General features: G+C 64.3%; 92 protein-coding genes and 1 pseudogene (2 of these 93 only partly in view). 47 read left to right on the top strand and 46 right to left on the bottom strand.

The window, feature by feature from the left end; genetic code table 11:
* From rsmB to def, 5 genes are all read right to left on the bottom strand, one after another.
* Positions 1 to 308 carry the start of a 16S rRNA (cytosine(967)-C(5))-methyltransferase RsmB gene (gene rsmB, locus PCA31118_RS06500; RefSeq protein ID WP_150624159.1) on the bottom strand. Its footprint begins 1,006 nt before the window's first position, so 308 of the gene's 1,314 nt are visible here — the first part of the coding sequence; it begins with the start codon at positions 306 to 308; its stop codon lies off the left edge, out of view.
* A gap of 169 nt (positions 309 to 477) precedes the next feature.
* Positions 478 to 1,335 carry a zinc metalloprotease HtpX gene (gene htpX / locus PCA31118_RS06495; RefSeq protein WP_150624157.1) on the bottom strand — a complete coding sequence of 286 codons (858 nt, stop codon included), beginning with the start codon at positions 1,333 to 1,335 and terminating at the stop codon, positions 478 to 480.
* Positions 1,336 to 1,550: 215 nt separating this feature from the next.
* On the bottom strand, positions 1,551 to 2,528 hold the full coding sequence (fmt, locus tag PCA31118_RS06490; protein ID WP_150624155.1) for a methionyl-tRNA formyltransferase: 978 nt from the start codon (positions 2,526 to 2,528) through the stop codon (positions 1,551 to 1,553).
* Between the two features lie 31 nt (positions 2,529 to 2,559).
* Complete coding sequence (locus PCA31118_RS06485) at positions 2,560 to 4,278, bottom strand: ArnT family glycosyltransferase (RefSeq protein WP_150624153.1); 1,719 nt, start codon at positions 4,276 to 4,278, stop codon at positions 2,560 to 2,562.
* A 145-nt stretch (positions 4,279 to 4,423) separates the two neighbouring features.
* On the bottom strand, positions 4,424 to 4,927 hold the full coding sequence (gene def, locus PCA31118_RS06480; protein WP_044457577.1) for a peptide deformylase: 504 nt from the start codon (positions 4,925 to 4,927) through the stop codon (positions 4,424 to 4,426).
* A 260-nt stretch (positions 4,928 to 5,187) separates the two neighbouring features.
* Between def and dprA the strand changes: the two genes are divergently transcribed.
* From dprA to PCA31118_RS06465, 3 genes are all read left to right on the top strand, one after another.
* On the top strand, positions 5,188 to 6,651 hold the full coding sequence (dprA, locus tag PCA31118_RS06475) for a DNA-processing protein DprA (RefSeq protein ID WP_174990362.1): 1,464 nt from the start codon (positions 5,188 to 5,190) through the stop codon (positions 6,649 to 6,651).
* A gap of 61 nt (positions 6,652 to 6,712) precedes the next feature.
* Entirely contained in the window at positions 6,713 to 7,102 is a 390-nt protein-coding gene (locus PCA31118_RS06470) for a thioredoxin family protein (RefSeq protein WP_150625147.1), read from the top strand.
* Between the two features lie 374 nt (positions 7,103 to 7,476).
* The gene (locus PCA31118_RS06465; RefSeq protein ID WP_150624151.1) at positions 7,477 to 10,188 is read left to right on the top strand and encodes a DNA topoisomerase III; all 2,712 of its coding nucleotides are present in this window, start codon (positions 7,477 to 7,479) and stop codon (positions 10,186 to 10,188) included.
* Positions 10,189 to 10,307: 119 nt separating this feature from the next.
* Here the strand turns inward: PCA31118_RS06465 and PCA31118_RS06460 are convergent, their stop codons facing one another.
* Entirely contained in the window at positions 10,308 to 11,288 is a 981-nt protein-coding gene (locus PCA31118_RS06460) for a LysR family transcriptional regulator (RefSeq protein ID WP_150624149.1), read from the bottom strand.
* A gap of 423 nt (positions 11,289 to 11,711) precedes the next feature.
* On the opposite strand from PCA31118_RS06460, the gene hemN reads away from it, so the two are divergent.
* The gene (hemN, locus tag PCA31118_RS06455; protein WP_150624147.1) at positions 11,712 to 13,133 is read left to right on the top strand and encodes an oxygen-independent coproporphyrinogen III oxidase; all 1,422 of its coding nucleotides are present in this window, start codon (positions 11,712 to 11,714) and stop codon (positions 13,131 to 13,133) included.
* Between the two features lie 227 nt (positions 13,134 to 13,360).
* Here the strand turns inward: hemN and PCA31118_RS06450 are convergent, their stop codons facing one another.
* Both PCA31118_RS06450 and PCA31118_RS06445 read right to left on the bottom strand, forming a co-directional pair.
* Positions 13,361 to 13,558 carry a YbdD/YjiX family protein gene (locus PCA31118_RS06450; protein ID WP_044453281.1) on the bottom strand — a complete coding sequence of 66 codons (198 nt, stop codon included), beginning with the start codon at positions 13,556 to 13,558 and terminating at the stop codon, positions 13,361 to 13,363.
* 36 nt (positions 13,559 to 13,594) lie between these two features.
* Positions 13,595 to 15,661, bottom strand: a complete 2,067-nt coding sequence (locus PCA31118_RS06445; RefSeq protein ID WP_150624145.1) for a carbon starvation CstA family protein — start codon at positions 15,659 to 15,661, stop codon at positions 13,595 to 13,597.
* A 535-nt stretch (positions 15,662 to 16,196) separates the two neighbouring features.
* Here PCA31118_RS06445 and PCA31118_RS06440 point away from each other — a divergent pair.
* Both PCA31118_RS06440 and PCA31118_RS06435 read left to right on the top strand, forming a co-directional pair.
* The gene (locus tag PCA31118_RS06440) at positions 16,197 to 17,582 is read left to right on the top strand and encodes a cache domain-containing protein (RefSeq protein ID WP_150624143.1); all 1,386 of its coding nucleotides are present in this window, start codon (positions 16,197 to 16,199) and stop codon (positions 17,580 to 17,582) included.
* The gene (locus tag PCA31118_RS06435; protein WP_150624141.1) at positions 17,579 to 18,211 is read left to right on the top strand and encodes a response regulator; all 633 of its coding nucleotides are present in this window, start codon (positions 17,579 to 17,581) and stop codon (positions 18,209 to 18,211) included. The genes PCA31118_RS06440 and PCA31118_RS06435 overlap by 4 nt, the downstream gene beginning before the upstream one ends.
* A 24-nt stretch (positions 18,212 to 18,235) precedes the next feature.
* On the opposite strand, the gene PCA31118_RS06430 is transcribed toward PCA31118_RS06435, so the two are convergent.
* The 3 genes from PCA31118_RS06430 to PCA31118_RS06420 form a co-directional block, all read right to left on the bottom strand.
* On the bottom strand, positions 18,236 to 18,655 hold the full coding sequence (locus PCA31118_RS06430) for a type II toxin-antitoxin system VapC family toxin (protein ID WP_150624139.1): 420 nt from the start codon (positions 18,653 to 18,655) through the stop codon (positions 18,236 to 18,238).
* 17 nt (positions 18,656 to 18,672) lie between these two features.
* Positions 18,673 to 18,873: a hypothetical protein gene (locus PCA31118_RS06425; protein WP_150624137.1), complete on the bottom strand. Its 201-nt coding sequence runs from the start codon at positions 18,871 to 18,873 to the stop codon at positions 18,673 to 18,675.
* A gap of 251 nt (positions 18,874 to 19,124) precedes the next feature.
* Positions 19,125 to 21,011 (bottom strand): phosphoenolpyruvate carboxykinase (GTP), encoded by a 1,887-nt coding sequence (locus PCA31118_RS06420; RefSeq protein WP_246190109.1) that lies wholly within the window; start codon positions 21,009 to 21,011, stop codon positions 19,125 to 19,127.
* Between the two features lie 638 nt (positions 21,012 to 21,649).
* Between PCA31118_RS06420 and PCA31118_RS06415 the strand changes: the two genes are divergently transcribed.
* On the top strand, positions 21,650 to 22,660 hold the full coding sequence (locus PCA31118_RS06415; RefSeq protein WP_150624135.1) for a D-2-hydroxyacid dehydrogenase family protein: 1,011 nt from the start codon (positions 21,650 to 21,652) through the stop codon (positions 22,658 to 22,660).
* Between the two features lie 161 nt (positions 22,661 to 22,821).
* Here PCA31118_RS06415 and PCA31118_RS06410 read toward each other — a convergent pair whose 3' ends face one another.
* The 3 genes from PCA31118_RS06410 to PCA31118_RS06400 all read right to left on the bottom strand — a co-directional run bounded on the left by PCA31118_RS06410 (position 22,822) and on the right by PCA31118_RS06400 (position 24,868).
* The gene (locus PCA31118_RS06410; protein ID WP_150624133.1) at positions 22,822 to 23,685 is read right to left on the bottom strand and encodes a patatin-like phospholipase family protein; all 864 of its coding nucleotides are present in this window, start codon (positions 23,683 to 23,685) and stop codon (positions 22,822 to 22,824) included.
* A gap of 27 nt (positions 23,686 to 23,712) precedes the next feature.
* Entirely contained in the window at positions 23,713 to 24,114 is a 402-nt protein-coding gene (locus PCA31118_RS06405) for a PaaI family thioesterase (protein ID WP_150624131.1), read from the bottom strand.
* Between the two features lie 166 nt (positions 24,115 to 24,280).
* Entirely contained in the window at positions 24,281 to 24,868 is a 588-nt protein-coding gene (locus PCA31118_RS06400) for a hypothetical protein (protein ID WP_150624129.1), read from the bottom strand.
* 393 nt (positions 24,869 to 25,261) lie between these two features.
* Here PCA31118_RS06400 and PCA31118_RS06395 point away from each other — a divergent pair, with 393 nt between their 5' ends.
* Both PCA31118_RS06395 and PCA31118_RS06390 read left to right on the top strand, forming a co-directional pair.
* Positions 25,262 to 25,669, top strand: a complete 408-nt coding sequence (locus tag PCA31118_RS06395) for a DoxX family protein (RefSeq protein WP_044453271.1) — start codon at positions 25,262 to 25,264, stop codon at positions 25,667 to 25,669.
* A gap of 267 nt (positions 25,670 to 25,936) precedes the next feature.
* Positions 25,937 to 26,512 (top strand): Spy/CpxP family protein refolding chaperone, encoded by a 576-nt coding sequence (locus tag PCA31118_RS06390; RefSeq protein WP_150624127.1) that lies wholly within the window; start codon positions 25,937 to 25,939, stop codon positions 26,510 to 26,512.
* Between the two features lie 87 nt (positions 26,513 to 26,599).
* Here the strand turns inward: PCA31118_RS06390 and PCA31118_RS06385 are convergent, their stop codons facing one another.
* Positions 26,600 to 27,286, bottom strand: a complete 687-nt coding sequence (locus PCA31118_RS06385) for a Fe2+-dependent dioxygenase (protein WP_150624125.1) — start codon at positions 27,284 to 27,286, stop codon at positions 26,600 to 26,602.
* A 136-nt stretch (positions 27,287 to 27,422) separates the two neighbouring features.
* Positions 27,423 to 29,657, bottom strand: a complete 2,235-nt coding sequence (locus PCA31118_RS06380; RefSeq protein ID WP_150624123.1) for a TonB-dependent receptor — start codon at positions 29,655 to 29,657, stop codon at positions 27,423 to 27,425.
* Between the two features lie 683 nt (positions 29,658 to 30,340).
* Here PCA31118_RS06380 and PCA31118_RS06375 point away from each other — a divergent pair.
* The 4 genes from PCA31118_RS06375 to PCA31118_RS06360 all read left to right on the top strand — a co-directional run bounded on the left by PCA31118_RS06375 (position 30,341) and on the right by PCA31118_RS06360 (position 37,288).
* Positions 30,341 to 31,297 (top strand): aliphatic sulfonate ABC transporter substrate-binding protein, encoded by a 957-nt coding sequence (locus tag PCA31118_RS06375; protein ID WP_150625145.1) that lies wholly within the window; start codon positions 30,341 to 30,343, stop codon positions 31,295 to 31,297.
* Positions 31,298 to 31,594: 297 nt separating this feature from the next.
* A complete protein-coding gene (locus tag PCA31118_RS06370; RefSeq protein WP_174990361.1) occupies positions 31,595 to 35,353 on the top strand; it encodes an AfsR/SARP family transcriptional regulator in 3,759 nt (1,252 codons plus the stop codon).
* A 279-nt stretch (positions 35,354 to 35,632) separates the two neighbouring features.
* The gene (locus PCA31118_RS06365; protein ID WP_150624119.1) at positions 35,633 to 36,142 is read left to right on the top strand and encodes a molybdopterin-dependent oxidoreductase; all 510 of its coding nucleotides are present in this window, start codon (positions 35,633 to 35,635) and stop codon (positions 36,140 to 36,142) included.
* Between the two features lie 123 nt (positions 36,143 to 36,265).
* Positions 36,266 to 37,288 (top strand): agmatine deiminase family protein, encoded by a 1,023-nt coding sequence (locus tag PCA31118_RS06360; protein ID WP_174990360.1) that lies wholly within the window; start codon positions 36,266 to 36,268, stop codon positions 37,286 to 37,288.
* 4 nt (positions 37,289 to 37,292) lie between these two features.
* On the opposite strand, the gene PCA31118_RS06355 is transcribed toward PCA31118_RS06360, so the two are convergent.
* Entirely contained in the window at positions 37,293 to 38,252 is a 960-nt protein-coding gene (locus PCA31118_RS06355; protein ID WP_150624115.1) for a FadR/GntR family transcriptional regulator, read from the bottom strand.
* A 378-nt stretch (positions 38,253 to 38,630) separates the two neighbouring features.
* On the opposite strand from PCA31118_RS06355, the gene PCA31118_RS06350 reads away from it, so the two are divergent.
* The 8 genes from PCA31118_RS06350 to PCA31118_RS06315 all read left to right on the top strand — a co-directional run bounded on the left by PCA31118_RS06350 (position 38,631) and on the right by PCA31118_RS06315 (position 47,687).
* Positions 38,631 to 39,836: an ABC transporter substrate-binding protein gene (locus tag PCA31118_RS06350; RefSeq protein ID WP_150624113.1), complete on the top strand. Its 1,206-nt coding sequence runs from the start codon at positions 38,631 to 38,633 to the stop codon at positions 39,834 to 39,836.
* Positions 39,837 to 39,983: 147 nt separating this feature from the next.
* The gene (locus tag PCA31118_RS06345) at positions 39,984 to 40,841 is read left to right on the top strand and encodes a branched-chain amino acid ABC transporter permease (protein WP_150624111.1); all 858 of its coding nucleotides are present in this window, start codon (positions 39,984 to 39,986) and stop codon (positions 40,839 to 40,841) included.
* The gene (locus tag PCA31118_RS06340; RefSeq protein WP_150625144.1) at positions 40,841 to 41,839 is read left to right on the top strand and encodes a branched-chain amino acid ABC transporter permease; all 999 of its coding nucleotides are present in this window, start codon (positions 40,841 to 40,843) and stop codon (positions 41,837 to 41,839) included. Before PCA31118_RS06345 ends, PCA31118_RS06340 begins: the two co-directional genes overlap by 1 nt.
* Positions 41,836 to 42,603: an ABC transporter ATP-binding protein gene (locus PCA31118_RS06335; RefSeq protein ID WP_044453262.1), complete on the top strand. Its 768-nt coding sequence runs from the start codon at positions 41,836 to 41,838 to the stop codon at positions 42,601 to 42,603. Before PCA31118_RS06340 ends, PCA31118_RS06335 begins: the two co-directional genes overlap by 4 nt.
* Positions 42,600 to 43,301: an ABC transporter ATP-binding protein gene (locus tag PCA31118_RS06330; protein ID WP_150624109.1), complete on the top strand. Its 702-nt coding sequence runs from the start codon at positions 42,600 to 42,602 to the stop codon at positions 43,299 to 43,301. Before PCA31118_RS06335 ends, PCA31118_RS06330 begins: the two co-directional genes overlap by 4 nt.
* Before the next feature lie 71 nt (positions 43,302 to 43,372).
* A complete protein-coding gene (locus tag PCA31118_RS06325; RefSeq protein WP_150624107.1) occupies positions 43,373 to 44,635 on the top strand; it encodes a Zn-dependent hydrolase in 1,263 nt (420 codons plus the stop codon).
* Positions 44,632 to 46,131 carry a M81 family metallopeptidase gene (locus tag PCA31118_RS06320; RefSeq protein ID WP_150624105.1) on the top strand — a complete coding sequence of 500 codons (1,500 nt, stop codon included), beginning with the start codon at positions 44,632 to 44,634 and terminating at the stop codon, positions 46,129 to 46,131. Before PCA31118_RS06325 ends, PCA31118_RS06320 begins: the two co-directional genes overlap by 4 nt.
* A 173-nt stretch (positions 46,132 to 46,304) precedes the next feature.
* Positions 46,305 to 47,687, top strand: coding sequence for a hypothetical protein (locus PCA31118_RS06315; RefSeq protein WP_150624103.1), 1,383 nt, complete (start codon positions 46,305 to 46,307; stop codon positions 47,685 to 47,687).
* Between the two features lie 136 nt (positions 47,688 to 47,823).
* Here PCA31118_RS06315 and PCA31118_RS06310 read toward each other — a convergent pair whose 3' ends face one another.
* Positions 47,824 to 49,143: an MFS transporter gene (locus tag PCA31118_RS06310; protein WP_217431250.1), complete on the bottom strand. Its 1,320-nt coding sequence runs from the start codon at positions 49,141 to 49,143 to the stop codon at positions 47,824 to 47,826.
* Positions 49,140 to 50,330, bottom strand: coding sequence for a M20 aminoacylase family protein (locus tag PCA31118_RS06305; RefSeq protein WP_150624101.1), 1,191 nt, complete (start codon positions 50,328 to 50,330; stop codon positions 49,140 to 49,142). Before PCA31118_RS06305 ends, PCA31118_RS06310 begins: the two co-directional genes overlap by 4 nt.
* Before the next feature lie 263 nt (positions 50,331 to 50,593).
* On the opposite strand from PCA31118_RS06305, the gene PCA31118_RS06300 reads away from it, so the two are divergent.
* From PCA31118_RS06300 to PCA31118_RS06290, 3 genes are all read left to right on the top strand, one after another.
* A complete protein-coding gene (locus PCA31118_RS06300) occupies positions 50,594 to 51,517 on the top strand; it encodes a LysR family transcriptional regulator (RefSeq protein WP_246190108.1) in 924 nt (307 codons plus the stop codon).
* Positions 51,518 to 51,647: 130 nt separating this feature from the next.
* Positions 51,648 to 53,108 carry a TAXI family TRAP transporter solute-binding subunit gene (locus tag PCA31118_RS06295; protein WP_150624099.1) on the top strand — a complete coding sequence of 487 codons (1,461 nt, stop codon included), beginning with the start codon at positions 51,648 to 51,650 and terminating at the stop codon, positions 53,106 to 53,108.
* Between the two features lie 165 nt (positions 53,109 to 53,273).
* On the top strand, positions 53,274 to 53,876 hold the full coding sequence (locus PCA31118_RS06290) for a GNAT family N-acetyltransferase (RefSeq protein WP_150624097.1): 603 nt from the start codon (positions 53,274 to 53,276) through the stop codon (positions 53,874 to 53,876).
* 9 nt (positions 53,877 to 53,885) lie between these two features.
* Here PCA31118_RS06290 and PCA31118_RS06285 read toward each other — a convergent pair whose 3' ends face one another.
* From PCA31118_RS06285 to PCA31118_RS06240, 10 genes are all read right to left on the bottom strand, one after another.
* On the bottom strand, positions 53,886 to 54,635 hold the full coding sequence (locus PCA31118_RS06285; RefSeq protein WP_150624095.1) for a glutathione S-transferase: 750 nt from the start codon (positions 54,633 to 54,635) through the stop codon (positions 53,886 to 53,888).
* A 15-nt stretch (positions 54,636 to 54,650) separates the two neighbouring features.
* Positions 54,651 to 55,694, bottom strand: coding sequence for a diguanylate cyclase (locus PCA31118_RS06280; protein WP_425495327.1), 1,044 nt, complete (start codon positions 55,692 to 55,694; stop codon positions 54,651 to 54,653).
* 42 nt (positions 55,695 to 55,736) lie between these two features.
* The gene (cheB, locus tag PCA31118_RS06275) at positions 55,737 to 56,744 is read right to left on the bottom strand and encodes a chemotaxis response regulator protein-glutamate methylesterase (RefSeq protein ID WP_150624093.1); all 1,008 of its coding nucleotides are present in this window, start codon (positions 56,742 to 56,744) and stop codon (positions 55,737 to 55,739) included.
* Complete coding sequence (locus tag PCA31118_RS06270; RefSeq protein ID WP_150624091.1) at positions 56,741 to 59,212, bottom strand: hybrid sensor histidine kinase/response regulator; 2,472 nt, start codon at positions 59,210 to 59,212, stop codon at positions 56,741 to 56,743. Before PCA31118_RS06270 ends, cheB begins: the two co-directional genes overlap by 4 nt.
* The gene (locus PCA31118_RS06265; protein WP_150624089.1) at positions 59,209 to 59,868 is read right to left on the bottom strand and encodes a chemotaxis protein CheW; all 660 of its coding nucleotides are present in this window, start codon (positions 59,866 to 59,868) and stop codon (positions 59,209 to 59,211) included. Before PCA31118_RS06265 ends, PCA31118_RS06270 begins: the two co-directional genes overlap by 4 nt.
* The gene (locus PCA31118_RS06260) at positions 59,865 to 61,310 is read right to left on the bottom strand and encodes a CheR family methyltransferase (RefSeq protein ID WP_150624087.1); all 1,446 of its coding nucleotides are present in this window, start codon (positions 61,308 to 61,310) and stop codon (positions 59,865 to 59,867) included. The genes PCA31118_RS06265 and PCA31118_RS06260 overlap by 4 nt, the downstream gene beginning before the upstream one ends.
* Positions 61,307 to 61,840 carry a chemotaxis protein CheW gene (locus tag PCA31118_RS06255; protein ID WP_150624085.1) on the bottom strand — a complete coding sequence of 178 codons (534 nt, stop codon included), beginning with the start codon at positions 61,838 to 61,840 and terminating at the stop codon, positions 61,307 to 61,309. The genes PCA31118_RS06260 and PCA31118_RS06255 overlap by 4 nt, the downstream gene beginning before the upstream one ends.
* 128 nt (positions 61,841 to 61,968) lie before the next feature.
* Complete coding sequence (locus PCA31118_RS06250; protein WP_150624083.1) at positions 61,969 to 63,621, bottom strand: methyl-accepting chemotaxis protein; 1,653 nt, start codon at positions 63,619 to 63,621, stop codon at positions 61,969 to 61,971.
* 262 nt (positions 63,622 to 63,883) lie between these two features.
* The gene (locus PCA31118_RS06245) at positions 63,884 to 64,726 is read right to left on the bottom strand and encodes a beta-keto acid cleavage family enzyme (protein WP_150624081.1); all 843 of its coding nucleotides are present in this window, start codon (positions 64,724 to 64,726) and stop codon (positions 63,884 to 63,886) included.
* The gene (locus tag PCA31118_RS06240) at positions 64,723 to 66,066 is read right to left on the bottom strand and encodes an aspartate aminotransferase family protein (RefSeq protein ID WP_150624079.1); all 1,344 of its coding nucleotides are present in this window, start codon (positions 66,064 to 66,066) and stop codon (positions 64,723 to 64,725) included. The genes PCA31118_RS06245 and PCA31118_RS06240 overlap by 4 nt, the downstream gene beginning before the upstream one ends.
* A gap of 251 nt (positions 66,067 to 66,317) precedes the next feature.
* Between PCA31118_RS06240 and PCA31118_RS06235 the strand changes: the two genes are divergently transcribed.
* Positions 66,318 to 67,253, top strand: a complete 936-nt coding sequence (locus PCA31118_RS06235) for a MurR/RpiR family transcriptional regulator (RefSeq protein WP_150624077.1) — start codon at positions 66,318 to 66,320, stop codon at positions 67,251 to 67,253.
* Here PCA31118_RS06235 and PCA31118_RS06230 read toward each other — a convergent pair.
* Complete coding sequence (locus PCA31118_RS06230; protein WP_150624075.1) at positions 67,237 to 68,430, bottom strand: MFS transporter; 1,194 nt, start codon at positions 68,428 to 68,430, stop codon at positions 67,237 to 67,239. The genes PCA31118_RS06235 and PCA31118_RS06230 overlap by 17 nt on opposite strands.
* A 194-nt stretch (positions 68,431 to 68,624) precedes the next feature.
* On the opposite strand from PCA31118_RS06230, the gene PCA31118_RS06220 reads away from it, so the two are divergent.
* Both PCA31118_RS06220 and PCA31118_RS06215 read left to right on the top strand, forming a co-directional pair.
* Positions 68,625 to 70,013, top strand: coding sequence for an aminotransferase-like domain-containing protein (locus PCA31118_RS06220; protein ID WP_150624070.1), 1,389 nt, complete (start codon positions 68,625 to 68,627; stop codon positions 70,011 to 70,013).
* Between the two features lie 182 nt (positions 70,014 to 70,195).
* Positions 70,196 to 70,609: a hypothetical protein gene (locus tag PCA31118_RS06215; RefSeq protein ID WP_150624069.1), complete on the top strand. Its 414-nt coding sequence runs from the start codon at positions 70,196 to 70,198 to the stop codon at positions 70,607 to 70,609.
* A gap of 195 nt (positions 70,610 to 70,804) precedes the next feature.
* Here the strand turns inward: PCA31118_RS06215 and PCA31118_RS06210 are convergent, their stop codons facing one another.
* Entirely contained in the window at positions 70,805 to 72,040 is a 1,236-nt protein-coding gene (locus tag PCA31118_RS06210) for an MFS transporter (protein ID WP_150624067.1), read from the bottom strand.
* Between the two features lie 439 nt (positions 72,041 to 72,479).
* Here PCA31118_RS06210 and PCA31118_RS06205 point away from each other — a divergent pair, with 439 nt between their 5' ends.
* Both PCA31118_RS06205 and PCA31118_RS06200 read left to right on the top strand, forming a co-directional pair.
* Positions 72,480 to 74,126 (top strand): EAL domain-containing protein, encoded by a 1,647-nt coding sequence (locus PCA31118_RS06205; RefSeq protein ID WP_150624065.1) that lies wholly within the window; start codon positions 72,480 to 72,482, stop codon positions 74,124 to 74,126.
* Positions 74,127 to 74,828: 702 nt separating this feature from the next.
* Positions 74,829 to 75,659: a TOBE domain-containing protein gene (locus PCA31118_RS06200; protein ID WP_246190107.1), complete on the top strand. Its 831-nt coding sequence runs from the start codon at positions 74,829 to 74,831 to the stop codon at positions 75,657 to 75,659.
* Positions 75,660 to 75,716: 57 nt separating this feature from the next.
* Here PCA31118_RS06200 and PCA31118_RS06195 read toward each other — a convergent pair whose 3' ends face one another.
* A complete protein-coding gene (locus PCA31118_RS06195; protein WP_150624060.1) occupies positions 75,717 to 76,910 on the bottom strand; it encodes an MFS transporter in 1,194 nt (397 codons plus the stop codon).
* Between the two features lie 288 nt (positions 76,911 to 77,198).
* Between PCA31118_RS06195 and PCA31118_RS06190 the strand changes: the two genes are divergently transcribed.
* Entirely contained in the window at positions 77,199 to 78,110 is a 912-nt protein-coding gene (locus PCA31118_RS06190) for a LysR family transcriptional regulator (RefSeq protein ID WP_150624058.1), read from the top strand.
* Positions 78,111 to 78,134: 24 nt separating this feature from the next.
* Here the strand turns inward: PCA31118_RS06190 and PCA31118_RS06185 are convergent, their stop codons facing one another.
* Positions 78,135 to 79,565 carry an MFS transporter gene (locus tag PCA31118_RS06185; protein ID WP_174990359.1) on the bottom strand — a complete coding sequence of 477 codons (1,431 nt, stop codon included), beginning with the start codon at positions 79,563 to 79,565 and terminating at the stop codon, positions 78,135 to 78,137.
* A gap of 235 nt (positions 79,566 to 79,800) precedes the next feature.
* Between PCA31118_RS06185 and PCA31118_RS06180 the strand changes: the two genes are divergently transcribed.
* Together PCA31118_RS06180 and PCA31118_RS06175 are read left to right on the top strand one after the other, a co-directional pair.
* Positions 79,801 to 80,694 (top strand): LysR family transcriptional regulator, encoded by an 894-nt coding sequence (locus PCA31118_RS06180; RefSeq protein WP_150624056.1) that lies wholly within the window; start codon positions 79,801 to 79,803, stop codon positions 80,692 to 80,694.
* A gap of 48 nt (positions 80,695 to 80,742) precedes the next feature.
* Positions 80,743 to 81,126, top strand: a complete 384-nt coding sequence (locus tag PCA31118_RS06175; protein ID WP_044453238.1) for a hypothetical protein — start codon at positions 80,743 to 80,745, stop codon at positions 81,124 to 81,126.
* Between the two features lie 117 nt (positions 81,127 to 81,243).
* Here the strand turns inward: PCA31118_RS06175 and PCA31118_RS06170 are convergent, their stop codons facing one another.
* On the bottom strand, positions 81,244 to 81,600 hold the full coding sequence (locus PCA31118_RS06170) for a DUF2288 domain-containing protein (RefSeq protein WP_150624054.1): 357 nt from the start codon (positions 81,598 to 81,600) through the stop codon (positions 81,244 to 81,246).
* 154 nt (positions 81,601 to 81,754) lie between these two features.
* Between PCA31118_RS06170 and PCA31118_RS06165 the strand changes: the two genes are divergently transcribed.
* A complete protein-coding gene (locus tag PCA31118_RS06165) occupies positions 81,755 to 82,177 on the top strand; it encodes a hypothetical protein (RefSeq protein WP_150624052.1) in 423 nt (140 codons plus the stop codon).
* Between the two features lie 157 nt (positions 82,178 to 82,334).
* Here the strand turns inward: PCA31118_RS06165 and PCA31118_RS27315 are convergent, their stop codons facing one another.
* The 3 genes and pseudogenes from PCA31118_RS27315 to pepE all read right to left on the bottom strand — a co-directional run bounded on the left by PCA31118_RS27315 (position 82,335) and on the right by pepE (position 83,845).
* Positions 82,335 to 82,577: a DMT family transporter gene (locus PCA31118_RS27315; RefSeq protein ID WP_246190106.1), complete on the bottom strand. Its 243-nt coding sequence runs from the start codon at positions 82,575 to 82,577 to the stop codon at positions 82,335 to 82,337.
* A gap of 148 nt (positions 82,578 to 82,725) precedes the next feature.
* Positions 82,726 to 82,953, bottom strand: a pseudogene (locus tag PCA31118_RS27600) (hypothetical protein); the annotation flags it as partial.
* A gap of 178 nt (positions 82,954 to 83,131) precedes the next feature.
* Positions 83,132 to 83,845, bottom strand: coding sequence for a dipeptidase PepE (gene pepE, locus PCA31118_RS06150; protein ID WP_246190105.1), 714 nt, complete (start codon positions 83,843 to 83,845; stop codon positions 83,132 to 83,134).
* 484 nt (positions 83,846 to 84,329) lie between these two features.
* Between pepE and PCA31118_RS06145 the strand changes: the two genes are divergently transcribed.
* The 4 genes from PCA31118_RS06145 (at position 84,330) to PCA31118_RS06130 (ending at position 90,589) form a co-directional block, all read left to right on the top strand.
* Positions 84,330 to 86,510, top strand: coding sequence for a malate synthase G (locus tag PCA31118_RS06145; protein ID WP_150624048.1), 2,181 nt, complete (start codon positions 84,330 to 84,332; stop codon positions 86,508 to 86,510).
* 143 nt (positions 86,511 to 86,653) lie between these two features.
* Positions 86,654 to 87,937 (top strand): DUF445 domain-containing protein, encoded by a 1,284-nt coding sequence (locus PCA31118_RS06140; protein WP_150624047.1) that lies wholly within the window; start codon positions 86,654 to 86,656, stop codon positions 87,935 to 87,937.
* Positions 87,938 to 88,232: 295 nt separating this feature from the next.
* Entirely contained in the window at positions 88,233 to 89,363 is a 1,131-nt protein-coding gene (locus PCA31118_RS06135) for a porin (protein WP_150624045.1), read from the top strand.
* A 134-nt stretch (positions 89,364 to 89,497) separates the two neighbouring features.
* Entirely contained in the window at positions 89,498 to 90,589 is a 1,092-nt protein-coding gene (locus PCA31118_RS06130) for a nucleoside hydrolase (RefSeq protein WP_150625138.1), read from the top strand.
* Positions 90,590 to 90,663: 74 nt separating this feature from the next.
* Here PCA31118_RS06130 and PCA31118_RS06125 read toward each other — a convergent pair whose 3' ends face one another.
* Positions 90,664 to 91,770 carry a LysR family transcriptional regulator gene (locus PCA31118_RS06125; RefSeq protein WP_150624043.1) on the bottom strand — a complete coding sequence of 369 codons (1,107 nt, stop codon included), beginning with the start codon at positions 91,768 to 91,770 and terminating at the stop codon, positions 90,664 to 90,666.
* A gap of 244 nt (positions 91,771 to 92,014) precedes the next feature.
* Here PCA31118_RS06125 and PCA31118_RS06120 point away from each other — a divergent pair, with 244 nt between their 5' ends.
* The 4 genes from PCA31118_RS06120 (at position 92,015) to PCA31118_RS06105 (ending at position 96,685) form a co-directional block, all read left to right on the top strand.
* Entirely contained in the window at positions 92,015 to 93,367 is a 1,353-nt protein-coding gene (locus PCA31118_RS06120) for an NCS2 family permease (RefSeq protein WP_246190104.1), read from the top strand.
* 47 nt (positions 93,368 to 93,414) lie between these two features.
* Positions 93,415 to 94,524 (top strand): adenosine deaminase family protein, encoded by a 1,110-nt coding sequence (locus PCA31118_RS06115; RefSeq protein ID WP_150624038.1) that lies wholly within the window; start codon positions 93,415 to 93,417, stop codon positions 94,522 to 94,524.
* A 250-nt stretch (positions 94,525 to 94,774) separates the two neighbouring features.
* Positions 94,775 to 95,272 carry a hypothetical protein gene (locus tag PCA31118_RS06110; RefSeq protein WP_150624036.1) on the top strand — a complete coding sequence of 166 codons (498 nt, stop codon included), beginning with the start codon at positions 94,775 to 94,777 and terminating at the stop codon, positions 95,270 to 95,272.
* 144 nt (positions 95,273 to 95,416) lie between these two features.
* Positions 95,417 to 96,685, top strand: coding sequence for a hypothetical protein (locus PCA31118_RS06105; RefSeq protein WP_150624034.1), 1,269 nt, complete (start codon positions 95,417 to 95,419; stop codon positions 96,683 to 96,685).
* Positions 96,686 to 96,723: 38 nt separating this feature from the next.
* Here the strand turns inward: PCA31118_RS06105 and PCA31118_RS06100 are convergent, their stop codons facing one another.
* Positions 96,724 to 97,734, bottom strand: a complete 1,011-nt coding sequence (locus tag PCA31118_RS06100) for a hypothetical protein (protein ID WP_150624032.1) — start codon at positions 97,732 to 97,734, stop codon at positions 96,724 to 96,726.
* A 405-nt stretch (positions 97,735 to 98,139) separates the two neighbouring features.
* On the bottom strand, positions 98,140 to 98,454 hold the full coding sequence (locus PCA31118_RS06095) for a DUF4148 domain-containing protein (protein ID WP_174990358.1): 315 nt from the start codon (positions 98,452 to 98,454) through the stop codon (positions 98,140 to 98,142).
* Between the two features lie 442 nt (positions 98,455 to 98,896).
* On the opposite strand from PCA31118_RS06095, the gene PCA31118_RS26975 reads away from it, so the two are divergent.
* Together PCA31118_RS26975 and PCA31118_RS06090 are read left to right on the top strand one after the other, a co-directional pair.
* Positions 98,897 to 99,040: a hypothetical protein gene (locus tag PCA31118_RS26975; RefSeq protein ID WP_174990357.1), complete on the top strand. Its 144-nt coding sequence runs from the start codon at positions 98,897 to 98,899 to the stop codon at positions 99,038 to 99,040.
* Between the two features lie 200 nt (positions 99,041 to 99,240).
* Complete coding sequence (locus tag PCA31118_RS06090) at positions 99,241 to 99,504, top strand: hypothetical protein (protein ID WP_150624028.1); 264 nt, start codon at positions 99,241 to 99,243, stop codon at positions 99,502 to 99,504.
* A 212-nt stretch (positions 99,505 to 99,716) separates the two neighbouring features.
* Here PCA31118_RS06090 and PCA31118_RS06085 read toward each other — a convergent pair whose 3' ends face one another.
* Together PCA31118_RS06085 and psrA are read right to left on the bottom strand one after the other, a co-directional pair.
* On the bottom strand, positions 99,717 to 101,024 hold the full coding sequence (locus PCA31118_RS06085) for an MFS transporter (protein WP_150624027.1): 1,308 nt from the start codon (positions 101,022 to 101,024) through the stop codon (positions 99,717 to 99,719).
* 221 nt (positions 101,025 to 101,245) lie between these two features.
* Entirely contained in the window at positions 101,246 to 102,343 is a 1,098-nt protein-coding gene (gene psrA / locus PCA31118_RS06080; RefSeq protein WP_150624025.1) for an iron-containing alcohol dehydrogenase PsrA, read from the bottom strand.
* A 149-nt stretch (positions 102,344 to 102,492) separates the two neighbouring features.
* On the opposite strand from psrA, the gene PCA31118_RS06075 reads away from it, so the two are divergent.
* A complete protein-coding gene (locus PCA31118_RS06075; RefSeq protein WP_150624023.1) occupies positions 102,493 to 103,356 on the top strand; it encodes a LysR substrate-binding domain-containing protein in 864 nt (287 codons plus the stop codon).
* A 45-nt stretch (positions 103,357 to 103,401) separates the two neighbouring features.
* Here the strand turns inward: PCA31118_RS06075 and PCA31118_RS06070 are convergent, their stop codons facing one another.
* Both PCA31118_RS06070 and PCA31118_RS06065 read right to left on the bottom strand, forming a co-directional pair.
* Entirely contained in the window at positions 103,402 to 104,253 is an 852-nt protein-coding gene (locus PCA31118_RS06070; RefSeq protein WP_150624021.1) for an undecaprenyl-diphosphate phosphatase, read from the bottom strand.
* 243 nt (positions 104,254 to 104,496) lie between these two features.
* On the bottom strand, positions 104,497 to 105,840 hold the full coding sequence (locus tag PCA31118_RS06065; protein ID WP_246190103.1) for an O-acetylhomoserine aminocarboxypropyltransferase/cysteine synthase family protein: 1,344 nt from the start codon (positions 105,838 to 105,840) through the stop codon (positions 104,497 to 104,499).
* A gap of 333 nt (positions 105,841 to 106,173) precedes the next feature.
* On the opposite strand from PCA31118_RS06065, the gene PCA31118_RS06060 reads away from it, so the two are divergent.
* On the top strand, positions 106,174 to 107,157 hold the full coding sequence (locus PCA31118_RS06060; RefSeq protein WP_246190102.1) for a dienelactone hydrolase family protein: 984 nt from the start codon (positions 106,174 to 106,176) through the stop codon (positions 107,155 to 107,157).
* Between the two features lie 580 nt (positions 107,158 to 107,737).
* Here the strand turns inward: PCA31118_RS06060 and PCA31118_RS06055 are convergent.
* Entirely contained in the window at positions 107,738 to 108,046 is a 309-nt protein-coding gene (locus PCA31118_RS06055) for a DUF4148 domain-containing protein (RefSeq protein ID WP_150624017.1), read from the bottom strand.
* A gap of 506 nt (positions 108,047 to 108,552) precedes the next feature.
* Positions 108,553 to 114,498, bottom strand: coding sequence for an excinuclease ABC subunit UvrA (gene uvrA, locus PCA31118_RS06050; protein ID WP_150624015.1), 5,946 nt, complete (start codon positions 114,496 to 114,498; stop codon positions 108,553 to 108,555).
* A 294-nt stretch (positions 114,499 to 114,792) separates the two neighbouring features.
* On the opposite strand from uvrA, the gene vapB reads away from it, so the two are divergent.
* The gene (gene vapB / locus PCA31118_RS06045) at positions 114,793 to 115,029 is read left to right on the top strand and encodes a type II toxin-antitoxin system VapB family antitoxin (protein WP_150624013.1); all 237 of its coding nucleotides are present in this window, start codon (positions 114,793 to 114,795) and stop codon (positions 115,027 to 115,029) included.
* Positions 115,029 to 115,343, top strand: the 5' portion of a protein-coding gene (locus tag PCA31118_RS06040) for a type II toxin-antitoxin system VapC family toxin (RefSeq protein WP_044453217.1). Its footprint extends 90 nt past the window's final position; the window shows 315 of its 405 coding nt (coding positions 1-315); the start codon lies at positions 115,029 to 115,031; its stop codon lies beyond the right edge, outside the window. The genes vapB and PCA31118_RS06040 overlap by 1 nt, the downstream gene beginning before the upstream one ends.

The raw sequence follows: 115,343 nt of genomic DNA, 5'->3' as shown, positions 1-115,343 counted from the left end.
AATTCGGTGTACGCGGCCCCTTCGGGGTCATCTTGCAGCAGCGCGAGCGCACACAGCAGGATGTCGCGAACGCGCGCTTGCAGCGCGGTTTTGACGAGCAGCGCGAGCAATGCGCGACTGCTACCCAGGCGCCGCACCGCGCGATAGGCGAGATCTTGTGAGGCAGCCCGCACGGTCGGGGCGCATTGTGTGGTCGCCTGCGCGAGCGCCTGTGGCAACGCAGTGCCCTTCTGAACGGATTCGAGGGCCTGCGCGGCGCGCTGAAGCGCGTAGGCCAGGGATTCGGTGGGCAGACTCGGTTGCGGCATGGGCTTCTACAAACAAACATGCCCGCGCGACGGCGGGCATGGGAGGCTATCGGACGGTTGTCGGGCCACAGGATAGCAGACTGACGCCCCGGATTTGCGAGCGTGGCTCGTTCGGTCGGTGAGCGTTAGCTTCGCAAGGAAGTCCGGTCACGCCAGTCTTGTTCAGGGCTTATTCGTAGCGCCCGGTACGTGCCATTTCCATGAGGCGGGCGATACGTTCCTCGGTCGCCGGATGGGTGCTGAAGAGATTCTGCAAGCCACCCGCGCGCAGCGGATTCATGATCATCATCTGCGCCGTGGCCGGGTGTTGTTCGGCCGTGTCGAACGGAATGCCCTGCGCATAGCGGTGAATCTTGTCGAGCGCCGCCGCGAGTGCCTGCGGATCGTCGGAGATTTGCGCACCGCCCCGATCCGCCTCGAACTCGCGAGCGCGCGAGATCGCCATCTGAATGAGCGATGCGGCCAGCGGCGCCAGAATCGCCACGGCAATGCTGGCGATCGGATTGGCCGGACGGCCGTTCTCGTCGCGTCCGCCGAAGAACATGGCGAAGTTGGCAAGCGCCGAAATCGCACCGGCCATCGTGGCGGAAATCGTCGAAATCAGAATGTCGCGGTGCTTCACGTGCGCCAGTTCGTGCGCCATCACCCCGCGCAATTCGCGGTCCGAGAGCACCCGCAGAATGCCGGTCGTTGCCGCTACGGCAGCGTTTTCCGGATTGCGGCCGGTCGCGAAGGCGTTTGGGGCGTCCTCGTTGATCAGGTACACCTTCGGCATTGGCAGCCCGGCGCGTTGCGACAACTCGCGCACCATGTTGTAGAACTGCGGCGCGCTGGTTTCGTCCACCTGCTGCGCGTTGTACATACGCAGCACCATCTTGTCCGAGAACCAGTACGAAAAGAAATTCATCGCGAGCGCGAACGCCAGCGCGAGCATCATGCCCTGCTTGCCGCCGATCATGCCGCCCACCACCATGAACAACGCGGTGATGGCCGCCATCAGCAGGGTGGTCTTCATCCAATTGAACATGGTGTTCTCCTCTGCAAAATCTTGATTACCTCAGGGAATCACGCACTTTGCGTGTCCTCGGGCGTTAGATGGCGTCGAAGGGTGAAAATTCAACGTCTGCGGACCTCGGTTCGGACACTTTTTCCGACGTTGCGCGCGATTCCATACGACTTCGATGGCGTTTTACGACATTTTCGCGCTGTTTTGGTGCCCGGAACCTACGTTTCCCAGAACACTCACCCCGCCACGCCGGACGTGAATACGTCCCCCTGGGCAAGCGAAAACCCCGCGAGGAACTCACGCACCGGCAGGCGCTTGCCGCCCGACTTCTGGCATTCGGTCACACGCAGTGCGCCGTCGCCGCATGCGATCACGATGGCGTCAGCGCTCACTTCGAGCACGGTGCCGGGGGCGACCCCGCCCCGACCGGCGACGGCGCTTGCGCGCCAAAGCTTCACGGGCGTGTCGTGGACGGTGCCCAGCGCCCCGGGAAACGGATCGAACGCCCGAACCTGTCGCGCCAGGGTTTGCGCCGGTTTGCCCCAGTCGAGCACCGCTTCGTGCTTGGCGATCTTTTCGGCATACGTCACGCCGGTTTCCGGCTGTGCAACGCTCGGTAGATGGCCGTCGCGAGCCAGCTGGCGCAGCGCATCGACGATCAGCTTGCCGCCCAGCGCAGCCATGCGGTCGTGGAGCGTCGAGGTCGTATCTTCCGGGCCGATCGGCTGCGCTTCATGCAGGATCATCGCGCCGGTATCGAGGCCCGCATCCATCTGCATGATGGTAATGCCGGTCTCGGCATCGCCCGCCTCGATGGCGCGATGAATCGGCGCGGCGCCACGCCAGCGCGGCAACAGCGAACCGTGGATGTTGAGGCACCCGTAACGCGGCAGATCAAGCACTTCCTGCGGCAGGATCAGGCCGTAAGCAGCCACGACCATGACGTCGGGGGCCAACGCCCGCAGTTGCTCGATAGCCGCGGCGGCGTCTTCCGGATACTTGCCGTTCCGACGCAGCGACGGCGGCTGTGCGACCGGCATGCCATGCGCCAGTGCGTAGCGCTTGACCGGACTGGCCTGCAATTTCATCCCGCGTCCGGCAGGACGATCGGGTTGAGTGAGCACCAACTCCACGGAGAAGCCAGCGGCATCGATGGCGGCGAGCGCGGTTTGTGCGAATTCCGGCGTACCGGCAAAAACGATGCGAAGCGTCATGGCGAACTTCCTCCTGCTGAAACGCTTTAACTTATTTGACGGCAGACGGCACGAAGGCGCGGAAGCGCTCGTTTGTATCGCCCGCACGACCGCCCTGCCAGATCGGGGACCAACCTTCGGGCACGGTAATCCGTGCATTGGCCTTGTCGAGTACGAGCAGCACGTCACAGCGCGAAGCGTCTGCCAGACTCGACAACTGTACCGGACGGACGTCGATGAAATAGTCGAGCATGCCTCGCTCCGACTCACCGACATTGAACGAACCGATGCAAGTGCTCGCTACCGAGGACGCCGTGCGCGGCGCCTTCGCCAACGCATCGTGCAGGGCGGCGAACGGCGTGCGGTAGCTGCGCGCCTCGTTGATCCACGGCAACAGCAGTGTCGACAACGTTCCCCAGACGAACATCAGCCCGGCAAAGCCGAAAACGAGCGCGCCGAGCTCACGGCGATGCACGATGGCGCTGACCCACAATCCTGCAATGACGACTGCGGCGAGCACCAGTCCGGGTGAGAACGGCAGCACGTAATCGAGCGGCAGCCATTTGCCGATCGGCCCGGCCGCGACATGCCCGTTACCGGTCAGTTGCAGCCCCCAGCGCACCCACAGGAACAGGCCGAGCGCGCTCATGAGCACGAGCGCCACACCCGACCATGTCTTCTCAAGCCACGACGGCAGGCGCACGCCTGCCCCGAGCACGGCAATGGCGGGGAACAGCGACAACATATAGATATCGCGAATCGCCGACGAGACGACCAGCGTCAACACGAACAGCACCACGTAGAGCCACAGCATGGCGAGCTCGGGCCGCTCCGTCACGAAGCGCCGCCACCCGGCTTGCCGCCATTGCGGAATCAACGCGCCGAGCGCCAGCCATCCGGCGGGGAACGTCAGTCCGAGCAGGCTCGTCACGTCGTTCCAGTACGACTTGCGCTCGCCGCCCAGATGCACGAAGCCAAAAAAGCGACCGAAGTTGTTGTCCCAGAACCACTCGATGAACAGCGGCTGCGATGCGTGCCAGAACAGCACCGGCCAGACGATCAGCCAGGGCAACGCAGCGATCACCGCCCAGGCGAGCGCCGCCACGTAGCGGCGCGTGCGATATGCGGGCAACGTCAGCGCGGCCAGTGCGGTGAGTCCCAGCACGCCGGGCACGAGAAGCCCCTTGCTCAGAAACGCGATACCAGCGCCCGTGCCGAACAGCAGCCCCCACGTACGCGCGCAATTTTCGGATTTGGCCAGACGCGCCAGCGCCGCCAGCGCGAGTGCCGCCCCCGCGAGCTGAGGTACGTCCGCCGTCAGTTTGTGGATGTTCTCGATGGCCCCGAAGCTCCCGACCATGAGCATCGGCGCGAGCCAGTTGAAGGTGTCCTTGCCGTACAGGCGCTGGGCGAGACGACCGACACAGATGATCGCGACCACGAGCCATGCCAGCACGGCCAGTTGCGCGCCCTGGAAGACGGGCAGCACGCCGGCGGTCAGTCGCGCGAAGATCGCCCCCGTCCAATACATGACGGGGGGCTTCTCGACGAACGGGTCGGCGGCCACGCGCGGCACAATCAGATCGTTGCCCCGGAAGAAGTTGAGCACCATGCCGACCGAGTACGGCTCATCGGCTTTCCAGGGGTCGCGATCGAAAAGCCCCGCGAGCACGAAGGCGAACAACAGCGCGGCGCTCAGCCAGAAGATCGTACGGGCGCGAACCGAAGACGTGGACGACGGGGAGGACGACGAAGTGGTGGCGATGGACATCTCGGCAGACAGTCGGGAGTTTGGCCCGACGGCAGACGTTCGAGACGCCCCGTCGCAGCGGCAGAAGGCAGGCCGTGGCCCGCGAGCGCTGCAAGTATAGAGGACTTTGCCGGGTGCGCCCAAGCGGGGGGCGTCGCCCCGCAGATCAGGCGCGTTCGGCCTGCTTCTTCATCTTCGCCTTGATGCGGTTGCGCTTGAGCGGCGAGAGATACTCGACGAACACGCGGCCCTTGAGGTGGTCCATCTCGTGCTGAATGCACACGGCTAGCAGCTCGTCGGCATCGATCACGAACTTCTCACCGTTCTCGTTCAACGCTTCGACGCGCACACGATCGGCCCGCTCGACTTCGTCATAGATGCCCGGCACCGAGAGACAGCCCTCTTCGTAGACCTTTTGCTCGTCGCTGCGCCAGACGATCTTCGGATTGATGAAGACGCGCAGTTCGTCGCGCGTTTCCGACAGATCCATCACGATGACTTGCTCGTGCACGTCGACCTGCGTGGCCGCAAGGCCGATGCCGGGCGCGTCGTACATGGTCTCGGCCATGTCCTTGACGAGCTGGCGGATCCGGTCGTCCACTTCGGCGACCGGCTTGGCCACTTTGTGCAGACGGGGATCGGGGTACTGAAGAATGGGTAGTAATGCCATGATGAAAACGGGAATTCGCCGCATTGCCTCGTGGGCGCACACCACCGCACAATCTTGCGATGGCTGATGTCCACCGCGACGGTCTCGCCGCGTGCACAGCCTGCTCTGGCCCCCCGGTCAATGCTTACCGGATGATGAAAAATTTTAGCATAGCGCTCCCGCCCATGCTGGCGGCGCAAACCGCGAGGCCCTACCGTGAGGCCCGTCCTGCGAGCGCCGCAGCGGACTCGGCAACCCCGGTCGATGCACACGAACAAACCATGCCACGCGAATCCACGCGCTCGGGCGGGCAGATCGGCGCATCTCCCGACGAAATCAGGGACTGGCTGCGGCTATGCCATGCGCCGGGGGTGCCGCCTGCGGCCGTGCGACGCCTGTTGGCGACGCTCGGGCCGCCCGGCGCCATCTTCGGCGCGTCGCGCACGGCATTGATGACGCTCGTACCCCGCGAGGTCGTCTCGCGACTCCTGGCGCGCCCCTCGGCCGAACTGGATACCCAGATCTCCCGTACCTTGGCCTGGGCCAGACAGCCGGGATGCACCGTCATTACGCTGTCAGAAGCGGCGTACCCGCGAGCGCTGCTGACCCTCGGCGACGCGCCACCCATTCTCTATTGTCGGGGCGACGCCGCACTGATGAACCGCGCACGGGACGCCGTGGGCAACACGGGCAGCAGGGGTGGGACGGGTGGCGCGAGTGAAATGAGCGGCATCGGCGAAATGGCAGCGGCACTCGTCGGTAGCCGCCGCGCCACGCCACAAGGACGCGAGAACGCCCGGCACTTTGCCCGGGTGCTGGGGGATGCTGGCGTCACCATCGTGTCAGGCCTGGCCGCCGGCATCGACGCGGCCGCGCACGAAGGGGCACTGGAGACGGCGGGCCGAACCTGCGCGGTGATCGGCACCGGCGCGGACATCGTCTACCCGTCTCGCCATCACGCGCTCGCCGAGCGCATTGCCGAGCGGGGATTGCTGCTGTCGGCGTTCCCACTGGGCACACCGCCCCGCCCCGACCACTTCCCACGTCGTAACCGCCTCATCGCGGCGCTCGCCCGGTGCACCGTCGTCATCGAGGCCACAACGCATTCAGGGTCGCTCATCACAGCGCGTCTGGCAGGCGAACTGGGACGCGACGTGCTCGCCGTGCCCGGTTCGATCCACGCCCCGCAGAGCCGGGGCTGCCACGTCCTGATCCGGGACGGCGCCACGCTGGTGACGTCTCCCGAAGACGTCTTCGAGGCGATGGGTTTCAAGGAGGTGCCGGGCAGCCCCCGGTCGCAGTCATCCGAAAAGACGGCGGACAAGACGGTGGACGCTACAGCGGACGGCCCGGCCCGACAGGGTGGCAAACGACGGCGCGGTGCGACCGGGCGCCGCGCTTGTGCCACCGCCAGCGACGTCGCCGCCGAGCCGACATGGGATCCGAGCGACGAGCCAATCCTTCGCAACTCCGGCGACGAGGGCACCCGCGGCGCCCCGAACACCGTCGCCCCCGCGACATCCGTCCCGTCTGAACCCGGCCCATCGACCGAGCCGCCGCAGGGCACGGCAGCGATCCTGGAAGCGCTGGGGTATGATCCCGTCAACGCCGACACCCTCTGCGAGCGCTCCGGTCTAGGCATTGCTGCCGTGCTGTCGCAGCTAGGTGCGCTTGAACTCGACGGCCTCGTCGCCCGATTGCCGGGTGGCCGGTTTGCGCGGCTCGGTCCCGGGCCGGCGCGCTGACCGGCAGGCGCGAGTGCCGCCCCCAATCCGGCATACCGATATCACCGACATCACCGACACCATGCCCGTTTTCCATCCCGTCGCCGACCGTTCCGCGCTGGCCGCTGCGCTGGCCGGTGGCAACACGCGCCTCGTGGCCTGCCTGTGCGCGGCGTGGTGCGGCACATGCCGCGAATATGCGCAGACGTTCGAATCGCTCGCGGCCAGGCATCCCGAGCTGTGTTTCGTCTGGGTGGATATCGAGACGCACGCCGATTGGCTGGACGACCATGACATCGAGAATTTCCCGACACTGCTGGTGCAGGACGCTCGACAGTCGCCCGGCCAGGCGCGGTTCTTCGGGCCGGTGCTGCCAGCGATCGGGATTTTGGAGCGGATGCTCGACGCCGACGTGCTGGGTGACGCCACAGTCGTCGCCCCGGCGCTGCGCGAGCATTTGCTGGCAGAGTGATTCCGGCCGGCCCGGATATCCTGAACCACTGGACCCTCGTCGCCCCGGTCTCCCTGCTCGCCCTGGTCGCCCTCGTCAAAATCGCTCCCGAATCGATGCCGGACAGCCCCGACGCAGCCACGACGTAGCCCCGACATCGCGCCGACCGAACCGGCCGGAACCGGCTGCAGGCGGTGTCCGAAGCGCCGCCGCGCCACCCCACGGTGCCGCCCGAGCCGCGCCGCCACCGCGCTTGCCGCCGGCTTGCGACGCGCTTATGATGTGCCGCTTTCAGGCACGCCTTGTGCCCGATCCGACGGCAACGCCGGATTGGCTATATGTTATAAAGCCAACGAATGTCGCCTGGCGACACCCCCTCAACATTACTGAACGTCATGTCAAAAGCTCTGATCATTGCCGAGAAACCGTCTGTCGCGAATGACATCGCGCGGGCGCTGGGCGGCTTTACCAAGCATGACGAGTACTTCGAGAGCGACGAATACGTCGTCTCGTCGGCGGTTGGCCACCTCGTCGAAATCGGCGCGCCGGAAGACTATGAAGTCAAACGCGGCAAGTGGAGCTTCGCCAACCTTCCCGTGATTCCCCCGCACTTCGACCTCAAGCCGATCGCCAAGAGCGAGTCGCGTCTGAAGGTGCTGACCCGCCTGATCAAGCGCAAGGATATCGACATCCTGATCAACGCCTGTGACGCGGGACGCGAAGGGGAGCTGATTTTCCGCCTGATCGCGCAGCATGCGAAGGCCAGGCAACCGGTCAAGCGTCTGTGGCTTCAGTCGATGACGCCGCAGTCGATTCGCGACGGCTTCAAGCGCCTGCGCAGCGACGACGACATGCTGCCGCTGGCCGACGCCGCACGCAGCCGTGCCGAGGCCGACTGGCTGGTCGGCATCAACGGCACGCGCGCCATGACCGCCTTCAACAGCAAGGGCGGCGGCTTTTTCCTGACGACGGTAGGTCGCGTGCAAACGCCGACGCTGTCGATCGTGGTCGAGCGTGAGGAGAAGATCCGCAAGTTCGTCTCGCGCGACTACTGGGAAGTCAAAGCCGAGTTCGTCGCTGCCGCCGGTTTCTATGAAGGCCGCTGGTTCGATCCGAATTTCAAGCGCAACGAGTTCGATCCCGAGCAGCGCGATTCGCGCCTCTGGAGCGTGGCGGCGGCCGAGTCGGTCGTCGCGGCCGTGCGCGGCAAGCATGGCACGGTCACGGAAGAATCGAAGCCGTCGAGCCAGCTCTCGCCGCTGCTCTTCGACCTGACTAGCCTGCAACGCGAGGCCAACAGCCGCTTCGGCTTCTCCGCGAAGAACACGCTCGGTCTGGCGCAGGCGCTGTACGAAAAGCACAAGGTGCTCACGTACCCGCGTACCGATGCCCGCGCGCTGCCGGAAGACTATCTGGCCACCGTCAAAGAGACGATGGCCGTGCTCAAGGAAAGCAACAACTATCATCAGTTCGCCAACCAGATCCTGAACAAGGATTGGGTCAAGCCGAACAAGCGGATCTTCGATAACAGCAAGATCAGCGACCACTTCGCCATCATCCCGACGCTGCAAGCGCCGAAGAACCTCTCCGAGCCGGAACAGAAGCTGTACGACCTCGTGGTCAAGCGCTTCCTGGCCGTGTTCTTCCCCGCTGCCGAGTACCAGGTGACGACCCGTATCACGGAAGTGGTCGGCCATCACTTCAAGACCGAGGGCAAGGTGCTCGTGCAGGCCGGCTGGCTCGCCATCTACGGCAAGGAAGGCGCCGACGACGGCAAAGACGCGAAGGACGCCAAGGAAGACCAGCCGAACCTCGTGCCGGTCGCCAAGGACGAAAAGGTCGGCGTGGACAAGGTGGCGGCCATCGGCCTGCAAACCAAACCGCCCGCCCGCTACAGCGAAGCCACGCTGCTCTCGGCCATGGAAGGCGCGGGTAAGCTTGTCGAGGACGGCGAACTGCGTGAAGCCATGGCCGGCAAGGGTCTGGGCACGCCGGCTACGCGTGCAGCCATCATCGAAGGTCTGCTCACGGAAAAGTACCTCGTGCGCGAAGGCCGCGAGTTGCACCCGACGGCCAAGGCCTTCCAGTTGATGACGCTGCTGCGTGGTCTCGGGGTGGACGAACTGACGCTGCCCGAACTCACGGGCGAATGGGAAGCCAAGCTGTCGCAAATCGAGCGCGGCGGTCTCAAGCGTGACGAGTTCATGCACGAAATCGCCCAAATGACGCAGACCATCGTCAAGCGCGCGAAAGAGTACGACTCCGATACCATTCCCGGCGATTACGCAACGCTCAGCACCCCGTGTCCGCATTGCGGTGGCGTGGTCAAGGAGAACTATCGTCGCTTCGCATGCACGAACTGCAACTTCTCGATCTCGAAGATTCCGGGCGGACGCCAGTTCGAAATCCCCGAAGTCGAAGAGCTCCTGACGAACAAGACGATCGGACCGCTCTCGGGCTTTCGCAGCAAGATGGGCCGTCCGTTCTCGGCGATCATCAAGCTCTCGCCCGATGACGAAATGGGCTACAAGCTCGAATTCGACTTCGGTCAGGACAACGGCGACGAAGACGGCGAAGCTCCGGACTTCACGGGTCAGGAACCGGTCGGGCATTGCCCGAAGTGCAATGGGCGCGTGTTCGAGCACGGCATGCGTTACGTCTGCGAGAACGCCGTGGCGAACCCGAAGACATGCGACTTCACCTCGGGCAAGGTGATTCTTCAGCAGGAAATCTCGCGTGAGCAGATTCACAAGCTGCTCACCGAGGGCAAGACCGACCTGCTGACGAACTTCAAGTCGTCGCGTACCGGCCGCACGTTCAAGGCCTATCTCGCCAAGCAGAAGGACGGCAAGATCGGCTTCGAATTCGAGGCTAAGGCTCCGAAGAAGACGGCGGCCAAGCCGGGCGCCGAAGCGGACGAAACGAACGAAGGCGAGGAAAAGGCGGCACCGGCGCGCAAGACGGCAGCGAAGACTGCCGCCGCCAAGGCACCGGCCAAGAAGGCTGCCGCCAAAAAGACGACGGCGAAGGCCAAACCGGCCACCAAGTCGGCCAAGGCAGGCAAGTCGGACGACGCCACGTTCGATGAGGACGACGCACCGTTCTGACGGTCGGATCGAATGGATCGACCAGATTGACCGAACCGTCGCCTCAGATCACCGGGGCAATGAAAAACGGCCACTCCCTCAACGGGAGTGGCCGTTTTGCCATCCGATGCCCCTGAACGTCAAACGGGCATTTCGGTGTTCGGCGTCGACGGGGCGCTCGACGATGACGACGGCTTGGGCGGTACCCAACGCTCGGCCGCCGAAATGCTCTCGTTCTGACGGAAGTACTCAACGGTCAGATCGATGAAGCCACGGGTCTTCGCCGACAGATACTTGCGGCTCGGGTAGACCAGCGAGACGTCGATCGGCGTCTGCGAATAGTTGCGCATCAGCGCGACGAGATCGCCATCGCGCACATCGTTGCCCACGAGATACGACGGCAGGAACGCAATGCCGTGGCCCAGCAACACCGACTGACGCAACAACGCCGTGTTGTTGCAGATGAGCTTGTTCTGCACCCGAACGCGAACTTCACCGTCGGGGCCGGCAAACACGCGGTCGTCGCTCCAGAACTCGCTCGGCAGGCCCAGCACGCCGTGCTCACCGAGTTCCTGTGGCGTTACCGGCTCGCCGTGCTCGGCGATGTAGGCGGGCGAGGCGCAAAGCATCACGCGGGTCTCGGCCAGTACGCGCGAGATCAGGCTTTCGCTGTTGATCATTCGCGTGAGGAGAATCCCGCAGTCGTACCCCTCTTCCACCAGATCGACGGCACGGTCGGTCAACGTGAGGTCCACCACGACCTTCGGATGCAGTTCCTGGTACTTCTTGACGAGCGGCGCTAGGTTGCGCACCCCGAACGAGACGGGGGCAACGACTTTGAGGGTTCCCTTGGGATCGCGCGACGCGCTCGAGATCAGCGCATCGGCCTCGTCGACTTCATCGATGATCTGCCGACAGCGCTCCAGATACACCTGACCGGCGCCGGTCAGCGACAGGCTGCGCGTGGTGCGATTGAGCAGGCGAACGCCGAGATGCGATTCGAGTTCCGCGACGTGCCGTGTCACCACGGCGGCAGACAGGTCCATCTGGGCGGCCGTACGGGCAAAACTCCCGTTGTCGGCCACTTTGACGAAAACGCGCATCGATTGCAGACGGTCCATGTTGTTTCCAATCGTGATGTGCCGCGTCGTTCCGGCAAAAACGAGTATGGGCGGACCGGCTAGGTACCGGCACTGCGGATACCCGCGGACACCGGTCGGACCGCCGTCCCGGCGGTTCCGGGGCGAGCCTCGCGCGTGCCGCCAGGGCTGTCGACACGGCGGGGGACTTCAATTAGGCGCTAGCTTACCGTAGGCGACGAAAATTTGCCTGCCGCGGCAACGATTTTGACGCATGGCTGCCGTGTCGCATGCGCACGTCAACGCACAAATTCGCTGTCGATGACGAATTTTGCGCAATGACACAACGCATCGTGCCGCGCTCGCGCTGCATGCATGCCGCGCGCCGGCTGTTTGACGCAGGTCACGACGTGCCGTTCGCGGCGCGGATACAGTCGAATATCACCGACTGTTACACGCTTCGTGATGAATCCCATCCCCATTCTGCCGACGCCTTGCGCCAATGCGCCGGACGACCCGCTCGCCATCGACGCGCATCTGCTCAGTCGCTACGACATCAGCGGCCCACGCTATACGTCGTATCCCACGGCACTCCAGTTTCGCGACGACTTCGGGGCAAGCGACTACGCGCGCGCCGCCGCGCAATCCAAACGCACCGGCAAACCGGTTTCGCTATACCTTCACGTACCGTTCTGCGACACGGTGTGCTTCTACTGCGCGTGCACCAAGATCGTCACGAACAACCGCGCGCACGCCGATGCCTACGTACAACGGCTTCACGCCGAGATCGCGAGACAGGCGTCGCTGCTCGGTGCGGGCCGCGCACTCGCCCAGATGCACTGGGGCGGCGGCACCCCGACCTTTCTCTCGCTCGAACAGATCACTTCGCTCATCGACGCCATCGGCCGTCAGTTCGTCATGTCGCACGACGACAGCGCCGAATACGCCATTGAGATCGATCCGCGCAGCGCGGGCCCGGCATCGATCCGTGCGCTGCGGGCGCTCGGTTTCAATCGCCTGTCGATCGGCGTGCAGGATTTCGATCCGCGCGTCCAGGAGGCCATTCACCGCGTGCAGCCGCGCGGATTGGTCGAGGCGACGCTCGACGCGGCGCGCAGTTGCGGGTTCAAGTCCGTAAATTTCGATCTGATTTACGGGTTGCCGCATCAAACGCCCGAATCGTTCTCCAACACGCTCGACGCCGTGATCGAAATGGCGCCGGAGCGCCTGTCGGTCTTCAGCTACGCGCACTTGCCGCAGCAGTTCAAGATGCAACGTTGCTTGCCCGATGCGCTGCCGGACGGACCGCAAAAAGCCGGGCTGCTCCAGACGATCGTCGCGCGGCTGACGGCCGCCGGTTATGTCTACATCGGCATGGACCACTTTGCGCGCCCCGACGACGAACTCGCACTCGCACAGGCGGCCGGTACGCTGCACCGCAATTTCCAGGGCTACAGCACGCGCGCCGATTGCGATCTCATCGGCGTCGGCATGTCGGCCATCGGACGGATCGGCGACAGCTACGCCCAAAACGCAAAGACACTGAAAACGTATTACGACGCTATCGACGCGGGCGGCCTCGCCATTGCGCGCGGCGTGCGGTTGAACCAGGACGACCACATCCGGCGCGACGTCATCTCACGCCTGATGTGCCATATGGCACTCGAGTTCAGCAGCATCGAGCAGGCGCACGACATCGACTTCGTCTCGTACTTTGCAGGCGAGTTGGGGGAAATGGCCGATCTGGTCGCAGATGGCCTCGTTGCCGTCGATGCGCATGGCCTGCGTGTCCTGCCGCCCGGACGGCTGCTGGTGCGTGTCGTCGCGCAGGTATTCGACGCCTATCGTCGCAGTGCGGCCAACGCGCGCTGCGCAAAGGTCATGTAACGGGATCGATTGGCGTTGTGACGTTGTGACGGCGGGACGGCGGGACGGCGGGACGGCGGGACGGCGGGACGACGGCGCGTCGCCATGTAAGCAAAACGCCCGGTGGGGTCTCCACCGGGCGTTCTTCATTCCCGACGTCATCAGCGGGAATCAACGAGGAATCAACGAGGAATCAACGAGGAATCGACGGGGATCGACGGACCGTCGATAACGTCGTTGAACCTCAATCAACAGCAGCGTCCACCGCTCTTGCCACCGTAGCGCGCTTCCTGCCTTTCTCGGAAAAACGCTTCGTAGCTCATGACGGGCTGATCCGGGTGCGTGGCCTGCATATGCGCCACATACGTGTCGTAATCGGGCAGACCGACCATCAGGCGCATGGCCTGCCCCAAATAGCGACCGACCTTACCGACTTCATCGAGCATGAGCGACTCCTGTGAGCGATTGCTGCGTGCGGCGCGTCAGACGCGCTGACCCGCAGGCATCGGCTCGAACGGCGTTTCCTTGGCCGTCGGCTTGTTGTTGCGGCGTGCGACGAGGATCGTGCGCAAACCGAACACGGCGACCGACACCACCACGAACATGAACACACCGGCGAGCGTGGCGTCCACATAGTCGTTGAACACGATCTGCTGCATCTGTGCCGCCGACTTGGCCGGGGCGAGCAACTTGCCGTCTGCGAGCGCCGCCTGATACTTCGCCGCGTGCGCAAGGAAGCCGACCTTCGGATCCGGATCGAACATCTTCTGCCAGCCCGCTGTGAGGGTACAGGCGAGCAGCCACAGCGTGGGCAGAATGGTCACCCAGGCGAAGCGCTCACGCTTGAGCTTGAAGAGCACGCAGGTCGCCAGAATCAGCGCAATGGCGGCAAGCATCTGGTTCGAGATACCGAACAGCGGCCAAAGCGTATTGATACCACCCAACGGATCGACCACGCCTTGATACAGGAAGTAACCCCATGCCGCCACGCACAGTGCGGTGGCAATCAGGTTGGCGGGCAACGATTCGGTGCGCTTGAGCGACGGCACGAACGTACCCAGCAGATCCTGCAGCATGAAGCGGCCGGCGCGCGTACCTGCGTCGACGGCGGTCAGGATGAACAGCGCTTCGAACAGAATCGCAAAGTGATACCAGAACGCCATCATCGCCTCGCCCCCCACCACCTGGTGAAGGATGTGCGCCATGCCAACGGCGAGCGTCGGTGCACCGCCGGCACGCGAGATGATCGTGTTCTCGCCGACGGCGCGCGCCGTGGCGCTCAGCACGTCCGGCGTGATCGTGAAGCCCCAGCCGGAGACGACTTGCGCCACCGCTTCCGGCGTCGTGCCGATCACGGCGGCAGGGCTGTTCATGGCGAAGTACACGCCCGGGTCGATCACGGACGCCGCGACCAACGCCATGATGGCCACGAACGATTCCATCAGCATGCCGCCGTAGCCGATGAAGCGCGCGTTGACTTCGTTATCGAGCAGCTTGGGCGTGGTGCCCGACGAGATCAGCGCGTGGAAGCCGGAGACGGCGCCGCATGCAATCGTGATGAAGAGGAACGGGAACAACTTACCCGACCAGACCGGACCGCTGCCGTCCACGAATTGCGTGAGCGCAGGCATCTTGAGTTCAGGCGCGACCACCAGAATGCCGATGGCCAGCGCGAGAATCGTGCCGATCTTCAGGAAGGTCGACAGATAGTCGCGGGGCGCGAGAAGCAGCCACACCGGCAACACCGACGCGACGAAACCATAGCCGATCAGCATCCACGTGAGTTGTTTGCCATCGAACGTGAACAGCGGTGCCAGTGCAGCGCTGTCGTGCACGCTCTGGCCGAAGTAGATCGCGGCCATGAGCATGACGAAGCCGATGATCGACACTTCGCCGATGCGGCCCGGACGAATGAAGCGCGTGTAGACACCCATGAACAGCGCGATCGGAATCGTCAGCCCAACGGTGAACGTACCCCACGGCGAACCGGTGAGCGCCTTGACCACGATCAGCGCCAGCACGGCGAGGATGATGATCATGATGAGGAACGCCCCGAACAAGGCAATCACGCCGGGGACCATGCCCAGCTCGGCCTTCACGAGGTCGCCCAGCGAGCGACCGTCGCGACGCGTGGAGATGAACAGCACCATGAAGTCCTGCACGGCGCCGGCAAACACCACGCCCGCGAGAATCCACAGCATGCCGGGCAGGTAGCCCATCTGCGCGGCAAGCACGGGCCCCACCAGCGGACCGGCGCCGGCAATCGCGGCGAAGTGGTGACCGAACAGCACGTAGCGATTGGTCGGCACATAGTCCAGACCGTCGTTATGACGCCATGCCGGCGTCATGCGTGTGCCGTCGAGCTGGGCCACGCGCGTCGCGATGAACTTGCTGTAGAAACGATAGGCGATCAGATAAACGCAGATGGCTGCGATTACGATCCAGAGTGCGCTAACGGTTTCGCCGCGCGATAGAGCCACCGTGCCGAGCGCGCACGCGCCGACGACGGCCACCGCTGCCCAGGGCAGTTGTTGCCAGATGCGATTCATTGTCTCTCCTCGGAACTGCCTGCTTAAGGCAGCAACCCGGGACGGCGCCGTTGCAGCACTGTCCCGCCTCTTGGTGTGACGCCGTGTGAGCGTCTCGGACCCGCCGTTTTTCCGTTACGCGCGCGTCAAGCGCCGCGTCGCGTTCGTTATGCGTACGTCATGCGTACGTCCTGGGTCCGTTTTTGGTCCATCCTGAATCGCGGCCGACGGTCGCCTTCCGTCGCCTTCCGTCACCGCCCGTCGCGACCCGCCCCACCGGCCCCTCTTGCGGGGGCGCGATGACAGCGAACGCCGGCGGCGCCTGCCCGAACTGCGGCATACGACGACGCGAACCTCTCGCGTCGGACCATGAGGTCATGACTCCGTCCGGCGGCGCACGCGTTACACTGCGCAGCCCCGGCCACGATTCGGCGTGTAGTATTGGCGTTTGCCCGCCGCGCCACAAGCGCGGAACTACGCAGGTTCACTACGTGCTATTACGTAGTGCAAGTGCCCGAAACCAGCGAAACGCGGCATTGCAGGGTGTCCGAACGCCATGAATCTCCGACAGAAATTTTTCGTCTTGTCGCTGCTGCCGGTTGCGTTGGCGATGATTGCCATCGCGCTGGCCGTACGACATCAAGGTAACGAGCTTTCGCGCGCGCAGCACGAAGCCGTAGAGACCACATCGCTGGCCAACAAGCGGGCCGAGCTGCTGCATTACGTCGGCCTGGCGCGCAACGCCATCGAACCGCTCTACAACGGCCCCGACACGCCCGCCGCCCGTGAAGCGGCGCTCGCCACGCTCGCGCGCATGGAGTTCGGCAAGGACGGCTACTTCTTCGTCTACGATCTCGACGGGCGCAGCCTCATGCACCCGCGGCAGCCCGAACTCGTCGGCCACAACCTCTGGTCGCTCAAGGACGAATCGGGCGCCCCCACCATTCAGCGTTTGATCGCCGCGGCGCGCGGGGGCGGCGGCTATGTTCAGTACGCCTGGGAGAAACCGTCGCTTCAGCAGATGACGCCGAAGCTCGGCTACGTCATCGCGTTACCCCGCTGGAACTGGATGATCGGCACGGGCATTTATCTCGACGACGTGCAGATGACACTACGTGCGTCCGACGAGCGCGCCCAGTCGAACATCGACCGCACGTTGGTATGGATCACGCTCATCGCCTCGTCCTGCCTCGCCATCGTCGGCCTGTGCGGCCTTGTCGTGAACATCACCGAACTCAAGACGGCCGACGCGAAACTGCGCCAGCTTGCCCGACAGGTGGTCGAGTCGCAGGAGCTGGAGCGCTCACGCATCTCACGCGAACTGCACGACGGCATCAGTCAACTCCTCGTGTCCGTCAAACTGCTGCTCGAATCCGCCTCGATGCGTCTGCCGGGCTCACCTGCCGCCGCCAGCACCACCCTCGGCGTGGCCATCGAACGCCTGAACGGCACGCTCGGTGAAGTGCGGCGAATCTCGCAAGCGTTGCGCCCCGCCATGCTCGACGATCTGGGTCTGGCCGCGGCCATCGATCAACTCGCGCGGGAATTCGGCTCGCACGCCGGCCTGCCGGTCGAGATGAATGTCGAAGGCGAGGCCCCGGCGCTCGACGACAACATCAAGACGATGCTTTATCGCATTGCTCAGGAAGCCCTCACGAACATCGAGCGCCATGCGCATGCCTCGCGTGTGTCCATTTTGCTCATCTTCAAATCCGACGGCATTCACCTGTCGATCGCCGACGACGGACGGGGGTTCGACGTCACCGACGTGCATCACGACCCGCGTCACGGTATCGGCTTGCGCAACATGCGCGAGCGTCTCGATGCCGTAGGTGGCGCTCTCGGCATTCAATCGTGGCCTGGCCTCACGACCATCAGTGCGTGGGTGCCGCTCACGCCCGCCGCTGTGAAAGCGGCGCTTCGCGCAACATCCCGCAAATGACGCACATTCACCCCATCCGACTCCTGCTGATCGACGATCATCCACTCGTGCGCGACGGGCTGCGCGCCCGGTTCGACGCCTCCCCCAACTTGCAGGTCGTGGGCGAGGCAGGCAACGCAGACGAGGCGCTGACACGCGCCAGAACGTCGTCCCCCGATCTCGCGCTCATGGACATCAGCATGCGCGGCACGAATGGTATCGAGCTGACGGCGCAGTTCCGCGACCAGTTTCCGCACATCGCGGTGCTGATCCTCTCGATGCACGACAACGCGGAATATGTGCGTCAGGCAGTGCGCGCCGGCGCGCGCGGCTACGTGCTCAAGGATGCGCCTGCCCACGAAATCGTGACCGCCATCGAACGGGTCGCACGCGGCGAGGCGTATTACAGCGCCGCCATTGCCGCGCGTGTCGTGCAGGCATCGACTTCGCACGCGCCCATCGATTCGCTCACGCCGCGCGAGCGTGAAATCCTCACGCGTATCGCGCAGGGTCTGGCGAACAAGCAGATCGCGACGGAAATGGACCTTTCGGTACGCACCGTCGAGACCCATCGACTCAACATCAAACGCAAGCTCGGCATCGAAGGACAAGCCGAACTGATCAAGTTTGCGGTGGAGAACCGACTGTAGGACCTCAGGTGTTTCGTCGCCTATCTACTGATTAAACGGGTTGTACACCTCAACCCCGGCACTGGAAAAATCTTTCACATTGCGCGTCACGACAACGAGTTTGTGCACCAGGGCGGTCGCCGCGATGAGTTTGTCGATGGGATCCTGTCGCTGCGGCACGCGCATTCTCGCCCACGCATCGCAAATGCGCAGATCGATCGGGAGGATTCTCTCAAGAAAGTCGCCACGCACCGTCTCCACCCAGTTGTCCAGCAAGGCTGCCTGACGTAAGTCATTGCGATAGCGGAGCAATAAGGCGCCGCGCCGCAATTCCCCGAGGGTGACCACTGAAAGGAAGCGCGGAATGGCGTGACGCGTCGTGTCGCGAAGAAATCGTTGTACGCCGGCATCGCCTCCCCCCTGCTTCCGGCACTCGCTGATCACGTTTGTGTCGAGCAAATACATTCGGTCGGGTGGTCTCGTCAATTTGCTCGCTCGAAATCGCTGTCCAGCCCGACGTTGGGGAAGTTCAGAATGGCGTCTCCAATGTCGATGAATCTCGGCGTCCGTGCAAAATCGCTCAGCACCCGCAGGACCTCTTCCTCGGGCGTCATGCCGGCCTTCGCCGCCCTCGACTCGATCGAGCGCATCAATTGCTCGTCGATTCCTTCGATCAACATCATGTGCATGGCGCATCTCCTCAGTGCTCAAAACATAAGCCGTCGTTCGAAATGAACATGCGAACGACGAGAGAAATGCTAGCACCGGAGGACTTTCGAAAACCGGCAGCGGCCTTGCTCCACCTGCCTTTCGGAAGGTTCACAAGACAATAAAAAATCCCGCCGGGGGGATTCCCCGGCGGGATCGTGACGTGTACGGCAACGATACGCGATCAGCGCAACATCATTGCAGCATCGGACAGCTCACGGCGTCCTCAGGACTTCAGGCGTCGCTCGATGTCCGCCTTCGTGTCGAGCAGCGCTTGCGGCAGATGATGCTTGAGCGTGTCGAACAACTCGGCGTGAAGCTTGAGTTCCTCATGCCACGACGCGTCGTCCATCGACGTCACGTCGTCGAACTGCGCCGGTGTAAACGACAGTCCGTTCCAGTTCAGATCTTCGTAACGCGGGGTGATGCCGAACGCGTTTTCCACGCCCTGTGCCGTGCCGTCGATCCGGCCGAGCATCCATGCCAGCACGCGCATGTTTTCACCGAATCCCGGCCACACGAACTTGCCGTCCGCCCCCTTGCGGAACCAGTTCACGCAGTAAATCTTCGGCAACGTCGCACCCGTCTTCTCGAGGTGCGCGCCGGTATCGAGCCAGTGCTGGAAGTAGTCCGCCATGTTGTAGCCGCAGAACGGCAGCATCGCGAACGGATCGCGTCGTACCACCCCCTGCTGACCCGCTGCCGCAGCCGTCGTCTCGGAGCCCATGGTCGCGGCCATGTAGACGCCTTCGGTCCAGTCGCGGGCTTCCGTGACCAGCGGCACGGTGGTCGAGCGGCGACCACCGAAGATGAACGCGTCGATCGCCACGCCTGCGGGGTTCTCCCAGTCGGCGTCGATCGACGGGCATTGCGACGCCGGCGCCGTGAAGCGCGAGTTCGGATGCGCTGCCTTGCGGCCGGTCTCCTTTGCGATCTCCGGCGTCCAGTCCTTGCCCTGCCAGTCGATCAGATGGGCGGGCGGCGTGTCGGTCAGCCCTTCCCACCACACGTCGCCGTCGTCCGTGAGCGCAACGTTGGTGAAAATCACGTTCTCGCCAAGCGTCGCCAGGGCGTTCGGGTTCGTCTTCTGGCTCGTGCCCGGCGCCACGCCGAAGAAGCCGGCTTCCGGATTGATCGCATACAGACGGCCGTCCTTGCCCGGCTTGATCCAGGCAATGTCGTCGCCGATGGTCTCGACCTTCCAGCCTTCGAAGCCCTTCGGCGGAATCAGCATCGCGAAGTTCGTCTTGCCGCAAGCCGACGGGAATGCCGCCGCAACGTGATACTTCTTGCCCTGCGGCGAGGTCACGCCGAGGATCAGCATGTGCTCGGCGAGCCAGCCTTCGTCACGCCCCATCTTCGACGCGATACGCAGCGCAAAGCATTTCTTGCCCAGCAAGGCGTTGCCGCCGTAGCCCGAACCGTAGCTCCAGATCTCGCGGGTTTCCGGGAAGTGAACGATGTACTTCGTGTCGTTGCACGGCCAGGCCACGTCTTTCTCGCCTGCGGCGAGCGGCTTGCCGACGGTGTGCACGCACGGTACGAACTCGCCGTTATCGCCCAGCACGTCGTACACGGCGCGTCCCATGCGCGTCATGATGCGCATGTTCACTGCCACGTAGGGCGTATCGGACAACTCCACGCCGATATGCGCGATCGGCGAGCCGAGCGGTCCCATCGAGAACGGCACGACATACATCGTTCGCCCGCGCATGCAGCCCTGAAACAGACCGTCGAGCGTCGTGCGCATCTCGGCCGGATCGATCCAGTGATTGGTCGGGCCGGCGTCTTCGCGCTTCTCGCTACAGATGAACGTGCGGTCTTCCACGCGCGCGACGTCCGACGGATCGGACAGCGCGAGGAACGAATTCGGACGCTTGGCGGGATTGAGCCGCTTCATCGTACCGGCGGCGACCATCTGCTCGCACAGGCGGTCGTATTCCTCCTGCGAGCCGTCGCACCAGACGACACGCTCGGGCTGGGTGATCGCCGCGATGTGCGAGACCCAGTCGATCAGCTTGCGATGACGCACCCAGCCGGGCAGATCACGCGTGGCGACATTGGACGAGGAAGAGGCATTGAGCGCGTTGGCGCTCAGACTAGCTTGGGTCATGGGGGTTGTCTCCATGCAGAGTCGAGAAATCGAAGCGGACGTTCAAGCGCCGGTGGGTGCGAACACCGGTCGTCCTTTTTTGCTGGCACCTTGGGGGCGACGCGCGGGACACCTTGCGCTGCCGGGCAGTCCGTTCGGTTGGGGATACCGCACGGACCTCACTGCCCCGGCACTTGCCGGCGGCACATCGCGTCGAAATCACACGTGAGCACGCGGGCCCGGGCCGCGAGAAATACGGAACGTGGTGCTTGCCGGACGCGTCGACTGACGCGCACGGCGGCACACGCGGGAAGGCAGAAGGCAACACGCGCACCGATACGTGCGCATCAAGCGTCTCGCTCACCAGGTCCGACTTGCTTTTGCGGGGTGGGTTCGATTTTTTGCCATCGTGTTGAGGCGGTTTCGCCATGGTTGCCAGGACACCTGCCATACTATGCAAAACGAGGCGTCAGCATACCACCGCGCAAATTGCGCCGGTGCTGCGTCGCAACAAGGCCGGCGAAGGGTTTGCCTGCGGCATTTCCCTTTGACGCCGTCCATGTCAACGACCAGTACGCCCGCCCGCCGCGGCGGCCTCCGACTATTGTTACGTCGACGCAGCACCCTCGGGTTGCGCGCCGATTCGATTACGTTTTGCCATGAAAATTGCCATTCTCGACGACTATCAGGACGCCGTTCGCAAGCTCGACTGCTTTTCGCTTCTCGCAGGTCATGACGTTAAGGTCTTCAACAATACGGTGAAGGGTGTCGGACAGCTCGCCGCCCGTGTCGGCGAAGCCGAAGTGCTCGTGCTGGTGCGTGAGCGCACCGCCATCACCGCCCAGCTCATCGACAAGCTGCCGCGCCTGCGCGTCATCAGCCAGACGGGCCGCGCCGGCAATCACATCGATATCGACGCCTGTACCGCGCGCGGTGTGGCGGTGCTAGAAGGCGTGGGCTCGCCCATCGCCCCGGCCGAGCTGACGTGGGCGCTGATCATGGCCGCCCAGCGCCGGATTCCGCAGTACGTCGCCAGCCTCAAGCACGGCGCCTGGCAGCAGTCCGGCCTCAAGTCGTCGAGCATGCCGCCGAATTTCGGGCTGGGTCAGGTGTTGCGCGGACAGACGCTCGGCCTCTGGGGTTACGGCAAGATCGGCCGTCTTGTCGCCGGGTACGGCAAGGCGTTCGGCATGGAAGTCATGGTGTGGGGACGGGAAGGGTCGCGCGATGCGGCCGCCGCCGACGGCCTGCGTGTGGCCAACAGCAAGGAAGAACTGTTCACGCAGAGCGATGTGCTCTCGCTTCACCTGCGCCTGAACGACGAGACGCGTCACCTCGTCAAACTCGAAGATCTGCTGCAAATGAAGCCGACCGCGCTGTTCGTGAACACGAGCCGGGCCGAGCTGGTCGAAGAGAACGCGCTGATCACGGCGCTCAATCGCGGACGCCCCGGCATGGCCGCCATCGACGTGTTCGAGAGCGAGCCGATCCTGCAAGGCAATCCGTTGCTGCGTCTGGAGAACTGCGTCTGCACGCCGCACATCGGCTATGTCGAGCGCGAGAGCTACGAACTTTACTTCCGCGTGGCGTTCGAGAATATCGTCAACTTCCTGAACGGCGACCGCTCACACGTGGCGAATCCGGCCGCATTGCTCGGGTTCGGGCGCTGATTTGCATCGCTGACTTGCGTCGTTGATTCTCACGGCGCACTGCGCTCTGTGTACTGCGCACCGCACATTGTGCAACCGCGGATCGCCCGCCCCATGGCGATCCGCCGGTCATGCGCTGCGCCGCTCGGTGGACGCGCGAAATCGACGAGACGGTCGTCAGATCAGCCGACGCGCGACGACGTCATCGAATCCAGATGCCGCAAAAACGCCTCGCCATCTTTGCTGCCCAGCGCATAGGCCGGCCCCATCCTCTCGGGCCGCGTGTAATCCCAGCTTGAAATCGGTACGGGCTCGGACGGTTGCACATACAGCCGGTCCTGCCCCGCATGGTGCTGCGTGAAGATCTGCGGACGCGGATAACGCCGTGTGACCAGAACCAGCACTTGCCCCGGCGTGGCATCGAGCGCGTCGACCGGCACGTTGTCGACCATCCCGCCATCGAGCACGGCCCGGCCGCCCCGCCGCAAAATCGGCGTGAATGGCGGCGTGCAGGACGATTGCAGCATCAGGTCGGCCAGTTCATCTGTCGTCCGGCAATCCTGCGCACGCACGAATTCGGGACGAAACCCGAGGCTGCGGGCAAGCGTCGGATGCAGTGTGCGACGCCAGTGCTTGTCGATGTTGTAAGCGACCAGTCCCGCGGCCGTCGCCGTGCGGGGTCCGAGCCAGCGCGGGATATGCGACACGCCCACGCGAATCTCCGGGCCGGCGGCGAGCTTGTCGAGCTGGCCGTCGTAGATGTCGAGCAGTGCCTGGCGATAGATGCGGTAGTGCGGAAACACGCGCTCGCCGCGCAGCAGGTTGCCCCAATAGGCATTCTTGCGATTCTCGGCGAGCGCCTGCCGGTAGTAATCCATCACCCAGCCGGATTCCCGCATGTGCAGCATGCACGCCGTCGCCGCGCCGGCCGAAATGCCGGTAATCACTCGCGGGCGTAGCGGCATCTCGCGCGTGACCCGCTCCCAGAATCCCGCTTGCCACCAGCAGCGGTTGCCGCCGCCGGCAAATACGATCTGATCGAACATCGGCTCCCCCGGCAGACAATGGCGCCGTTACAGCAGCGCGTAAGTCGTCGTCGCATGCACGGCCATCTTGCCGGACGCATCGACAATCTCGATCTCGCCGAACACCAGATTCTTGCCGCGACGCAGAATGCGCGCGACGACGCGCAGATCGCCATCCGTGACGGGACGCATGAATTGCGTGTTGAGCGTGACCGTCGTCATCGGTTGGAAGCCGCCGAGCGCGGCGGACAATGCCACGACCATGGCCGTATCGGCGACCGCCATGAACACCTGTCCGCAAATCACGCCGCCCCCATGTTTGAACGCCGCATCGAAGGGCAATCGCAACTCGCTTTGCTCGGGCCCGACGGCTTCGACCTGCAAATTCAGTTGCCGCACCCAGGGGGATACGAGTTCTTCGAGCATCTTCTGCGCCTGCACCAGCTCCATTGTGTCCGGCCTCCATGGCCACTGTCGTTATCGTGACGCCGATGATAGCCGCAAAACCACAGCGCCACCCGGGCAAGGGGTGGCGCTGGGGCTACGAAACGCTACGAAACGGCAGGCGGCCACCGGGGCCGCAAGACCTTTATCCGCTTTATCCGCCTTGTCCGTTTTATCCGTTCGTCTTTTCCTGATGGATGCGCTGGCTCTGCTGGTTCTCCTTGTGGGCAATGCCGGCTTGCTCGCCCGCGCTGACATGGCCATTGCGCGCGGCCTTGGCCTCGGCGGCGTCGACATGCGCCTGTCCCTTCTCGAGACTGCCGACCTGCTTGTTGTTCAGCGTGCCGGTCGCCTGCCCCTGAGCGATGCGCTTCTCCTGATTCACGTTACGCTGCACGTCGGCCTGCATGCGCTCGGATGACCTGGTCGTCGGGTTCGCCACGCGATCGTTGTGCTTGAGCTGATCGATCTTCGCGCTTTCCTTGTTCTGCGCCTGGGCGATGCGTGCCTTTTGGGCGGCGGTGTCGCCGGTCTTGTCGGCGTGAGCCTCCATCTTGTCGATTTTCGATTCGCCTTTTTCGAGGCTCGACGCTTCCTTGGTCGTCAACTGACCGCTCTTCAGACCGTTCTCGATACGTTGCTGCTGATGAACATCGCGCGACGTTTGTGCAGCGGTGCCCTGAGCGAAAGCCTGCGAGGCGAACACACCGCCGAGGGCCACGGTGACAGCGCTCAGAATCAGAGTTTTACGAACGTTCATGGTGGAATCCTTATGCCTTGTGCCTTACGGCGTTTGCGCTTCGTCGAGATTGACGGGGGACTGGGCCCGCCGGCGGGATTGCCGGCGAATTGCTGCGTCCTTATGCGGATTAACGAAGCCCGCCAACGTCGCGCCGACAGCCGTCGTGTAACGCGGCAGTCCGAAAAGTAACGGCTTGTAATCCGGGCGCCGGGGTCGCTTTGCGCTATGTCCATGAAATCGTTGGGACACCCGCAGACAGCGTCGTAACGATTTGATACAGTGGTGCCCATTTGGCCGGCACGCCCGACTCGTCTCCTGGCCGTCTCCTGCTTCGGCGGAGTCGAAGGCGCGCCACTCCGTTACCTGTCAGTCCCCTTACGCGAACAAGCGAGTCAAGAAGGAGCCTTCACCATGCAGAGCACCAGAGACGATCTCGGCAAACTGATCCTGCGTCTAACCCTCGGTATCCTGCTGCTGTTTCACGGCGTCAGCAAAGTCATCAACGGCGTCGGCTTCATCGAGGGCATGATCACGTCGCACGGTCTGCCGTCGTTTCTCGCCTATGGCGCCTACCTGGGCGAAGTGCTCGCCCCGGTCCTGCTGATTCTCGGCGTCCTCACCCGTCTGGGCGGCCTGCTCGTGGTCGGCAACATGATCGTGGCGTTCGGGCTGGTTCACCTGAGCCAACTGGGCGACCTGTCGAAGACCGGCGGCTGGGCGCTGGAGCTGCAAGGCTTCTACCTGTTCACCGGCCTGTGCGTGATTCTCTTCGGCGCGGGTCGTTACAGCGTGTCGGGCGGACGCGGCGCCTGGGACTGATCGGCAACGCACGCTGACAGCTCCCCCGAAGCAACGCCAAAGGGAACCGGGCGACGCGCGAACTGTCTCGCGCGTCGCCCCGACGGCCCGCCCCTGCCAAACCCGTGGACGGATTGGCAAAGGGCGGGCCGAGTCGTTTCCGAATGTTGCGAACGCGGGCGCTGGTAACGCTGGGTAATACAGCCGTTGCACTTTGCAACTTCTCAGGCGCGCTGATGACTTACTCTGAAGCTGCCAATTCCGGCAGTATCGATAGGAGTCAATACCATGCGCAAACTGAAGATCGCCGCTGCGTCGGCCATCGTTGCCGCTACCGCGATGTTCGGTGTCGCCCATGCCGCCGACACCCCTGCGCCGGCCACCGGACCGCACGCCGCCATGCACCACATGCGCGGCGACCACGGCCCCTGGGGGCTGGGCAACATCAGCAAGCTGCACGACCAACTGAAGCTCAACGGGCAACAGGAGCAGGCCTGGCAACAGGCCGTGGCGACGTCGAAGCAGAACCACGAAGCCATGCGCAAGAACGGCGAACAGTTCCGCCAGATGATCGCGCAGACGAAGGACCAGCAAGTCCTCGATCTGGCCGGCATGCGCGCCGCCCGCGAGAAGGTGTTCGATCAGAACCGCCAGCTTCGCAGCCAGACCGAAGACGCATGGTTGAATGTTTATAACGGCCTGAACAACGATCAGAAGACGATCGTGAGCAATGCCATCAAGGCACGCTGGACCAAGATGAAGGCGTGGCACGACAAGGCGATGCAGCGTCGCGACTCGATGCACAAGGGAGCGCCCGCACCCGCGCCGTCTCCGGCACCGGCACCGGCCGGCCAGGCACAATAAGCGCGAGACCAGCGCCGCCGGGCACGACCGCCCGGCATGTAGTGGAACGCCCGTCCTCCGTCACCGGGGGCCGGGCGTTTTTTTGCGTCAGGTCTCGCTCCAGACCCGCAGCAGGTTATGGTAGCAGCCGACGAGCGTGCGCCGCGCCGTCTCGTCCGCGTCGGTGGAATTCAGGCGCTGAATGGCATTGTCCATGTCGAAGAGCAACGTGCGCTGCGTGTCGTCGCGCACCAGACTCTGCACCCAGAAAAAGCAGCCCACGCGCACGCCGCGCGTGATCGGATTCACGCGATGCAGGCTCGTCGCGGGGTAGAGCACCATGTCACCGGCCGCCAGCTTGACCGCGTGCGCGCCATACTGATCTTCGATGACGAGTTCCCCGCCGTCGTACTCGTCCGGCGAGGCGAGAAACAGCGTTGCGGAGATGTCGGTACGAATGCGCATGCCGCTGCCCGGTTGCAGTCGAATCGCGCCGTCCACGTGATTGCCGAAGTGCATGCCCTCGCCGTAGCGATTGAACATCGGCGCATAGACCTTGTTGGGCAGCGCCGCGCTGATGAAGCGTGGATGGCGCTCCAGCGCGCCGAGGACGACGTCGCCCAGCTCGTGCGCAATCGGCGAGCGCTCGTCGATCTGCTGGTTCTGTTTGACGGGCGCGCCCTGATAGCCCGCCGTGGCCAGTCCGTCGACCCAGGCGTCGCCGGCGGCATCGAGCTTTGCGCGGACCCAGCGCACCTGGTCGGCGCTCAGGACATTCGGAATTTGGAGCAGCATTGGCGGCGTCCTTCGAGGAAATGCACGAGGCGCGAACCCGGCAGATCCCGCGCATGCGGTGATCCGACCGTCTCGCGCCCCGTATTGGGCGTCATATTGTGCGTCATATTGCGCATCATTTCGCGCGGGGCCGCGCTCAGAACCGGTACGTGCCCGTGAGCAACGCCGTGCGTCCGATGCCGGGGGTGGCGCGTCCGCCGTCCGACTGGATCAGCCCGTCCCAATACGTCTTGTTGAACACATTGAGCAGGTTGAAGCGGATGTCGTACTTGGGCTGATGGTAGGCCACGGTGGCGTCCCAGCGCGTGTAGCCACCTACGCGAATCAGGTTCGTGTTGGCCGCATAACGCATCGACATGTAGTTCATGCCACCGCCGACCTCCCAGTGGCCCAGCGTGTACGTCGACCACAGCGTGAGCGAGTGACGTGGCGTGTTGGCGAGCACGTTGCCCTGCGTTCCGTCGTTCGCCTGTAAGACCTGCGAGTTCAGGAACATGTAGCCGCCCATGACCTGCCAGTTCGACGTGAGATGCCCGGTGGCGCTCAACTCCGCGCCGCGAATGCGAACCTTGCCTGCGTTGGTGTACTCGCCGGTCGTGCCGGTCTGCGTACGCGCATTGCGCTTCGTCACCTGAAAGAGCGCGGTGTTGATCGACAGGTTGTCGTCGAACAGATTCCACTTGCTGCCCACCTCGAACGACTCATTTGTCTCCGGCGCCAGCGCTTGGGTGTTGTTGGTGACCGTCAGCGCTTCGAGCGACGGATTGAACGATGTTCCGTAGGAGAAGTAGTACGACTGCGCTTCGCTCGGTTGATAGATCAGTCCGGTGCGCACACTCGTGTAGTTGACGGTCTGCGTCGAGTATCCGGGCGCGCTGATGCTGTTCGAGAGCTGCGCCTTGTAGCGATCCCAGCGCAGGCCGCCCACGACTTTCCAGTGCTTGTTGAGCTCGATCGTGTCGTTCGCGTAAAACGCCACGGTCTCCGCCGAGCCCTGCGCAAAGTTACCGGTGGACGTCGTGACGTTCGGCAAATTCGCGTAGTACGCCGTGCTGCTGGCCGGAATCCAGCCGAGAAATCCTGACGACTGGCCGGCGCCTGTGCGCAGATACGTCTGGTTTTCGTAGGTGTCGCGCCCGAACTCGGCCCCGGCGATCAGCGTGTGTTTGAGCGGCCCCGTCTCGAACGTCTTCACGATGTCCGTCTGGTTGAACAATGCCGTGTCGGTAATCTGACGATCATGGCTTTGCAACTGCACGAAGAGCTGATCGAGGGAATACGACGGAAGGCCCGAGGTCGGTCCCGTGGGCAAGGTGGTGAAACCGCCCTTGCCGTTGGCAATGCCCACTGCGTGCGCCGACGTTTCGATGGCGTCGATCACGTAACGGCTGTAGTTCGTCTGGTTGGTGATCTTCAGGCTGTCGTCGACCTTGTGCTCGATCTTGGCCGTAAAGCTCATGACGTCCTGCACGGTGCGATCGGTCGTCAGGCCGTAGAACTGATTTTTCGAGATCGGCAGCGGGTTGCCGTTGAAGCCGACGGTACCGTAGTCCGCCATGTCGCGGTTGTGCTGGATCAGCGCGGAGAGCGTGATCTGCGTGGGCGTGCCGATACCCAGCTTGAGCGTTGGCGCAACGCCCCAGTCCTGGTTGTACATGACGTCGCGCGTCGTATGGATGTCCTGCGCGAAGCCATTGATGCGGAATGCCGCCGTGTCCGAGAGCGGACGATTGAAGTCGAACGAACCGCGATACCGGTCGTTCGTGCCGATCGTGCCCGACACTTCGTTGAGCGGCTTGAGATTGGCCTGTTTGCTCACCTGATTGATGACGCCGCCGGTCGAGCCACGCCCGAAGAGCATCGAAGACGGGCCTTCGAGCACCTCGATGGCATCGAGATCGAACGTGTCGCGATAGTACTGGCCACGATCGCGAAAGCCATCGAGATAGATGTCGGTGCGCGCATTGAAACCGCGCAAGTTGATGTTGTTGCCGATCTGCCCGCCCTCCGCACCACCGAGGGTGATGGCGGGCGAGTTGCGCAGTGCATCGGCAAACGATGTCGCGCCCTGCGCCTGCATGACCGCCTTGTCGATGACGGTCACCGACTGCGGGATGTCACGGATGGCCGTGGGCACCTTGGCACCGACGGTGGACACGTCGCGCTGGTACTCCTCACGGATCGACGCGCCGGAGACCTCGGTCTGCGGCAAGGCGGCTGCCGGGCTGGCGGGGGTGGCGCCGATGGCGGACGCAGTGGAATCGGCGTTGGGCGCGGTGCTTTGCGCCGTCGCGGGCGTTGCGTACGTGACGGCGAGCGGCGCGGCGAAGAGCGCCATCATCGCCAGAGCCAGCGGCTTGCGTTGCATCATGATGAGTTCGGAAAGGGGTGAACCGCGTTTGAGCGAGTAGGTGAATCAGCAAGTGAGCGGGCCATCGACAAGCGCGAAACCCACGTGAAAAGAATTGGGCTGCGAATATAAATAGGAATGATTTTCATTACAAGATGCCCACATGCTCGTAACATGCTGAATTCCCAAGACTTTCCGTAATACGCCGTAATATGACGGCACCAAGTCGGTGCGCATTGTCGGTAAGGCAATGAAAGCATTCGGATTGATTTGCCGACATGGGATCGCTATTAACCGAAACCGACGGGGGGAATTGCGGGTTTTCCCTAGAGGCAAAGGCGCAACGCGAGTGCGGATTTCCGTCTGAACCGCCGATTTATGCGCGTCTCGCCGGTTTCATCAGGCGATATCGAGGGTTCCCGACAGCACGAAGCGTTTGCACGAGGGGCATATCGATATGACGTCGGCAACGCTATCCAAAGTCGGATCGCTTATTGGCGTGGAAGCGGGGCGTCGCGATACAAATCGAGACGGCGCGACGCGCCGAACGGCCACCGCACAACGCCCAACGCACTCTCACTTCCATCCCATCGCTCATGACTCGCCAGCCCGCCTCCACCGACGCCTGCGTTGATACCAGCACCGCCGACACGATCCCGCCCCGCCCTGCGCGTCGCCATTTCCTGGCGCGCGTCAGCGCCGCCATGCTGGCCGGCGGTGTGGTCAACGCCTTCGGCGTCGGCGCGGCGCTCACATCGAGCGGCCATGCACGCGCAGCCAATGCGCCGCTCACGCTGCGTATCGGCTATCAGAAGTCGTCGACATTGATCGTGCTCGCCAAAACGCGGGGCACGCTCGCCCAGGCGCTCGCACCGCTGAACGTCTCGCTCACCTGGCACGAATTCACGAGCGGACTGCCATTGCTTGAAGCGCTCAACGTGGGCAGCATCGACTTCTCGGCAGACGTTGCCGACACCGTGCCTGTGTTCGCTCAGGCGGCCGGTGCGCGCATTGCTTACGTCGCACGCGAGACACCGTCGCCCGATGCGGAGGCGATTCTCGTGGCGCAAAATTCGCCGATCAGGACGCTGGCCGATCTGAAGGGCAAGCGCATTGCCGTCACCAAGGGCGCCGGTGTGCACTATTTGCTCATCGCGGCGCTGCAAAGCGTCGGGCTACGAATCAACGACGTGCAACCGGCCTATCTGACACCTGCCGACGGGCGTGCCGCCTTCGCAAGCGGCAACGTCGATGCCTGGGTGACATGGGACCCGTTCGTGGCAAGCGTGGAGCGTCAGGACAAGGTGCGCACGCTGACCACGGCGCGCGGCCTGGCAGGCTACCAGCGCTACTACCTCGCCACGCCCGCCTTCGCGCGCGAGCACGACGCCGTGTTGCGCGAGGTCTATCGTGTGCTGCGCGAGACCGGTCAGTGGGTACGCACCAACCCACGCGAGGCGGCCACGCAGCTCGCACCGGTGTGGGGGCTGGACACCGCCACCGTCGAGGCCGCGAACAAGCGGCGCAGCTACGATGTGCAGCCGGTCGTGCGCGAGGCCATTGCCGAGCAGCAACGCATTGCCGACGTTTTCACGCAGGCGGGGTTGTTGCCCAAACGCGTCGACGCGGCCGACGCCGCGATCTGGCAAGCACCGGCATGACGCAAAAGATGCATTTCCCTACGGGTAATCACGGATGATTTTTGAAGGTATTTCCGACGAATTTCATACTCCTGTTTATACTTCGGTATGTAATACCTAAAGCATTTGGCCGAAGCCCCCCCGGAACGGCCTTGGCGTCTCGCCAGCTAGGCCGCAAGTCCGTCCCCGGTGGCAGTATCGTGCGCCGCACGGGCGCTTCGGACGCGTCGGTCTGGCGCGATGACATCACGAAATTCGCAGCACCGGCGAGCGCCCAGGCGCGCTCGCCGGTTTTTGCTTATTTGCCGTCCAGGGACAATGCAAGCCAACAGATCGCTCTACCTGCTCGGACCGATGCGGGTCGAACAAGGCAAACAGGCATGCGCCGTGAAGTACACCAAAGCGCGCGGCCTGCTTGCCTATCTCGCCCTGCAACCGGGCTATCACACGCGCGGTGCGCTGGCTGACCTGTTCTGGCCCGATGAAGACGGTCAGGGCGGTCGCGACAAACTCAAGCGCATGCTGTTCCACCTGCGCGACACCCTCGGCGACGAACTCTTCGAATCCGACCGTCAGGTGGTGCGGCTTCGCCCGGAGACCGGCCTCTGGATCGATGCTCACGTTTTCGCCAGCATGATCGAGCAGGCCAGCCGCACGCTCGACGCCGTCACGGGGCTGGATCTCGCCGCGCATCTGCAACATCTGGCCGACGCCGTCGCGCTCTATCAGGGTCCATTCCTGCACGGATTGTCCGTGCGCGACACGCCGGATCTCGAACAGTGGATCGAGCTGCAACGCGATGAATATCAGCGCCGCCGGGTCTTTGGTGAGCGCTTGCTCGCCGACGGTTATGCACGGCTTGGCGACCTCGACCAGGCGCTCGCGCACGCCCGCCAGCTCGTGGCCCTCGCCCCGTTCGACGAAGCCGGCTGGCACTGCCTGATTGCGCTGCTGCTGCGCGCCGGGCGTCGCGACGACGCGGAGACCGAATATCGCCGACTGTGCGACATCCTGCACGAAGAACTCGGTGAGTTGCCCGGCGAGGCGCTCACCCAATTGCTCGAGACGCCGCCCGCACGCATGGAGCAACGCGCGACCGGTCCCGAGCGTCGCCAGATCACAGTCGTAGCCATCGAACTGGCGCCGAACGGCGTCGACGACCCCGATCAGCTCGTCGCCATGATGCGCCCGCCCCTCGTGCAGTGCGAAACGATTCTGCGGCAATCGTGGGGCTACACGTTGCGAACGCCCACCGGAGGCTTGCTCGGCTACTTCGGTTATCCGACCGCGCTCGAAGGCGCCGGACGTCACGCCGTCGAAGCCGCTATGCGCTGCGTGCAAGCCAGCACGGTACGGGTGGGCATCGGTGTGGGCGTTCACACCGGCCTCGTCATCAGTTCGGCCGCCGACGACAGTCCCGACACCGGCGGGCGCGTATCGCGCTCAGCCACGCAGCTGGCCGACATGGCGCTGCCCGGCGAAGTCGTGATCTGTGACGCGACCCAGCGCCTCATCGGCGTTGCCATTGCGACCACGCCGCACGGCACGGTGCGCGAGCGTCACGGCAATCGCGAAATTCCGGTCTTTCGCGTGAACGCCGATCCCACGCCCGAGCGACGTTCGCGCCGACGTGCCGCCATGCTTTTCGGCCGCGACGCCGCCCTCGCCGAACTCGCCGCCGCCCACTCGGCCATGCGTGACGCCAGCACCGGTCATGGCGTGCTCGCGCTGGTCATCGGCGAAGCGGGCATCGGCAAGACCGCACTCGTTCGTCATTTCGTCGAGGCGCGCGGACTGCGCTCGATCGACCTTGCCTGCGCGCAGGACGGGGCGGGCACGCCGTTCCACCCGATTGCACGCTGGCTGCGTTCGCAGTCGGCGGTGGAGGCGTCGCAGCTTCCGCAACCCGCGCTGCTCGCGCATCGTCGCTTGCGCGCATTGTTCGATATGCACGCCGAAGGAAATGTGCCGCACGCGTGGAAGCAGGCCGTACTCAACGAAGCGCCGACGCTGCTCGCCTCGCTGCTGCCGGACGGCGGCGTCATTACGCTCGACGATGCCCATTGGGCCGATCCGTCCACGCAGGAGCTGCTCGCCGTCATGGCGGAGAACGCACCGGGCGGACGTCTGCTGATCGTGGGCGCTCGTCCGGAGTTTGAGCTGCCGTGGCGTCACACGGTGGGTTTGCGACGTATCGATCTCGCCCCGCTCGACGCCGGCGCAGCCGCCTCCATCGTGCGGGCCGCGACTCCGCGCGTCGCCCTGCCGGCCGCAACGCGCGAGCGCATCGTGCATCTGGCCGAGGGCGTGCCGCTGTTCCTTCAGGAACTCGCCCGGGCCACCGCCTCGCAGCAAGGCGGACGCAATGCCGTCGCCTCCATGCCCATGCCCGCGAGCCTTCAGGAGCTGATGATGGCGCGTATCGACGCGGCGGGCAGCGCCAAGCCGGTGGCGCACTTCGCCTCGTGCCTCGGTCACGAGTTCCATGCCGAATTGCTGGCGGCCGCAAGCGGTCGTTCGATGCCGCTGGTCGAACGCGCCCTCGACACACTCGTTGCCTGCGCGCTCGTACAGCGTCACGACCAGGGTCGCTACGTCTTCCGTCACGCGCTATTGCACAAGGCCGCTTACGATGCACAACCGCAGGAGCGGCGTCAGGACGCGCATCGCCGCATTGCGCTGGCGATGCGCGACCACGAGTCCGTGAAGACGGAACCCGAAGTCCTCGCCTGGCATTTCCGTCAGGCCGACGAACCGGATGCCGCCATCGAGCACTATCGTCTCGCGGGCGAATATGCCACGGGGCGCCAGGCCTTTCGCGAAGCCTGCGCGCACTATCAGAGCGCCCTCGACGTGCTGCGACAAACCGGCACCAGCGCTCAGACGGCGCCGCGCGAGCTGCAATTGCGCATGGCGATGGGCGTGCCGCTCATCTCGCTGCACGGCTATGGATCGGAGCCGGCGCGCCACAACTTCGAGACGGCGCTCGCACTCGCGCAGCCGATGGGCGACGACATCACCCTCTTCCCCGTCTACTGGGGGCTGTGGCTCGGCTCCAGTTCGTGGAGCGACTTCGAGCGCAGCATCGAACTGGCGCGCAAGCTCATCCTCATCGCCGAACAGGCGGGCTCGTCGCCGTTGCTCGCGCATGCGTATTACGCGCTGGGTAATAGTCTGTGCTGCCATGGCGATTTCGGCGGTGCGATCACGGCGCTGGAAACGGGTCTCGCCCACTACCGTCCCGAACATGCCGACACCGGCCTGGGGGAAGATGCCCGAATCACCGGCCTGTCGTTTCTCTCCTGGGCGTACTGGTTCACGGGCCGGCACGACGCCTCACTCGCCGCCAGCGAAGCGGCACTCGCACTGGGCCGTCAGCAAGGTCGCCGCTACTCGTTCGCGTTCGCTTTGGTCTTTGCGGCGATGTTGCGGCGCCTGCGGCGCGAAGTCGCCCCCGCCGAAGCGCTGGCGAGCGAAGCGACCGAAGTGGCCTCGGAGACCGGTGTCGCGCTGTGGGCGCTCGCCGGTCAGACGATCCGGGGCTGGGCGCTCGCCTCGCGCGGCGACGTGAGCGGTCTGGAGCGCATTACGGATAGCGTGGGACGCCTGAGCGAAATCATGGGAGGCGTCGAAGGCATGTTCGTCGGCCTGCTCGTCGAGGCTTGCGCAGGCACGGGCGATATCGCGCTCGGTCTGCATGCCGCCGAGCGCGGCGCCCACTTGTCGGCACGACGCAACGACGGTCACTGGCAAGCCGAGTTCCTGCGCCAGAAGGGCGACTTCCTCAGGGCAGGACATCATCCGAGCGACGCCGTGCGACCGTGGCTCGAACACGCCTTGCAGGTCGCTCGGGCGCAAGCGTCGCCAATGCTCACGCTGCGCGCCGCGCACAGCCTGCTGCGTCTGGGAGGCGGCAATACCCCGGATTCGCTGAGCGACGCCGAGTGCATGGCGGTGCTGCGAGACGCGCTCGACGCGCTCCAGGGCGGTGAGACGCTCGCAGACGTGCAGGAAGCGCGCGCCACGTTGGCCGAAGTGGCCGCACGTCACACGCCAACGGCACGTTACGGAAGTTGAAGGAAGCGCGCTTGTCGGTGAACGCGGATGGCCGGCAACATCGGCAAGCCGCCGCCTGTGCGCGCCCCCTCAAGTCTTGCGAATAGCCGCTATCAGGCGCGTCGTATGTCCGCGTGGAACCCCGCCGCTATATTGAGGCGACCGGCTCCCCCAGGCCGACACACCGAACCTGACATGCCCATCCATCCCTTGCCCTCGTCGAGCGCGAAATTGGCGCCGTTGGGTGCCTCGCCTGCGTCACTTTCGCGCTCCACGCCTGCCGCGGCTTCCGAGACTCCCATGGCTCCCGAGAATCCCGGGACTCGCCCGGGCGCACCCGCCCCTGCGCCAATCACATCGCGCGAGGTGGTCGTCTCAGGGGTGGTCAAGCGCCGCCACTCCTTCGATCTGTGCGCCCTGATGCGTTTGCCGACACAACTGACCGGTCCGCTCGACGTCGTCTGCCTGTCGGGACGAAGGGTACGCACCGCGAGCGAATACAAGGGCGTGCGACTGACCGCGTTGCTCGACATCGCCCAGCTGCGTCTGCCGCATGCCCGCGACTTCACACGGGCCTATGTGCTGGCGCAGGCGGCGGACGGCTATACCGTCATGTTTTCGTGGCATGAGCTCTACAACACGCCGGTGGGCGTCGGCGCGCTGGTGGTCTATGAGCGCGACGGGCAGCCGATGGGTGACGACGAAGGGGGCATCGGCCTAATTTCGACGTGCGACCTGCGGGTGGCGCTGCGGCAGGTGCGCGCGCTCAAGCGGGTTACCGTCCACCTAGCAGAACCGTCAGGTCTCTGACGACCTCCACGCCTGTCGCGCGCCGCCTACACTGGCGGCACTTTTCTTGCGGCAGCGCGAACCATGACGGCACCATCCCGTAAGCCCCCCGCGACGAACGCAGCGCCGACAGGTCACTGGCGCATGCCTCCCGAATGGCACCCGCACGCCGCCTGCTGGATGGCGTGGCCCGGCAAGACCGTGATCGACGGCCCGCAACGACAGCACGTGCTCGGCGAACTGGCGCGCATCGCGCATGCCATCGCGTTGTTCGAACCGGTGCATGTCGCCGTCGATCCGGCCTGTCTGGACGAAGCGCATCGCGCCCTGCCCGCGAACGCCGCCCTTTCTCCCATTCCGGTCGACGACCACTGGATACGCGACACCGGCCCGACGTTCCTGCTCGACGATGCGCTTTGCGCGCACGCGCTGTGCTGGAATTTCAACGGTTGGGGAAAGGCCGCGCGTCAGATTATCGACGCCGATGTGCATGTCGCTGCGCGGGTCGCGCGCGCGATCGGCGCGCGTGCTTCGATGGGCTGCTGCGCGGCGCCCATCGTGGCCGAAGGAGGATCGTTGCTCGTCGATGGCGAAGGCACGTTGATCGTGACCGAAACCTCCATCCTCAACGAGAACCGCAATCCGGGCCTGACACGTTGCGAGGCGGAGGCGGTCTTTCGTCACTGGTTGGGGGTGACACACACGGTCTGGTTGCCCGGATCGAAGCTCGACGCGATCACCGACGGACACGTCGACGGCATTGCCAGCTTCGTGCGGCCGGGCACACTGCTCGTCACCGGCGCGCACGGCGATGACGAGTGGGCGCGCGAAGCACGCGAGAATCTACGCGCCCTGCTCCTGGCGCGCGACGCCAAAGGGCGTCACTTCGACATTGGTCTGCTGCGCGCACCCGAGTTCGACGCGCTGCCCGACGAACTGGCAGACGACGCCGATTTCGCCCCCGAATATGTCAACTTCTACCTGCCAAACGGGGGTGTGGTGATGGCGTCCTTCGGCGACGCGGTGGCCGACACACATGCGCGCAACGTCGTGCAACAGGCGTTCCCGATGCGGCGCGTGGTGCAACTGCCGCTGCGTGCCATCGCGAAGCGCGGAGGCGGTATTCACTGCTGCACGCAGCAGCAACCGGCCCCCGTGGTGTCGTAAGACGTCAGCTCGCCTTCGTGCGACGTTTGCGCGCGGGGGCTGTCGTCGTCGCTTTGCGTGCAGCACGCTTCGGCGCTGCGCTCGCATCCGTCTGTGCGACCTTCGCTCCGGCACGCTTGCCGCGCGTGACAGGCGCGGCATTCCCGCCAAGCTGCGAGCGCACACGCTGCTGCATGTCGGCGATATCCGAATCGAGAATGAGACGCCCGCGCAGCTTGCCGTTCATCCGCTTGATGTACGTGCGCGCTTCCTGCATGTGAAAGTGCATCAACTCGCGCACGCGCTCGGCGTCGCCCGCGCGCGCGGCATCCGTGATCGCGCGATGGATGTTCACGTTGGCGGTGCCGAACTTCTCATGCTCACGTCGCGGCGTTTCGTTGCCGAACACGATTAACTGACGAATCATCTCGTTGACGAGTTCGCAGGTGAATCTCAAAAAGCTGTTCGGATTGGCCGCCGCAAGAATGTCGTGGAAATCGACGTCGGCCTGACGCTGGCGCAGCAACTCGTGACGATCGTGCGATGCCGGGCTGCAACACGTCATATTGTTTTCCAGCGCAGCGAAATCCGCTTCGGTCAGATGCGGCACGGCTCCCGCGGCCAGCTCAGGCTCAAGCAACTGACGCACCGTATAGATGTCGTCGATGCTCACTTCCTTGAAAAAGAGATAGTTCTGCATGAGCTGGAACGTGCGATCGAGCGGCACCTCCACGACCATGCCGCCGCCCGACGGTCCGGTGCTCACCTTGATGAGCCCCTGCACTTCGAGCGACTTGAGCGCCTCGCGAATCGTGCTCTTCGAGACACCGAACATCTGCTGCAACTCGACCTCGCGCGGCAGCCGATCGCCCGGCAGAAGATTGCCTTCCGTGATCAGACGCTTGATGGCTTCCGCGACCAGATCGCCGCGCTTTTGTTGTTTGATTTCCAACGGCTCTCGCACCGTTTGTGCATCCAATGCCATGTGGCGCCTCAGAAGTCGGTTCACGCTCGAATCGCGCGCGATCGTCCGCAATCATCCGGAATGGTCCGGAATGGTCCGGAATGGTCCGGAATCGCCCCAAATTGCCCGAAAGCCGGGCCATCGGCCGATCGTCGCGGCTCGCGCCCTCTCGGAATTTTTTCCGATTGACACGAAAAAACATTATACCTACGATCAAATCCATCCTATTTATCATAATAAATATGACGGATGGGAATAAGGCCCCGGACGTTGCAAGTCGTTGCTGTGCAGTCACTGCCTCTGGTCGCTTCTTCAGGTCACTGACCATCAGTGGGTAATTGGGTAACGCGTTGCACGTTTTCACCCCATGAACGATTGCTCCCATGCATGGAGACCAAATTGAATCGTCGTGAACTGTTGAAGCTCGCCGCCGCGGCGTCTCTGCCTGGCTCCCTTTTCTCCGCTCGCGACGTGTTCGCGCAAAGCACCGGGGCCATCCAACTCGCCTGTCCGGTGCCGATGTCGGGGCCGTTCGCCGCCAACGGCAAGTTCGCCGACCTCGGCATGAAGCTCATCGTCGAGCAATACGGCAAGGTGCTCGGCCGCCCGCTCGCCTACACCACGCTCGACACCGAGGGTAAACCTGCAACCGCCATCCGTCGCGTGCAGGAAATCGCTCAGCAAAAGGGCGCGCGCTTCTTCGCGGGCGGCATTCTGTCCTCGGAAGCGCTGGCAATGGGCAAGGAAGCCGAGAAGGCCGGCGGCATCTTCATCACCACGGCAGGCGCAGACGAAATCACCGGCAAAGATTGCAACGCCGCCACGTTCCGCTGGTCGGTGCCGACCTTCGGCGCGATCGAGCAGACGGTGCGTCCGCTCATCGAATCGATGCCGAAGGCCAAGCGCTGGTACACGATCACGCCGCAATATGTCTTCGGCGAAGGCCTGCTCAATGCCGCGAAGAACATCTTCAAGGAAAAGGGCATCGAGCACGTCGGCAACAGCTATCACTCGCTGACGGAAAAGGAATTCTCGGGCTACCTTACCAACGCCGCCGCCGCCAAGCCGGATGTGCTGCTGATCCTGAACTTCGGCTCGCAATCGTCCGACACGCTTCGCCAGGCGGTGAGTTTCGGCATGAAGAAGAACTGCACCATCCTCATGGCATGGGCCTCGGGGCTGGAACAGTTCGAAACGCTCGGCGCCGATCTGTGCGACGGGGTGTATTTCGGGGCACAGTACTGGCACGCCGTTGCGTCGCCGCTCAACCTCGATCTGGTCAAACGCACTCAGGACCGCTTCAAGCAGAACCCGAACTACAGCCTTGCCGGCTCGTACATCTGTACCAAGCTCATGCTCGACGGCATGGTCAAGGCTGGCAGCGCCGATCCGAAAGCGGTCATCGCCGCCATGGAAGGCATGAAGTACGACGGTCTGACAGGACCGGAAGAGATCCGCAAGGGCGACCACCAGGTGCTCAAGAACTACTACCTGCTCAAGGGCAAGGCGAAGTCGAAGATGAAGAACGCCGACGACTACGCCGACATTGTCAGCGCCGGAAAATCGTTCCTGCCGCTCGACAAGACCGAGTGCAAGATGGCCTGATGCCGTCATCGACCGTCTGAAGCGGTCTGAAGTCTGTCGCTCGCGGGGACACGTCAAACGGTCCCCGCATGTGTCGTCTGCGCTGCGCTGCGAAAGCAGGGCGGTGCAAGGTGTTCCACGTCTGCACCAAAGCTCTCCGGGACGCGCATGAACGTCTACTTGCTACAAGTCATCAACGGCGTCGGGATCGGGATGTTGTACTTCCTGCTCGCCGTCGGCTTATCGATCATCTTCGGCCTGCTGCGTTTCGTGAACTTTGCGCACGGCGCCTTCTATCTTCTCGGCGCGTACTTCTGCTATCAGGCGCTGCAATGGGGAATGTCGTTCTGGCCGGCCCTCATCGTATGCCCCATCGTCGTGGGCGCGCTCGCCTGGATTGCCGAGAAAGTGCTGCTCTCGCATATCTACGAGAAAGCGCACGAGTTCCACATCCTCGTCACCGTCGGTCTCGCGCTCGTCGTGCAGGAACTGGTCATCATCGTCTGGGGGCCGCTCGGCGATAACGTGGCCGTGCCGGAAGCGCTCGACGGCGTGGTGATGTGGGGCAGCTTCATCTACCCGAAATACCGCCTGTTCCTCATCGGCTTTACCGCCGTCTTTGCCGCCGTGCTCTGGTGGCTGCTCGAAGGCACACGCCTGGGTAGCGCCATACGCGCCGGGAGCGAGTCATCGGAGATGGTGTCGCTGCTCGGCATCAACGTGTTTCGTGTGTTCAGCTTCGCATTCGCGCTGGGCGCCGGCACCGCCGCGCTGGCCGGTGTGCTCGCCGCACCGGTGCGCGGTGTCGAACCGTTCATGGGTATCGAAGCGCTCGGGATCGCGTTCGTGGTGGTCGTGATCGGCGGCATGGGCAGCTTCGCCGGCGCACTCGTGGGCGGGCTCGTCATCGGCATCGTGCAGAGTCTGATGAGCACGATCTGGCCGGAAGGCGCGCGACTGATGATTTACGTGGCGATGGCGGCCGTGCTGCTCATGCGCCCGCACGGCCTGCTCGGGAGGGGATGATGCTGGTACGTTATCGTTTTTGGCTGCTTGCCGCCGCCGTCACGCTGGTCCTGCCGCTCACACTCTCGTCGGGCACGCTCGCGACCGAAGTGCTCGTCTACGCGCTGGCCGTGCTCGGCTGCAATCTGCTGCTCGGTTACACCGGACTGCTGTCGTTCGGGCAAGGCATCTTCTTCGGGCTGGGCAGCTATACGCTGGGCATCATGCTCACGCGCTGGTCGTTGCCCATGCCCGTGGCCATCCTCGCGTCCATCGTCCTGGGTGCAGCGATTGCCGCCATCGTCGGCAGCTTCGCGATCCGGCAAAAGGGCACTTACTTCGTGATGCTCACGCTCGCCTGCGCGCAGATGTTCTATTTCTTCGCCTACACCGCGACGGACTGGACCGGCGGCGACAACGGCCTGCTCGACATCCCGCGCAAGTCGCTCACGCTGGGCGGCAAGACGCTCGTGGCCCTCGAGACACCGTGGCAGTACTACACCTTCGTCGCCATCGTCTTCCTGATTGTCTTCGCCCTGTTGCTGCGTGTGGCGGATTCTGTCTTCGGGCGTACGCTGCTCGCCATTCGCGACAACGAAACGCGCGCGGCCGCCATCGGCTATCACGTGAAGACGTTCAAGCTCGTGGCGTTTGCGATTTCCGGCGCGGTCACGGCGCTGGCCGGGGCGCTGCATGCGTTGATGACGGGCATTGCGCCGCTCTCGAACATCGAATACCACACGAGTGAAATGATCCTCGTGATGACAGTCATCGGAGGCACGGGAAACCTGTTCGCCTCGGTGCTCGGCGCTGCGTTCTACGTGCTCGCGGCCGACTGGCTCTCAACACTCTGGCCGCGTTGGCTGCTGCTGCTCGGCCTGCTGCTCATTGCCGTGAGCCTGTTCATGCATCGCGGGTTGTGGGGCGTAGGCGAGACACTGTGGCACCGCATCGCCGGCAAGCGCAATGCGCGCGACGGCAAACTGAATCCGCAGGGCACTCAGGGAGACCCGACATGAGCGACGCTCTCATCGAAGCCTCGGGCATCGTCAAGCGCTACGGCAAGTTCACGGCATTGCACGGCGTCGATCTGCGCGTGGCGCCGCGAACGGTGCATTCCGTCATCGGCCCGAACGGCGCGGGCAAGACGACGCTGTTCCACATGCTGACCGGCACCGTGCCGGTCTCCGGCGGACGCATCATGTTCGACGGCCATGACGTCACCACCGAGGCGGACTATCGCCGTGTGCAACGCGGCATCGCCCGCTCGTTTCAGGTCACGGCCCTGTTTCAGAACCTGTCGGTGCGCGAGAACCTTCGGCTCGCCGCGCTGGGCGTCACGCCGCGTCGCGCGCTCTCGTGCTGGCGCAAGGCGGACGGCCCGCGCGCCTGCGCCGCCATCGTCGACGACGTGCTCGCACGCCTGGCCCTCACACGTCATGCCGACACCGCGGCGGGGTCGCTCTCGCACGGCCAGCAGCGGCGCCTCGAAGTCGGCATGGCGCTCGCCGCCCGTCCCAAGGCGATCTTTCTGGACGAGCCGACCTCCGGCATGGGCATCGACGATCTCGACGACATGAAGCAACTGATCCGGGGGTTGCGCGACGACCATACCGTCGTCCTCATCGAGCACAACATGAACATCGTGATGGACATTTCCGACACGATCACCGTGATGCAACAGGGCCGCGTACTCGTCGAAGGCAAGCCGGACGCCATCCGCGCCGACGACCGCGTGCGCGCCGCCTACCTCGGCAACATGATCACCGGAGGCCGCGCATGATTCTCGACGTCGCAGGCGTTCACAGCTATTACGGCAAGAGCCACATCCTGCAAGGCGTATCGCTGAGCATCGGCGACGGCGAACTCGTCACGCTGCTCGGTCGCAACGGCGCGGGCAAGTCGACCACGCTCAAGTCGATCGCGGGCGTGGTCCCACCCAAGGCGGGCACCATCACCTTCATGGGCCAGCCGGTCGCCGGCATGGCGGCACATCGCATTGCAGCGCGCGGTGTGTGCTTCGTGCCGGAGCATCGCGGCATCTTCAAGCTGCTCACCGTCGAAGAGAACCTGAAGCTGGCCGCGCGTCGCGATTCGCCGTGGCAGCTCGCCGATATCTACCGCATCTTTCCGCGCCTGCACGAGCGTCGCAAGAATGGCGGCGCGCAGCTCTCCGGCGGAGAACAGCAGATGCTCGCGATCGGCCGCGCGCTGATGAATCACCCGCGCCTGCTCATGCTCGACGAACCGGTCGAAGGACTCGCCCCGGTGATCGTCGAGGAGATCGTGGCGCAGTTGAAGCTCATCAAGCAGGCCGGCGTGGCGATCCTGCTCGTCGAACAGAATCTGGAAGTGTGCACGCAACTGGCCGACCGGCATTACATCGTCGAGCAGGGCGTGATCGTGTATGGCGCGGACAATGCCGCGTTTCTCGCCGACGAGGTCGTCAAGGACCGCTATCTCGGTGTGGGCGTGGCGTAGCCCGCCGGTGGTCTTGCGGCGCGCTCCCCCCGACCTCGCCGCTGCCCGTAACTCTCAAGGATTGGTACAACATGGAACGTCTCGATCAACCGGTTGCCGCAGTGCGCATCGACGGTGCGCGTCTGTGGGACAGCCTGATGCAACTCGCGCAAATCGGTGCGACGGACAAGGGCGGCGTCTGCCGTCTCGCACTGACGGACCTCGATCGCCAGGGTCGCGACCTGTTCGTGGCGTGGGCAAAGGAAATCGGCTGCTCGGTGCGCATCGACGCCATCGGCAACATTTTCGCGCGCCGCGCCGGGCGCGATGACGCCTTGCCCCCCGTCATGACCGGCAGCCACATCGACACGCAGCCCACCGGCGGCAAGTTCGACGGCAACTATGGCGTGCTCGCCGGACTGGAAGTCCTGCGTACGCTCAACGACAATCGAATCGTGACGGAGGCGCCGCTGGAAGTCGCCGTGTGGACGAACGAGGAGGGCTCGCGCTTCGTGCCGGTGATGATGGGCTCGGGTGTCTATGCAGGCGCGTTTTCGCTCGAACACGCGCTCGCCCAGAAGGACCATGACGGCGTGAGTGTGGCCGAGGCGCTGGGCAGCATCGGCTATGCCGGAAAGACGTCGGCCGTCGGGCAACCGGGCGCCGTCGGCGCGTACTTCGAAGCGCACATCGAACAGGGGCCGGTCCTCGAAGCCCATGACAAGACGATCGGGGTCGTGCAGGGCGCGCTCGGCCAGCGCTGGTACGACGTGACCATCACCGGCATGGAAGCGCACGCCGGCCCCACGCCGATGGAATTGCGTCGCGACGCCCTGCTGGCCGCCGCCCAGCTGATTCAGGCCGTGAACCGCATCGCCTGTGAGCACGCGCCGCATGCACGCGGCACCGTCGGCTGGGTCGACAACTATCCGAACTCGCGCAACGTCATTCCCGGACGCGTGAAACTCTCCGTCGACCTGCGCGCCGCCGACGACGCGACACTCGACGCACTGAACGCCAGGCTGCGCGCCGAATGCACGGCATTGAGCACGCGGGGCATCGATGTCGCCATCGAGCAGGTCGTGTACTTCCCGCCGCAGCCGTTCGCGCCGGAGCTTGTCGATGCGATCCGCACCGGCGCGCAGACGCTCGGCTATTCGTCCATGGACGCGATCAGCGGCGCGGGCCACGACGCGGTGTACCTCGCACGCGTCGCGCCGACGGCGATGATCTTCGTGCCGTGCAAGGACGGCATCAGCCACAACGAAATCGAAGACGCCGATCCGGCGCACCTCGAGGCCGGTTGCAACGTGCTGTTGCAAGCCATGCTGCAACGCGCCGGAGGTGCCGCATGAAAGTCATGATCGCGCGGATGAATCACGAGACGAACACGTTCTCGCCGGTCCCCACGCCGCTCGAAGCCTTCGGCAATCAAGGGCCGACCTACGACGCCGACGCGTATCGCGAAAACAAGGGCATGCGCACGGCGATGGCCGCGTTCATCGATCTGGCGGAAGCGGCAGGTGCGCAGATGGTGACGCCGGTCTCGGCGAGCGCCAACCCCAGCGGGCCGGTGGCAGCAAGCGCGTATGACACGCTGTGCCGCCGTATCGTGGAGGCGGCGACCGGCGTCGACGCCATTCTGCTCGACCTGCACGGTGCGATGGTCGCCGAGAACAGCGACGACGGCGAAGGCGATCTGCTCGAACGCGTGCGTGCAGCAGCCCCCGATACCCCGATTGCCGTAGCCCTCGATCTGCATGCGAACGTTACGCAGAAGATCGTGCGCAACGCCGACATCGTGGTCGGCTTCAAGACATATCCGCACGTGGACATGTACGAGACGGGCGAACATGCCGGACGTCTATTGTTCGAGATGCTGGCGGGCAAACGTCGCCCGACGGTCGTGTGGCGCCAACCGCCGTTGATGGTGCACTCGCTGCGCAGCACGAGCCATGGCGGGGCGATGAAGCGGGCGCTGGACGCCGCGCGACGCGCAGAAGCCGAGGCAGGCGTGGCGGCGGTATCGGTGTTCTCCGGCTTCTCGCTCGCGGACATTCCTGCGCCGTGCCTCAGTGTCGTGGTGACGGCGGAGGACGGCGCGGATGGCGTTGCACGGGCCCAGGCGGTGGCCGATCGCATCGCCGCGCAGGCGTGGGACGAGCGCGACGGCTTCGTCTATCGCAGCGCACCGCTTGCCGAATCGATTGCGGAAGCGAAACGTCTGGCCGAGAGCGCCGATAAGCCGGTGCTGCTGCTCGATCACAGCGACAACTGCATGTCGGGCGGCACCTGCGACACGATGGACGTGCTCGAAGCCGCGCTCGCAGGCGGCCTGACGGGTATCGGCGTAGGCCCGCTGTGTGACCCGGAAGCCGTGGCGACGCTGATCGCGGCAGGCGAGGGCGCCGAGGTCACGCTGGCGGTGGGCAACAAACGTCCCCTCACGCAGTTGGGCATCACCAAGACGCCGCCGGTGCTGACCGGCATCGTGCGCAAGATCAGCGACGGCGAGTACATCGTGACTGGGCCGACGTACACGGGGCAGCGTTGCTACATGGGGCGCACCGTGCTGTTCGACATTGGCCCGGCGCGTATCGTCGTGACGGAACGCACGCACGAGCCGTGGGATCACGGCGTGTTCACCTGCGTGGGACTCGATCCGCGCAGCGAGCGGTTCCTGTTGCTCAAATCGCGCATGTACTGCCGTCCGGTGTTCGTGCCGATCTCGGCCGGACTGGTCGAATGCGACAGCAACGGCGTGACGAGCTCGAATTACGCACTGTTCCCGTTCTCGAGAGTGAATCGTCCGGTGTATCCGCTGGATCGGGAAGTGACGTTCGGAGAATGAGTCGTCATGGCGGGCTGTACGGCGCGCTACCTGTCAACCTTGTCAGGTGATGCGGGACGGATTGCGTCCTAAGCTACGTGGGACGTCTCGGACACGGCCCACGGCGCGCATCGGCGGGACGTCGCTCGACGGAGCGACCCATGCGATGCTTTTCCACATGCCCTCGTGTGCTGATGACTGGCTGGCTGCTGGCACACACTTTCCCCGCGTGGGCGCTTAGCGGTGCAGACGTTGCTTACCTGATTAACCAACGGTATCAATCCGCCCCATCGAAGTGCTTCGTCAACAGTCCGGTGCAGGAGTGCTCCGGTGTACTCATGCGCGTGCCGCCATCCGTGAATGGTGACTTTTGGGCACTCAGCCCTCAGGAGTCGGTGGCGGGTGTGGCGCACTTCGACTATGTCAGGCGCGATATAGAGACGTCGCGGTTGGACAACTCCGTTGGATTTATCCTCGCGGATCGTCCAAGCGCCGCAGGCAACGGACAGCCTTACGAGTTGCTTTGCGGATGCCCGCCGCCAGGGTCGATCGGAGGGCCGCCATGTAACGACTGTCCGGGGCAAACCCACCAGACGGGCGTGACGCTATGGGACACAGCTGCACCGGAAAAGCTTGCTGCCCAAGCCATTTTCTACGACGTGGGAAATGCGGGGCAACTTGCTACTGCGCTCGAGTACCAGCGCGCCTATTTCAATCGAACGCAGCACTGGCTGCCAATCCTGCGCGTGATGTTCGGTCCTCAGGGCACAACGGCCTTCGGTTACGACGAGCGCGATCAACTCGACTACGGTTATACGACCGTCGCAAACCTGAATGCACGATATGCGGATACGAAGAAGGTTTGCCCCGGGGGGCGCTCCGGTTACTACTGCAGCGGCGTCGTCATTCGCACTACTGGTTGGGGCACAAGCTTCAAATCATGGAACCCCAGCCCGAACTCAGTAGAGTCGAACGGTGTCTCCTTTTCCTTCATTCGCGCAGACGCACACGTTAGAGCTCTCTATTGGAAACCGGGTGATGCGGGCATCATCATGAACGAGTTCGCAACGCCGGTAGAACGTCCAATGGTGATGCGCTGCATCTACGCGCAGGACGCGGGCACCTACTTGCCAGATCGGTGCGCACAACTGGCCGCGTGCAAGGACGTGGGAGTGAACAGCGTGGAGACGTTCGTCTTATACATGCGTTTGCATGGACCCTGCCGATTCGACGTGGATCCCGAGGCGTTTCAACTCAGTCTTGACGTCCGCCCCTTTTTTCCGGGCGGAGGAGCCAGCCGGTGGAACGAAGCCATACTTGCTTTGTGGCCGCAAGACGTTCCCCTCCAAATCGGCATCGAAGCATTTTTCTTCATGTATTCCGACATGCCGGGCGCACAGTTCGTCCAACGCGACTACATGGCGACAACCGGTCGCTTCATGCCGGTCGTCAAAGTCGACTTGACCGCCATGGACGGCAACGTGTTTCGATATGACCCCGAGTGGCAGTCCTTCGCGCTGTATGGTCCAAGCACGCTACCGCCTGTACCGATGGCCCCAGCGGACATTCCGCAGTAGAGCAGGCAATCCCGCCGAATTCAGTCGTCGAACTATCTGAACCGCCCAAATGCAAACGCCACGCTTCCCCGCGTGGCGCTTGCTCGTTTAAGCGACAAAAAACAGCGGATCCGCCGAAAGTGCGGATACCGAAGCATTACTCGTCCAACACCTTATTACCCGTTTCTTCGAACATCGATACGGCGATGAGCGACACGACGACGCACGCGATCATGTACCACGCCGGGGCCATCTTGTTGCCGGTCACGCGAATCAGCCAGCCCGCGACGAGTTGCGCCGTGCCGCCGAACACCGACACCGAAATCGCATACGCGCTCGACATGTAGCCCGCGCGCAAATGCTTTGGGAAGTTCTCCGGCATCAGCGCATAGGCCGGCGCCGAACCCATCGTGTAACAGAACATCAGCACGATCAGTGCGGCGAGCACGACCGGCAGCGACGGGTAGTGCGTCATGATCCAGAACGCCGGATACAACAGCACGATCAACGCCACACGCCCGAACATCGTGAGCGGCTTGCGCTTGCCCATCCTGTCCGACCACGCGCCGTAAATCGGGCACATCACCAACGAGATCGTGCTCGCTGCCACGCCCGCGAGCATCGACATCTTCGGCGGCAGCCCCAGATACTGAATGCAGTACGTCGGCATGTAATACATCATCACGTACGTCGACACCGACATGCCCGCGATCGAGAAGATCGTGAGGAACCAGTTGCGCACGTACAGACCGCGCTTCGGATCGTCGCGGCCGGCCACGGTCTTCGCTTTCGGCGGCTCTTCCTGAATGTGGCGACGCAGATAAATACCGACCGGTGCGATCAGCGTGCCGAGCAAGAAGGGAATGCGCCAGCCCCAGCTGTGCATCGTGTCGTCCGAGAGCAGAAAGCCGAGGCTTGCCGCCAGACCCGAGCCGAGCAGGGCGGCCGCACCCTGACTGGCCAGTTGCCAGCTCGCGCGAAAGCCGCGACTCTTCGCGCCGCCCACTTCCAGCAGCGTGGCCGTGGCCGCGCCGAACTCGCCGCCCTGCGCGAAGCCTTGCAGCAGGCGGGCGCTCACAATCAGCAGCGGAGCCGCCAGACCGATCTGGGCGTACGTCGGCGCCAGACCAATGGCCGCCGAACCGATCGCCATGAGCAGAATGGTCAGCGTCAGCGCAGGCTTGCGACCGGCCCGGTCGGCGTAACGGCCGAGCACGATACCCCCGAGCGGGCGCATCACGAAGCCCACCGCAAACACGGCGAACGCGAGCAGCGACGACGTGATGGGATCGTCCGCCGGGAAAAACTGCTTGCCGATCGTCAGCGCAAAGTAGCTGTAGACCGTGAAGTCGAAGAACTCCAGCAGGTTGCCGATCACGGCGGCAAAAACGATCTTGCGTTGCTGCGAGGTCGACATCGGGGACGTCTGCGTCGGCTGTGCGCCGCCAGCCGGATACGATTGCGTTGCGAGACTCATGCGCGGTCCTTGGCGAGAAAGCGTTCGACCAGACGCGTCCAGAAGGCCGCACCGATGGTCAGATTGTCGTCGTTGAAGTCGTACTTGGCGTTGTGCAGCATCGGCTTGCCTTCCCCATTGCCCAGACGAATGAAGCAGCCAGGCACTTTTTGCAGGTAGTACGCGAAGTCCTCGCTGCCCGCGATGGGCGGGAAGGGCGAGATGATGTGCTCGGCACCGACCAGTTCTTGCGCAACCTCACGGGCAAATTCGGTTTCGGCTTCGCTGTTGACCAGCACCGGATAGCCCCGGATGTACTCGATGTCGGCGCTCGCGCCATAGCCCTCGGTGTGCGACTTCACCAACGCACAAATGCGCTCCTCCAGCGTGGCGCGCACCTTCGCGGAGAACGAGCGCACGCTCATCTCCAGCGTGGCGTCCTCCGGGATCACGTTCGGCGCGAATCCCGCGTGGAAGGTGCCGACAGTCACCACGGCGGCTTCGGTCGGATCGACGTTGCGCGCAACCACGGTTTGCAGCGCCATCACGAGGCTGCTGCCGATCATCACCGGATCGATGGCCAGATGCGGCCGTGCCGCATGGCCGCCACGGCCGTGGATGCGGACCTTGACGGTATCGCACGCAGCCATGAGCGGACCGGCTCGGAAACCGAACGTGCCCGTGGCGACGCCCGGATGGTTATGCAGACCGAAGATCGCATCGCACGGGAAACGCTCGAACAGGCCGTCGGCAATCATCTGTTCGGCGCCGCTGTTCGAACCGGCTTCTTCCGCCGGCTGGAAAATCAGGTTGACGGTGCCGTCGAAGTTGCGTGTCTTTGCGAGTTGCTGCGCCGCGCCGAGCAACACGGTGGTGTGACCGTCGTGACCGCAGGCGTGCATCTTGCCGTCATGCACGCTGGCGTAGGCCAGACCGGTTTGTTCGTGGATCGGCAGCGCATCCATGTCGGCGCGCACGCCAACCGTGCGCGCGCTCGTGCCCGCGGTGAGCGAGGCCACCACGCCGTGACCGCCGACGTTGCGCGTGACCCGGTATCCCCAGCTTTCGAGCTTGTCCGCCACGTAACGCGACGTGTCGACCTCCTCGTACGACAGCTCGGGGTGTTGGTGGATGTGGTGGCGAATGTCGGCCAACTGCTCGCGCGCGTCGGCCAGGTCGCTCACCTCGCAATAGCGATTCTCGCTCATCGAGGACTCCTCTCTTTTTGAATAACGCGGAGTATTGCACCGACGAAATTTCGCACCCATGACGCAAAGCACGTCAAAATGTTGCTTTCAAGGCAACAATTGTGTGAAAAGGACTGTCCGCACGCTGCCTGTCTCGTCAGCAAAAACCGGGCGCCAATTCAATAAGTTAGCAACGTTCCACCATGCGCCGTCGCCCATGCGCGCGACCGCGTGGCGACGACATGTCCGACCGGCACGATCGTTCGAGCGCAATAGTGAAATCAATGATGACCAGCGATTCATGGATGGACGACATCGGCGAGCGTCCGCTCAGATACCTCGCCGAAATTGCCGCAATGGGCGGTGTGCGCATGGCGGCCGAATCGCTCGGCGTGAATCCTTCCGTCGTCAGCCGACAGGTCGCCGCGCTGGAACGGCGGCTGCGCTTTCCCCTCATCGAGCGACGTGGGCGCAACGTGATCGTCACCGAAATCGGTCAGGTGCTCATCGACTATTACCGTGACGGTCAACGCCGCCAGCGGGATCTGTCGGCGCGGCTGGAGGAATACCGGCATCTCAAGCGCGGACGCGTGGCGATCGGCGTCGGGGAAGGATTCATCGGCCGGCTGATCGCGCAAGCGTTGCAGCGTTTCTCGATGAGCTATCCCGACATCCTCGTCGAGATCCGATCCGGCCCCACGCCCACGGTGCTCTCGCTGGTGCGCGACGACGTCGTCGACATCGGTCTGTGCGCCCGCTCGGAGGACGATCCCGCCATGCGCATCCACCCGTTTGCGGCCAAGGCGCTGTGCGCCGTGGTGGCGCCCACGCACCGGTTCGCGACCATGACGAGCGTGCCGCCCTCGGAACTGGTGCACGAGCGGCTCATCTTCATGACCGAGGAGCACGGCGTTCAGCAGTTCGTGCACTCGGTGCTCGATACGGCGCGCCTGAACGTGATTCCCGCGTATCGGGTCGATCTGTTCAACACCGCGCAGACGCTCGCTGCCGCCGGCCTCGGCGTGGCCTTCATGTCGGCGATTACCGCGCGACGCGGTATCGAACTCGGTGAGCTGGTGGCCGTGCCGATCGATCATCCGATCGCCGCCGGATTCTCCAGCCAGATGATGACGCGCGTGGGGCGCCGCCTCTCGCCCGCCGCAGACCACCTGTGGAAGCAACTCGCGCAAAGTCTGGCGAAGCGATGAGACGTCTGTGATCGCCCCCGCCAATGGGGCCGAATGGGGCTGAATGGGGCCGAATGGGCCGCACGCAGAATCGCCATCCGTAGATGGCGTATGATCGGCCGGGTGTTGGACAAGCCCGCCTGATGCATCGATGACGACTGACTCGAACCAACCCGCCCACCGGCGACTCCGCGCGCGCTTCGTCGCGATTTCCTGGCGAGATCTCGCCGTCTCCTTTGGCCCGGTAGTCCTGGTTGCGATTGCCGCCATCTGGCTCGCCGTATGGCTCGTGCAACCGGCCCCGCCGCGCACCATCACGCTGAGCGCCGGCCCCGAGGGCAGTTCGTTCTGGAGCGCAGCGCAACGTTACAAGACCATCCTCGCGCGCGACGGCATCACGCTCAACGTGCTGCCCTCGGAGGGCTCGCGTCAGAACGTCGAGCGTCTGGCGAACGACAACGAGAACGTGGACCTCGGTCTCGTGCAGGGTGGCGTGTCGCAGGGCCTGGACATCGACGGCCTCGTCTCGCTCGGCAGCATGTTTTATGCACCGATCTCGGTGTTCTATCGCGGCGAGCGCGTCACCAAACTGTCCGATTTCACCGGCAAGCGCATCGCCATCGGCCGGGAAGGCAGCGGCGCACGGGCTCTCGCGCTCACATTGCTCAAGGCGAATGGCATCGAGCCCGGCGGATCGACGAAGCTCACGGCCTACGACGGGCAGGAAGCCGCTCAGGCGCTGATCGACGGCCGTGTCGACGCCGCCATGCTCACCGGCGACACGGCGACCGGCCCCACCATGGGCAAGCTCATTCGCACGCCCGGCATTCGCCTCATGGATTTCGCGCAGGCAGACGCCTACACGCGGCGCTTCACCTATCTCAATCAGTTGACGCTGCCGCGCGGCGTCTTCGATCTCGGTCGCAATCTGCCCGCGCAACCGGTGCACGTCATCAGCCCGACCGTCGAACTCGTGGCGCGGGAGAGCCTGCATCCGGCGCTCTCCGATCTGCTGATCGAAGCGGCACGCGAGGTCCACGGCAAGGCGAATCTGATGCAACGCGCCGGGGAGTTTCCCTCCGCACAAGTGCATGAATTCCCGATCTCCGACGACGCCGCGCGCTACTACAAGTCGGGCAAGGGTTTCCTTTACCGTCATCTGCCGTTCTGGATCGCCAGCCTTGCCGACCGCATCGTCGTGCTGCTCGTGCCGATCATCGTGGTGTTGATCCCGGCGTTCCGACTGGTGCCGTCGCTCTATAGCTGGCGCGTGAAGTCGCGTCTGTACCGCTGGTACGGCGGACTCATCGCGCTGGAGCGCGAAGCGTTGGCGGACGACGCTCACACCGAGTATCAAAGTCTGCGCGAACGACTCGACACCATCGAGGCCGCCGTCAACCGGCTGAAGATTCCGCTGGCGTACGCGGCCCAGTTTTACGTGCTGCGAGAACACATCAGTTTCGTGCGTCAACGCCTCGACGCCATGAACGCAGCGCACGCCACGTCGGGCGGCGATGCCGTTCAGCGCGCAGGCGGCGTACCGCCTTCGCCCGGGAAAGCGGAAGACGACGCCGAAGCAGCGGGTAAGGAAGCGGACACGAAGCACGCATGAGCCTCACCTCAAAGAAATACTTATGCATTTCATAACCAGCGCCAGCTTTTCTTATAGAGGAGAGCGGCGCACACTGCTGACAGTCACGGACCGTTTGTGTGCCCGTTTGTGTGGCCATTTGTGCGGCCCGTTGTGAAAACCGAAAACCCACGCTCGCGCCATCGTATGTCGTCGTCCAACGCCCCGCATTCGTCCTCTTCCGCTACGCAAGCGCCGCGCCGTGTCGGCACCGACCTCGCGCGAAGTGCATGCACTGTGCGTCCGGTACGCGACGACGACCTGCCTGCCATCACCGCGATCTACGCGCATCACGTGCGCAACGGATCCGCGTCCTTCGAAGAGATTCCGCCGGACGAGGTTGAGATGCGCACCCGGTGCGCAAAGGTGCTCGATGCGGGTCTGCCGTATCTGGTCGCGGAGCGCGACGCCCGGGTGCTGGGCTACGCATACGCCACGCATTACCGGCCCCGCTCGGCGTATCGGTTCACGCTGGAAGACTCCGTGTACATCGCGCCCGACGCCATCGGGCAAGGTGTGGGGCGCGCATTGTTGCTCACGCTCATCGCGCGCTGCGAAGGCGGTCCGTGGCGCCAACTGATCGCGAACGTGGGCGACAGCGGCAATCAGGCGTCCCTCGCCCTGCACGCCGCCTGCGGCTTCCAGCACGCGGGCATGCTCAAATCCGTCGGCTTCAAGTTCGGCCGCTGGATCGACACCGTTCTCATGCAACGCCCCCTTAACGCAGGCGACACCACGCTGCCCGAATAAGCGGCGCGCTCAAAACGGCGAGGTGCGGTCCAGTTCCTTGTAATGACGGAAGATGCCCGTGGTGTTGAACGGGATACGTCGGGGCGATGCCAGATACGCCGCGACAAGCGGTGCGCTGGCCACGGCGTCGTGCACCGCCTGACAGCGCGGGAATGCTTTCGCGAAGCCGGACATCGCACGCGGAAATGCGTAGCGCAGCCCCTCGATCACCTGAAACAGCGACAGATCGGCATACGACATGGCGCCTTCCGACAGCCATCCGCCCGCGTGGGGATTGTTCGCGAGCACCCGCTCGAAGTAGCCGAAGAATTTGGGCAGCCGATAATCGATCAGGTCTGCGGTGCGCTTGCGCGCTTCAGCCTTCTGATTGCTGTAATAGAGACGACTGGCGATGGGGTGATGACCGTCGTGAACCTCGGCCACCAGATCGGCAATCGTCAGTTGTAGCTGATTGACCCAGCGTCGCGCGCGCGGCGTTTCGCCGACGAGGCCGAGCAATGGCCCCAGATACGCCAGAATATTCGCCGTCTGGCCGATCAGCTCGTCGCCCGAGGCATGACGGATACGCAGAAACGGCGGGGCGAAGGGCGGGTCCATGCACGCGGGATCGTCCATGGCGTGCAGCAGACCGTCCATCCCCTGACCGGGCTCATCACCCTGCACGATCTCCACATACGGTGTACCGGCGGCCTCGAAGGCGAGGCGGACAAACTCGCCACGGCCTTGCAGGCCCGGCCAATAGAACAGCTCGAAGGTCATGCACCCTCCTCAGGCTCAGGAAGCGCCCGGCTGCATCTCCACGCGATTCTTGCCCTGTTGCTTGGCGCGATACAGCGCCAGATCCGCCGACTCGATCAACGACGTCGACGCCATGTGTGTGCGCGGCACGAGCGCCGCACCACCGAGACTGATGGTCACATGTCGGCCGTTGGCCGACCCGACGTGCGGAATCGCCATCGCTTCGATCTGCGCACGCACTTTCTCCGCAATCGCAGCCGCGCCGCTCGCCGACGTGTTGGGCAACACCATCACGAACTCCTCGCCACCGAAGCGCGCGGCGAGATCCGCGGGACGCGCCGCCGCTTCCGCCATCGTGCGCGCCACCCGGCGCAACACCTCGTCACCCGCAATGTGACCGTACGTGTCGTTGTAAATCTTGAAGTTGTCGACGTCGATCATCAACAGCGCCAACTCGCGTTGCTCGCGAAGCGCACGTCGCCATTCCGCGCCGAAATACTCGTCGAAGTAACGTCGGTTGGCCAGTCCCGTCAAGCCATCGGAATGCGTGAGCCGCTGCAGCTCCAGATTCGTCTCGAGCAATTGCTGCTGGCTCTCGCGCAGCGCGCGGTACGCTTCGTCGCGTTGCAGCAGGTTCATATACGACCGGGAGTGGTACCGAATGCGTGCGACCAGCTCGATGGTGTCGGGCAGCTTGACCAGATAGTCGTTGGCGCCGGCGGCGAACGCCTCGCGCTTGATCGTCGGTTCTTCTTTCGTCGAGAGCACGATGATCGGGATGTCGCGCGTGAGCGGACTGGCGCGATACTGCCGCACGAGCGAGAGACCGTCGGTGCCCGGCATCACGAGGTCCTGGAGGATGACGGTCGGTCGTGTCTGTTCGGCAACGCGCAAGGCATCGTCCGGGTTCGCACAGTAGTGAAAATCGATGTTCGGCTCGCCGCTCAGGGCGCGGCGGATTGCTTCGCCGACCATTGCCTGATCGTCGACGAGCAACACCATCGCCGACGATTCGCTCAGGCTGCTCTCCGAGCCGATCGGTTGCGGGTCTGGCCTGAGTTGGTGCGGAATTGTCGTCATTGTTGTTTTTCCCTCTCCTTTTGACGCTGCTGCGCTGTCCGATTACAGCGTGCCGAACAAGGTCACCAAATGTGGTGCGATATTGGGCAGCGGCAGAATCTGCGACGCGGCGCCGGCCTCGGCGGCCGCTTTCGGCATACCGTACACCGCACTCGTCGCCCGATCTTGTGCAATGGTAATGAAGCCCTGTGTGCGCATCGCGCCAAGCCCTGCGGCGCCATCGCGCCCCATGCCGGTCAGAAGCACACCCACCGCGCGCGATCGCCAGTTCTCGGCAACGCTGCGCAGAAATACATCGATGGACGGACGATACACCGCATCGCGAGGTTCGTCGGTAAAAACGCAGCGCCCGCTCAGATCGACCCGCAAATGTCGATTGCCGCCCGCGAGCAGCACCGCACCGGCCACCGGGCGCTCGCCCGCTTCCACCAATCGCACCGAAAGCGGCGTCTGCTGATCGAGCCACGTCGCCATGCCCGGCGCGAAGGCGTCGTCAACATGTTGTACGACGATCACCCCTGCGCCGAAGTTCTCGGGCAGCCGCCCCAGCAGCGTCGCCAGTGCGGCCGGGCCACCGGCGGACGCGCCGATGGCGACCAGCGCATCGGTGCTGCCGGTGACACGCTGCGCAACCACCGGTTGCGGCGCGCTGGCGTCGGCATGCTGCGCCGCAACGGCTTCGATCTTGGCGAGCAACGACGATGCCGGACGCGCGAGTTCCGCGCCACCCAGCACCGGCGTATCGACGGCATCCACCGCGCCCGCACCCATGGCGTCGAACACGAGACTAGCGTGATGGCCCACGTCGGACGTCACGATCAGAATCGGACACGGCGTGCGCCGCATGATCTCGCGTGTGGCCGCTACGCCGTCCATCACGGGCATGACGAGATCCATCAACACGAGGTCAGGCGGCACGGGCGAGCACATTCGCACGGCCTGCTCGCCGTCGTGTGCCACCCACGCGACATCAAAGCCCGGTCGCTGTGCCAGCGTGCGTCGCAACGCCTCCACCGCAATGACCGAATCGTTCACGATCCCGATTCTCATGACCCCGACTCCCCGATGAGATCCACAACAGCGCGCAGCAACGCGTCGTCATGGAAGCTGCCCTTCGCGAGGTAATAGTCGGCACCCGCATCGAGTCCGCGTTGTCGATCTTCCTCACGATCCTTGTAGGAAACGATCATGACCGGCAATTCCGCCGTGCGCGTGTCGCGCTTGATCAGGGTCACCAGTTCGATGCCGTCCATGCGCGGCATGTCGACATCGGTGATCACCATGTCGAACGTTTCGCTTCGCACTGCGTTCCAGCCATCCATGCCATCGACGGCCACACTCACGTCGTAGCCGCGCGCGGCCAGCAGCTTGCGTTCGAGCTCGCGCACGGTCAGGGAATCGTCGACGACCAGCACGCGCTTGCGTGCACGTCCGCCCGATTGCGTTGCGCGCACCGGCAACCGATCGAGCGCGCCCATCTCGACCGCCTTGGCGATGGAGCGCACCAGATCCGCCGTGTCGATGATGAGCAGCGGTGAGCCGTCTTCCGCGAGCGCGCCAGCGGCAATATTGGGCAGCTTGCCGAGGCGCGCATCGAGCGGTTGCACGACGAGCATGCGCTCGCCGAGGAATTTGTCGACAGCCAGCCCGTAACGCGCGTCACCCTCACCGAACACCACGACGGGTTGATCGCCCGCAAGCCCCGCAGGCGCGGTGCCGCACAGCACCTGCTGCGCGCTCACGAGCCCGATCTGCTTGCCGTCCAGCGTGAAATGCGGACGCCCTTCGAGCATGTCGATGCGTTCCTGCGGCAACGCCAGCGTACGCGACAAGTTTGCGAGCGGCAGCGCATAGGGCTCACCGGCGACTTCGACGAGCAGGCTGCGCACCACCGAAAGCGTCAGCGGCAATTGCAGCGTCACTTTGGTGCCACGCCCCGGCGTGTGCTCGATGCGCACCGTGCCGCGCACCGTCGCCACCATCGCACGCACCGCATCGAGGCCGACGCCACGTCCCGAGACGTCCGTCACCGTATCGCGCAGGGTAAATCCCGGCAGCATCAGGAATTCGAGCAGTTCATTGTCATCGAGTCGCGCGGCGGTGTCCGGCGTCACCAGCCCGCGCCGGACCACGGTCTCGCGTACGCGCTCGATGTCGATCCCTGCGCCGTCATCGGCCACACTGACCAGCAACAGACCCGCGCTGTGACGTGCAGTGAGCGTGATGACGCCTTCGCTCGGTTTGCCTGCCGCCACGCGCGCCTGCGCACTTTCCAGCCCATGATCGACGGCGTTGCGCAGCAGATGCCCCAGCGGCGCTTCGAGCTGGTCGAGAATGTCCCGATCGACCTGTGTGTCGGCGCCGCGGATGTCGAGCCGCGCCGGCTTGCCGAGCGAGCGCCCGAGGTCGCGCACCATGCGCGCGAAGCCGCCGAGTCGATCGTCGATGGGGCGCATGCGACACGCAAGGGCTTCGTCGTACAGGCGCTGCGACAACTGCGTCGAGCGACGGTCGAAATCGTCGAGCTCGTGGATCTGCTGCGCGAGCAACTGACTTCCTCCGCCGAGCGCACGGCGAAGATCGGCCAGCGCCGCCAGCAATACCTGACGGTCTTCGTCCGAGCGATCGGCCACCTGCGCCAGCGCCGAGCTCACGCGATCGAGCGCGTCGCCCGCATCGTGCTGATGCCGCTTGAGGCGCTGCAACGACTGCGCAAAAGGTTGCGACCAGCGCGACGCCACCAGCGCCTCGCTCGACAGTCGCAGCAATCGGTCGAGGTTGTCTGCGGAAACGCGCAACGCCCGCGATGTGTTGTCGGTGGCCTCGCGGGCGTTCGACGTGTCCGCGTCGCGCGCGGTCTCGAAGCCATCATGCCTGTGACCGTCAGATGTGAGCGCAGACGACGCGGCCACGGGCACCGATCCGTCCGCTTTGTCCGCTTTGTCCGTTTGGTCCGTTGACGCGGGCGTTACCGGCAACGTCGCAAGCGTCGGAGGCATGCCGCGCGCCGATCCGGCGTCAGTCGTCGGCAGGCCATAGCTGGCGTAGTCGAACGTGCTCGGTTCTTCTGCCAACACGCCTTGCGACTTGCCCTTCGACGCCGCTTCCAATCGCGAGGTGAGCGTTTGCGTGAATGTTGTGACGAAGGCATCGATTTCGGTCTTGCCCGCCCCCTGCGCCCAGTCCGGATCGCGCCCCGGCGGATGCGCCAGACGCATGAGCAGGTCCACGCCCTGCAACAAGCGATCGATGATCGGCACGTCCAGCACGAGCGCGCCGCCCTGCGCCGCGACGAAGGCGTCTTCCAGCACGTGAGCGAGCGACACCCCCGCCTCGACCCCGACGATGCGCGCGGCCCCCTTGAGCGAGTGCGCGGCCCGCATACAGGCTTCGAGTTGCGACGCATCGGTCGGCGCACGTTCGAGCGCCAGCAACCCGTCGCCGAGCACTTGGGCCTGCGTCTCCGTCTCCATGCGGAACAGGTCTAGCAGCGTGGCGTTGCGGAGATCGTCGCTCATGCGAGGCTCCTGTCGAAAGCCGCGCCCACACGCAGCGGATCGAGCACCCCGACGACATGCTCTCGCCAGGGCAACACGGCGACGGCAAAGCCATCTGACGCCCCGAGCGCCGTCGCGGGCACTGCACCCAACGCCGTACTGGCCGGGGCGACGGTCCCGTAGACTTCGGTCACCGGAAACGCGCTCAGATGCGGTCCATGGCGTAACGCAAGCAGGCGTGCGGTGCTCGCGCGCAACGTGTTGGACGGCGTGCCCTGCGTTTGGGGCGCCTGTTGTACGCCGAGCAGCTCACCGAGCGACAGACAAGGCACGAGCGCGCCGCGCAAATTGACGAGCCCGAGCAACGCGCGCTGACGGTGTCCCGGCACCGTGTGCCACCCGCGCATGGGCGTTACCTCTTCAATGGCCGATGCAGGCAACGCCAGCCATTCGTCGGCCAGACGGAAGAGCAACAGCGACTGGCTGCGCACCACGTTCTCATCGGCGCGCGCCGCACGCCAGGGGGCAGGGTCGACGGGCACCACCGGTAGCCGGTCGAGCAATGCCGCCGCCTGCCTGCGCAATGCGTTGTCGTTTGGCTTCGCTGCCTGCGAGGAGATGGGGTCGGCGTTGCCATCCACGACACCTGCCTCAGGGGCCAGTTCGCGATCGGTCATCGATGTCGGGTTCCGTGGCGTTGCATCGGGTCATGCGTTTCGGAGGACGCCATTGTCTCGCCGGACGGCTCGACACGTTCGGCACGCGCCATCAGACGGCGTGCGCCCGACACGTCGCCACGCGCATCGAGCAATGCGGCGCAGTGCACGAGCGCTTCGTAATGGGTCGGATCGAGATACAACGCACGTCGATAATGGATGAGCGCGCCCTGCGCATCGCTACGTGCGTCTTCCACCAGACCGAGCAGATACTCCGCTTGCGCGTTGGCGCGGTCCGCCGCCAGCACGGCACGACACAGTGCGACGGCCCGCACGAAGTCGCCCGCGTCGGCCGCAGCACGCGCCTGCGTCAACTGGACGTCTATCTCTGCCTTCGCCATGGCGCCGATAGACGAGACGACGGCGGGGACGACAGCGGGGACGACAGCTGAGACGACGGACGGGGCAAGCGGCGATTCGCCCGCCCGCGCGAGTCGCGGCGAATCGGTCGTGGGTCGCGTCGGTAGCGTGGGAGGTGCGGGACGAGTCGGCGGTGCGAACGTCCGCGCGGGTATGCCGCGCGCCGACGGTTTCGCATCGGTCGAAGGCGCCGCCTGAGTCACGTCGCGCGCGGGTACCGCCACGCGGAATGAGAACGCCTGCGCATGCCCGGTCGGGGCGAGACAGTTGCTCGTTAGCGTTCCACCTTCGGCGGGCCCGGCAAAAAGCGTTGCGCCCACGCGCATGAGCCGCTCCAGCGCGGCGATGGCACGACGTTGTCCGTCGCGGTCGAAATAGATCAGCACATTGCGGAAGAAAACGAAATCGAATGTGCCCAGCCGATCCACGAGCGACGGATCGAACAGATTGCCTGCATGCCAGCGCACCTGCGTACGCAGCGCGCCGATGACGCGGTGATTGTCTTCCTCGGAGGTGAAATAGCGGTCGCGGAACAGCAGGGTGTCGGGCGCACCCCGAAACGAATTTCGGCCATACAGCCCCTCGCGGGCCACGGCAAGCGCGCGTTCGCTGATGTCGACGGCGTCGATGGTGAAATCGTTCGCGCCGAACCCCGCGTCGAACATCGCCATCGCCATCGAATAAGGCTCTTCGCCGGTCGAGCATGGCAAGCTCAGCAACCGCAACGGCTGCCTTTCGCTCGCGGTGCCGCGACGCGCGGCCCGTGCCTCCTGCGCCATCCTGCCCAGTGTCGTGAAGGCTTCGCGATGCCGGAAGAACCAGGTCTCCGGCACCACGACCGCTTCGATCAATGCCTGAAGCTCGTGCGACGACTGTTGCAACCGCTGCCAATATCGGGCGTACGGCGGGGCGTCCTGCATTTCCGGCGACAACGCGGCGAGGCGCGCACGCACGGCCCGCTCGATAGCGTGGATGCCGAGCGTGTCCGCGTCGATGCCCGTCGTGTCGCGCAACAGGCGTTCGATGTCAGGCACGTGGGTCATGTCGGCGCCCCCATGGCATTGCCCTCATGCGCCCCCTCCACAGCGGGTGCGTCGGCCACGTCATCCGCCAAGGCGTCGCGCGCTGCGTCGAACAACATCGCGCGCGCTGCATCGCTCAGCAATTGTTCGACACGCACCCACTGCACGAGGCCATCTTCGGTGTCGAGTACCGGACCGAGGTAACGCCCTTCGGGAAGATCGACACCGCTCGACCTGAATGCGTCGGCATCCGCCCGCAGGGTGTCGGTGGCGCGCTCGACCAGCACACCAAGGCGGCGGGCGTTCGGTCCGGGCACCGGGTAGTGCACAAGCACCAGCCGTGTCGAGCGACGCTCAGGCGCGCCCACTCCGGTGGCGAGGCGCGTCAGATCGATGACGGGCACGGACTCGCCACGATAGCTGAACGCGCCTGCGACCCACGACGGTGCCGATGGCAGACGCTTGAGCGAGAGCCACGGCAACACCTCGGCCACGTGACTGGCTTCGATGAGGTAATGATCGGTCGCGATGGCGAAACGCAGGAACAGCATGTCGAAGTCCGCGAAGAGCAATGGCCGACAAACGTGTCGGTAACGGGAAGTCTGGTGTCGCTATGGGTTCGATATTGGGTCGATAGCAGTTTGATGTCGGTGCGATGCCGCGTCGCCGTTGGCGCCGGTTATGACGCCAGCCCCGTGGGCGCAAGCGCCTGCACCTTGAAGCGCGACACCCCGCTCTTCAGCCCGTTGGCCACGTGATTGAGTTCCTCGATGGCCTGACTCGACTGCTGCAACGATTCGGCCGTCTGTTGCGCGGCCTCGGAGAGTTGCACCAGCGCCTGATTGATTTGCTCCGCGCCGGTGGCCTGCGCCTGCATGCCTTCGTTGACGACCTGAAAGCGCGGCGGGAGCGTCTGCACCTGCGAAATGATCTGGGCGAGTTGATCGCCGACCTGTCGCATTTCGTCCATGCCGCGGCGTACCTCCTCGGCGAACTTGTCCATGCCCATCACGCCTGCGGACACCGCCGACTGGATCTCCTTGATCATCTGCTCGATGTCATAGGTTGCCACGGCCGTCTGGTCGGCCAGCCGGCGAATCTCCGTGGCCACCACGGCGAAGCCGCGACCGTACTCGCCGGCCTTTTCGGCTTCGATGGCCGCGTTGAGCGAGAGCAGGTTGGTCTGATCGGCCACCTTCGTGATCGTGGTCACGACCTGATTGATGTTGCCCGCCTTCTCGTTGAGGATGCCGAGCTTGCCGTTGACCGAGCCGGCCGCTTCCACCACGTGTCGCATGGCATCTTCCATGCGCGTGAGGCCGACGTGTCCCGTGCCCGCCAGCGTTGCCGCATGCTCGGCGACACCTGCGACTTCGGTCATGGTGCGGGCCAGATCGCGCGACGTGGCGAAAATCTCCCGCGACGTGGCGCCGATCTCGGTGGTGGTGGCCGCCGTCTCCGAAGCCGTGGCCTGCTGCTGGCGCGACGTCGCGGCAATTTCGGTCACGGACGTCGTGACTTGCAGCGCCGACTTCTGCGCCTGCCCCACGAGCCCCGTCAACTCGTCGGTCATGCGATTGAAACCCGATTCCAGCGCGCCGAACTCGTCGCGCCGCGCCAGATTCAGCCGCCGGGTCAGATCGCCCGAGCGCATGACTTCCAGAATCTGCATCACGCTCGCGAGCGGCACGCTGATCGCACGGAACAGCAACCACCCGGCGAGCACGGCAACGGCAAGCGCCACGACCAGCGTAATGAGCAGCGTCGCCTTGGCGGCCGTCACGGCTTCGCTGATGTTGTGTGTGGCTTCGTCCGAGTAAGTCTTGTTGGTGTCGACCAGACGCTGGATCGCCGCGCGCCCGCGCCCCCATTCGGGATAGAGCTGCTCGGTCAGCATGGCACGGGCGGCGGGCATCTGGCCGTCCGCCACGAGCTTGAGAACCTGTGTGCTGATGCGCCCGTACTGATTGCGCGTGCCGCGCACTTCGTCGTATTGAATGCGGTCGATGGGGCGGTTGACGGTCGTGCCGTAATCCTTGACCCAGCCGTCGATGCGGGCGTCGGCCGCGCGCAAGGCGTCGAGATCGACCGCGCGGGTCTTGTCGTTGTCGTCGATTGCGACGACCTGCTGAAGTAATTGGTAGCTCTCGAACCACGCGCCGCGCAGCATCGTGCTGTAGTAGAGGCCCGGCGCGGAGTCGTCTTCCACACTGCGTGTCTCGGCTTCGATGGCGGACAGCCGGGTGTAGGCGATGCCCGCCATGAGGGCCATCAAGGCAAGGATCAGGCCAAAACTGGCCAGAATGCGATGTCGGATCGACCAGTGTTTCACGCCGCGCTCCCGTTCGGGTTCATGCCCGGCGCCGGAAGGGTCGACGCGGGCCTTTTGAGGTTACGCCGATTCTATTACAGCGGCCCGACCGGGCAACGTCGGTCAGGCCCTGTATTTGGGTTTATTTCTGATCCGTCGCACACTCCCGGTCACGGTCCGGCCCCGGGAGTCCCGCGGTCCGACGGTCGCGATCGGACGGCAGGACGGTCGGCCCCGGGCGTCGAGCATCGACCGTCGGCCACCCGCGTTCGGCGTGAAGCGCTCAGCGGGTCAGTTCGCGCAAGGCATCCGCCGTCATGGGGGCGAGCGCGAGCGGGGCGGCAGCGGACGTGAGCGCGCGCAGCGACGCGGCGTTGTCCGGGGAGACGCTGCCATCGGGCAGGTAGAGGTTGTTTTCGAAGCCGATGCGCGCGTGGCCGCCGTACAACACCGCCGCGAGCGCACACTCCGCCTCGCGCGGACCGAAGGCGCACATGGCCCAGGGCGTCGCACCCGACGCCTCGCCCAGCGCGTCCGCGTCGGTCTGCCACGCGCTCAGGAACGGCAGCAGGTCGGACGGCGAGGACAACTGACCCTTGCTGTAACGCCCCAGCACGAACAACACCCAGTGGCGACCGGGACGGATCGCACCGGTCGCGCGCAAGCGCCAGTAATGCGCCACGTCTTCGGTGTCGTAGAGGATGTACTGCGCAGTGACGTTTTCCTGCCAGAGCCAGCCGAAGAACGCCTGCGCTGCGGGCGCATGGGCGGCGTCGGGCAATATTTCGCGCAAGGCGACCGAGATCGCCTCGGGACGCAAGGCCTGCACCGTCGCGATCTGCTGCGCCGGACGATAGATGCCGACGGCCTCCGTTGTGACCTGCAACACCAGTTCGTCGCCAACGGCGCGGCGCACGGCGGCAATGCCTGCCTCGTAATCGGACACTTCGAGGCTATGCGTGCCGTCGGCCTTGCGCACGTGCAGGTGGATCATGGCAGTGCCCGCATCCAGACACGCTTTGGCGCATGCGCCCAGCTCGTCGGGCGTCATCGGCAACGCCGGGTGATCGACGTGCGTGCGGCGCGCGCCGTTCGGGGCGACGGCCAGTGCGTAGGCCCTCGTCATGCCACGCCTCCGACCTTCACACCGGTCACGTCCGCCACCGACAGCGCCAGACGCTCGACGATGCGATCGATGTCTTCCGGCTGACAAATGAAAGGCGGGGCGATCAGCGCATGGTCGCCGTGCACGCCGTCGACCGTGCCGCCCATCGGATAGATCAGCAGACCCCGCTCCTTGGCCGCCGCCTTCAACCGGGCATGCGTTTTGTCCTGTGTCGGCAGCGTCTGTTTGGTCGCACGATCGGCAACGAATTCGACGCCGACGAACAGGCCCCGCCCGCGCACGTCGCCCACGTTCGGGTGGTCGGCAAAGACCTCGCGCAAACGCGCACGCAGCTGTTCACCGCGCGCCTTCACGTTCTCGAGCAGGTTGTCTTCGGCGATCGTGCGCTGCACGGCCAGCGCCGCCGCACACGCCATGGCATGACCGAGATAGGTGTGCCCGTGCTGGAAGAAGCCGGAGCCACCGACCACCGCGTCGAAGATCTTGTCCGAGCAGAGCATTGCGCCAATCGGCTGATAACCCGCGCCGAGCCCCTTCGCAATGACGAGAATGTCCGGCGTCACACCGTCTTCCTCGCAGGCGAACAGATAGCCTGTGCGGCCCATGCCGGACATCACTTCGTCGAGCAGCAGCAGCACGCCGTACTTGTCGCACACGGCACGAATGCGCTTGAAGTAGTCGCCCACCGGCGGCACGGCGCCCGCCGTCGCGCCGACCACGGTTTCTGCGACGAACGCGATCACGTTGTCGCCGCCCAGTTCGAGGATCTTCGCTTCGAGCTCGTCCGCCAGGCGCTGCACGTATGCGGCGTCGCTTTCACCGTCGAGACGCTCCCGATACGCGAAGCACGGAGAAACGTGATGGGCCGGCACCAGCAACGGCAGGAACGGCTCGCGTCGCCATGCGTTACCGCCAATGGCCAGCGCGCCGAGCGTGTTGCCGTGATAGCTCTGACGCCGCGCAATGAAGTACTGACGCTGCGGCTGGCCGATCTCGACGAAGTACTGACGCGCGAGCTTGAGCGCCGCTTCCACTCCTTCGGAGCCACCGCTCACGAAGTACACATGATTCAGATCGCCAGGGGCGCTCGCGGCGAGTGTGTCCGCCAGATGCTCGGCCACTTCCGTGGTGAAGAACGACGTATGCGCATAGGCCAATTGCGCGGCCTGCTGCTGCATGGCCTCGATCACACGCGGATGCCCATGGCCCAGACAGGAGACGGCCGCACCGCCGCACGCGTCGAGATAACGCTTGCCGTTGCTGTCGATCAACTCGATTCCCTGACCGCCAACGGCGACGGGCAACGTCTGGCGCGGATTGCGGTGAAACACGTGAGTCATGCCTGAACCTCTGACGAAAAGATGCTGCGAGACAGTAATGGAGTGTCCTATGGATGTCGCTCAGTGTAGGCGTATCCCCCACGCTTTGCAACATATGTTTCACTCGTTTTGTTGGCGCAACAGTTCGCGCAACCCATTACCACACTCGATGTTTCATCGCAGCCCACGCCTTCCGGGGAAACCGCGTGCGTGCGCGGCGCATTTCATGCAACAATCGTTACATTCTTTCGCCGCCGTGTTGCCATCCCCCAATGACACAAGCCCCAGCGCTGCCGCAGACGCTCGACCAGCTCAACACCCTGTTGCGCGAGCGCTACCCTCAGCTCAGTCCGCAGTTCCAGGCGGGCGCGCGCTTTCTTCTGGACCATCCCCAACGGGTGCCGATCAGTTCCATGCGCGCGATCGCGGCGGAGGCGGGCGTGCAACCGGCCACCTTCGTGCGGCTCGCGCAGCATCTCGGTTTCGACGGATGGCACGGACTTCGCGAGTTGTTTCTGGAGTCGATCCGTCTCGGGCCGCAACCGTATGCCAGCCGTGCAAGACAAGTGATTCGCGAGGGCGACGCCGCGCGCATGGTGCCCGAGATGTTCCGCGTACAGCACAACAATCTCGACCTGACGGAAGCCGGCGCGAACGCGTCGCTGGGCGCAGCCGTCGATCTGCTGGCGAACGCGGGCACTGTCCACGTCGCGGGTTTTCGCGCCTGCTTTCCCATCGCCTTCACGTTTCAGTACGTCTACCGGCTGTTCCGCCCGACGGTTCACCTGATTCGCGGTGAAGCGGGCACGCTGGAGATGGAGTTGCGGGCACTGTCCGCGCGTGACGTGGTGGTCGTCATCAGCTTCGCGCCTTACTCGAACGAGGCGTTGATCGTCGCGCGTGCTGCGCGCGCGGCGGGCGCGCGCGTGCTTGCCCTGACGGATTCGACCGTCTCCCCGCTGGCGCTCGACGCGGACGTGACGGTGCTGTTCTCGCATGAGAGCCCGTCGTTCTTCCCGTCGATTACGGCAGGTATCGCCGTCGTCGAAACGCTTGTCGAGATGTTGCTCGCGCGCAAAGGCCGTGGTGCAGTGCGCGCGCTGGAGCTGGCGGAGGACCAGCTTCACGGCACCGGCGCCTATGTCACCCCCGGCAGCCAGAGCAGTCCGGCGAGCGGCCCCGGCCCCCGGGTCAAACCGGACGCGTGAACGTTGTCGCGCGTGGGGTCTCGCGGCGCAAGGCTACGGCAAGCGCCGCACTGCCTGCGATCAACGCGGCAGTGAATAGCGCGAGGGCCGCCGGCATGCCGAAGCGGTCGGCCAGCCATCCGCTCGTGACCACCGGCACGGAAAAACCGAAATACGCGAAAAGAAAGTAGCCTGCCGCCGCACGGGCCCGCAACGACGGCGCAACGGCGGCATTGACCGCCGCCAGTCCGCCTAGATAGGTGAAGCCGTAGCAGGCCGAGCTGGCAATGACCGCCCCCGTGAGCAGCGCGGGCAAGTTGACGTACACCACGCCCAGCGCCAGCACGACGAAGCCGAGCGGCACGAGCACGAGTCCGACACGCACGGCACGCACCGGTGCCATGCGCCGTGCGGCAGGCTGGAACAGCAATCCCGTCGAGACGACGAAGAACGTCGCAAAGCCTGCCCACGCGGCGTGTCCGTGCGCGGCGAGCGCCGACGGCACCACCCCGATGACCACGCCGACCGCCGCCCAGGCAAGCAGGATCGCCACGCCAAGCGGCACCGTACCGGGCGCGAGTACCGGCCAGCGCAGCCACGGCACGTCCGGATGGCGGGCGGGCGCGGGCAGCGCCACCACACCAAGGGCCGCGACGAACGCGCATGGCAGATACGCCCACAGACTCCACGGCGGCAGCGTCGATGGCGCGACGATCAAACACACGCCCGTGACGAGGGCGCCGGTGCCGAAACCGAGGGACGTTGCGGCCGCCACCAACGCGGCGCCCCGCGTCGCGGCGTCTTCGCGCTCACCGTAAAGCTCGGTCATGAACGCGGTGCCACTGCCCGCGACGAGGCCCGTTGCCAGGCCGTAACAGGCACGCGCGCCGCCCAAGGCAAACAGCGTCGGCCAGCGCAACGTCAGCCATGTGCCGACCAGCCCCAACAACAGCGCAGCCACCAACGGCAAACGACGCCCGACGCGATCCGACAGCCCCGCCAGAAGCAGCAACGCGGGCACGAGCGCGCCGACGTAGCACGCGAACGCCAGCGCCTGCGCACCGGCGCCATGTCCACTGGCAGCGGCGTAGTGCGGCACGAGCGGCGCCTGAAGATTGACGCAGAACGTCACAAGGAAAAGCTGGATGGCAAGCAAGGCGATGGCCCTGCGGGAAGGCTGACGATTCGTTGATGACATAGCGTTGAGGACACAGGACAGGCGCAAGGGCAAAGCACAGCTCGGCTCGGCTCGGCTCGGCTCGGCTCGGCTCGGCTCGGCTCGGCTCGGCTCGGCTCGGCTCGGCTCGGCTCGGCTCCCAGTATTGTCAGCCCGCCAATCCAGTGCAATTATTGAATTGTCCTGATAACAATTCCTCTCGCCCGTCTGGTGCCATGGCCGCTCCCGCCCGTTACCTCGATCACGTCGAACGCCTTGCCGACGCCATTGCCCGCGGCGATCTGCCCTCTGGCGCCCGTCTGCCACCGCAGCGCGATTACGCCGACACGTATGGACTCGCGACTTCCACCGTCACGCGCATTTACGCCGAACTCGCGCGACGCGGTCTCGCCGTGGGCGAAGTGGGGCGCGGCACCTTCGTTCGCTCGCCGGCTGTCGGCGCCGCGGCTGCCTTTGCGCAATGGGCCCCGGCGCCAGGGGCGCTGGACGGCGTCGACCTGGCCTTCAACTACCCGGTATTGTCCGAGCAGACCGAAACGTTGCGCCAGTCGTTGCGCGACATGGCCTCCGGCGGCGACCTGAGCGCGTGGCTCGCGCACACGCCGCACGACGGCCATCCGTCCGATCGGCGCGCGGCAGCGCAATGGCTCTCGCGCCGCGACGGCGTCGCCAACCCGCGCGAGGTGGCCGACTCGCTGGTGATCTGCGCGGGAGGCCAGCATGCGCTCGACGTGCTGCAATTGGCGCTGTGCCGCGCGGGCGAACCGGTCGCCGTCGAAGCGCTGACGTATCCGGGATGGAAGGCGCTCGCGGCGATGCGTGACGTGCCGCTCACCGCCGTTGCCATGAACGACGGTGGCCTCGACCCGCTGGCGCTCGACAAGCTTTGCCGGACCGATACGGGACGCGGCCATGCGGGGCGGATTCGCGTCGTCTACACGATGCCCACGCTGCATAACCCGCTGGGCTGCGTGATGCCGCTCGCGCAACGCATGGCGCTGGTCGAAGTCGCCAGACGGCACGATCTTCTGCTGATCGACGACAGTGCCTACGGCTTCCTCGTGCCGGACGCCCCACCGCCCCTGCGCCTGCTCGCTCCTGAGCGCACGTTCGAAGTGTGCAGCCTCTCGAAACCGGCCGCACCCGGGCTGCGTATCGCCTATCTCGTTGCACCGCCCGCCTGGCTGCCGCGGGTGCATGCGGCAATGCGAGCCAGCGTCTGGAGCGCTGCGCCATTCATGGCGCAACTGGCCACCCGCTGGCTGGGCGACGGCACGATCGACCAGTGGATCGTCCGCAAGCGCGTGATGGCGGCGCAACGGCAGGCCATCGCCCGCGAATGTCTGGCGGCTTGTGGCTCGACGGGTTATGACGGCGCCTTTCACCGGCTGGTACCGGTGCCCGCACCGCTGCGCTGCGACGACGTGGTGGCCGCGCTTCAGTCGCGCGGCATTGCCGTGACGCCGGTCGATGCGTTCGCCGCGCCGGGGCAGGCCGCGCCATCCGCGATTCGGGTAGCGCTCGGCTCGCCACGTGACGACGCCACGCTGCGCGCCGCACTGGCGCAGGTCGCAGACGTCATGACCACCCTGCGTCGTCCGTGATTTGCCCGCCATCCCGCGATGCTTCCGGGATGCCCTGCGACGACCGTGCCATGGCGTGCCGAGATGACGCCGCTGCCGGTTTCTTTTATGATCGACGTGCTTCCTGCGGCCTTCGCCGGACATGACGTCCGGCCAGGCATCGCGCAGGCTTCGTCCCCTGTCGACAATATCAAGGACTCCGAATGTCGCTTATCCGCTCCTCTCGCGCCCGCTCGATGGTGCTCGGCACGGCGCTCGTCATCGGCGCCAGCGTGGCCGCACCGGCCTTCGCTGCGTCGAATCTTTCCTTCATGAGCAACTCGCCGCTGGCCTATATGCGCAAGGCAGACAACGAGTCGTTCGCCAAGGCTGCCGGTGCCGTGCTGTCCAACAAGCAGGATAACGAAACCACCGAGTGGACCAACAAGGGCACGGGCAACCCCGTGGCCATCGCGGCACAGCTCACACCGACCAATACCCAGAAGGACGGCGACAAGACCTGCCGCGATCTGGTGGTGCTGCTGACCGCCAAGGGTCAGGAAGTCACGCTCAAGCTGCCCGCCTGCAAGGCAAACGAAAAGGCACGCTGGGAATTGCAAAAGCGCGGTACGCCGTAAGGCGTCGGCACCCTGGCGCGTGACCGTCGCGACATCCGCAACCATTGCGACAGTCGCGACGCCAGACAAAAAAATCGCCGGCTCCGAAACTTCGGACCGGCGATTTTCGTTTGTCGCGACAGATGTCGCGTCGGATGTGGCGTCAGATGTGGCGCCCGATGACGGACTACGGCGCCGACGTTGGCCGACGTCGCTTCATGCGGCCACAGTCTTCTTGTGCCCTTCGACGTCCGGCAACATGACGGTCACGATCCCGAGCAGCGGCAGGAACGCGCACACGTGATAGACGAAGTCGATGCTCGTCGAGTCGGCCAACTGACCGAGCACGGCAGCGCCCACACCGCCCATGCCGAATGCAAAGCCGAAGAACAACCCTGACACCGTACCGACCTTGCCCGGCATTAACTCCTGTGCGTAGACCAGAATGGCCGAGAACGCCGACGCCAGAATCAGCCCGATCAGCACCGTCAGAATACCGGTCCAGAACAGGTCGGCGTACGGCAGCATCAGCGTGAACGGGGCGGCGCCGAGAATCGATCCCCAGATCACGTACTTGCGACCGATCTTGTCGCCCAGCGGGCCGCCGATCATCGTGCCTGCGGCCACGGCGAACAGGAAGACGAACAGATGCACCTGGGCACTTTGCACCGACACGTGGAACTTGCTGATCAGGTAGAACGTGAAGTAGCTGCTGATGCTCGCCAGATAGAAGTACTTCGAGAAGATCAGCACCAGCAAGATACCGATGGCAAACAGCACCTTGCCCTGCGAGAGCTGATGCGCTCCCCCGCGGCGCGCCGCCGGCTTGCCCTTGCTCGCCGCACGTTGGACCGCGTACCAGCGGCTCACCTGGTACAGCACGAAGATCGCAACGAGCGCCGCCACCGAGAACCACGCCACGCTGCCACGGCCGTTCGGAACGATGATCAGGGCCGCGAGTAACGGGCCGAGCGACGAGCCCACGTTCCCGCCCACCTGAAAGAACGATTGCGCCATGCCGTGGCGTCCGCCCGAGGCCATGCGCGCTACGCGTGACGATTCCGGATGAAACACCGACGACCCCATGCCCACGAGCGCGGCCGCCACGAGCAGCATGCCGAAGTTGGGCGCGACGGCCAGCAACAGCAGCCCCACGAGCGTGAAGCCCATGCCGACCGGCAGCGAGTATGGCTTCGGATGCTTATCCGTATAGAGGCCCACGACCGGCTGCAACAACGAGGCCGTGATCTGGTACGTGAGCGTAATCAGACCGACCTGCCCGAAGCTCAGGTTGAAGCCGGACTTGAGCAGCGGGTAGATGGCCAGGATCAACGACTGAATCATGTCGTTGAGCAGGTGGGAGAAGCTGATCGCAGACAGCACGCGAAACGCCGTGCCCTGCGCGGCCGGTGGGTTGGCACCGGAGAGGGACGTAGCAGGTTGACTCGACATGGGATGGGTGAATTAACGTCAAAGGCTTGGGAAAACGTGTGCTTTCCGGGGTCTTCCGTGCCGTCTTTGGTGCCATCTTTTGCGCAATTTGGCAGACCTATGCAAGAAAGTTGGGATTAATCCCAATTTCCGCCGGAAAGTTAATGAGTGAAGTGTAGAGCATGCGTAAATCGCCGTTACGCCAAGTTTTGTCGCGATTACGCCATCCGAGTGCCACGCAGACCACGGTTAGACCGCCGCCTCGCCAGATGTCGGACGATCGCCCCACGGTCGTCTCGCGCATCACTGGCACGCGCCGTTCACGCCCGTGCGCCGGGCGTTGTGCGGGTTTATCGGGGGTCGGACGCCGTCGGGTATTCGTGTAGAGTCATCTGACGAGTTGTGCCGTGCAGCACCGCAGTCCACGTGGGACCCTCCGCTTTCTTGGTTGGCAGCAAACATGATTCAACACTCCAGAGTCGTGCAGTGGCTGGTGACCGGACTTGTCGTGACGGTCACGCTCGCTGTCGTCCTGTTTCTGGGTTGGCTGCGCATTTATCACATGTCGCAGTCGATCCTTCAGGAGGAGGCCGAGCGTCAGCGCAACGCCCTCGAACGCATCGTCGCGCAAGCCGAGAACACGCTGCGCGGCGCGTCCCCATGGGTCGGCCGGTCGTGCAGCGAGGTCAGCACCTCGCTTCAGGCCACCGGCACCCTCAGCCCGTACTTCCGCTCCATCTGGCTCGTCTCGCGCGGGCAGCTCTATTGCGCATCCGTCATTCGCTCCAGCGCGGCCCTGAACATGCCGCTGCCGGCCGATCTCGTGCCCATGCTCACCGGCACGCGCGCGTTGCTCGTGAGCAGCACGCCGTATGTGCGGGATATGCCGGCGCTGGCGCTTTACGTGCCGACGTCCGCCACCGATGGCGTGCTCGGCTTCGTGGACGGCATCTACCTCACGGAGACGTTGCACAGCGTCAAGACGAGCGATCTGGCATGGACGGCCATGACGGTCGGCAACGTCTCCCTCACCTCGGAAGGTCCGAAACTGGAGTCGGCGGGCATCGCCACGCGCGGCGCGCAGGTATCGCTCACGTCCCGATACTTCACGACGTCACTCGCGGGCAGTCCGTCGTTAATGCAATCGCTCGCGACCCAACAGGCGCCGATCTTCCTGGCGTTCGGCGGCATCGTGGCGTTCCTGCTCGGCGTCATGACGTTCCGCCATCTCGGCCCGGCGCAGTTCATGAAGCGGCAGATTGCCCACGGCATCAAGCGCAACGAATTCAAGGTGTACTACCAGCCGGTCATGGAACTCGCCACCGGCCGATGTGCGGGCGCCGAAGCGCTGATGCGCTGGCATCACCCCGTGGCCGGTCTGGTGCGACCCGATGCCTTCATTCCGATTGCGGAAGACAACGGCCTGATCATCGATCTCACCCGCGCCTTGCTGCGCCAGATCCGTAACGACGTGGCCAGAGGCGCATTGCCTCAGGGGTTTCATATCGGCATCAATCTCGCCGAACGGCACTTGCGCGACACCACGATCCTCCATGACATCGAGCGTTACTACGGTGCGTTGAACAACACGTATCCGATGGTCGCCGAAATCACCGAGCGTTACGTGATTCGCGACACGGCCGCCGCACGTAACGTGATGGCCGAGTTGCAGCGGCGTGGCATCGAGACGGCGCTCGACGACTTCGGCGCGGAGAACAACTCCATCGGCTATCTGAAGCGCTACGACTTCAACTATCTGAAGATCGACAAGGAATTCCTGCCGGTGACCGAAGACGACGTGGTCACGCGCAACATCTGCGATTCCATCATCCATCTGGCCGAGCGGCTGGACATGACGATCGTGGCGGAAGGGGTCGAGAACGAGATGCAGGCCAATTACCTGCGCGGGCGCAACGTCACTTATGCACAGGGATACCTGTTTGCGCGGCCCATTGCCTTCGACGAACTCGTGCAATACGCGATTGCACACGCGGGTACCGGACTCACGGCCGTGAAGACGACTGCGACGATGCCGCCGCTCGCTTCCGTGATGTCACCCACGCCACCGACATCCCCCACATCTGTCACGCCCCGCAAGGCGGGCTAAGACGACGCGTCCTCACGGCAGGGTGAGCGCAACGACAGCGCGCAAAGCCCGCAGAGCCTGACGAGCCGGGAACGGGGAGGCGGCGCAAGCGCAAAACGCCAGACCCGTGAAGCCACCGGTCCGGCGTTCGATCCGACAAGACCACGGTCGTGTCAGAAGACCAACTGCGGCATGTTACTGCGTGGTGCGGGCGTAGCGGCCGCCCGCGTGCTGTCTCGCATTTCGGCTCGCAGCAACCACAATCGCTGCGCGACGAAACGTCTGAAGCGCATTTCACCCGCGGAGAAAGAGATTTGCATCTGATGTCGCTTGCCGTTAGGCAATATGCGAACCAGACGATAGTATCGAGCCCCGTCAACCGTTTCCTTGATATTCCTGTCGCGCATCATTTCACCCCGTTTCTGTTGTGTCAGGTGAGTGGGCACTTCGGTAAACGTCGCATTCCCGGTCAGTTCGCTTCACGCCGGAGAATTTCAGGCTTGAAGCAACACGAACCGGCTTTGGGGGGGCATGCGGCAAATTCAATGTAGAGGAGAAACGTCCCCCATTCGTCCCCCAAACGGACGTTCGAAGTGCGCTTCGTTGGTGCGCCGCAACAGTTTCCCGTCCCGCCTTTATATTTGCTGGTTCGCCCACCCTCTACAATGCGGCCACCTGACGCGTTTGATCGAAAAAATCATTATGGTTTCCGAACCTTTTTCAATGACGGACGGCACTTTGCACAACGACGCTGACGATGCCCTGCAAGTGAGCGGCTCGCTGTGGCTGCATCGCGGCACGTCGTCGCTTGGCGGACACGCTCGGATCGCCCTGCTCGAACATATTGCTTCGCATGGCTCGATCACGGCGGCTGCCAAGGCGGCGGGCATGAGCTACAAGGCCGCCTGGGACGCCGTCGACGCGATGAATCAGCTCGCCGGCGAGCCGCTGGTCGCGCGCAGCACGGGCGGGCGTGGCGGCGGCGGTACGCGTCTCACCGCCCGTGGCGCGAAGCTCGTCGCGGCCTTTCGTGCCGTCGAAGCCGCGCAACGGCAGTTTCTTGCACGGATAGCCAACGATCTGGAGCATTTCGACGAACAGTGGCCGGTCATCGCCCGGCTCGGGCTTCAGACCAGTGCGCGCAACCAGTTGCACGGAACGATCACCGCGATTCGGCGCAGCGGCGTGAACGACGAAGTGACGTTGACGCTGCCCGGCGGCGAGGCGATCACGGCGTCGCTGACGCACCACAGCACCCAGTCGCTCGGGCTGACGGTCGGTGGCCACGCATTCGCCCTCATCAAGGCGCCGTGGATCGAGATGGCGCGAGGTGCGGATCTGGCGGGGCTGCCCACGGCCAATCGTCTGGCAGGCACGGTGGAAGGCGTTACCGACGAAGGCGGTCAGGCAGAAGTGATTCTGGCGCTGCCGGGCGGCAGTCGCCTCGCGGCAGTGATGCCGCACGAGACGCTCACGGCACGCGGCCTGACGGCAGGCGCCGGCGCGACAGCGGCCTTTGCGGCCGCCAGCGTGATCATCGGCGTGATGGCCTGAGGAACGGACGATCCGACACGCGTGCGCAATGCAAGCGGTGTCAGACCGTCCACCCAGTCACACCACCGGGGTTTCGCAGTTCGGTACGGGCTGACGCCGGGCGTCGCGGCGATCGAGCTGCAAGCTCAGCCATGCCACCCCCACTCCGACGAGCGGCACGAGCGCCGCCACCCACGGCACGGCCGCGAGGCCGGGACCGTGCTCGATGACGAAGCCGCCCAGCCACGCGCCAATGGCGTTGCCCAGGTTGAATGCCGCGATATTGAAGCTCGACGCCAGGCTCTCGCCTGCGCCGGACGCCTTCTCCATCACCCAGAGTTGCAGCGGCGCGACCGTCGCGAACGCCGTCGCACCGAGCAGGGCCACGAACACGACGGCCAGCCAGTGCGAGTGCAGCGCGAAGGTCATCGCGCCGAGCACGACCGACAGCGCCAGCAGACTCCCCAACACAGTCGGCACCACACGACGGTCAGCGAGCTTGCCACCGAGCAAATTGCCCACGACCAGTCCGCCGCCGAAGATCAGCAGAATCGGCGAGACCGCCCCTTCGGAAAAGCCCGTCACTTCGGTGAGCAGCGGCGCAATATAGGTGAACACGCCAAACACCCCGACCCAGCCCAGCACTGTCGTCAGCAGGCCCAGCAACACCGGGCGACGCGCCAGCGCACGCAAGTCGGCACGCCAGTCACCGGCGTCCTTGGGTGCCGCGATCTTCGGGACGAAACCGGCGATGACGAGCCAGGCGAGGGCACCGATCAGCGTGACTGCCCAGAAGCTGGCGCGCCATCCGAAATGCTGGCCCAGCCAGGTGCCGAACGGCACGCCGAGAATGTTGGCGACCGTCAGTCCCGTGAACATGACGGCAATGGCCGACGCGCGGCGCTCGCGCGACACGAGGCCGGTCGCCACCACCGACCCGACACCGAAGAACGTGCCATGCGCGAAGGACGTCAGCACGCGCGCGGCCATCAGTGCGCCGTAGCTAGGAGCCAGCGCACAGGCGGCGTTGCCGACGGTGAAGATCGCCATGAGCACGAGCAGCACCGTCTTGCGCGGCCATCGAGCCGTAGCGGTCGTCATGATCGGGGCACCGACCACGACACCTAGCGCATAGCCGGAAATGAGCAGGCCCGCTGCGGCAATCGACACGCCGAAATCGGCGCCGACGTTAAGCAGCAAGCCCATGATGACAAACTCCGTCACACCGATGCCGAAGGCACCGGCGGTGAGGGCATAAAGCGCGATAGGCACGGAAAACTCCTGTCTGAGTGAGGACGGCACACCGGCGCCGAATGGTCGACGACGGCCCACGACGGCCGCAGCCGAGGAATGGCCGACGAATCGCCAACTAACCGGCGGCGAGTGGATGTGCGGAATATAGACGGCCCTGCATTGATGAAATAGACTGCGCGAAGGAAAATCATTTGTGACTTCAAGTCACAAACAGCGCTTCTCGGCGCGACACACCGGCGTGGCGTCATGGGATTCCCCGCCTTGGCGACGGCAGGCACACACGGCAGAGATCTCGGAAAACTTCAGATGGGTCGACAGGAAGTCAACCGCTCAGGCGATATGGAAGTGTTCGCGCGCGTGGTGGAGCTCGGTGGCTTTTCGGCGGCGGCGCGCGCATTGCACATGACGCCTTCGGCCGTCAGCAAGCTGGTCGCGCGGCTTGAAGCGCGACTCGGCGCCCGTCTTTTCAACCGCTCCACACGACGTCTGCAACTCACCCCGGAAGGCACCGCGTTCCACGAACGAACGCTGCGCGTGCTGGCCGACATCGACGCCGCAGAACGCGAGGCGGCCGCCGGCGCCGTGCCGCGCGGCTTGTTGCGCGTGAATTCGAGCGTCCCGATCGGCACGCTCTATCTGTTGCCGGTCATCCCGGCGTTTCTGGCGAAGTATCCTGAGATCCGGCTCGATCTGACGCTCACGGACACCGTCGTCGACCTGCTCTCCCAGCGCGCCGATGTCGCCGTGCGCGCAGGTCCGTTGCGCGACTCTCGGCTCGTTGCACGCAAGCTGGGGGAGAGTCGTGTGCACGTGGTGGCCTCACCCGACTATCTCGCGCGCAGTGCGCCGTTGCGTACGCCGGCGGACCTCATCCGGCACAACGTCATGGCGTTCAATTTCGAGCGTCACATCGAAGGCTTGCCGTTTCGCGACGGCGCGGGCGGCGTCACCCTGTACCCACCCGCAGGCAACGTGTTGACGAGCGACGGCGAGACCATGCGCCGTCTCGCGCTTCAGGGCGTGGGGCTCGCCCGTCACTCCCGATATCACGTGGACGCCGATCTGCGCGAAGGGCGTCTCGTGCCGGTGCTCGAAGACTACAACCCCGGCGATCTCGAGCCGGTGCATGCCGTGTATGTCGGCCAGGGCGGCCACTTGCCCGCCCGCGTGCGGGCATTTCTCGACTTTCTCGTGGACAACGTTCACCTGCCTTGTTGAGCGACGAACCGCTACGCGCAGCGTTCATGCCCGCCTGAGCTCACGATGCGACCACGCGAAGAGCGGCCACGCCAGCGCGGCGCAGACCAGACCGCCCGCCCACACGAGCCCCCATCCGCCCAATGACAACAGCAGCGGAATCGTCAACGGCGTGAGAAACATCGTGAGGAAAACCCCCGTGTTGCCGATACCGAGCGCCGTGCCCGCGCGCGAGGCGCCAGCCAGCGTCGCCAGTTCGGTAAAGGCCACGCCGTGCCAGGCAGACGCGATCACACCGCCCGCGATCAACAGCGCGATCATCAGCGGCGTGCCATGAGCGAGCCAATCGGCACGCAGCGAGAGCAGCGCGACGAGCAACCCCAACATGGCGAAGACGATGCCCACGGCAATCGTGCACACGCGCAGATAGGCAGGGCGGTTGCGACGTTTGTCCGTGTAACGGCCGCTCCACACGCGGGTGATCGCAGCGCCCGCCTGCACGGCGCCCAGGGTCAGCGAAATCGTCAGCACGCTCACATGGGCAAAGTCATGCAGAAACACCGTGCCGAATGTAACGACCGCCACCTGCGGCATGACAAGCACGGCCATGCCCAACGCGGTGCTCAGCAGTCGCGCATCGCGCAGCGGCGAGTAGGAGGCGCCATGCGTGCCATGAGGCACATTGGCCCGCGCACCGTTGCGACGCATCGTGTCGTGCGGTTCCTCGGGGGGTTCGAGCAACCACAGCCATGCCATGCCCGCCGCGGCCACACACGTCACGGCAAGTCCGACGAACACGGCGCCGAAGCCGAAATGCAGCGCGGTGCCCGGCAGCACCAGCGCGCCGATACCGCTGCCCATCGGAACCGCGCACTGGCGCACGCTCATCGCCAGTCCGCGCTCGCTGTCGTGAAACCAGCGCATGACCGCGCGTCCGCTCGACCCGTTCACGCTGCCGCCAAGCACCCCGATTGCCAGCATGCCGGCGGCGAGCGTCGGCATCGACGGAATGGCATGTGCCGTCGGCACGACCCACAGACCCAGTCCCAATAGCGCCGCCGCCGTCACCAGCAACCCGACGAGCAACACGCGCCGGTCGCCCCAGCGGTCCGTCAACATGCCCCACGGCAATTCGGAAACGGCGATGCCCAGACCGATCATGCCAAGCACTATGCCGAGGTCGCCGGTCCCCAGGGCATAGTCGCTTCGCATCTGCACGGCCGTAGCAGGGATACCGCCCATGGCAGCCGCAAAGCTGCCGTTGGCGGCAACCCCTACGCCGAGAACCTTCCAGCGATGACCAGGACCGAGGGCTACGGTGCAATTCGGCGCGCTCGGCGCGACCGGCGCGGATGACACAGACGGCGCGCCCACCGCAGAAGCCGCAGACGTGGGGGAACCGATGGAAGCGGCGGAACAACGGCTCGCCGCTGCATTCACTGGTGCAGCAGGCACGGAACACAGACGTTCATTCATGAGTGACACAGGGCGCGGCCCGGGGGGCGCGCGTCTCAGAGCAAGGAATCGGAAGTCGCCTGTCTCGCTTGCATCATCCGCACGACGATCAGGCCACCATGCTCCGCATGCTACGGAGGTACAATCCATCGGAAAAGCGGGAAAACTCGATGACTTGCATCGTGTTTTCCGAATTAACTACGGTAAAAGCCAGATTCATGCGCTATGCCGTGGAATGCCTCCGACGAGAGCCGTCATGAACGCCCGCGCCTTCGACCTGACACAGTTACGTACCTTCATCGCCATTCACGACGCCGGCAGCATTTCGGCTGCTGCCGAGCAGATCTTTCTGTCGCAGTCGACGGTCAGCGAACAACTCAAGAAGCTCGAAGCGCGCGCTGGGCAACCGTTGCTGGTGCGCTCGCGAAAAGGGATGCGTCCAACACCGGCCGGCACGCGCCTGATGACCTATGCGCGTCAGATCGCGGCATTGTCGGAAGCGGCGTTCGAAGATTTGCAGGGCGTGTTGCTCGACGGCGAGTTGCGCATCGCCATCACGGACTACTACCGTCCGCAAGATGTCGGCCGCGTGCTCAAGCGTTTTACGAACCTGTACCCGCGCCTGCGGCTTCACGTGAGCGCCATGCAGAGTTCGCAGATCGAGCGCACGGCCCTGACCGGCGAGCACTTCGACGTCGGGCTCGCGTTGCGTCTGTTGAACGAGGAGGTCAGTGCCGGTGAGGAGGTCGCAGGCGAGGGGACTTCGGCCACACTGGTGCGACGCGAGCGTCTCGTGTGGGCGATGTCCGCAACCGCGTCCGAGCCGCTCGACATGCCGCTGCCGCTGATCACGCTGCCGCGTCCGTGCGCCCTGCAAACGCTTGTGGTCAACGTGCTTGAGCGGCACAAGATCCCGTATCGCGTCTCGCATTCGGCGGCGGGCGTCGCGGGCATGCAACTGGCGCTCGGCGCGGGACTGGGTATTTCGTGCCTGAACGAATCGGCCCTCACGCCCGATCTGGTCGTCTGCCCCACGTCGCTCGGTTTGCCGCCCCTGCCGCGCGCGGAATTTCATCTGTTGCCGGGGCACGCCGACGAGACCGACCTGATCCGCCACGCGCGCAATGCGCTGCTGCGACTCTTCGCGTGATACCTTTGCCGCTGATCTCGTTTTTGTCCGCATATTGCGGTTGTCGTCATGCCGGAAGCCACGCCCAATCAACCGATTCGTCTGAATTTCAACACCCGCCGCGCACTGTTGTTCGCGCTGACCGCCGAGCGTCTGTCGGCGTTCTACGAGCATGGTCAGTGGATGACGGACAAGCAGGGCGCAACGCTTGCGCAGATGTGGCTGTCGCGCTCGAAGCTGCAATTGCCGCTGGATGAGCGACGCCTGCTCTCCACGCTGAGCGACGACTTCGCCCGCGAGCTGGCGGGTACGCTCTCACGCGAAGCGGGCCTCTATACGGCGCATGAAATGACGGAATCGCTCGACGCGGACTATGCGTACGCATCCGCGGTGGCGCAGGATTTGCTGGAAGACTGCACGCGACGCCTCGTGGAAGCGGGCATCACGGAATAACGCCGCGCGGTGCGGCAGGCCGAGGCAAGATCACCGATCGGTCGTCAGCCATGCCGCATGACGATCTGCCCGCGCCGACGCGAGCGCGTGGCGCTCGCCCATGACGAAAAACGGGACTCAGGCCGCGATGCCGCGCTCCTGAACGAGCACCCACGGCGCGACGACTACGGCCCACAATTCGGGCATGCGTGCGGCGAAATCGGCGGCTTGTTCCGACTGCATGCGTTGCACCATGCCAGACGTCAGCCATTGTGTGACGGTGGCCTTGTCGTCGTTCGCGACGGCCTCGGCGACCGACACGAGGTCGACCCCGGGCGAGACGAACAGCAGAACCCCGCGTGCGAAAAACGATTCCAGATCCTTCCAGTCGATCTTGGCAGTTTCGCCCAGCAGGCGCAGATAGACGTCGCTGGGTTGCGTATCGGCGCCCGTGTTGGCAGGCTTGGCGGAATCGGTGGGTTTGGAGGAATCCATGAGGGGCGTCGGGATGTGCGAATTGCGAAAACCCGCATTGTAATGCGCCCCGGCGAGCGCGACGGTGGTAGCATCGGAACCCCGCGCGTGGGCCGATGTCGCAGTGACATGGCATGGCCGCCGCGCGGTGGCTAACGTTTTACCGAGGAACCGCATGTCCAAACAAAAAACCGACCCCAAGCTGGAACAAGCGCTGACGCGCGGCGATCTCGCCATGCGCCAGATCAACTCTGCACGTGCGACCGCGTTGCTGCGCGCGCTGGGCGAGATGATCGTGGCAGCGTCGGCGACGATCGGCGTCGAAGCGGTGGTAGACGTGCCGAACGGCGACAAGGTCTACGATCCGGAAGATGGCGTGTGGCCGCAGGCGCTCGTGCTGTCGTTCGACGGCCCCATCGAAGAGGCCGAAGAAGAAGAGTTGCGCACCGTGCAGCTGATCGCCGACAAACACCCCGAGACGTTCCGGGTCGTGTGGCATCGCGCCGACGGCAAAATGGGCCGCCACGAGGCGCGCCCGCTGGCGATGGTCGCATTCCTGACCGACGTCGAAGTCCCCTGGCTCGACGACGACGCCTGATCGTCGCGCCCGCAACGCGGCGACATCGCCGCCACGCGCGCCTCGCACGCCGCGAGGCTGAAGCAAGATTCCCGCCGCTCGTGGCATACGCCCGGGCGGCGGTGTCGTTTACGTCAACGAAGGACGCTTCATCGACTTCATCCGCTTGCCCCGTCAGTCAGATTGTGGCGGCGCGGCGACGCCAGACGGCGACAATCAGCCCCATTGCGATGAATACCGCACCTAACGTACCCGAGAGGTTGAGTGTGTCGCCGAAAATCCAGAACCCGAACAACGTGGCAAATAGTGGATCGCTCGTCTCGATAATCTGTACCGTGCTTGCCTGCCCGCTGGCCACGGCGCGCGTGGTGAAGTAGAAGCCACCGATCGTCGGCAGCAGAACAAGTGCAGCGAGCGTCATCAACTGAGTCCCGCTGGGGAGACTGAATCCCTCCCGCCAGCAAGATGCCCATTGCCGTTCCGGTAGCGCCTGTGTCGGAGAGACACATCGCCGCAACGCCCGCGACGATGGCGCAGAAAGCGACGATCTTCTGGCAAGTGATCCGCTCTGCAAGGCAGAGCCCGGAGAGCAGAATCGTGGCGCCCCCGGCGGCATAGGTGAGAAACGAGACGAGGGGAATCGATGCCCTCGAAAAAGCCTTCGTCTCGAAGAAATAAAGGCAGAAGATGCCCAGAAACACGAGGCAGACAAATTGAGGCCAACGTCTGGCGAGCGTCGCCACCTCGATACGTAGTTCGCGTCTGCACACACATAACGCGGAGACCCAACCCGGCATGGGTTTCGATGGATCAAAAAGTTAGCCGGAATTGTGCCACCACAAACACGTATCGCGACCGAGGCCTCGGGCAAACAAGGCGCATTTCGGAATTTACGGAAAGCCTCATCCTGTAAGGTCGTCCGCCTGACGCGGCGACGTCGAATCGCTGTCGCCGCACGTCCTTCATGGCGACGCTTCAGATCGACGCCAACGCAAACGTACTCCCTGTCGGAATCTTGTCGACAACGCCGCCTTGCCTGAAATGCAAGGCATCGAATTCGCCGAGCACCGTCGCGTGTTCGCCGTGCACGTGCAGCGCCACGCCTTCCGGAATCGCCACGACGCGCTCATCCGGGTTGATCGCCAGATACTCCGCCAGCCGCTCCTCACGCGACTCGCCGTTGTGGCCCGCCGGCTTGCCGCTGATGAAGTGCGGATTCACCTGAAACGGCACAAGGTTCAGTGACTTGAGCGTAGGCGGCTCGACGATCGGCATGTCGTTGGTCGTGCGAATGGTCGGACACACGACGTTCGCGCCCGCACTCCATCCGACGTAAGGCATGCCCGCATTCACCCGCTCGCGCAACAACCCGACGATGCCTGCGTTGTACATGCGGTCGAGCAACACAAACGTGTTCCCGCCGCCGACAACCACCGCTTCGGCCTGCTCGACGGCCGCGCGCGCATCCTTGTGATGATGAATCGACTCCAGCGCGTAACCGAAACGCTCGAACGACGGCTTCACGCGCGTTTCGTACTCGTCGAAGCTGAACGTGATGCCCCCGGCATAGGGCACGAACAGCACGCGTTTTGCGCGCCCCTTGAGCACCGCATGCACCTGCTCTTCAGCATGTTCCAGATACGCCGACGTGCCCTTGCGGGAGCTGCTCATCATCAAAATCTGTTTCACGACTCATGCCTCCTGGGCAGCAGGTCTTTGGGGGATTTTCGTAAAAGCGGGGTCCGCGCGTGGCGATGCGCGAAAACGTCGAGTGTACCCGCCGTCCCGACAATCCCCATCGCCCGATCAAATTGTCTGCGCACGCGCGTCTCGCCCCATCCTCGCCCATGACGCAGCGTTTCTCATAAAGTGAAACGCCATACCGAATGCTGCAACTGCACACGAAAAATCACGCATCGGACGCAAAGCCTTATGGCGCCGATGTCATACGCAAACCCTTATCCCACCTATAAGCTGCGCGGGTGCCGGGACTGGAAATACCGGGTTTCCGAGCGACCGGAGAAGGATTACACTCAGACTCTTATATAAGACTGCCCGACTGCCCCTTAACGTCCGTTCTCCTGACGAAGTGCCCGTCGCAAAATGCGTCGGCATCGCGCCAAGAGGTGGACGGCGTCGCGTCAACCAGGTTTTCAAACTCGAGTACAGCATCATGACTTCCACTTCCAAGCGTGGCGGCCTGACGGTCGCAGACAATCTGATCGCGTTCATCGAAAAGGAAGCCCTCCCGGGCACCGGTGTCGATGTCGACGCGTTCTGGAAAGGCTTCGACGCCATCGTTCACGACCTCGCCCCGAAGAACCGCGCACTGCTCGCCGAGCGTGATCGTCTGCAAGGCGAGCTCGACAACTGGCACCGCGCCAACCCGGGTCCGATCGCCGACCCGAGCGCATACCGCGCCTTCCTGGAGAAGATCGGCTACCTGCTGCCCGCCCCGGCAAGCGTCAAGGCCACCACGGCGGACGTCGATTACGAGATCGCCGAACAGGCAGGCCCGCAGCTCGTGGTGCCGCTGTCGAACGCCCGCTACGCCCTGAACGCCGCGAATGCGCGCTGGGGCAGCCTGTACGACGCCCTGTACGGCACCGACGCCATCCCCGAGACCGGCGGTGCGGAGAAAGGCACCGGCTACAACCCGAAGCGCGGCGAACTTGTGATCGCCTTCGCGCGCGGCTTCCTCGACCAGGCCGCGCCGCTGGCCAATGGGTCGCACAAGGACGCCACCGGCTACGCCGTCGAAAACGGCCAGTTGGTCGTGACGACCACGAACGGCAAGACCTCGCTGGCCACGCCGTCGCTGTTCGTCGGCTTCCAGGGCGACGCTGCCGCGCCCACGGCCGTGCTGCTCAAGCACAACGGTCTGCATTTCGAAATTCAGTTCGACGCGACTCACCCGATCGGCAAGACGGATGCCGCCCATATCAAGGACGTGCTCGTCGAAGCCGCCGTGACGACCATCATCGACTGTGAAGACTCGGTCGCCGCCGTGGACGCCGACGACAAGGTCGAGTTGTATCGCAACTGGCTGGGCCTGATGCAGGGCACGCTCACCGAACAAGTCTCGAAGGGCGGCAAGACGTTCACGCGCCGTCTGAACGCCGATCGCGAGTACACCGGCGCCGACGGCAAGCCCGTCAAGCTGCACGGCCGCTCGCTGCTGTTCATCCGCAACGTCGGCCATCTGATGACGAACCCGGCGATCACCGACCGCGAAGGCCGCGAAATTCCGGAAGGCATTCTCGACGGCGTGGTCACCGTGCTCGCGTCGCTGCACGATCGCAAGCACCGCCTGAATTCGCGCACCGGTTCGATCTACATCGTCAAGCCGAAGATGCACGGCCCCGCCGAAGTGGCGTTCGCCGACGAGCTGTTCGGTCGCATCGAGGCACTGTACGACCTGCCGGCCAACACGCTGAAGATGGGCATCATGGACGAAGAGCGCCGCACCAGCGTGAACCTCTCCGCCTGTATCGCCGCGGCCGCTGCTCGCGTCGCCTTCATCAACACGGGCTTCCTCGATCGCACGGGCGACGAAATGCATACCGCAATGGAAGCCGGTCCGATGATGCGCAAGGGCGACATGAAGTCGTCGGCCTGGATCACGGCGTACGAGAAGCGCAACGTGCTTGTGGGTCTGGCCGCCGGCCTGCGCGGCCGCGCACAGATCGGCAAGGGCATGTGGGCCATGCCGGACCTGATGCACGCCATGCTCGAACAGAAGATCGCCCACCCGAAGGCCGGCGCGAACACGGCCTGGGTGCCGTCGCCCACCGCCGCCACGCTGCACGCCCTGCACTATCACGCGGTCGACGTGCAGGCCGTTCAGCAGGAACTCGAGAAGATCGATTACGCGAAGGAGCGCGACGCACTGCTCGCCGGTCTGCTGACGGTACCGGTCGTGGCCAAGGCCGAGTGGAGCGCCGAAGAAATCCGCAAGGAGATCGAGAACAACGCGCAGGGCATTCTGGGCTACGTCGTTCGCTGGATCGATCAGGGCGTGGGCTGCTCGAAGGTGCCCGACATCAACGACATCGGCCTGATGGAAGACCGTGCCACGCTGCGCATTTCGAGCCAGCATCTGGCGAACTGGCTGCGTCACGGCGTCATTACGCGCGAACAGGTCGAAGAGACGATGAAGCGCATGGCCGCCGTGGTCGACAAGCAGAACGCCGGCGACAAGCATTACGTGCCGATGGCCCCGAACTTCGAAAACTCGCTCGCGTTCAAGGCGGCAAGCGCGCTGGTGTTCGAAGGGCTCACGCAGCCGAACGGTTACACCGAGCCGCTGCTGCACAAGTACCGTCTGGAACTGAAGGCGAAGCAACGCGGCTGATCGTTTTGCGTGATCGCATGCCGATAAGTCATTGAACAGTCGCTGAACAGTTACCGAACGGTCACTGAAAGCCGGACTTATCACGAGACGCCTGACGGGGTAACCTGTCAGGCGTCTTCGTATTTTCAGGAGCCGGTTTGCGCATGGATGTCACCGATCCCGCCATCGCCCTGCAACGCGCCGAACGGCGCGCGCTGTCGTTTCTTCTCGTCGCGCTGGCGATCTTCATCGCCACGCTCTTCATGCCCGTGCATTTCCTCACCGGATGGGTACGCGCCGCCGCCGAAGCCGCGATGGTTGGCGGCCTGGCGGACTGGTTCGCCGTCGAAGCGCTGTTCCGGCGCATTCCGATCCCTGGGCTCTCGCGCCACACGAACATCCTCATTCGCAAGAAAGATGCACTGGGCGACGGTCTCGCGCGCTTCGTGCGGGAGAAGTTTCTCGATACGCCCTCGGTCGTGCGACTCATCGAGCAGCAGAACCCAGCCGACGCGCTCACCCGCTGGCTGGGGTCCTACGACAACACGCGTCAGTTGAGCGCGGTGCTCGTGAAAGTGGCCGGCGGCGTGCTCGACGTGATGGACGAGCGCAACGTGCAGGCGTTCATCCGCCGTGCGCTCGATACGATGATCGACCGGCTCGACCTGTCGCAATCGGCCGCCGCGATCCTCGACACCCTGACGCGCGACGGACGTCATCAGGCATTGCTCGACGAAACGCTCGACTATCTCGTGGCATTGCTCAACGAACCGCAGACGCGCGAGTTCATTTCCGCGCGCATCGTCGAATGGCTGAAGACCGACCATCCGAAAAAGGAAAAGGTGCTGCCCTCGGAATGGATCGGCAACAAGGGCTCCGACATGATTTCGGCGGCAGTGACCCGGATGCTCGCGCAGATGGAAGCCGACGAGTCGCATCAGTTGCGTCAGGCCTTCGATCGCGCGGTAGCGGGCTTCATCACGCGGCTCAAGCACGACCCCGACCTTCAGGCAAAGCTCGATGGCTTCAAAGCGCAGTTGAAGGGCGACACCGCGCTGAACGCCTACGTGGGCGGGCTGTGGAACGAGTGGCGCCACTGGGTGAAGCAGGATCTCGCACGCGAGGATTCGGTGATCGGCGCAAAGATCACCGGTGCGGCCGCATGGATCGGCCAGGAACTCGCGCGCAGCGACTCGCTGCGCAAGGCGCTCGACGCGCAACTCAGAGATGCGGCCGAGCGCATGGCTCCGGGCTTCGCCGATTTCGTCACGGAACACATCCGCGCGACGGTGCACGGCTGGAACGCCGAGCACCTGTCACGTCAGATTCGTCTGAGCGTTGGCCAGGACCTCCAGTACATCCGCATCAACGGTACGCTCGTGGGCGGCCTGATCGGCGCCGCGCTCTATCTGGTTGCGCAAGCGCCGATACTGTTCGCACGAGGATAGCGCACGGCATGGGGCGGACGGTGGAGCGCGGCACCGGCCAGACGGTGCACCCCCACTGTCTGTCCCGCGCAACGCCCACCCCGACCGCCCCGTTTTGGGGCGCCCGCCCGCCACACAAGCCCCCGCGCGGCGTTGCGCGCCGACGCCGTGCCCAATGTCGCGGTTATATCGATTCAATTTATCGATATATAAAAAATCAAAATTATATTTATACAACCCCCTTCCCTATAGTTCGGTCCGAACCGCGCCCACTCTCGCAAGCGCGCGGACACCGACCTTAGAGAAGCCACACCTCATGAAGACCACGATTCTGGCCCGTATGGGCCTTGCCGGCGTCGCCGCAGCCATGGGCCTCGGCGCGAGCGCCGCACACGCACAAAGCAACGTCACCATCTACGGCCTGATCTCGGGTGGTGTGGGTTACGTCAGCAATCAGGGCGGCAACAAAAATTGGCAGGCACTCTCGGGCACCAACCAGAATCCGCGTTGGGGTTTCCGTGGTTCGGAAGATCTCGGTAACGGCACCAAGGCCATCTTCACGCTCGAAGCCGGCTTCAGCATCGTGAACGGCACCGGCGCACAAAATGGTCGCGCCTTCGGACGCCAGTCGTTCGTCGGCCTGTCCGACAAACAGTGGGGCACGCTCACGCTCGGTCGTCAGTACGACACCATTCACGACTACGTCGGCCCGATCATCATATCGAGCAACGGCGTGAACATCGGTGACAACGACAACGGATACAACGATATCCGCATGCAGAATTCGGTGAAGTGGGTCAGCCCGACCGTAGGCGGCTTTCACGGCACCGCCCAATACGGCTTCTCGAATTCGGCCACCGGCTTTCGCAACAACAACGCCTACAGCTTCGGCCTCGGCTACAAGTACGGCGACTTCGACTGGAATGCCGCCTACGCGCAGTACAACAATCCGTTCAGCGGCACGAACAACGACGGCGCCATCGCCAACGATTACGCCAGCCCGCTGCTGATCTTCTCGAAGAGCGCCACGCGCGCCAACGTGTATGCCCGCGAGCAACGTATCTTCGCCACGGGCGGCTTCTATCGCTGGGGCCCGGCGCTCATCGGGGCCATGTTCTCGGACGTGAACTACACGTACCTCGACAACTCGCACCTGCATCTGCAGAACTACAACCTGACGCTGAACTACAACGTCACGCCCGCTCTCGTGCTGGGTGCGGCGTACGGCTTCACCGCAGGCAAGTACGATGTGATCAATACGCGTCCGCAATGGCATCAGGTCAACCTGCAAGCCGACTACTGGCTGTCCAAGCGCACGGACGTTGCGCTCACGCTTAACGCGCAGCAAGCCGCCGGTGACGCGCAAGTCGCCCAGCTCTTCGGGTACGCGGCGTCGAGCACCAAACGTCAGATGGCCGTGACGCTCGGCATGCGCCACACGTTCTGATAGATGCATACGCACCGCGTCTTTGATCGCTATCTTTGATTGCTATCTTTGATTGCTATCTTTTATCGCCGTCTCTTACCGACCAGCAAGTTCGACCCCACGACGACATGAACGAACGGACTCCACCGCACGACATGACTGACGAGCCGCGCAGCCGCCGCAGCTTCCTGCGCACCTCGCTTGCCGCCTCTCTGGTCACGCTCGGCAGCACCGGCGCCGCGAGCGCCTTCGCCACCATGACGACGACCGAAGGCGCGTCGCCGCTCGCGGCAGACGGCGCGACGCGCCGCACGGTCATCATCGACTGCGACCCGGGGCAGGACGACGCCATCGCCATCCTGTTCGCCCTCGGTTCACGCGAGCAAATCGACCTCCGGGCGCTCACCGTCGTGGGCGGCAACGTGCCGCTGAACCTGACCGAGCGCAACGCCCGTATCGTGCGTGACTGGGCCGACAAGACCCGGTCGCTGCCGGTCTACGCCGGTTGCCCCAAGCCACTCATGCGCGATCTGGTGACGGCGGCGAACGTCATGGGACGCTCGGGTCTGGACGGTGTCGAGCTGCACGAGCCACGCGGTGCGCTGGAAAAGCCGCACGCCGTGACCTACCTGATCGACACGTTGCGCGCGGCGGCCCCGGCAAGCGTGACCCTCGTCGGCATCGGTCCGCTCACCAACATCGCGACCGCGTTGACAGCCGCCCCGGAAGGCGCAAAAGCAATTCGTGAAATCGTGCTGATGGGCGGCGCATGGTTCGAGCGCGGTAACTACACCCCGGCGGCCGAATTCAACATTTTCGTCGACCCTGAAGCGGCGAGCATCGTGCTCGGCGCCGGTGTGCCCGTGACCGTGGTGCCGCGCGACGTCAGCCTGAAAACATTGATTACGCCAGCGCGGATCGCACCGTTTCGCGCGCTCAGGAACCGTTGCGGCCCGATCGTCGCCGACATTCTCGCCGCCGGCGTTGCGTATCAGAAGCGCCGTCGCGGCGTGGAAGAAGCGCCGATGTACGACCCGTGCACCATCGCCTATCTGCTCGAACCGACGATGTTTGGCGGGCGACGTGTCAACGTGGCCGTGGAGACGACCGGTCAGCTCACGCTCGGTGAAACGGTCGTGGACTGGAATGGCCGCACGAAGCGTCCGGCCAATGCCATGTGGCTCACCGACATCGACGCCGAGCGCTTCTACGCCTTGCTGCTCGAACGTATCGCGCGCTTGCCGTAAGCCGGTCACCGGTGGCGACCCGGCCACCGCGTTTTTGCATGACGTATGGACACATGAGCGCGGCGCCTGGCGGCTCACGTCGCGAGATGTTCGGCGATCCAGTCGCGGCATGCGCTCACTTGCGGACCGCGCTCCTTGCCCACGAGCGACATCAGCGCCACCGTGCGCGTGACCCGCGGGGAGACGACATCGAGTGCGACCAGCGCCGGATCGTGCAGGTGCAGCGTGTAGAGCCGGGGCAGGATCGCCAGTGCGAGACCGCTTCGCACCAGTGCATAAAGCGGCTCGGTGTACTCCATGCGGTACTTCGGCTCCAGTCGCAGGTTTTGCGAGCCACCCGTGCGTTGCAGGGAATCGCTGACGTTGCCGCGCACGAACACGGCGAGGTCGCGTTCGGTGAGCTGCGACCAGGTGATGGACCCGGCCGAGGCGAGCGGATCGTCGCGACGCGCCACCAGCACGATCTCGTCGTCGAACAAATCGTCGCAGCGAAAGCCCTCGGCGCTGGCAGCGTGGCCCGCCTCATCGGCCTGATCGCGAATGCCGACGCCCAGATCGATTTCGCCGCGAGCCAGGGCCGCGACCAGTTCGCTGTTGGGCAGGTCCGAGAGCGCGAATCTGACATTCGGATGCGCATCGCGCAGCGTGCCGAGCACGGGAAGCAGGCGCGCCGCGACCGATGGAATGAAACCGATGCGCACGGTCTGCGCCTGCAACGTGAAGGTGCTCGCCATGTCGTCGAACGTGCCGCGCGCTGCGTTGAGCAGCCGCTCCGCCAGCGGGAGGATCGTCGCACCGGCCTCGGTCAGCGTCAGACGATGGGCGGAGCGCTCGAACAGGCGCCCGCCGAGCAGGAACTCGATCTGGCGAATCGCGGCGGTCAGCGCCGGTTGCGTGACTGACAGCGCCTGCGCCGCCTGCGTGAAGCTGCGCGAGTGCGCAAGGGCGACGAAGTACTGCACCTGACGCAGTGTGAGCGCAGGTAGCGGTGGCAGAGGTGGCAGAGGTGCCAGAGGCGGCACGCCGGCCGAGGTCTGGGCCGAAGCCGTGGCGGGAACCGTGGCGCCGGCGGGTGCCGCCCTGGCAGGCGACGATGCATCGGCCTTGATGGTGGTGCGGGTGGTGCGGGTGGTGCGGGTGGTGTGGCCGGTGTGTTCGGGACGGCGGGACGAAGTCGCCATGGCGCGCTCCTGAAGTTTCGTCATGGGTGACGGCAAGACAACGGTGTCGCGACGCCGTCGGCGCCGCACAGAATAGATTCGAATTATCGAATCATAAGTAATTTCATTTTTTATTTATAGTCGCACCCACGTAAAGTGCCTGGCACGGCGCTACATGAAGTGCCACATGCAGTGCCGCATGAAGTGCCACCCAGAGACCTCCTATTCTTGGCTTATGCAGACCTCTTCTTCTGAGCGAAATACGGTGCCGCCGACATCCCGGGCGCAGGCCGCTCCGGTCCACGGCGGTTGGCTCGAACGCCGCTTCGCCATCGGCGCGCGCGGCTCCAGCGTGCGCACCGAAGTGCTCGCCGGTATCACCACGTTCCTCGCAGCGGCGTACCTGCTGGTCGTCATTCCTTCGCTGCTTGCCACGGGCGGCATGGATCGCGGTGCGGCCACCACGGCGGTCATGCTCGTGTTCGTGCTGTTCTCGGTATTGATGGGGTGGTACGCGAACCTGCCGTTCGTGGTCGGCCCCGGTATCGGCGGGTCGGTCATCGTCGGCGTGACGCTCGCCGCCACCGAACACGTCGCCTGGCAGACGGGTATCGCCATCGCGTTCCTCTCGGGTCTGCTGTTTCTGCTACTGACGCTGGTTGGCGCACGCAGTGTGGTGGCACGTCTGATTCCGACGGCCATCAAGCTCGGCCTTGGCGCGTCCATCGGCTTGTTCATCGCCGTGCTCGGTGTGCGCAACGCCGGCATGGTCGTCGCCAACGCCAAGACGAACGCCTTTGCGCTGGGGGACTTCAGCAAGCCGGGCACCCTCGTCGCGCTGATCGGCCTCGGCGTGGCCGTGCTGCTGCAGGGTCGCAAAGTGCCCGGCGCCATCCTTTGGTCGATCCTCGTCGCGGCCATCGCCGGCGTGCCGCTGGGCGTGACGAAAGTGCCGGAGTCGTTCATCTCGCTGCCGCACAGTCTGGCGCCGGTCGCCTTCCAGCTCGACCTGAAAAGCGCGCTGACGATCTCGGCGCTGCCCTACCTGTTTGCCTTCTTCGCGGCGGAATTCTTCTCTACGCTGGGCACCACGCTTGCCGTGGGCGGCAAAGCCGGTTTGCTCGATGAACACGGCAACATGGAGAACATCAACCGTCCGTTCCTCGTCGATTCGATCGCGGCCACGGGCGGCGCCCTGCTGGGCATTCCGGCGCTCACGGCGCTGGTCGAATCGGCCGCAGGCGTGGAAGCAGGCGGCCGCACCGGGCTCACGTCCATTGCTGCCGCGGTGATGTTCGCACTGGTGTGCTTCTTCGTGCCGGTCGCGCTCGCGATCCCGAAAGAGGCGACGGCGCCCGCGCTCATTCTCATCGGCCTGTCGATGTTCAGCACCATCCGGCATGTGCCGTTCGACGACTTCAGCGACGCCTTCCCCGTGTTGGCAATGGTGTTGCTCACGCTGCTCTCGAACAGCTTCGGCACCGGCATTGCCGGCGGTCTGCTGTGCTATGTGCTGGTCAAGGCGCTGATGGGCCGCTTCAAGGAACTGCCGTGGGGTCTGTACGTGCTGGCCCTGCCGCTGGCGTATTACTTCTGGACGGTCGTGGGACGTCACTGAGCGACTCGCGGGCCTGCACTACCCCGAAATAATCAAGATTGGACGTTATGACAGAGACACCGGGCCACGTGCCCGCCGCACGCACCGGCGTGCAGATTCAGGAGGCGCATCGCACGTTCTTCCGTGCGATGCCGAAGGTCGAACTCCATTGCCATTTGCTCGGCGCGGTGCGTCACGACACGTTCGTTGCGCTCGCCGAGAAGTCGAATGCGCCGCTCGAACGCGCCGAAATCGATGCGTTCTACACGCGGGGTGAGAAACCCGTGGGGGTGCTGCGCGTGCTGCGTGCGCTCGATCAGTATTTGCTCACGTCCCCGGACGACCTGCATCGCATCGCGTACGAATATCTGGCCGACGCCGCCGAGTACAACGTGCGATACAGCGAGTTCTTCTGGAACCCCACGGGCACCGTGCGCACGTCCGGCATTCCGTATGCCGCCGCACAGGACGCCATCGTCGCCGCCATTCGCGACGCCGAGCGCGATCACGGTATCGTCGGCCGTCTGATTCCGAGCATCGACCGTGAAGCCGACGCGGCCGAAGCCGTCGAAATGGTCGATTGGATGCGCACCCATCGGGCCGACGAAGTGATCGGCATCGGTATCGATTATCGCGAGAACGACCGGCCGCCCGAACTTTTCTGGAAGGCCTATCGCAACGCACGCCTTGCGGGCTTCAGAACGACGGCGCACGCGGGCGAATTCGGCATGCCCTGGACGAACGTCGAGACCGCCGTCGAGCTGTTGAAATGCGACCGCATCGATCACGGCTACACCATCGTCGACGCGCCGGATTTCGCACGCGAATGTGCCGAGCGCGGCATTGTCTTCACGGTCGTGCCGACCAATTCCTATTATCTGCGCACGCTCTCACCCGAGCGTTGGGCGGAAGATCACCCGATGCGCCGCATGCCGGGCCTCGGCCTGAAGATTCACCCGAACACCGACGATCCTACGCTTCACAAAGTCAATCCGGCGCAGGCATGGGAGCTGATGTTCAGCCACTTCGGCTTCTCGATCGACGAGTTGCGCACCTTCATGCACAACGGCCTCGACGGCGCATGGATCGACGACAGCACTCGACACGACTGGCGCCGCCATTTCAACGCGGCATTCGACAACGCGCGCGACGTGCTCACCCAGTCGCTGGCGACCTGAGCGCCAGCGCAACGCTTTCCTTGGTCTCACCCGACCTTCAGCCGCCTCCGGGCGGCTTTTTTTTGCCCGTTTCAGATCCTAACGAACGGAAAGAGCGGAAAGATCCGACACGCATGACGCGAATACCATAGCCGGGAAATTGCGGCATCAATCGTCATGATTCACCCCAAAAGGGGCGCGCTGTCTATTCGCGGTAACGACGAGCGGCTACCATGCGCCGCTCTTTTCACCACGATCTGGCAACAGCAGCATGCAACTCAACTTCCGTGGTTCGACATCTGAGCCAGCACACGTCGACCGGGTCGACCCGACTTCGCACGCGTCGCCTGTGACGTTCGACATGCCGCAGCGCCGGCTGAACGATTTCCTGGACGCGCTAAGTCGCCGCTTTCAGCTCCATGACCTTCAGGCCCGCGACACGCCCGGCGCGGGTGTGACACTGGAGAACGGCGACGCCGTCTACTTTCGCGCCAACGGCACGCTCGACACGTTCGATCTCTACTTTCGCATCGCCTTGCCGCCTGCGGCGCGGCATCACGCCGACCTGATTCCGTGGATCACGACGAACTGCTTTTCGGGGAACACGCCTGCGCGCACGCTTTTCATGCCGGCCGCGCAGGACTGCGTGTTGTTCGGCATAACGGACTTCGAATACGACGCCACCGCCGAGTCCGCAGCGAGCCGACTCGACCGATGCTTCTCCGAATATCAAACATTGATCGCGTTTTTAAGAAGTGAGGTTCATTAAGTCATGATGTTGAGGGTGCAGTCAGACATTTCGCGCGTCGGTTCCAGCGACAATCTTCTGAACTTCGTGCGCAGCGTCCAGTTTTTGAACCGGGCACGCGTAGCCAGCGAATTCGACAATCGGGCGCTTGAGCGGCAAGTGCAAATGGCGCCCGAACGACCCATGCCCGCGCTGGGGATCGGCAAGGGACTCAGTGCCCGCTCCGAGTCTCTCGAGTCGCTGAAGTCGTTGCCCGATTGTCAAACCTTCGAGACATTTCGCGAGGTCGACGTCGGGCGCAATCTGTTCGATTGCGCGCCGTACTATCCGAAAGCCGCCGCACGCGTGGAGTTTGAACGCAAGCTTGGACAGGCGTTGTGCGACGAGCCGACGATTCGCGATATCGCACGTCGCATTCGCGAGCTGACCGGCACGCCAATGCACTTCGGAGGGTTCGAGGTGAGTGCACAGGCCAAGATTTATGCGGAACGCGTGGGCATCGGCGGTGCGGACGAATGCCTGAATTCGCGCGACACGCTGGACGCCCACGTGCTCGCGACACTGGTCAAGGCCGAGGCGCCGGAGTACGACGATCCCGGCGCGCCCGACCCCAAGCGCCGCCGCAACATGTTCAATGCGGCATCGCATCCGGAGAATCCCATGCACCCGTGGAATCTGCGCGAGTTCGATGTGCCGATCGCCGAAATCAAATCACCCAAGCAGTTGCCCGAGCGCATCCGCGCTGTCATGCAGGCACGCTGGGACGCGTTGCGTCACGGGTCCGGCGACAAAGACCTCTTCGCATCGGCATTGGCACGCGCGGGCGTGGCAAGGGTGTACGAGGATGAGGGATTTGCGGCGACGAGCGATGTCGTCGAGTACATGTTCAAGTGCGACGTCGAAGCGCGCAAACGACTCCTGCACGACGCGCTCGACATCACATGGAGTACCGCCGAATACACGGGTGACGAAGCCAATAGGCGCGACCTGAATCCGGTCGGCCCCGCTGTGCGTCAGCACCGCACGGGGGATCGCTCGAACATGGTGCGAACGTCCGACCGTAACGATCCGCAGATCGCGAAGTTCGCGCTGGGCGCCATCGTCCACGACAAGCCCGTCATCTCGGGGCCGAGCGGTCATACGCTGCGTTATCTGAATCACTACGCGCAGTGCAAGGAAATGGCGTCCTATTCGACCGATGTGTCCGACTGGCCGTCGCTTGCCGAAGCCCGCATGGTGATGATGGCTAACCTCATGCCGCCCAAGAACCATCACTCGTATCACGAGATCATGTCCGCGTCGGTGGGCGTGACGGACGGCGACGAAATGCTGGATTACCGTGACCGCGCCGCCTACGCCGATCTGAACGATACGCCGCTGGGCGCCGCGATGCTCGCCCGATTGAAGGAAGACGCGCTGCGCACCCTCCCCTGACGCGGAGAACGCTGGCTAACACGCGGATCAGGCGACGCTCACGATTCGTCGCCCGAGGTCTCGCTTTCGGTGTCCAGCGAGTAATCGAGCACCACCGGTTCTCCATACGCGCGAAGCGATTGCGGGGCGTGGCGGAACCGGTCCGCGATTGCCTGAGCGCGCTGTGCGGCGAGCGCCGGTGTCCTGGACAGCGTCGCCTGCGCGATGTGCTGCACCTCGTCTGCGAACGCCTTGCCAATGCGTCGGCTGCTGCGATGAAGCACGAAGCGGCCGTTGGCCGGATCGAACAGGCCGCCGTTGGTGCGGCTCTCGGCTTCGACTTCGGCGCATGCCGCACATGGCACGAAGCGGCCGGCCATCGGCACGACGATCAGTGCATCGCGAGGCAGGCGCAGTCGGGCGACGGCGGCGCCATGCCATTCGTCCACCTGTTGCGCGATTGCCGCCTCGATGCACTGCTCCGCATGCATCGTTTCCGTGCAGCCCGGCGGCAACGATGCGAGACCAGGCGTGTTCGTCATTGGCGTGTGCACGACCAGATCGCGAAACGTCGGCCGGGGACTTGCGGCGTCCCGCAACACGCGGTGCAGCGTATCGAGCGCGTCGTCGAGTTGCCGCAGCGCGCTGGCGTGCGGCACCGCACCCTGCGCGGGCAATCCGATGCCTGCCGTCACTTCGTCACGCGCCGCATCGCGCATTGCGGCAAGCCCGTGACCCTCGACGTAGTGACGCCTGAGCTTGCCGATGTCGCGCACGCGACGCGACATGACCATGGCATCCCAATTGCGTGTGTCGGTGTGCGCCGGCCGCCGTGGCGCGCCTGATAGCAGCGCGTCGTCCGTCAACGCGTGATGAAGCGCCTCGCAGATGCGTGCGGCGTGGAAATTCGATGCGATGTGCATCCGTCCACCGAAAACGCTCACCTGAACTTCCAACGGGTCCACGCGCAATTTCGCTCGCATCGTCATGTTGACCGCGATGGCAATATGCCGCAGCGACTGCGTAACGCGATCGAAACCGCGATAGCGTTTCGGCGCGGGGGGAGCCATCGGTGTGCGAGCGATGCGCAAGATTTCGACCGGGCGCAGGAAGTAGTGGGGGGCGTCTATTGCGTCTATCGCGTATTGCGACGCCGCCGGCGTGTGAGTCGGTCGATGAAGTGAGATTTGCACCATTCGGTAACGTAGGCAACGGGAGAGAGGGGGCAGAGGAAGCGTAGGGAGACCCGCTGGGTCGACCTCGCCGGTGGACGTGCCGTGAGTCGTTCCCCTTAGGGTTCGGAACGGCTGCGCGGATTCTACGGACGCGGATCCGAAACGCTTCTGTATTTGGCGCGACGATTGTTGTGCGGCGTCCGCAATCAACGGGCCTACGTCGTTACTGACGTCACCATAAAAGAAAAGCCGCCGACCCATTCGGGCCGGCGGCTTCGCGACATCGGGGGGGCGATGCGATTACGAGCGGCTGTCTTGCGCAAACACGTTACGGTCGTTCAGTTGGGCACGCACGTCTGCACGCGTAAGCGGTGCGGCGACCGGCGCCGTGTCGACATGCGAGGCCGTGACGAGCGGCGCGCCGGTTTCGGTCTGGATCAGTTGACCGTTAGCGCTGGCCTGGGCCAGTTCGGCGCGCACGTCGGCGCGGCTCACCTGGCTTTGCGTCGCCACAGGCAGGTTCGAGATGTTGTCGTCATAACGGGCGTCGGCGAAAGCGGAGGCCGAAACAAACGAGGCAGCGGCAACAACGGCGGCAAGGATACGGGTGTTCATGGTGAGACTCCTGTCAATTTGGTTGAGTACTTCCGGTTCAGCTAGCGTTCGGGGCATCATCAGCGTCGAGGCCGGGCGGCACTTCGTTTTGCTGCGTTGCGGTGTCCGTCGCGTTGGCATGACTGAATCTTAGGGAAAACCCGTGGTTTTTTCGCAACTGAACGTCTACGAAATGCAACCGATCGTCCGATTCGAAAAACCTATTGAAAATCAATCATTTGGTGCCGTTGAACCGAATATGCATCGCGAATTCTTCACGCATTTATCCGGTTTTTGGGACGAATTAAGGCTCTACGACGCCAGGTGAAATAGGGTGTTTGCTCAGATGGGCTTTATCGCCAAGTGCGTCGGCAGTAGAGTGACAACATGATGAAGTTAGCCGACATCGTGGCTCGCAGGGTGCGCCGCACCGCGGACGATGCCGGTCTACAGGAGCATTACCATGGCTGCCCTCGGTTCCTTCCTTTTGTTGGCGAGCGCTTCGCTGCTCACCGCTTCGTATCTGCGCAGCCGCGCCGCACGCTCGCGTCGCCAGCAAGAAGCGCGCGTACGCGTGACGTCGGCGACGTCCTTCAAGCGCCACTGATCGGCGGCTTTCTGCGAGAGCGTCACGCGCGACACGGTCGGTCGTCCAACACAACGAATCGACGGCGCTGACGTCCGATTATTTCGTTTTCAGCAATGCGTCCTTACACGAGAACGCGTTTTTCTCCTCGCCTCGCGCGCGTAGATTGGCGGCAATGACGGCGCCCATGGTGGACGTCTCGCCAGACAGGAGAAATGAAAATGAAACAATTTCTGATCGCTTCGACTTTTGCGGCCGCATTGCTGAGCGCTGGCGCGGTGACGAGCGCAAACGCTGCCGAGAATACGCAATCCGCTTCGCAACCGTCCGCTCAACCGCAGCAAGTGCAGCAACAAGCGCAGCGCCAGACTCAGGTGCAGGCCCAGCCGGGTCCGGTCGCCGCACAGCCCGGTTCGGTTGTCTCGCCCGCCTATGAAGTGCCGGGTCGCGTGAATCGCGCCGGTTCGATCTACTTCGGCCAGTAAGCCCTGCCGCATGGCGGCATAGAAAGCCGAAAGGTCGAAAGGTCGAAAAAAAGGCGGCAAGCCGGGGAGCCATCCGCCGGCCTGCCGCATTCCCGTAGGCACGTTCGCTACGGGATCTCACACCCCCTGCTTCCCGTTTCCCATCGCTCGGTCCGCATCACCGCGGCCAACTTGATCGCCGGACACCCTTCGTCCACATCAATCAATCCGCTTCAGTACGTACGCTTCATCGCTTTCGCACACGCCGCGGACAGGCACCCCACCACCAGCACATACCCCGCGATCCACCACGGCTTGTGGCCGCCGTATTCGAGCAGCGTTGCCGCCACCAACGGCGTGATCGAGCTGGAGACGATGCCCGAGACCTGATAGACGACCGAGATGCCGGTGTAACGCACCCGCGTGTCGAACAACTCGCAGAACATCGACGCCTCGGGACCGTACACGAACGCATACGCGACACCGAGCGGCACGATCACTGCGAGCGAGACCCACCACACGTTGCCCGAGTAGTGCATCACCGCAAGCGCCGGGATCGACGACAGCCCGCACGCCAGCGCCCCCGCAGCGAAGACGCGCCGGCGTCCGATGCGATCCGAGAGTTTCGACGCATAGGGAATCGTCACGACCAGCACCAGCGCAGCGAGGGTGACGGCCAGCAGGATCGGCGTCTTCGGAAAGTGCAGCGTGCCCACGAGATACGAGATCGCAAACACGGCATAGACGTTGAACACCACGCCATCGATGTAACGCGCGCCCCAGCCGAGCAACACATTGCGGCGATAGTCGCGCACGATCTCCGAGAGCGGCACGTGCGCCACGTGCTGACTGTCCTTGATCTTCGCGAACTCGGGGGTCTCCAGCACGCGCAACCGGATGAACATGCCGACCGCCACGAGCACCAGGCTCAGCATGAACGCGAGACGCCAGCCCCACGACATGAACTGTTCGTCGGTGAGTGTCGAGGACAGCAGGGCCACCACGCCGGTCGACAGACACAACCCCACGGCTAGCCCGATCTGCGGATACGCGGCGAACTGCCCGCGCTTGTCGCGCGGTGCATATTCGAATGCCATGAGCACCGCGCCGCCCCATTCGCCGCCCAGCCCGATGCCTTGCAGCAAACGCAGAAACAGCAGGATCAGTGGCGCGGCGATGCCGATGCTGTCGTACGTCGGCACCAGCCCAATCAGGAATGTCGACACGCCCATGATGGTGAGTGTGACGATCAGCAAGGGTTTGCGCCCCAACCGGTCGCCGAAGTGACCGAAGAGAATGCCACCGAGCGGACGCGTGGCGAAACCCACGGCGTAGACCGTATAGGCGAGGGCGGTGGCAACGAATGCGTCGCCGCTGGGAAAGAAGAGTTTATTGAAGACGAGCCCGGTAATGGTCCCGTACAGAAAGAAGTCGTACCACTCGACCGTCGTGCCGATCAGGCTGGCCAAAGCGACCGTGCGCACCGCTTTTTCGGCGTTGACGGCGTCGCGCGCGCCAACGCCGTTGAGAACCTGTTCCATTGCGCCTCCTGTTGATGCGCCGCGCCCCGGCGGCGCGCTGCGACGCACCGGTCTGCGCCGGGCGTCTGTCTCCTGGATGTCTCGGTGCCGCACATGCCGAAAACCGGTGTGTGGCTATCGTTTTGATAATGGGTGCTGCGGGAACTGCGGGTAAGACTCGAAAACACTCATGCAACGGCAACGACAGGACTACGAAAGCGTGGGCGCGCCACCCCCATCGATCAGGCGGCAGCGCCGATGAAATTGCGGCCGCGCGGGCCGTCGAGCGCAGCGGCGATCATCTGCGCCGACTCCGGCTCGCTCACCCCATAGGCGGAGAACTCGGTCGCCACGCCCAGACCGTTGAGGAACGCGGTGAGCGCATCGGGGGCACCGTCGATGTCGCCGTCGAAAACCTGTGCGAGCACCGCGTCGCGATCCGCCCGTTTGCCGATGGCCAGACGCATCACGGCCGGCAACGTGAACGAGCACGCAATGCCGTGCGGCAATCCGTGGCGGATCGTCATGTCGTACGAAATCGAGTGAGCCAATGCGGTTTTCGTGTTGGAGAAGGCCATGCCCGCCTGAAGGGCGGCCAGCGCCGCCTGTTCGCGCAACGGCATGTCGTCGAGCGACGCCATGAGCTTTGGCAGCACGCGCATCATCTCGCGCGCCGCCGTGACCGCAAACGTGTCGGAAATGGGATTCGCGTTGACGTTCCAGATCGCTTCGAGCGCGTGCGAGAGCGCATCGAGACCGCTCTGCAACGTGACGGCGCGTGGTAGCGAACGCGTCAGGCACGGATCGACGATGGCCGCTTCGGGCCACGTCTGCGGAAGATGCAGCGAGTACTTCTTGCGCTTCACGTGCCGATCCCACAGCGTGGCCCACGGCGTCACTTCGCTGCCGGTGCCGGCGGTCGTGGGAATCGTGATGAGCCGCTTCGTGCGCGTGGGCCGGAACGTGCCGCCGGCATCGAGCACATCGATGAGCGTGGCGAACTTGTCGTCCTCGCCCGCAACCATCAACAGCTTCGCGGTATCGAGCGCACTGCCGCCGCCGAGCGCCACGATCACCTCGCACTGTGAATAGCGACGCCAGAAGTCGCCGTACATCGGGGCGAGTTCCCGCACATCCGGATTCGGGCTGACCTGATCGATCACGCCGGCAAGCCGCTGACCGAGCAGCGCTTCGATCTGCCCGGTCATGCCGAGCGCGCGTGCCTCGGGCATGGTGACGAGCACCGCGCGGCGGTGGCCGACGAGTGCGGGCAAATTGGCGAGCGCTCCCGCACCGAAGTGGACGTCGACCGGATTATGAAAACGTGAACGTGCAGTCATGGTGAGATTCGCGCCGCGGCGTCCGAAGACATTGCGATCGTTTGACGAAGATTGAGCTGGATTATGGTGAGGGGCGTCCTATACTTCCAATTCACATTTTTTCGCCGATCTATTGGTAAAACCTATACCTCGTCACGGGAGCGTCACCGATGCGGATCACCCAGTTGCGCTCGTTCCATGCCGTTGCGCGTCACGGCAGCGTGACGCGCGCCGCGCAGGCGTTGCATGTAAGTCAGCCCACCATGACCACGCAGATCCGCGCGCTGGAAGAGACTTACGGGGTCGAGCTGTTCTATCGTCACGGTCGCGGCCTGACCCTCACGCCGACCGGCAAAGCGCTGTATGCCGTCAGCCTGCGCATCTTTGCCGACGAGGCCGAAGCGCTCGGTTTGCTCAAGGAACATGGCGGGCTGCGTACGGGGGAATTACGTCTGGGCGCGGTCGGGCCACATCACGCGATGGAAATCGTCGCCGCGTTTCAGCCGCGTTATCCCGGCATCCGGATCTCGATGCGCCCGGGCAATTCGGAAGAGATGATCGAAGGGCTGCTGGCCTATCGCACCGATGTGGCGGTCCTGGCGCGCTATCACGACGATGTGCGTCTGCACGCGGTGCCTTATCGCACGCATCCGGTCGTGTTGCTGGTGCCGCGCGCGCATCGCTTTGCGCGACGCAAGGGTGTCAGACTTGCCGACCTGGCCGACGAGCCGATGCTCATGCGCGAGCCGGGTTCGACAACGCGTCACGCGCTCGAAGCGGCCATGCAGGCGGCAGGTGTCGCGCCCAGGGTGGCGATGGAAATCGGTAGCCGTGAAGCGATTCGCGAAGCGGTGATTCTCGGCCTGGGCATCGCGGCCGTGTCGGCACGCGAACACACCCCCGACGCGCGGCTGGCGACGGTGCCCATCAGCGATGCGACGGTGGAGACGACGACCGTGGTGGTGTGTCTGGCCGAGCGTCGCGAATCGCGCGCCATCGCCGCGTTCATGGATGTCGTGGCGAAATTGGTCTGACGCACGGGGGAGCGCAGGGGAGCCTACGCCCCCCCTGACGTTGCGTTACAGGTACTGGCTGGCCGCGAGCACGATGGCCGACGCCACGAGGCAATAAATGCCGAAAAGGTACCAACGTCCATGTTCGAGCCAGCGCGACAGCCAGCGCAGGGCCACCAGACCGGCAAGGAAGCTGAACACCATACCGACGAGGCTCGGCGTGAGCACCGACATAAAGTGGCCCGAGAGCGTTTGCGCGCCCCCCGATTTGTAGAGACGGTAAGCCTCCTTGACGATCACCGGCGGGGTGAGCACCACGGCCAGCGCGAAGCTGAATTCCTCGACGCGCACCTTGTCCAGCCCGCGCAGCATGCCCGTCGAGATGGTCGATCCCGAACGCGAGAAACCTCGGAAGGGCAGGCAGACACCCTGTACCGCGCCGATCCATGCCGAGTCGGCGCCGCGCATCGGGCGATCGCCCATCGGCGGGCGCCGGGTGCCCGAAATCAGAATCAGAATCCCCGCCATCGCGAGGCCGGCCGAGATGATGTACAGATTGCCGAACAGATGCTCGATTTCCGCATGCGCCGAGCCGCGCATCAGCACTTTCTCGATGAAGAACATCAGCGCCAGACCGATCACGCCGGTGAATGCGGTCGCGATGATCACCTGCTTTGCATTGTGTACGAAGTCGTGCTTCGACGAGAAATAACGCTCGCGCCACGACTTCCAGAAATACACGATGACGGCGAGCATCGTGCCGGTGTGCAGCATGACGAGCAACAGCGTCATGGCCGGGGTGGAAGGGTCGAGCCCCATGAGCTTCTCGGCCATGATGACGTGAGCCGAGCTCGACACCGGAAGCAGCTCTGCCACGCCTTGTACGATGGCGAGCACGAGCACCTGCAAATAGTCCATGCGCAATCCTTGTGAAATGGGCAAGGACAGTACGCCGCCACTGTGACCGTTTGGTGACAGTCACATGACGACGCCCCGGCTGCCTGCCCTCAACCGGTTGCCGCGCATGATACTCCGACAGACTTGGCAGGAAATGAGGTCGCGCATGGAGACGGCGGCCCTTGGCTCAGCGCCGCTGTGCCAAGGGCCGCCTGGTGTTACGTCAGTCGAAACGATGCGCGACGGATCGATTTGCGAGCCGGTTCAGGTCGTCTTGCGCAGTGCCTGATCGAGGTCTGCGAGCAAATCGTCGATGTGCTCGATGCCGATGGACAGTCGAACCGTTTCCTCGCTCACGCCGGCCTTGCGTAATTCGTCCGGGGAGAGCTGGCGGTGCGTGGTCGAGGCGGGATGCGTGGCAAGCGACTTCGCGTCGCCGATGTTGACCAGACGGGTGAAGAGTTGCAGCGCGTCCTGAAATGCTGCGCCCGCTGCGCGTCCGCCCTTCACGCCGAAGGTGAGAATGCCGGGACCGCGTCCCGAGAGATACTTGTCCACGAGCGCGTGATCGGGATGCTCCGGCAACCCGGCGTAGTTCACCCACTCGACCTTCGGATGCGTCTTCAGGAACTGCGCGACCTTCAGTGCATTTTCCGTGATGCGCTCGAGGCGCAGGGCGAGCGTCTCGATGCCCTGAAGAATCTGAAACGCGTTGAACGGCGAAATGGCCGCCCCCGTGTTGCGCAACGGCACGACCCGTGCGCGCCCGATATATGCAGCCGGCCCGAAGGCTTCCGTATAGACCACGCCGTGGTAGCTCACGTCCGGCTCGTTCAGTCGCTTGAACCGTGTCTTGTGCTCGGCCCAGGGGAACTTGCCCGAGTCGACGATGGCGCCGCCGATGCTCGTGCCATGCCCGCCGAGATACTTGGTGAGCGAGTGCACCACGATGTCCGCACCGTGCTCGAACGGACGCAGCAAATACGGCGACGGCACGGTGTTGTCGATGATGAGCGGAATGCCATGTCGATGCGCAATCTTCGCGAGCTTCTCGATATCGGTGATATTGCCCAGCGGGTTGCCGACCGACTCGGCGAAGATGGCTTTGGTCTTGTCGTCGATCAACGGCTCGAAGGACTCCGGCTCGCGCGGATCCGCAAAGCGTGTCGAAATGCCCGAGAGCGGCAGCGTATGCGCCAGCAGGTTGTACGTGCCGCCGTAAAGCGTGCTGGCCGCCACGATGTTGTCGCCGGCCTCGGCAATCGTCTGGATGGCGTACGTCACGGCCGCTTGCCCGGACGCGAGCGCGAGCGCCGCGACACCGCCTTCGAGGGCCGCAACGCGTTGCTCCAGCACGTCTTGCGTCGGATTCATGATGCGCGTGTAGATGTTGCCCGGCACCTTGAGGTCGAACAGATCCGCCCCGTGCTGGGTGTCGTCGAAGGCATAGGCCACGGTCTGATAAATCGGCACGGCCACGGCGCGCGTGGTGGGATCGGGACGATAGCCGCCATGCACGGCGAGTGTCTCGAGGCGCCATTGCGACGTTTGCGGGGCTTCTGCCGTCGTCGGGTGGTTGTCTTCGTTTTCCTTGTTCGTGCCGCTCATATCGAATGTCTCCGGACAGGCGTTGCGTTCCGCTCACGGAACGATCGGACGGATGGGTGAGGTATCCGAGTCCATTCTAAGGGGCGGTGTGGCAATGCCTTATCTCCGATTGGCAGATGCTTAGCAGCGGTTTGGCGACGACATGACGGATGGCCGAATGATCGAATGGCGAGAATGGCGAATTGGCGAAATGGACGAACGCGCGCCTGACTCGCAACCGTTCGTAATATGGCGAAAGACACGGCGCACACACTGCGCGCTATCTTGCGGACATTGGCGACGAGACCCGGACGCGTTGCCGCGCACTTCGACAATCTTCGCAGGGGAACGTCCATGCCATCGCGCTTCGCTCTACGCACACAACGCACAAATCGCATCCACCGTTCACGCACGATGGCCGCGCTCACATGTGCCATCGTTCTGTCATTGGGCGCCATGACCGACGCCGTTGCGCAAGAGAAGGTGCAGGTAGCGTCTCTGGATGTCGACAGTCATGGGGCGCCGGTGACGCTTGACGCCTACCTGTTTCGCGCGGTGAATGCGAACGGGCCGACGCCCGCCGTCGTCTTTCTGCATGGCTGCAACGGCATGTTCTCGCGCAAGGGCACCATCGATGCCCGCGAACTCGACTGGGCGCGGCGCTTTAACGCGACGGGTTACACCGTGTTGATGGTCGACAGCTTCACCACACGCGGGCAGGCAAGTGAGTGCGCGAGGGGCGGACCGGTTCGTCCGTGGGCGGAGCGTGCGCGCGACGCGTACGGGGCGTTGCGCTACCTGCAATCGCTGCCGGGCATTCGGGGCGATCGCATTGCACTGATGGGTTGGTCGCACGGCGGTGGCACCACGCTGTTCTCCATCGGGCCGAAAGGGCCGGGACAAATGCTGAGCGCGCCGAACGCCACGAACGGTACGAGCACCACGAGCGCCCCGAGCGAACCGAATGCACCGTCAGCACCAGACTTCGCAGCAGCCGTCGCGTTCTATCCGGGCTGGTGCAACGCCAAGGCGCAGGGCGCGGACTGGTCGACGAAGATTCCGCTGCTGCTTCTCACAGGCGCCGACGACGTCTGGAGCAAGGCAGCACCGTGCGAAGCCTTCGTGAACGATGTCGTCGCCAAGGGCGCGCCGATCACCTTCCACATTTATCCGGGGGCGTATCACGACTTCGATGCACCGAACATGCCCGTTCGCGCGCGCCCCGAATTCACCGATCCCAAGACCCATGTCGTGCCGATTACGGGCACCCAGCCCGAAGCGCGCGAGGACGCGATTGCACGCGTCACGGCGTTTTTGGCGAAGACGATCGGCGAGTAAGTTTTTTGCTCGGCCGTCGACCGGTCGCCGGACATATCGTCGGACATATCGCCGGAAAGCGCGTGTGGGAAAAGGCTGCACGACCGATACGGCAAAAACTGTTCACCGATCGTCCACAGAGTTACCCACAGAAAAGCCGGGGATGTCCACAGATAATCCACCGCTTTGCCCCCAGCTTATGGACGGGTTATGCAACGCCTATCCACCGTATACCCACAGGATATACACCGGTTATCCCCGCCCTTCCGGTCACTTTTCCCCGACTTTTCCCCTGCTTATCCTCAGCTTATTCCCCGATAATCCACAAGCTTGCCCACAGGGGTCACACAGCTTGTACACAGCGTTATCGACAGGGTTATCCACATAGGGTGTTTTGACGTGCTGTGCGATCGAATGGATCGCCGACGCCCATCGCGCGCGCAAAACAAAATCGGCCGCTATCGAAGCGGCCGATCAAGTATCGGAGGCTGCTACCCCGGCGTTGGAGTGCGCTCTATCGGCGCAGGGTCACGGGGTTACGGCATGCCCGGCGATTCGTACCGGCTCAGTCACCGAACGGGTTGCTGGGTTAGGTACCGAATTAGTTACCGAAATAAGTCGTACCGGCGCGTTGCAGGCCACCGACCGAACCCATCGTGACCGGGGCGCTGGCCGTTGCCGGTTGTGCGCTCGGTACTGCCTTCGGGTAGACGGCGTCGTGTTGGACCACAAGACCGGCTTGCTGCGCTTGCACAAGTTCTTCACGAACCTGCGCGCGGGTCAGCACGCTGGTTTGAGGCACCCACGAGAATTCCGAGGGACCGTCGAATGCGTCGCTGGCGAAAGCCGAACCGGCCGAAACGGCCAGCATTGCGGAAACCAGGGCTGAGGTAATAAGAGTGCGCTTCATGATGATGCTCCTGTCTGTTTGAAAGAGGCGATGTTCAATTCATCGTCGACAGTTGCAGTCTATTGCTCGCATCAATCGCAATAAAGTCGATAATTGTCTATTTCTAATTTCAAATTTAGAAATAATTGGAAATATTTCGGTAGACCGGCGAAAGACAGGGCATTAGCTACTAGTGAGCGCACACACTTGCTAAGATGTCCGTAAATACTGGAAATTTATCGTATATTTTCAATATATTTCGCTTGGAAGCCGCCCCGTGCGATGACGGCCGATGCGGAACGAAACATCTACGTCCAAAGACATCAACAAGCGTCACGACGCTGGGATTCACGCGCAGACATGAACGCGGGACGCCGTCGTCGGGCGTCCCGCAGGGTGACCGGCCATCTTCGGCCGGTCAATTCGATGACTACGCAGCCGGCGCACGCCGCGCCGGTATCGCCGGTGTCGGACCGCTTTCCCGGGCCGTTGGCGACGCCCGGCTCAGGCGGGGATCGATTGGCTCGCTACTTCGCGGCGACGGCGTCCTCCGGCGTCGCCACCGTCGCGCCTGTGGCGGCCGTTTGCGCCAGCACCGGTTTGAGGGCGATCCCGGTGTGGCTTTCCTTCACCGTTGCCAGCACGTCGGGCGATGTCGCGGCAACCACGGTCCCGCCGTCCTTGCCCCCTTCCGGTCCCATGTCGACAATCCAGTCAGCCTCGGCAATCACATCGAGGTTGTGCTCGATGACGACGACCGTATGTCCACCGTTCACCAACCGATGCAGCACGTTGATGAGACGCGCCACGTCGGCCATGTGCAAACCGACGGTTGGCTCGTCGAGCACATACAGCGTGTGCGGCGACTTCTGGCCGCGACGCGTAATGTCGTCGCGCACCTTGGTCAACTCCGTCACCAGCTTGATACGCTGCGCTTCGCCGCCCGAGAGCGTCGGGGACGGCTGCCCCAACGTGAGATAGCCAAGTCCGACGTCCTTCATCAGTTGCAGCGGATGGGCAATGCTCGGCATCGATGCGAAAAACTCGACGGCTTCGTCCACTTCCATGGTCAGCACGTCGCCAATGCTCTTGCCGCGCCAGGTGACCGCCAGCGTTTCGGCGTTGAAGCGCTGTCCGTGGCACACGTCGCACAACACCTTCACGTCCGCGAGGAAACTCATGCCGATGGTGCGCACTCCCTGTCCCTCGCACGCCGGGCATCGTCCTTCCCCGGTATTGAAGGAGAAGCGCGACGCCGAATAGCCACGGGCTCGCGCTTCGAGCGTATCGGCGAACAGACGGCGGATCGTGTCCCAGAAGCCGATGTAGGTCGCAGGGCATGAGCGCGGCGTCTTGCCGATCGGCGTCTGATCGACTTCGAGTACACGGTCGATCGTCTCCCAGCCGGTAACCGACTCACAGCCATGCCAGCCATGCGCCACCGCACGACGCGGTTCTGCCGGCGCCTCCGACTTCGCGCGCGGCTTGCCATCGGCCTTGACCGCATGACGCACGGTGCCTTTGCGCGCCCGACGTTCGGCCGGCGAAGACAATACGGAACGGCCCACGGCATCGAGCAGGTTCGTCATCAGCACGTCACGCGCAAGCGTCGATTTTCCCGACCCCGACACGCCCGTGATTGCCGTGAGACGGGAGAGCGGCAGCGACGCCGTCACGTTCTTCAGGTTGTGCAGTGTGGCGCCATGCACCGTCAGCCAGTGCGGCGGCACCGCCTCGACACCCTTCGCCGACGCCACGACTTCGCGACGCGGCTGAATCGGGTGCTGCAACGGATGCGCGAGGAATTTGCCGGTCAGCGAGTCGGGATGCGACGCGAGGTCCGCCACGTTGCCCTGCGCGACGAGCGTGCCGCCGCGCTTGCCCGCGCCCGGTCCGATATCGATGATGTGATCGGCGCGGCGAATCGTGTCTTCGTCGTGCTCGACGACGACCAGCGTGTTGCCCTGATCGCCGAGCTTGCGCAGCGCGCCGAGCAGAATGCCGTTATCACGCGGATGCAAACCGATGGTCGGCTCGTCCAGCACGTAGCAAACGCCCTGCAAGTTGCTGCCGAGTTGCGCCGCGAGTCGAATGCGTTGCGACTCTCCGCCTGAGAGCGTGGGCGCCGCGCGGTCGAGTGTGAGGTAGCCGAGGCCCACCTCCTCCAGAAATTCGAGACGCCCCTGAATCTCGCTGATCAGATCGCGCGCAATGCTCGCATCGCGCCCCGTCAGCGCAAGCCCCTGAATCCACTCACGCGTATCCGTCACGGTCCATTGGGCCACGTCGGAAATGGCGTGCTCGTCAAACGTTACCGCGCGCGCGACGTTGTTCAGACGCGCCCCATGACAGTCCGGACACGGCTGATCGCCCACGTCTTCCGGCTCCTGGTCCTGCGACGGCAGGGCATGTTCGCGCCCGCGATTGTCCTGGTTGAGCACCGTATCGTCAAACGCTTCGCGCTGCTCGCGCGTGAGCGCCAGTCCGGTACCCACGCAAGTCGTGCACCAGCCGTGTTTGCTGTTGAACGAGAACATGCGCGGATCGAGGTCCGGATAACTCGTGCCGCACACCGGGCACGCGCGCTTGACCGAAAACACTTCGATCTCGCCTACGCCTTCGCCCGGTTGCTCGTGGCTCATGGTGTCGCCCAGGCCATCGAGCGGTGCGAGCAGATGCATCACCCCCTTGCCCAGTTCCAGCGCCGTCGCGAGCAGCGTGCGCAGCAACCCTTCGTTCTCGGGCGTGACCACCACGTCGCCGACCGGTAATTCGATGGTGTGCTCGCGAAAGCGATCGAGCTTCGGCCAGGGATCGACGGGCAGGAACACGCCATCCACCCGCAGGTGCGAATGCCCGCGCGCCTTGGCCCACTTCGCCAGATCGGTATAAATGCCCTTGCGTCCGACGACCAGCGGGGCGAGCAGCCCGACATGCTGCCCGCGTCGGTCGCGCAACAACTGCGCAACGATCGAATCGGGACTCTGTGCAGTGACCGGCGCACCATCGTGGATGCAATGCTGAATGCCGAGCTTCACGTACAGCAGACGCAGGAAGTGCCAGACCTCCGTGGTCGTCGCGACAGTACTCTTGCGCCCGCCACGCGACAGACGCTGCTCGATGGCGACCGTCGGCGGAATGCCATACACAGCATCGACTTCCGGGCGTCCCGCCGGCTGCACGATGGAGCGCGCGTAGGCGTTGAGCGATTCGAGGTAACGGCGTTGGCCTTCGTTGAACAGGATGTCGAACGCAAGCGTCGACTTGCCCGAGCCGGACACGCCGGTGATCACGCTGAACTTGCCGCGGGGAATGGCCACGTCGAGCGACTTGAGGTTGTGCTCGCGCGCATTGACGATACGAATGTCGTTGCCGCCGGCGGGCATGTCGGGTTTGCCGGCCCCACGTTGGGCACGCGCCGCACGCAAGGCGGTTTGCAGCGGCATGCCGGCGTCACCGCCAGCCAGGCCCGACGCCGCCGCCTGCGCAGGTGCCACCACCGTGCGTTCGTAATCGGCGAGCGCGCGCCCGGTGTGCGAGCCCTCGCACGCCACGACTTGCGCGAGCGTACCGGCGCACAGCACTTCACCACCGCCTTCGCCGCCTTCCGGCCCCAGATCGATGATCCAGTCTGCCGCGCGCACCACGTCCAGATTGTGTTCGATGACGAGCAGCGAATTGCCGCCGTCGAGCAGCTTGCCGAACGCGCGCATCAGTTTGGCGATGTCGTCGAAGTGCAGACCGGTCGTGGGCTCGTCGAAGATGAACAGGCGTCCGCGATGAGCCACCTTCTGGCCGCTCGCGGTCTTCTTCTGCGCCGCTTCCGCAAGGAAGCCGGCGAGCTTCAGTCGCTGCGCTTCGCCGCCCGAGAGCGTCGGTACGGGTTGGCCCAGCTTCACGTACTCGAGACCGACATCGACGATGGGCTGCAACACACGCAGCACGTCGCGATCCGACGAGAACAGTTTCACGGCTTCGTTGACGGTGAGCTCGAGCACATCCGACACGCTCAGTTCGCGCATCGCTTCGCCCGGCACCGCGCGTTGAATCTTCACGTCCAGCACTTCCGCGCGATAACGCTTGCCGTCGCAGTCCGGGCAACGCAGATACACGTCGCTCAGAAACTGCATTTCCACGTGCTCGAAGCCCGAGCCACCGCAAGTCGGGCAGCGCCCATTGCCGGAGTTGAAGCTGAACGTGCTGGCGTTGTAGCCACGTTGGAGCGCCACCGGTTCGGCCGCGAACAGTTTGCGAATCTCGTCGAACGCGCCGACATAACTCGCCGGGTTCGAGCGCGCCGTCTTGCCGATGGGCGACTGGTCGACGAACACCACGCCCGACAACTGCTCGGCGCCGATCAACTCGTCGTGCGCGCCCGGCGCTTCGGTCGGATCCCCGAAGTGACGCGCCAGGGCCGGACTCAGAATGTCCTGCACCAACGTCGACTTGCCGGAACCGGACACCCCCGTCACGCACACGAGGCGTCCCAGCGGAATGTCGACGTCGACGTGCTTGAGGTTGTGCTCGCGCGCGCCGGTGAGCGTGAGACGCGGTGTCGCATCATCGACCGGACGCGCACGCCAGTTCGAGGCGTTGGCCACGTGCTTGCGGCCGCCAAGATAGCTGCCCGTGAGCGTGTCGGCCTGGCGCACCTCCTCGGGCGTGCCGTCGAACACGATCTGACCGCCGCGCTCACCGGGGCCGGGCCCCATGTCGATCACACGGTCCGCCGCAAGCATCACCGCGGGGTCGTGCTCCACGACGACAAGCGTGTTGCCGGCGTCACGCAGTCGATGCATGGCGGCCACGATACGGTCCATATCGCGCGGGTGCAGGCCGATGCTCGGCTCGTCGAGAACGAACAGCGTATTGACGAGCGACGTGCCAAGGGCCGTCGTCAGGTTGATACGCTGCACCTCGCCGCCCGAAAGCGTACGACTCTGGCGATCGAGCGTGAGGTAGCCGATGCCGACGTCGCAAAGGTACTTCAGGCGCGTGCCGACTTCCTCCTGCAACAGCTTGAGCGCATCGTCGAGCAGGCTGGAGGGCAGAGTGAGCGAATCGAAGAACTGACGCACGCGCGTGATCGGCATGAGCATCAGATCGTGCATAGTCAGCCCGGGCAGCGCTTCGAGCTGTTCGCGCGACCATGACACGCCGCGTGGCATGAAGCGTTGGGCAGGCGGCAGCACGGCGTCGGCGTTCTCCTTCGAGCCCAGACGCCACAGCAGGCCCTCCGTCTTCAGCCGCGCCCCGCCACAGGTCTCGCACGTGGTGTAGCTGCGGTACTTCGAGAGCAGCACGCGAATGTGCATCTTGTACGCCTTCGACTCGAGGTAGCCGAAGAAGCGACGAATGCCGTACCACTGCTTGTTCCACTCGCCCTTCCAGTCCGGGTCGCCCTCGATGACCCACTCGCGATGCTCGGGCGAGAGCTTCGACCAGGGGGTGTCGCGCGGAATCCCGGCCTTGCCGGCGTACTCGAGCAGGTCGTCCTGGATCTCTTTCCACGCGGGTGTCTGAATGGTCTTGACGGCACCGCCACGCAGCGTTTTGCGCTCATCGGGAATCACCAATCCCAGATCGACGCCGATCACCCGACCGAAACCGCGGCAGGCCTCGCAGGCGCCGTAGGCGGAATTGAACGAGAAGAGCGCCGGTTGCGGGTCGGCGTAGTGCAGGTCGCTGTCGGGGCAGTGCAGGTCCTGCGAATAGCGCCAGATGTCCGGCTCGCCCGTCTCGGCGAGCACATAGACATTCATGCGCGCGCGGCCGCGTTTGAGCGACGACTCGATGGCTTCCATCGCGCGCGCCTTCTCGGTGTTCTGCAAACGGAACCGGTCGGCAACCACGTCGAGCACCTTGCGCGTGCCCTCGGCGGTCGTGACTTCGCGCTCGGCCTGCACGCGCGTGTAGCCGGACGCCGAGAGCCACTGTTCGACTTCGTCGGGCGTGACGGTCGCGGGCAGTTCGACCGGGAACGTGACGACCAGACGCGGGTCGTCCTTCGCGGTACGCGCCATGAGGTCGGCGTAGATCGTCTCGGGCGTGTCGTGACGCACCGGCTGCGCCGTCTCGCGGTCGAACAGCGCCGCCGCGCGGGCAAAGAGGAGCTTGAGGTGGTCGTTGAGTTCGGTCATCGTGCCGACCGTCGAGCGCGAGCTGCGCACCGGATTGGTCTGATCGATGGCGATGGCGGGCGGCACGCCTTCCACATGGTCGACCTGCGGACGGTCCATGCGGTCGAGGAACTGACGCGCGTAAGCGCTGAAGGTCTCGACGTAGCGACGCTGGCCTTCGGCGAACAGCGTGTCGAACACCAGACTCGACTTGCCGGAACCGGACGGGCCGGTCACGACGGTCATCTCGCCGGTCTGGAGATCGACGTCGAGGTTCTTGAGGTTGTGCTGGCGAGCGCCACGAATACGAATGGCGTGGCTGGCCGACGGATCGGGTTTGGAGGGCTTATCCACTTGGTCTCTGGGCAGACGAGAGAGCGCGTACGCGCCTTGGGGTAACTACTCTATCAGGCCGATACGACAGTCGCTGGCAGCATTCATGCGTCGCCCGGCACGCGATGATTGTACTGTATATTTGTACAGCATCCATCGATTCCCATGTTGAAGGTGGTTGTAATTCCAAGGGCCTCTTCTCACTCCGCCCAGGCCACCCCGGCCACTCCCAACGCAATGTACACACATATGTATTTACATTCATCCGACCAACGCCTAGAGTATTCGCATGACGCTTTCCTGCTGGAGTCCCTCATGCACTTCACCCGCGCATTCCGCAACGGCAATTCGCAAGCCGTGCGCATTCCTGCCGAACTGGCTTATGCGAATACCGACCTGGAGCTCGAGATCGAGCGCATAGGCGACGAAATTCGCATTCGACCGCGCCGCCGGCCGCTCACCGGCGTGCTCGACAAGTTCGCCCGATTCGGCGACGACGTCATGGCCGAAGGTCGCGGCGATCAGGAACAGTCCGATCGCGAGGCGCTGTAATGGCACGCTACATGCTGGACACCAACATCTGCATCTACCTGATGAAGCATCAGCCCGAGGCGGTGGCGAAACGATTTGCGCAGTGCCATGTGGGCGATGTCGTGATGTCGGCGATCACGTTTGCGGAGCTTTCGTTCGGCGTTTCCGTCTGTGCGAACCCCGCCCGGGAGCGTCACCATCTTGCGGCATTAGTTGAGGATATTCCGGTTTTGCCGTTCGACGCCGTCGCCGCCACAGCCTACGGTCCGGTACGCGAGGCCACACGTGAGCGCCGCAAGGACCAGCTCGACAAATTGATCGCCTCACACGCGATC

This window comes from Pandoraea captiosa (genome assembly GCF_902459775.1).
In the GTDB taxonomy this organism is placed as follows: Bacteria; Pseudomonadota; Gammaproteobacteria; order Burkholderiales; family Burkholderiaceae; genus Pandoraea; species Pandoraea captiosa.
Note: the sequence above shows the minus strand (reverse complement) of the source record. Positions and strands in the feature narration are given on the sequence as shown.

Excerpts from the sequence above, each read along its gene's own strand:
- htpX (WP_150624157.1), bottom strand. The coding sequence starts at position 1,335 with ATGTTCAATTGGATGAAGACCACCCTGCTGATGGCGGCCATCACCGCG.
- PCA31118_RS06450 (WP_044453281.1), bottom strand. The coding sequence starts at position 13,558 with ATGCTCGATGAAGTCGGTAAGGTCGGTCGCTATTTGGGGCAGGCCATG.
- PCA31118_RS06175 (WP_044453238.1), top strand. The coding sequence starts at position 80,743 with ATGCCGGAAGCCACGCCCAATCAACCGATTCGTCTGAATTTCAACACC.
- PCA31118_RS06185 (WP_174990359.1), bottom strand. The coding sequence starts at position 79,565 with ATGAATGAACGTCTGTGTTCCGTGCCTGCTGCACCAGTGAATGCAGCG.
- PCA31118_RS06100 (WP_150624032.1), bottom strand. The coding sequence starts at position 97,734 with ATGGCTCCCCCCGCGCCGAAACGCTATCGCGGTTTCGATCGCGTTACG.
- PCA31118_RS06180 (WP_150624056.1), top strand. The coding sequence starts at position 79,801 with ATGAACGCCCGCGCCTTCGACCTGACACAGTTACGTACCTTCATCGCC.
- PCA31118_RS06385 (WP_150624125.1), bottom strand. The coding sequence starts at position 27,286 with ATGCTGCTCCAAATTCCGAATGTCCTGAGCGCCGACCAGGTGCGCTGG.
- psrA (WP_150624025.1), bottom strand. The coding sequence starts at position 102,343 with ATGACTGCACGTTCACGTTTTCATAATCCGGTCGACGTCCACTTCGGT.
- PCA31118_RS06405 (WP_150624131.1), bottom strand. The coding sequence starts at position 24,114 with ATGGAGCTGGTGCAGGCGCAGAAGATGCTCGAAGAACTCGTATCCCCC.
- PCA31118_RS06090 (WP_150624028.1), top strand. The coding sequence starts at position 99,241 with ATGAAACAATTTCTGATCGCTTCGACTTTTGCGGCCGCATTGCTGAGC.
- PCA31118_RS06215 (WP_150624069.1), top strand. The coding sequence starts at position 70,196 with ATGTCGCTTATCCGCTCCTCTCGCGCCCGCTCGATGGTGCTCGGCACG.
- PCA31118_RS06400 (WP_150624129.1), bottom strand. The coding sequence starts at position 24,868 with ATGAACGTTCGTAAAACTCTGATTCTGAGCGCTGTCACCGTGGCCCTC.
- PCA31118_RS06140 (WP_150624047.1), top strand. The coding sequence starts at position 86,654 with ATGGATGTCACCGATCCCGCCATCGCCCTGCAACGCGCCGAACGGCGC.
- hemN (WP_150624147.1), top strand. The coding sequence starts at position 11,712 with ATGAATCCCATCCCCATTCTGCCGACGCCTTGCGCCAATGCGCCGGAC.
- PCA31118_RS06295 (WP_150624099.1), top strand. The coding sequence starts at position 51,648 with ATGACGACTGACTCGAACCAACCCGCCCACCGGCGACTCCGCGCGCGC.
- PCA31118_RS06310 (WP_217431250.1), bottom strand. The coding sequence starts at position 49,143 with ATGAGTCTCGCAACGCAATCGTATCCGGCTGGCGGCGCACAGCCGACG.
- PCA31118_RS06390 (WP_150624127.1), top strand. The coding sequence starts at position 25,937 with ATGCGCAAACTGAAGATCGCCGCTGCGTCGGCCATCGTTGCCGCTACC.
- PCA31118_RS06125 (WP_150624043.1), bottom strand. The coding sequence starts at position 91,770 with ATGGCGACTTCGTCCCGCCGTCCCGAACACACCGGCCACACCACCCGC.
- PCA31118_RS06105 (WP_150624034.1), top strand. The coding sequence starts at position 95,417 with ATGGCGCCCGAACGACCCATGCCCGCGCTGGGGATCGGCAAGGGACTC.
- PCA31118_RS06485 (WP_150624153.1), bottom strand. The coding sequence starts at position 4,278 with ATGTCCATCGCCACCACTTCGTCGTCCTCCCCGTCGTCCACGTCTTCG.
- PCA31118_RS06415 (WP_150624135.1), top strand. The coding sequence starts at position 21,650 with ATGAAAATTGCCATTCTCGACGACTATCAGGACGCCGTTCGCAAGCTC.
- PCA31118_RS06340 (WP_150625144.1), top strand. The coding sequence starts at position 40,841 with ATGCTGGTACGTTATCGTTTTTGGCTGCTTGCCGCCGCCGTCACGCTG.
- dprA (WP_174990362.1), top strand. The coding sequence starts at position 5,188 with ATGCCACGCGAATCCACGCGCTCGGGCGGGCAGATCGGCGCATCTCCC.
- PCA31118_RS06410 (WP_150624133.1), bottom strand. The coding sequence starts at position 23,685 with ATGTTCGATCAGATCGTATTTGCCGGCGGCGGCAACCGCTGCTGGTGG.
- PCA31118_RS06460 (WP_150624149.1), bottom strand. The coding sequence starts at position 11,288 with ATGGACCGTCTGCAATCGATGCGCGTTTTCGTCAAAGTGGCCGACAAC.
- PCA31118_RS06285 (WP_150624095.1), bottom strand. The coding sequence starts at position 54,635 with ATGACCTTCGAGCTGTTCTATTGGCCGGGCCTGCAAGGCCGTGGCGAG.
- PCA31118_RS06440 (WP_150624143.1), top strand. The coding sequence starts at position 16,197 with ATGAATCTCCGACAGAAATTTTTCGTCTTGTCGCTGCTGCCGGTTGCG.
- PCA31118_RS06465 (WP_150624151.1), top strand. The coding sequence starts at position 7,477 with ATGTCAAAAGCTCTGATCATTGCCGAGAAACCGTCTGTCGCGAATGAC.
- PCA31118_RS06065 (WP_246190103.1), bottom strand. The coding sequence starts at position 105,840 with ATGAGCGGCACGAACAAGGAAAACGAAGACAACCACCCGACGACGGCA.
- PCA31118_RS06305 (WP_150624101.1), bottom strand. The coding sequence starts at position 50,330 with ATGAGCGAGAATCGCTATTGCGAGGTGAGCGACCTGGCCGACGCGCGC.
- PCA31118_RS06205 (WP_150624065.1), top strand. The coding sequence starts at position 72,480 with ATGATTCAACACTCCAGAGTCGTGCAGTGGCTGGTGACCGGACTTGTC.
- PCA31118_RS06255 (WP_150624085.1), bottom strand. The coding sequence starts at position 61,840 with ATGCTGTTCCTGCGTTTCGCCATCGCGACCGATCATTACCTCATCGAA.
- PCA31118_RS06165 (WP_150624052.1), top strand. The coding sequence starts at position 81,755 with ATGTCCAAACAAAAAACCGACCCCAAGCTGGAACAAGCGCTGACGCGC.
- fmt (WP_150624155.1), bottom strand. The coding sequence starts at position 2,528 with ATGACGCTTCGCATCGTTTTTGCCGGTACGCCGGAATTCGCACAAACC.
- PCA31118_RS06130 (WP_150625138.1), top strand. The coding sequence starts at position 89,498 with ATGACTGACGAGCCGCGCAGCCGCCGCAGCTTCCTGCGCACCTCGCTT.
- cheB (WP_150624093.1), bottom strand. The coding sequence starts at position 56,744 with ATGAGAATCGGGATCGTGAACGATTCGGTCATTGCGGTGGAGGCGTTG.
- PCA31118_RS06425 (WP_150624137.1), bottom strand. The coding sequence starts at position 18,873 with ATGATGTTGATCGAAGGAATCGACGAGCAATTGATGCGCTCGATCGAG.
- PCA31118_RS06365 (WP_150624119.1), top strand. The coding sequence starts at position 35,633 with ATGGCTCCCGAGAATCCCGGGACTCGCCCGGGCGCACCCGCCCCTGCG.
- PCA31118_RS06260 (WP_150624087.1), bottom strand. The coding sequence starts at position 61,310 with ATGACCCACGTGCCTGACATCGAACGCCTGTTGCGCGACACGACGGGC.
- PCA31118_RS06200 (WP_246190107.1), top strand. The coding sequence starts at position 74,829 with ATGACGGACGGCACTTTGCACAACGACGCTGACGATGCCCTGCAAGTG.
- PCA31118_RS06370 (WP_174990361.1), top strand. The coding sequence starts at position 31,595 with ATGCAAGCCAACAGATCGCTCTACCTGCTCGGACCGATGCGGGTCGAA.
- PCA31118_RS06190 (WP_150624058.1), top strand. The coding sequence starts at position 77,199 with ATGGGTCGACAGGAAGTCAACCGCTCAGGCGATATGGAAGTGTTCGCG.
- PCA31118_RS06300 (WP_246190108.1), top strand. The coding sequence starts at position 50,594 with ATGATGACCAGCGATTCATGGATGGACGACATCGGCGAGCGTCCGCTC.
- vapB (WP_150624013.1), top strand. The coding sequence starts at position 114,793 with ATGCACTTCACCCGCGCATTCCGCAACGGCAATTCGCAAGCCGTGCGC.
- PCA31118_RS06355 (WP_150624115.1), bottom strand. The coding sequence starts at position 38,252 with ATGGCATTGGATGCACAAACGGTGCGAGAGCCGTTGGAAATCAAACAA.
- PCA31118_RS06280 (WP_425495327.1), bottom strand. The coding sequence starts at position 55,694 with ATGACGACAATTCCGCACCAACTCAGGCCAGACCCGCAACCGATCGGC.
- PCA31118_RS06240 (WP_150624079.1), bottom strand. The coding sequence starts at position 66,066 with ATGACTCACGTGTTTCACCGCAATCCGCGCCAGACGTTGCCCGTCGCC.
- PCA31118_RS06060 (WP_246190102.1), top strand. The coding sequence starts at position 106,174 with ATGCCATCGCGCTTCGCTCTACGCACACAACGCACAAATCGCATCCAC.
- PCA31118_RS06395 (WP_044453271.1), top strand. The coding sequence starts at position 25,262 with ATGCAGAGCACCAGAGACGATCTCGGCAAACTGATCCTGCGTCTAACC.
- PCA31118_RS06435 (WP_150624141.1), top strand. The coding sequence starts at position 17,579 with ATGACGCACATTCACCCCATCCGACTCCTGCTGATCGACGATCATCCA.
- PCA31118_RS06270 (WP_150624091.1), bottom strand. The coding sequence starts at position 59,212 with ATGAGCGACGATCTCCGCAACGCCACGCTGCTAGACCTGTTCCGCATG.
- PCA31118_RS06245 (WP_150624081.1), bottom strand. The coding sequence starts at position 64,726 with ATGACGAGGGCCTACGCACTGGCCGTCGCCCCGAACGGCGCGCGCCGC.
- PCA31118_RS06420 (WP_246190109.1), bottom strand. The coding sequence starts at position 21,011 with ATGACCCAAGCTAGTCTGAGCGCCAACGCGCTCAATGCCTCTTCCTCG.
- PCA31118_RS06235 (WP_150624077.1), top strand. The coding sequence starts at position 66,318 with ATGACACAAGCCCCAGCGCTGCCGCAGACGCTCGACCAGCTCAACACC.
- PCA31118_RS06265 (WP_150624089.1), bottom strand. The coding sequence starts at position 59,868 with ATGACCGATCGCGAACTGGCCCCTGAGGCAGGTGTCGTGGATGGCAAC.
- PCA31118_RS06320 (WP_150624105.1), top strand. The coding sequence starts at position 44,632 with ATGAAAGTCATGATCGCGCGGATGAATCACGAGACGAACACGTTCTCG.
- PCA31118_RS06335 (WP_044453262.1), top strand. The coding sequence starts at position 41,836 with ATGAGCGACGCTCTCATCGAAGCCTCGGGCATCGTCAAGCGCTACGGC.
- PCA31118_RS06075 (WP_150624023.1), top strand. The coding sequence starts at position 102,493 with ATGCGGATCACCCAGTTGCGCTCGTTCCATGCCGTTGCGCGTCACGGC.
- PCA31118_RS06220 (WP_150624070.1), top strand. The coding sequence starts at position 68,625 with ATGGCCGCTCCCGCCCGTTACCTCGATCACGTCGAACGCCTTGCCGAC.
- PCA31118_RS06145 (WP_150624048.1), top strand. The coding sequence starts at position 84,330 with ATGACTTCCACTTCCAAGCGTGGCGGCCTGACGGTCGCAGACAATCTG.
- PCA31118_RS06380 (WP_150624123.1), bottom strand. The coding sequence starts at position 29,657 with ATGATGCAACGCAAGCCGCTGGCTCTGGCGATGATGGCGCTCTTCGCC.
- PCA31118_RS06470 (WP_150625147.1), top strand. The coding sequence starts at position 6,713 with ATGCCCGTTTTCCATCCCGTCGCCGACCGTTCCGCGCTGGCCGCTGCG.
- PCA31118_RS06110 (WP_150624036.1), top strand. The coding sequence starts at position 94,775 with ATGCAACTCAACTTCCGTGGTTCGACATCTGAGCCAGCACACGTCGAC.
- PCA31118_RS06290 (WP_150624097.1), top strand. The coding sequence starts at position 53,274 with ATGTCGTCGTCCAACGCCCCGCATTCGTCCTCTTCCGCTACGCAAGCG.
- PCA31118_RS06135 (WP_150624045.1), top strand. The coding sequence starts at position 88,233 with ATGAAGACCACGATTCTGGCCCGTATGGGCCTTGCCGGCGTCGCCGCA.
- PCA31118_RS06085 (WP_150624027.1), bottom strand. The coding sequence starts at position 101,024 with ATGGAACAGGTTCTCAACGGCGTTGGCGCGCGCGACGCCGTCAACGCC.
- PCA31118_RS06230 (WP_150624075.1), bottom strand. The coding sequence starts at position 68,430 with ATGTCATCAACGAATCGTCAGCCTTCCCGCAGGGCCATCGCCTTGCTT.
- PCA31118_RS06055 (WP_150624017.1), bottom strand. The coding sequence starts at position 108,046 with ATGAAGCGCACTCTTATTACCTCAGCCCTGGTTTCCGCAATGCTGGCC.
- PCA31118_RS06430 (WP_150624139.1), bottom strand. The coding sequence starts at position 18,655 with ATGTATTTGCTCGACACAAACGTGATCAGCGAGTGCCGGAAGCAGGGG.
- PCA31118_RS06070 (WP_150624021.1), bottom strand. The coding sequence starts at position 104,253 with ATGGACTATTTGCAGGTGCTCGTGCTCGCCATCGTACAAGGCGTGGCA.
- PCA31118_RS06375 (WP_150625145.1), top strand. The coding sequence starts at position 30,341 with ATGCTGGCCGGCGGTGTGGTCAACGCCTTCGGCGTCGGCGCGGCGCTC.
- PCA31118_RS27315 (WP_246190106.1), bottom strand. The coding sequence starts at position 82,577 with ATGACGCTCGCTGCACTTGTTCTGCTGCCGACGATCGGTGGCTTCTAC.
- PCA31118_RS06325 (WP_150624107.1), top strand. The coding sequence starts at position 43,373 with ATGGAACGTCTCGATCAACCGGTTGCCGCAGTGCGCATCGACGGTGCG.
- PCA31118_RS06445 (WP_150624145.1), bottom strand. The coding sequence starts at position 15,661 with ATGAATCGCATCTGGCAACAACTGCCCTGGGCAGCGGTGGCCGTCGTC.
- PCA31118_RS06360 (WP_174990360.1), top strand. The coding sequence starts at position 36,266 with ATGCCTCCCGAATGGCACCCGCACGCCGCCTGCTGGATGGCGTGGCCC.
- PCA31118_RS06345 (WP_150624111.1), top strand. The coding sequence starts at position 39,984 with ATGAACGTCTACTTGCTACAAGTCATCAACGGCGTCGGGATCGGGATG.
- PCA31118_RS06095 (WP_174990358.1), bottom strand. The coding sequence starts at position 98,454 with ATGAACACCCGTATCCTTGCCGCCGTTGTTGCCGCTGCCTCGTTTGTT.
- PCA31118_RS06315 (WP_150624103.1), top strand. The coding sequence starts at position 46,305 with ATGACTGGCTGGCTGCTGGCACACACTTTCCCCGCGTGGGCGCTTAGC.
- PCA31118_RS26975 (WP_174990357.1), top strand. The coding sequence starts at position 98,897 with ATGGCTGCCCTCGGTTCCTTCCTTTTGTTGGCGAGCGCTTCGCTGCTC.
- PCA31118_RS06170 (WP_150624054.1), bottom strand. The coding sequence starts at position 81,600 with ATGGATTCCTCCAAACCCACCGATTCCGCCAAGCCTGCCAACACGGGC.
- def (WP_044457577.1), bottom strand. The coding sequence starts at position 4,927 with ATGGCATTACTACCCATTCTTCAGTACCCCGATCCCCGTCTGCACAAA.
- PCA31118_RS06210 (WP_150624067.1), bottom strand. The coding sequence starts at position 72,040 with ATGTCGAGTCAACCTGCTACGTCCCTCTCCGGTGCCAACCCACCGGCC.
- PCA31118_RS06115 (WP_150624038.1), top strand. The coding sequence starts at position 93,415 with ATGACAGAGACACCGGGCCACGTGCCCGCCGCACGCACCGGCGTGCAG.
- PCA31118_RS06330 (WP_150624109.1), top strand. The coding sequence starts at position 42,600 with ATGATTCTCGACGTCGCAGGCGTTCACAGCTATTACGGCAAGAGCCAC.